This is a genomic window from Amantichitinum ursilacus (assembly GCF_001294205.1).
In the GTDB taxonomy this organism is placed as follows: domain Bacteria; phylum Pseudomonadota; class Gammaproteobacteria; order Burkholderiales; family Chitinibacteraceae; genus Amantichitinum; species Amantichitinum ursilacus.
Genome location: NZ_LAQT01000037.1, coordinates 56,024 through 171,366 on the forward strand (window position 1 = coordinate 56,024; position 115,343 = coordinate 171,366).

98 protein-coding genes, 2 tRNA genes and 1 pseudogene (2 of these 101 running past the window's edge) are annotated in these 115,343 nt (G+C 60.8%); 43 read left to right on the top strand and 58 right to left on the bottom strand.

Annotated elements, in window-relative coordinates; all coding sequences use genetic code 11:
• On the top strand, window positions 1–1,381 hold the 3' portion of the coding sequence (locus WG78_RS20405; RefSeq protein WP_161805171.1) for a putative bifunctional diguanylate cyclase/phosphodiesterase. 680 nt of this gene lie to the left of the window's left edge; 1,381 of the gene's 2,061 nt are visible here — the last part of the coding sequence; the start codon falls outside the window, past its left edge; it ends in the stop codon at window positions 1,379–1,381.
• On the opposite strand, the gene WG78_RS20410 is transcribed toward WG78_RS20405, so the two are convergent.
• Window positions 1,378–2,148 carry a copper homeostasis protein CutC gene (locus WG78_RS20410; protein WP_053939692.1) on the bottom strand — a complete coding sequence of 257 codons (771 nt, stop codon included), beginning with the start codon at window positions 2,146–2,148 and terminating at the stop codon, window positions 1,378–1,380. The two genes, WG78_RS20405 and WG78_RS20410, sit on opposite strands and share 4 nt — an antisense overlap.
• A 142-nt stretch (window positions 2,149–2,290) precedes the next feature.
• Here WG78_RS20410 and WG78_RS20415 point away from each other — a divergent pair, with 142 nt between their 5' ends.
• Window positions 2,291–2,524: a DUF2795 domain-containing protein gene (locus tag WG78_RS20415; RefSeq protein ID WP_201782507.1), complete on the top strand. Its 234-nt coding sequence runs from the start codon at window positions 2,291–2,293 to the stop codon at window positions 2,522–2,524.
• Between the two features lie 686 nt (window positions 2,525–3,210).
• On the opposite strand, the gene cydB is transcribed toward WG78_RS20415, so the two are convergent.
• The 4 genes from cydB to WG78_RS20435 all read right to left on the bottom strand — a co-directional run bounded on the left by cydB (window position 3,211) and on the right by WG78_RS20435 (window position 9,787).
• Window positions 3,211–4,218, bottom strand: coding sequence for a cytochrome d ubiquinol oxidase subunit II (gene cydB, locus WG78_RS20420; protein WP_053939693.1), 1,008 nt, complete (start codon window positions 4,216–4,218; stop codon window positions 3,211–3,213).
• Between the two features lie 3 nt (window positions 4,219–4,221).
• Complete coding sequence (locus WG78_RS20425; RefSeq protein ID WP_053939694.1) at window positions 4,222–5,631, bottom strand: cytochrome ubiquinol oxidase subunit I; 1,410 nt, start codon at window positions 5,629–5,631, stop codon at window positions 4,222–4,224.
• Between the two features lie 239 nt (window positions 5,632–5,870).
• Window positions 5,871–8,156, bottom strand: a complete 2,286-nt coding sequence (locus WG78_RS20430) for an ATP-dependent DNA helicase (protein ID WP_053939695.1) — start codon at window positions 8,154–8,156, stop codon at window positions 5,871–5,873.
• A complete protein-coding gene (locus tag WG78_RS20435; RefSeq protein ID WP_053939696.1) occupies window positions 8,153–9,787 on the bottom strand; it encodes a VRR-NUC domain-containing protein in 1,635 nt (544 codons plus the stop codon). Before WG78_RS20435 ends, WG78_RS20430 begins: the two co-directional genes overlap by 4 nt.
• A gap of 198 nt (window positions 9,788–9,985) precedes the next feature.
• Here WG78_RS20435 and WG78_RS20440 point away from each other — a divergent pair, with 198 nt between their 5' ends.
• Together WG78_RS20440 and WG78_RS20445 are read left to right on the top strand one after the other, a co-directional pair.
• Window positions 9,986–10,252, top strand: a complete 267-nt coding sequence (locus WG78_RS20440) for a type II toxin-antitoxin system HigB family toxin (protein WP_053939697.1) — start codon at window positions 9,986–9,988, stop codon at window positions 10,250–10,252.
• A gap of 41 nt (window positions 10,253–10,293) precedes the next feature.
• Window positions 10,294–11,526 (top strand): ImmA/IrrE family metallo-endopeptidase, encoded by a 1,233-nt coding sequence (locus tag WG78_RS20445; RefSeq protein ID WP_053939698.1) that lies wholly within the window; start codon window positions 10,294–10,296, stop codon window positions 11,524–11,526.
• Window positions 11,527–11,578: 52 nt separating this feature from the next.
• Here WG78_RS20445 and WG78_RS20450 read toward each other — a convergent pair whose 3' ends face one another.
• Window positions 11,579–13,588: a dynamin family protein gene (locus WG78_RS20450; RefSeq protein WP_053939699.1), complete on the bottom strand. Its 2,010-nt coding sequence runs from the start codon at window positions 13,586–13,588 to the stop codon at window positions 11,579–11,581.
• A 225-nt stretch (window positions 13,589–13,813) separates the two neighbouring features.
• Window positions 13,814–14,629, bottom strand: coding sequence for a bifunctional DNA-formamidopyrimidine glycosylase/DNA-(apurinic or apyrimidinic site) lyase (gene mutM, locus WG78_RS20455; RefSeq protein ID WP_053939700.1), 816 nt, complete (start codon window positions 14,627–14,629; stop codon window positions 13,814–13,816).
• 312 nt (window positions 14,630–14,941) lie between these two features.
• Here mutM and WG78_RS20460 point away from each other — a divergent pair, with 312 nt between their 5' ends.
• From WG78_RS20460 to WG78_RS20495, 8 genes are all read left to right on the top strand, one after another.
• On the top strand, window positions 14,942–16,693 hold the full coding sequence (locus WG78_RS20460; RefSeq protein WP_083459476.1) for a tetratricopeptide repeat protein: 1,752 nt from the start codon (window positions 14,942–14,944) through the stop codon (window positions 16,691–16,693).
• Window positions 16,690–17,250, top strand: a complete 561-nt coding sequence (gene lolB / locus WG78_RS20465; protein ID WP_083459478.1) for a lipoprotein insertase outer membrane protein LolB — start codon at window positions 16,690–16,692, stop codon at window positions 17,248–17,250. The genes WG78_RS20460 and lolB overlap by 4 nt, the downstream gene beginning before the upstream one ends.
• A 3-nt stretch (window positions 17,251–17,253) precedes the next feature.
• Entirely contained in the window at window positions 17,254–18,114 is an 861-nt protein-coding gene (gene ispE, locus WG78_RS20470) for a 4-(cytidine 5'-diphospho)-2-C-methyl-D-erythritol kinase (protein ID WP_152969330.1), read from the top strand.
• 14 nt (window positions 18,115–18,128) lie between these two features.
• A tRNA-Gln gene (locus WG78_RS20475) sits at window positions 18,129–18,205 on the top strand.
• Between the two features lie 62 nt (window positions 18,206–18,267).
• The gene (locus WG78_RS20480) at window positions 18,268–19,218 is read left to right on the top strand and encodes a ribose-phosphate pyrophosphokinase (RefSeq protein WP_053939703.1); all 951 of its coding nucleotides are present in this window, start codon (window positions 18,268–18,270) and stop codon (window positions 19,216–19,218) included.
• 167 nt (window positions 19,219–19,385) lie between these two features.
• Entirely contained in the window at window positions 19,386–19,967 is a 582-nt protein-coding gene (locus WG78_RS20485) for a 50S ribosomal protein L25/general stress protein Ctc (protein WP_053939704.1), read from the top strand.
• A 148-nt stretch (window positions 19,968–20,115) separates the two neighbouring features.
• The gene (gene pth, locus WG78_RS20490; RefSeq protein ID WP_053939705.1) at window positions 20,116–20,727 is read left to right on the top strand and encodes an aminoacyl-tRNA hydrolase; all 612 of its coding nucleotides are present in this window, start codon (window positions 20,116–20,118) and stop codon (window positions 20,725–20,727) included.
• Window positions 20,724–21,806 (top strand): CobW family GTP-binding protein, encoded by a 1,083-nt coding sequence (locus tag WG78_RS20495; RefSeq protein ID WP_053939706.1) that lies wholly within the window; start codon window positions 20,724–20,726, stop codon window positions 21,804–21,806. Before pth ends, WG78_RS20495 begins: the two co-directional genes overlap by 4 nt.
• Here the strand turns inward: WG78_RS20495 and WG78_RS20500 are convergent.
• The 4 genes from WG78_RS20500 to WG78_RS20515 all read right to left on the bottom strand — a co-directional run bounded on the left by WG78_RS20500 (window position 21,803) and on the right by WG78_RS20515 (window position 26,509).
• Window positions 21,803–22,309: a hypothetical protein gene (locus WG78_RS20500; RefSeq protein WP_053939707.1), complete on the bottom strand. Its 507-nt coding sequence runs from the start codon at window positions 22,307–22,309 to the stop codon at window positions 21,803–21,805. The genes WG78_RS20495 and WG78_RS20500 overlap by 4 nt on opposite strands.
• Before the next feature lie 309 nt (window positions 22,310–22,618).
• Window positions 22,619–23,740 (bottom strand): c-type cytochrome biogenesis protein CcsB, encoded by a 1,122-nt coding sequence (gene ccsB / locus WG78_RS20505; protein ID WP_053939708.1) that lies wholly within the window; start codon window positions 23,738–23,740, stop codon window positions 22,619–22,621.
• A 2-nt stretch (window positions 23,741–23,742) separates the two neighbouring features.
• Window positions 23,743–25,725, bottom strand: a complete 1,983-nt coding sequence (locus tag WG78_RS20510; protein ID WP_236692089.1) for a cytochrome c biogenesis protein ResB — start codon at window positions 25,723–25,725, stop codon at window positions 23,743–23,745.
• Window positions 25,726–25,891: 166 nt separating this feature from the next.
• Window positions 25,892–26,509, bottom strand: coding sequence for a c-type cytochrome (locus WG78_RS20515; protein WP_053939709.1), 618 nt, complete (start codon window positions 26,507–26,509; stop codon window positions 25,892–25,894).
• 100 nt (window positions 26,510–26,609) lie between these two features.
• Here WG78_RS20515 and yihA point away from each other — a divergent pair, with 100 nt between their 5' ends.
• From yihA to WG78_RS20530, 3 genes are all read left to right on the top strand, one after another.
• The gene (gene yihA / locus WG78_RS20520) at window positions 26,610–27,227 is read left to right on the top strand and encodes a ribosome biogenesis GTP-binding protein YihA/YsxC (RefSeq protein WP_053939710.1); all 618 of its coding nucleotides are present in this window, start codon (window positions 26,610–26,612) and stop codon (window positions 27,225–27,227) included.
• A gap of 340 nt (window positions 27,228–27,567) precedes the next feature.
• Complete coding sequence (locus WG78_RS20525) at window positions 27,568–28,092, top strand: O-acetyl-ADP-ribose deacetylase (RefSeq protein WP_053939711.1); 525 nt, start codon at window positions 27,568–27,570, stop codon at window positions 28,090–28,092.
• A gap of 82 nt (window positions 28,093–28,174) precedes the next feature.
• The gene (locus WG78_RS20530) at window positions 28,175–28,840 is read left to right on the top strand and encodes a class I SAM-dependent methyltransferase (RefSeq protein ID WP_053939712.1); all 666 of its coding nucleotides are present in this window, start codon (window positions 28,175–28,177) and stop codon (window positions 28,838–28,840) included.
• A gap of 20 nt (window positions 28,841–28,860) precedes the next feature.
• On the opposite strand, the gene WG78_RS22865 is transcribed toward WG78_RS20530, so the two are convergent.
• From WG78_RS22865 to WG78_RS20580, 11 genes and pseudogenes are all read right to left on the bottom strand, one after another.
• Window positions 28,861–29,190, bottom strand: a complete 330-nt coding sequence (locus WG78_RS22865; protein ID WP_053939713.1) for a DUF5710 domain-containing protein — start codon at window positions 29,188–29,190, stop codon at window positions 28,861–28,863.
• Window positions 29,191–29,208: 18 nt separating this feature from the next.
• Window positions 29,209–31,179: a hypothetical protein gene (locus WG78_RS20540; RefSeq protein WP_152969332.1), complete on the bottom strand. Its 1,971-nt coding sequence runs from the start codon at window positions 31,177–31,179 to the stop codon at window positions 29,209–29,211.
• 197 nt (window positions 31,180–31,376) lie between these two features.
• Window positions 31,377–32,645 (bottom strand): acyltransferase family protein, encoded by a 1,269-nt coding sequence (locus WG78_RS20545; protein ID WP_053939715.1) that lies wholly within the window; start codon window positions 32,643–32,645, stop codon window positions 31,377–31,379.
• 825 nt (window positions 32,646–33,470) lie between these two features.
• Window positions 33,471–34,190 carry a hypothetical protein gene (locus WG78_RS20550; protein WP_053939716.1) on the bottom strand — a complete coding sequence of 240 codons (720 nt, stop codon included), beginning with the start codon at window positions 34,188–34,190 and terminating at the stop codon, window positions 33,471–33,473.
• Between the two features lie 45 nt (window positions 34,191–34,235).
• Window positions 34,236–35,651, bottom strand: coding sequence for a hypothetical protein (locus WG78_RS20555; protein WP_152969333.1), 1,416 nt, complete (start codon window positions 35,649–35,651; stop codon window positions 34,236–34,238).
• A gap of 196 nt (window positions 35,652–35,847) precedes the next feature.
• Window positions 35,848–36,360 carry a cyclic pyranopterin monophosphate synthase MoaC gene (gene moaC / locus WG78_RS23210; protein WP_053939798.1) on the bottom strand — a complete coding sequence of 171 codons (513 nt, stop codon included), beginning with the start codon at window positions 36,358–36,360 and terminating at the stop codon, window positions 35,848–35,850.
• Window positions 36,358–36,909, bottom strand: a pseudogene (mobA, locus tag WG78_RS23215) (molybdenum cofactor guanylyltransferase MobA); the annotation flags it as partial. The gene moaC and the pseudogene mobA, both read right to left, overlap by 3 nt.
• Complete coding sequence (moaE, locus tag WG78_RS20565; protein WP_053939718.1) at window positions 36,899–37,363, bottom strand: molybdopterin synthase catalytic subunit MoaE; 465 nt, start codon at window positions 37,361–37,363, stop codon at window positions 36,899–36,901. The pseudogene mobA and the gene moaE, both read right to left, overlap by 11 nt.
• Window position 37,364: 1 nt before the next feature.
• The gene (locus tag WG78_RS20570) at window positions 37,365–37,625 is read right to left on the bottom strand and encodes a MoaD/ThiS family protein (RefSeq protein ID WP_053939719.1); all 261 of its coding nucleotides are present in this window, start codon (window positions 37,623–37,625) and stop codon (window positions 37,365–37,367) included.
• A gap of 54 nt (window positions 37,626–37,679) precedes the next feature.
• A complete protein-coding gene (locus WG78_RS20575) occupies window positions 37,680–38,978 on the bottom strand; it encodes a molybdopterin molybdotransferase MoeA (RefSeq protein ID WP_236692090.1) in 1,299 nt (432 codons plus the stop codon).
• Between the two features lie 25 nt (window positions 38,979–39,003).
• Window positions 39,004–39,723: a peptidylprolyl isomerase gene (locus tag WG78_RS20580; protein WP_053939720.1), complete on the bottom strand. Its 720-nt coding sequence runs from the start codon at window positions 39,721–39,723 to the stop codon at window positions 39,004–39,006.
• A gap of 263 nt (window positions 39,724–39,986) precedes the next feature.
• Between WG78_RS20580 and WG78_RS20585 the strand changes: the two genes are divergently transcribed.
• Window positions 39,987–40,697 (top strand): MarC family protein, encoded by a 711-nt coding sequence (locus WG78_RS20585; RefSeq protein ID WP_053939721.1) that lies wholly within the window; start codon window positions 39,987–39,989, stop codon window positions 40,695–40,697.
• 41 nt (window positions 40,698–40,738) lie between these two features.
• On the opposite strand, the gene waaA is transcribed toward WG78_RS20585, so the two are convergent.
• Both waaA and waaC read right to left on the bottom strand, forming a co-directional pair.
• Window positions 40,739–42,010: a lipid IV(A) 3-deoxy-D-manno-octulosonic acid transferase gene (gene waaA / locus WG78_RS20590; RefSeq protein WP_053939722.1), complete on the bottom strand. Its 1,272-nt coding sequence runs from the start codon at window positions 42,008–42,010 to the stop codon at window positions 40,739–40,741.
• Window positions 42,007–42,966, bottom strand: coding sequence for a lipopolysaccharide heptosyltransferase I (waaC, locus tag WG78_RS20595; RefSeq protein WP_083459499.1), 960 nt, complete (start codon window positions 42,964–42,966; stop codon window positions 42,007–42,009). The genes waaA and waaC overlap by 4 nt, the downstream gene beginning before the upstream one ends.
• Before the next feature lie 89 nt (window positions 42,967–43,055).
• On the opposite strand from waaC, the gene WG78_RS20600 reads away from it, so the two are divergent.
• Complete coding sequence (locus WG78_RS20600; protein WP_053939724.1) at window positions 43,056–43,712, top strand: GGDEF domain-containing protein; 657 nt, start codon at window positions 43,056–43,058, stop codon at window positions 43,710–43,712.
• A 10-nt stretch (window positions 43,713–43,722) separates the two neighbouring features.
• A complete protein-coding gene (locus WG78_RS20605) occupies window positions 43,723–43,992 on the top strand; it encodes a hypothetical protein (protein WP_053939725.1) in 270 nt (89 codons plus the stop codon).
• Between the two features lie 282 nt (window positions 43,993–44,274).
• Here the strand turns inward: WG78_RS20605 and WG78_RS20610 are convergent, their stop codons facing one another.
• The 11 genes from WG78_RS20610 to WG78_RS20660 form a co-directional block, all read right to left on the bottom strand.
• The gene (locus tag WG78_RS20610; RefSeq protein WP_083459481.1) at window positions 44,275–45,594 is read right to left on the bottom strand and encodes a lytic polysaccharide monooxygenase; all 1,320 of its coding nucleotides are present in this window, start codon (window positions 45,592–45,594) and stop codon (window positions 44,275–44,277) included.
• A 250-nt stretch (window positions 45,595–45,844) separates the two neighbouring features.
• Window positions 45,845–52,117: a hybrid sensor histidine kinase/response regulator gene (locus WG78_RS20615; protein WP_053939727.1), complete on the bottom strand. Its 6,273-nt coding sequence runs from the start codon at window positions 52,115–52,117 to the stop codon at window positions 45,845–45,847.
• 133 nt (window positions 52,118–52,250) lie between these two features.
• A complete protein-coding gene (locus WG78_RS20620; protein WP_083459483.1) occupies window positions 52,251–54,422 on the bottom strand; it encodes a methyl-accepting chemotaxis protein in 2,172 nt (723 codons plus the stop codon).
• A 264-nt stretch (window positions 54,423–54,686) separates the two neighbouring features.
• The gene (locus tag WG78_RS20625) at window positions 54,687–55,199 is read right to left on the bottom strand and encodes a chemotaxis protein CheW (RefSeq protein WP_053939728.1); all 513 of its coding nucleotides are present in this window, start codon (window positions 55,197–55,199) and stop codon (window positions 54,687–54,689) included.
• 39 nt (window positions 55,200–55,238) lie between these two features.
• Window positions 55,239–55,604 carry a response regulator gene (locus WG78_RS20630; RefSeq protein ID WP_053939729.1) on the bottom strand — a complete coding sequence of 122 codons (366 nt, stop codon included), beginning with the start codon at window positions 55,602–55,604 and terminating at the stop codon, window positions 55,239–55,241.
• 44 nt (window positions 55,605–55,648) lie between these two features.
• A complete protein-coding gene (pilG, locus tag WG78_RS20635; RefSeq protein ID WP_053939730.1) occupies window positions 55,649–56,032 on the bottom strand; it encodes a twitching motility response regulator PilG in 384 nt (127 codons plus the stop codon).
• 655 nt (window positions 56,033–56,687) lie between these two features.
• Complete coding sequence (locus WG78_RS20640; RefSeq protein WP_053939731.1) at window positions 56,688–58,010, bottom strand: NAD(P)/FAD-dependent oxidoreductase; 1,323 nt, start codon at window positions 58,008–58,010, stop codon at window positions 56,688–56,690.
• On the bottom strand, window positions 58,007–59,050 hold the full coding sequence (locus WG78_RS20645; protein ID WP_053939732.1) for a lysylphosphatidylglycerol synthase transmembrane domain-containing protein: 1,044 nt from the start codon (window positions 59,048–59,050) through the stop codon (window positions 58,007–58,009). The genes WG78_RS20640 and WG78_RS20645 overlap by 4 nt, the downstream gene beginning before the upstream one ends.
• The gene (locus WG78_RS20650; RefSeq protein WP_053939733.1) at window positions 59,047–60,057 is read right to left on the bottom strand and encodes a glycosyltransferase family 2 protein; all 1,011 of its coding nucleotides are present in this window, start codon (window positions 60,055–60,057) and stop codon (window positions 59,047–59,049) included. The genes WG78_RS20645 and WG78_RS20650 overlap by 4 nt, the downstream gene beginning before the upstream one ends.
• Window positions 60,042–62,060, bottom strand: a complete 2,019-nt coding sequence (locus tag WG78_RS20655; protein ID WP_053939734.1) for a DUF2298 domain-containing protein — start codon at window positions 62,058–62,060, stop codon at window positions 60,042–60,044. Before WG78_RS20655 ends, WG78_RS20650 begins: the two co-directional genes overlap by 16 nt.
• Window positions 62,060–64,084 carry a DUF2298 domain-containing protein gene (locus tag WG78_RS20660; RefSeq protein ID WP_053939735.1) on the bottom strand — a complete coding sequence of 675 codons (2,025 nt, stop codon included), beginning with the start codon at window positions 64,082–64,084 and terminating at the stop codon, window positions 62,060–62,062. Before WG78_RS20660 ends, WG78_RS20655 begins: the two co-directional genes overlap by 1 nt.
• Before the next feature lie 249 nt (window positions 64,085–64,333).
• On the opposite strand from WG78_RS20660, the gene WG78_RS20665 reads away from it, so the two are divergent.
• A complete protein-coding gene (locus WG78_RS20665; RefSeq protein ID WP_053939736.1) occupies window positions 64,334–64,597 on the top strand; it encodes a YkgJ family cysteine cluster protein in 264 nt (87 codons plus the stop codon).
• Between the two features lie 75 nt (window positions 64,598–64,672).
• Here the strand turns inward: WG78_RS20665 and WG78_RS20670 are convergent, their stop codons facing one another.
• Window positions 64,673–65,413: an alanyl-tRNA editing protein gene (locus tag WG78_RS20670; protein WP_161805173.1), complete on the bottom strand. Its 741-nt coding sequence runs from the start codon at window positions 65,411–65,413 to the stop codon at window positions 64,673–64,675.
• Window positions 65,414–65,774: 361 nt separating this feature from the next.
• Between WG78_RS20670 and WG78_RS20675 the strand changes: the two genes are divergently transcribed.
• From WG78_RS20675 to WG78_RS20685, 3 genes are read left to right on the top strand one after another with little or no spacing between them, the layout of a single operon-like run.
• Window positions 65,775–66,452 carry a CsgG/HfaB family protein gene (locus WG78_RS20675; RefSeq protein WP_053939738.1) on the top strand — a complete coding sequence of 226 codons (678 nt, stop codon included), beginning with the start codon at window positions 65,775–65,777 and terminating at the stop codon, window positions 66,450–66,452.
• 43 nt (window positions 66,453–66,495) lie between these two features.
• Window positions 66,496–66,867: a DUF4810 domain-containing protein gene (locus WG78_RS20680; RefSeq protein ID WP_053939801.1), complete on the top strand. Its 372-nt coding sequence runs from the start codon at window positions 66,496–66,498 to the stop codon at window positions 66,865–66,867.
• The gene (locus WG78_RS20685; protein WP_152969334.1) at window positions 66,867–67,538 is read left to right on the top strand and encodes a DUF799 domain-containing protein; all 672 of its coding nucleotides are present in this window, start codon (window positions 66,867–66,869) and stop codon (window positions 67,536–67,538) included. Before WG78_RS20680 ends, WG78_RS20685 begins: the two co-directional genes overlap by 1 nt.
• Window positions 67,539–67,978: 440 nt before the next feature.
• Here the strand turns inward: WG78_RS20685 and WG78_RS20690 are convergent, their stop codons facing one another.
• The 3 genes from WG78_RS20690 to WG78_RS22780 are packed head-to-tail and all read right to left on the bottom strand — an operon-like array spanning window position 67,979 to window position 69,853.
• Entirely contained in the window at window positions 67,979–68,395 is a 417-nt protein-coding gene (locus WG78_RS20690) for an ExbD/TolR family protein (protein WP_053939739.1), read from the bottom strand.
• Window positions 68,396–68,401: 6 nt separating this feature from the next.
• Entirely contained in the window at window positions 68,402–69,145 is a 744-nt protein-coding gene (locus WG78_RS20695; RefSeq protein ID WP_053939740.1) for a MotA/TolQ/ExbB proton channel family protein, read from the bottom strand.
• A 45-nt stretch (window positions 69,146–69,190) separates the two neighbouring features.
• Window positions 69,191–69,853 carry an energy transducer TonB gene (locus WG78_RS22780; RefSeq protein WP_053939741.1) on the bottom strand — a complete coding sequence of 221 codons (663 nt, stop codon included), beginning with the start codon at window positions 69,851–69,853 and terminating at the stop codon, window positions 69,191–69,193.
• A gap of 195 nt (window positions 69,854–70,048) precedes the next feature.
• Between WG78_RS22780 and WG78_RS20705 the strand changes: the two genes are divergently transcribed.
• Together WG78_RS20705 and WG78_RS20710 are read left to right on the top strand one after the other, a co-directional pair.
• Complete coding sequence (locus WG78_RS20705; RefSeq protein ID WP_201782508.1) at window positions 70,049–70,708, top strand: PepSY-associated TM helix domain-containing protein; 660 nt, start codon at window positions 70,049–70,051, stop codon at window positions 70,706–70,708.
• 48 nt (window positions 70,709–70,756) lie between these two features.
• Complete coding sequence (locus WG78_RS20710) at window positions 70,757–71,248, top strand: M48 family metallopeptidase (RefSeq protein ID WP_236692091.1); 492 nt, start codon at window positions 70,757–70,759, stop codon at window positions 71,246–71,248.
• A 90-nt stretch (window positions 71,249–71,338) separates the two neighbouring features.
• On the opposite strand, the gene ilvC is transcribed toward WG78_RS20710, so the two are convergent.
• The 4 genes from ilvC to WG78_RS20730 form a co-directional block, all read right to left on the bottom strand.
• A complete protein-coding gene (gene ilvC / locus WG78_RS20715; RefSeq protein ID WP_053939743.1) occupies window positions 71,339–72,355 on the bottom strand; it encodes a ketol-acid reductoisomerase in 1,017 nt (338 codons plus the stop codon).
• A 73-nt stretch (window positions 72,356–72,428) separates the two neighbouring features.
• The gene (ilvN, locus tag WG78_RS20720) at window positions 72,429–72,920 is read right to left on the bottom strand and encodes an acetolactate synthase small subunit (protein WP_053939744.1); all 492 of its coding nucleotides are present in this window, start codon (window positions 72,918–72,920) and stop codon (window positions 72,429–72,431) included.
• An 11-nt stretch (window positions 72,921–72,931) separates the two neighbouring features.
• Window positions 72,932–74,698 (bottom strand): biosynthetic-type acetolactate synthase large subunit, encoded by a 1,767-nt coding sequence (gene ilvB / locus WG78_RS20725; RefSeq protein WP_053939745.1) that lies wholly within the window; start codon window positions 74,696–74,698, stop codon window positions 72,932–72,934.
• 347 nt (window positions 74,699–75,045) lie between these two features.
• Complete coding sequence (locus WG78_RS20730) at window positions 75,046–75,252, bottom strand: hypothetical protein (RefSeq protein ID WP_053939746.1); 207 nt, start codon at window positions 75,250–75,252, stop codon at window positions 75,046–75,048.
• 139 nt (window positions 75,253–75,391) lie between these two features.
• Between WG78_RS20730 and WG78_RS20735 the strand changes: the two genes are divergently transcribed.
• From WG78_RS20735 to WG78_RS20750, 4 genes are read left to right on the top strand one after another with little or no spacing between them, the layout of a single operon-like run.
• Complete coding sequence (locus tag WG78_RS20735; protein ID WP_053939804.1) at window positions 75,392–75,973, top strand: RNA polymerase sigma factor; 582 nt, start codon at window positions 75,392–75,394, stop codon at window positions 75,971–75,973.
• Between the two features lies 1 nt (window position 75,974).
• Entirely contained in the window at window positions 75,975–76,376 is a 402-nt protein-coding gene (locus WG78_RS20740; protein WP_053939747.1) for a DUF3619 family protein, read from the top strand.
• A gap of 29 nt (window positions 76,377–76,405) precedes the next feature.
• Complete coding sequence (locus WG78_RS20745; RefSeq protein ID WP_161805174.1) at window positions 76,406–76,735, top strand: DUF3106 domain-containing protein; 330 nt, start codon at window positions 76,406–76,408, stop codon at window positions 76,733–76,735.
• Window positions 76,732–77,310: an RDD family protein gene (locus tag WG78_RS20750; protein WP_053939749.1), complete on the top strand. Its 579-nt coding sequence runs from the start codon at window positions 76,732–76,734 to the stop codon at window positions 77,308–77,310. Before WG78_RS20745 ends, WG78_RS20750 begins: the two co-directional genes overlap by 4 nt.
• On the opposite strand, the gene lnt is transcribed toward WG78_RS20750, so the two are convergent.
• From lnt to kdoO, 9 genes are all read right to left on the bottom strand, one after another.
• Window positions 77,254–78,729, bottom strand: coding sequence for an apolipoprotein N-acyltransferase (gene lnt / locus WG78_RS20755; protein ID WP_161805175.1), 1,476 nt, complete (start codon window positions 78,727–78,729; stop codon window positions 77,254–77,256). The two genes, WG78_RS20750 and lnt, sit on opposite strands and share 57 nt — an antisense overlap.
• A gap of 57 nt (window positions 78,730–78,786) precedes the next feature.
• Complete coding sequence (locus tag WG78_RS20760) at window positions 78,787–79,653, bottom strand: CorC family transporter (RefSeq protein ID WP_053939751.1); 867 nt, start codon at window positions 79,651–79,653, stop codon at window positions 78,787–78,789.
• Between the two features lie 5 nt (window positions 79,654–79,658).
• Window positions 79,659–80,141, bottom strand: coding sequence for an rRNA maturation RNase YbeY (ybeY, locus tag WG78_RS20765; RefSeq protein WP_053939752.1), 483 nt, complete (start codon window positions 80,139–80,141; stop codon window positions 79,659–79,661).
• Complete coding sequence (locus WG78_RS20770; RefSeq protein ID WP_053939753.1) at window positions 80,138–81,181, bottom strand: PhoH family protein; 1,044 nt, start codon at window positions 81,179–81,181, stop codon at window positions 80,138–80,140. Before WG78_RS20770 ends, ybeY begins: the two co-directional genes overlap by 4 nt.
• Before the next feature lie 46 nt (window positions 81,182–81,227).
• Window positions 81,228–81,881, bottom strand: coding sequence for a UPF0149 family protein (locus WG78_RS20775; RefSeq protein ID WP_083459488.1), 654 nt, complete (start codon window positions 81,879–81,881; stop codon window positions 81,228–81,230).
• Between the two features lie 22 nt (window positions 81,882–81,903).
• Window positions 81,904–82,383 (bottom strand): NanQ anomerase/TabA/YiaL family protein, encoded by a 480-nt coding sequence (locus WG78_RS20780; RefSeq protein ID WP_053939755.1) that lies wholly within the window; start codon window positions 82,381–82,383, stop codon window positions 81,904–81,906.
• A 7-nt stretch (window positions 82,384–82,390) separates the two neighbouring features.
• Complete coding sequence (gene miaB, locus WG78_RS20785; RefSeq protein ID WP_053939756.1) at window positions 82,391–83,755, bottom strand: tRNA (N6-isopentenyl adenosine(37)-C2)-methylthiotransferase MiaB; 1,365 nt, start codon at window positions 83,753–83,755, stop codon at window positions 82,391–82,393.
• 5 nt (window positions 83,756–83,760) lie between these two features.
• Window positions 83,761–84,093 (bottom strand): hypothetical protein, encoded by a 333-nt coding sequence (locus WG78_RS20790; protein ID WP_053939757.1) that lies wholly within the window; start codon window positions 84,091–84,093, stop codon window positions 83,761–83,763.
• Between the two features lie 168 nt (window positions 84,094–84,261).
• Window positions 84,262–85,131, bottom strand: a complete 870-nt coding sequence (kdoO, locus tag WG78_RS20795) for a Kdo hydroxylase KdoO (protein ID WP_053939758.1) — start codon at window positions 85,129–85,131, stop codon at window positions 84,262–84,264.
• A gap of 198 nt (window positions 85,132–85,329) precedes the next feature.
• Here kdoO and WG78_RS20800 point away from each other — a divergent pair, with 198 nt between their 5' ends.
• Window positions 85,330–85,740: a hypothetical protein gene (locus tag WG78_RS20800; RefSeq protein ID WP_053939759.1), complete on the top strand. Its 411-nt coding sequence runs from the start codon at window positions 85,330–85,332 to the stop codon at window positions 85,738–85,740.
• 623 nt (window positions 85,741–86,363) lie between these two features.
• A complete protein-coding gene (locus WG78_RS20805) occupies window positions 86,364–90,995 on the top strand; it encodes a putative Ig domain-containing protein (RefSeq protein WP_161805176.1) in 4,632 nt (1,543 codons plus the stop codon).
• A gap of 74 nt (window positions 90,996–91,069) precedes the next feature.
• On the opposite strand, the gene WG78_RS20810 is transcribed toward WG78_RS20805, so the two are convergent.
• The 3 genes from WG78_RS20810 to WG78_RS20820 form a co-directional block, all read right to left on the bottom strand.
• Window positions 91,070–93,304, bottom strand: a complete 2,235-nt coding sequence (locus WG78_RS20810) for a M66 family metalloprotease (RefSeq protein WP_083459491.1) — start codon at window positions 93,302–93,304, stop codon at window positions 91,070–91,072.
• Between the two features lie 533 nt (window positions 93,305–93,837).
• A tRNA-Met gene (locus WG78_RS20815) sits at window positions 93,838–93,914 on the bottom strand.
• Window positions 93,915–93,970: 56 nt separating this feature from the next.
• The gene (locus WG78_RS20820) at window positions 93,971–95,140 is read right to left on the bottom strand and encodes a class I SAM-dependent methyltransferase (RefSeq protein WP_053939762.1); all 1,170 of its coding nucleotides are present in this window, start codon (window positions 95,138–95,140) and stop codon (window positions 93,971–93,973) included.
• A gap of 45 nt (window positions 95,141–95,185) precedes the next feature.
• Between WG78_RS20820 and WG78_RS20825 the strand changes: the two genes are divergently transcribed.
• The 7 genes from WG78_RS20825 (at window position 95,186) to WG78_RS20855 (ending at window position 102,232) form a co-directional block, all read left to right on the top strand.
• Window positions 95,186–95,965, top strand: coding sequence for a pteridine reductase (locus WG78_RS20825; protein WP_236692093.1), 780 nt, complete (start codon window positions 95,186–95,188; stop codon window positions 95,963–95,965).
• A 77-nt stretch (window positions 95,966–96,042) separates the two neighbouring features.
• Complete coding sequence (sodC, locus tag WG78_RS20830; RefSeq protein WP_053939763.1) at window positions 96,043–96,567, top strand: superoxide dismutase family protein; 525 nt, start codon at window positions 96,043–96,045, stop codon at window positions 96,565–96,567.
• Window positions 96,568–96,758: 191 nt separating this feature from the next.
• Window positions 96,759–97,703, top strand: a complete 945-nt coding sequence (gene ttcA, locus WG78_RS20835; RefSeq protein ID WP_053939764.1) for a tRNA 2-thiocytidine(32) synthetase TtcA — start codon at window positions 96,759–96,761, stop codon at window positions 97,701–97,703.
• A gap of 5 nt (window positions 97,704–97,708) precedes the next feature.
• A complete protein-coding gene (locus tag WG78_RS20840; RefSeq protein WP_053939765.1) occupies window positions 97,709–98,494 on the top strand; it encodes a fused MFS/spermidine synthase in 786 nt (261 codons plus the stop codon).
• Between the two features lie 197 nt (window positions 98,495–98,691).
• On the top strand, window positions 98,692–99,189 hold the full coding sequence (locus WG78_RS20845; protein ID WP_053939766.1) for an RNA pyrophosphohydrolase: 498 nt from the start codon (window positions 98,692–98,694) through the stop codon (window positions 99,187–99,189).
• A 114-nt stretch (window positions 99,190–99,303) separates the two neighbouring features.
• On the top strand, window positions 99,304–100,890 hold the full coding sequence (locus WG78_RS20850) for a two-component system sensor histidine kinase NtrB (protein WP_161805177.1): 1,587 nt from the start codon (window positions 99,304–99,306) through the stop codon (window positions 100,888–100,890).
• Window positions 100,865–102,232, top strand: coding sequence for a sigma-54-dependent transcriptional regulator (locus WG78_RS20855; protein WP_053939768.1), 1,368 nt, complete (start codon window positions 100,865–100,867; stop codon window positions 102,230–102,232). Before WG78_RS20850 ends, WG78_RS20855 begins: the two co-directional genes overlap by 26 nt.
• Window positions 102,233–102,411: 179 nt before the next feature.
• Here WG78_RS20855 and WG78_RS20860 read toward each other — a convergent pair whose 3' ends face one another.
• A complete protein-coding gene (locus WG78_RS20860) occupies window positions 102,412–103,230 on the bottom strand; it encodes a PhzF family phenazine biosynthesis protein (RefSeq protein WP_152969337.1) in 819 nt (272 codons plus the stop codon).
• Window positions 103,231–103,338: 108 nt separating this feature from the next.
• Here WG78_RS20860 and ppc point away from each other — a divergent pair, with 108 nt between their 5' ends.
• From ppc to WG78_RS22880, 4 genes are all read left to right on the top strand, one after another.
• Complete coding sequence (gene ppc, locus WG78_RS20865) at window positions 103,339–106,101, top strand: phosphoenolpyruvate carboxylase (protein ID WP_053939770.1); 2,763 nt, start codon at window positions 103,339–103,341, stop codon at window positions 106,099–106,101.
• A 49-nt stretch (window positions 106,102–106,150) separates the two neighbouring features.
• Window positions 106,151–106,633, top strand: coding sequence for a hypothetical protein (locus WG78_RS20870; RefSeq protein ID WP_152969338.1), 483 nt, complete (start codon window positions 106,151–106,153; stop codon window positions 106,631–106,633).
• A gap of 746 nt (window positions 106,634–107,379) precedes the next feature.
• Entirely contained in the window at window positions 107,380–109,377 is a 1,998-nt protein-coding gene (locus tag WG78_RS22245; RefSeq protein WP_083459495.1) for a glycosyl hydrolase family 18 protein, read from the top strand.
• A gap of 107 nt (window positions 109,378–109,484) precedes the next feature.
• Window positions 109,485–110,996, top strand: a complete 1,512-nt coding sequence (locus WG78_RS22880; RefSeq protein WP_053939772.1) for a carbohydrate-binding protein — start codon at window positions 109,485–109,487, stop codon at window positions 110,994–110,996.
• A 44-nt stretch (window positions 110,997–111,040) separates the two neighbouring features.
• Here WG78_RS22880 and WG78_RS20890 read toward each other — a convergent pair whose 3' ends face one another.
• Window positions 111,041–112,093, bottom strand: a complete 1,053-nt coding sequence (locus WG78_RS20890) for an FUSC family protein (protein ID WP_053939773.1) — start codon at window positions 112,091–112,093, stop codon at window positions 111,041–111,043.
• A gap of 192 nt (window positions 112,094–112,285) precedes the next feature.
• On the opposite strand from WG78_RS20890, the gene murB reads away from it, so the two are divergent.
• A complete protein-coding gene (murB, locus tag WG78_RS20895; protein ID WP_053939774.1) occupies window positions 112,286–113,299 on the top strand; it encodes a UDP-N-acetylmuramate dehydrogenase in 1,014 nt (337 codons plus the stop codon).
• 94 nt (window positions 113,300–113,393) lie between these two features.
• Here the strand turns inward: murB and mpl are convergent, their stop codons facing one another.
• A complete protein-coding gene (mpl, locus tag WG78_RS20900; RefSeq protein ID WP_201782513.1) occupies window positions 113,394–114,776 on the bottom strand; it encodes a UDP-N-acetylmuramate:L-alanyl-gamma-D-glutamyl-meso-diaminopimelate ligase in 1,383 nt (460 codons plus the stop codon).
• Between the two features lie 98 nt (window positions 114,777–114,874).
• On the opposite strand from mpl, the gene WG78_RS20905 reads away from it, so the two are divergent.
• On the top strand, window positions 114,875–115,343 hold the 5' portion of the coding sequence (locus WG78_RS20905; protein ID WP_053939776.1) for a GGDEF domain-containing protein. 503 nt of this gene lie beyond the right edge of the window; 469 of the gene's 972 nt are visible here — the first part of the coding sequence; it begins with the start codon at window positions 114,875–114,877; the stop codon falls past the right edge of the window.

Sequence of the window (115,343 nt, forward strand, 5' to 3'; positions counted from 1 at the left end):
TACGCATTACCTGGCCGTTTTCTCCGATTTAACCGAGCGCAAAGCCGCCGAGAAACAAATCCACCAGTTGGCTTATTACGATGCGTTAACCACATTGCCCAATCGCGCCATGTTGTTTTCGCTAATCGAACAGGCCCTGGCCGAAGCGCGCCGCAATAAACAGCACGGCGCATTGTTATGTTTTAACTTGTCCGGTTTTAAGGACATTAATGATTCGTTTGGCCACGCCATTGCGGATCGTTTATTGGTGGATTTATCCGCGCGCATCCGTGAATGCCTGCGCGAAGAAGACGTGGTGTCGCGCTTTGGCGCGGATGAGTTTTATATCGCGCTGTTTGACATCGAACAGCGCGAAGACGCGGGCGTGGTGGCGCGCCGCGTGTTGCATGCGCTGGCTGAGCCGTTTGAACTGGCGCTGGATGGGCAAACCCAATCGGTGATGTTATCGGCGCATATCGGTATTTCGGTTTATCCAGACGACGCACAGGAAACCGAACGGCTGATTAACGAAGCCGCCGTCGCCATGTATCGCGCGCGTCAGGGCAATCATGATGTGTTGTTTTATTCCAGCGAAATGAATCGCCGCTCGCTGGAGCGCATCAAGCTGGAAACCGATTTGCGCTTTGCGCTGGATCGGCGTGAATTCGAATTGCATTACCAGCCGCAATACGATGTGCGCACGCAGCGCATTGTGGGCGCGGAAGCGCTGATTCGCTGGCGGCATCGCGAGAAAGGGTTGATTTCGCCGGGATTGTTTATTCCGTTTGCTGAAGAAACCGGCCTGATCGTGCAAATCGGCGATTGGGTGCTGCAGCAAGGTTTGCGCCAGTTGGCGACCTGGCGCGCGCAAGGCCTGCATTTGCCGCGCCTGGCCATTAATGTGTCCGGCCTGCAATTGCGCAGCGGCTTTGCCGACAGTTTGCTGGCGCATCTGGCGCAATGGCAGGTGCCGCCGCAGCAGCTGGAACTGGAAATGACCGAAACCATTTTGATGCGCGATAACGAGCGCATGACGCAAATGCTGGCCGCGCTCAGCGAGTCCGGCCTGCGCTTTGCGCTCGATGATTTCGGGACCGGCTATTCCAACTTGTCGTATCTGCAGCATTTCCAGATCGACTTGCTCAAGATAGACCGCACGTTTGTGCAGGGTTTGCCGGACAACAGCCGCGATGTGGCGCTGGTGCGTTCCATGGTGCAGATTGCGCAAAACCTGGGCTTGGGCGTGATTGCCGAGGGCGTCGAAACCGCAGCGCAGGCCGAGTTTTTAACCGACCTGGGCTGCAATCTGATTCAGGGCTACTACTACCATCCCGCCTTGCCGGCCGAACAACTGACCGAACTGCTGATTGCCCAGCAAGGCGGCGACAGCGCAGCGGATTAAGCGCCCGGCGCGTCGATTTCGCCTGCGGCGGTGCGCGCATTGGTCAGAATCTGTCGCACCAGTTCGGCCGAGGTTTCGACGATCGAATACTCGTCCTGGCCGGGGCCACCCATCTTCACGCGCTCGTTGCGATAACGCATGCCGCTGGCAAACGGCGCGCGGCCCGAGGTGTGGTATTCCACGCAGCCGGTGCGCGTCACCAGTTCGGCGATATTGTTAACGCGTACGCCCGCGCCTGGCATCACCACCAGCCGGTCGCCTGCCGCGGCGCGCAGTTGGGCGATCAGATCAGCGCCTTCCAGTGCATTGGCTTCTTGCCCCGAAGTCAGCAGGCGGTTGCAGCCGGTGGCGATGATGTCTTCCAGCGCTTTGAGCGGATCACGCGCCACATCAAAAGCGCGGTGGAACGTCACCTGCATCGGCGCGGCCAGTTCCACCAGGCGTTGGGTGCGCGCCACGTCGATTTCGCCATCGGCGGTCAAGAGGCCAATCACCACGCCATCCACGCCGATTTTTTTGCAGGCCAGGATATCGCGTTCCATCACTTCAAACTCGACATCGGAATACAGAAAGTCGCCGCCACGGGGCCGGATGATGACGTTGAGCAATATCCATAATTTGTCGCGCGCGCTGGCGATGGCGCCATAAGACGGCGTGGTGCCGCCCTCCAGCAGGTTGTCGCAAAACTCGACGCGGCCCGCGCCGCCGTCTTGCGCCGCCAGGCACGAGGTGACTGAACCGGCGCAGATTTCCAGCAGGATAGACATGGTGGCTTCCTTCGATTTGATCGCAGCAGGATACTCGCGTCCGGCCAGCGTCTGACAGGGATTTCAGCAAGGGCAGGTCAGGCAGCGCGGGGTGGGGGGCGTACGGTGGGAGTGTCTTTCATGTCGTTCAAGGAGCCCCACCATGTCCATGCAGAACCCCCCGCGCAGCGAGCCCGCCAACGAACGCAAACCCAATCCCATCCAGGCGCAACGCTTTCTGGGCGGCGTCGACTACCCCGCCAGCCGCGCCGAGATTATCGAGCAGGCGCGCAAACACCAGGCGGATGAGCAGACGCTGGATATGCTGGAACATCTGCCCGACCAGCAATACGAAAGCCCCGCCGCCGTGAGCAAACAGATTGGGCAACAGCATTAGCGATCTGGCCGGGTCTGGACGCGACGCCCGCCCGGCCACGTTCGCATAGGGTGTGACTCGGCGTACCCGTCAAGACCCACCATTCAAAGTGGATGATTAGAACGCTGTATTCTTCTCCTCGGCTTTGATAGGTGGGTCTCGACCCACCCTATGGGGCCAGCTTGGCGCTGCGGACGGTGACACCCGCCCGTCGTTGCGCATACGGTGGGTCTAGACCCACCATTCAAAGTGGATGATCAGAACGCAGCATTCTTTTCCAGGGCTTTAAATGGTGGGTCTCGACCCACCCTATGGGGCCAGCTTGGCGCTGCGGACGGTGACACCCGCCCGTCGCTGCGCATACGGTGGGTCTAGACCCACCATTCAATGTGGTTGACCAGAAACGCTGCATTCTTCTTAAGGGCTTTGAATGGTGGGTCTTGACCCACCCTATGGGGCCCACTCGGCGCTGCGGACGGTGACACCCGCCCGGTCGCTGCGCATAGGGTGGGTCTAGACCCACCCTTCAATGTGGTTGACCAGAACGCTGCATTCTTCTTCAGAGCTTTGAATGGTGGGTCTTGACCCACCCTATGGCACCAGCAGTAGCGTGGCGCCGCGGACGATGGCCCAGACCAGTGTGGCGGCCAGCACGCCGCCCAGCCATAGCGCCACGGCCCAGAGCATGCGTCGGGTGCCGGTTCGCATCAGTGGTAGCCCTCGTCGCCGTGGCGTACCTTGCCGCGGAACACCCAATAGCCCAGCCCGGTGTACAGCAAGATGATCGGAATAATGATCACCGCGCCCACCAGCGCAAACGCCATGCTGGAATGCGGCGCGGCGGCTTGTTCAAACGTCAGCGAGGGCGGCACCACATTGGGCCAGATGCTGATGATAAAGCCCGAATAGCCCAGCCCCATCAGCGCCAGCCCCAGCAAAAACGGCAGCTTGTCGTTGCCCTTGTCCACCGCGCGCCAGATACCGAACACACACGCCAGCACCAGAATCGGCACCGGCAAAAAGTAGAACAGATTGGGCAGCGTAAACCAGCGCGCATACACGGCGCGGTCGGCCAGCGGCGTCCACAGGCTGACGATGGCGATCACCAGCAACAGGATCAGCGTCAGCGGCTTCATCAGCACAAACATGCGTTGCTGCAACTTGTGGTCGGTCTTCATCAACAGCCAGGCGCAGCCGAGCAGCGAGTACGTCATCATCAGCGCCATGCCGGTAAAGATCGAAAACGGCGAAACCCAATCAAAGCTGCCGCCGGCAAACTGGTTATTGGTGATCGGAATACCCTGCAGATACGTGCCCAGCGCCACGCCCTGAAAGAACGTCGCCACGGCCGAGCCGCCCATAAATGCCAGATCCCACAATGGCCGCGTGCGTGTGGCCTTTAGCCGGATTTCAAACGCCACGCCACGGAAAATCAGCCCCGTCAGCATCAAGATCAGCGGCAAGTACAGCGCGGGCAGGATGGTGGAATACGCCACCGGAAACGCCGCAAACAAGGCCGCGCCGCCCATCACCAGCCACGTTTCGTTGCCGTCCCACACCGGGGCCACGGTATTCACCATCACATCGCGGTCGTGCTGGTCGGGGAAGAACGCAAACAGCAGCCCGATGCCCAGATCAAAACCATCCATCACCGCATAAATAAACACGCCCAAGGCAATGATGCCGGCCCAGACGGTCGCCAGATTGAGCTCCATGGCTTATTCCTCGATATCTTGATCGACCGCCGCAATCGGGTTGCGACCCTGGCTGGCGACGCTGCGGTTGGTCTGTTGCGCTTCTTTGTGCGTGTCTTCCAGCTGCGGGCCGGTGCGCAACAGCTTGAGCAAGTAATAGATGCCGGTGCCAAACACCAGCGTATAAGCCACCACAAAAATCAGCAGCGACACGCCCACCTGCTGCGCCGACACCGGCGACACCGCGTCGCGCGTGCGCAGCAAGCCGTACACCACCCACGGCTGGCGACCGGCTTCGGTGGTGATCCAGCCCATCAGCAAAGCGATCATGCCAGCGGGCCCCATCAGCACCATCCAACGCAGATACCAGCGGCTTTGATGCAGCTTGCCCATGCGCCGCAACAGCAAACCCACCGCCGCCGCCAGGATGGTAAGCACGCCCAGCCCCACCATGATGCGGAACGACCAGAACACAATCAGCGAATTGGGTCGGTCTTGTGGCGCAAATTCTTTCAGGCCTTTGATTTCGCCATCCCAGCTGTGAGTGAGGATCAGGCTGCCCAGATGCGGAATTTGCAGCGCGTAATGCGTGGTTTCCGCCGCCATATCAGGAAAGCCGATCAGATTAAGCGCGGTGCCGCCTGTTTCGGTTTCCCACAGGCCTTCGATGGCGGCGATTTTGGCGGGCTGGTGTTCGCGCGTATTGATGCCGTGCGCGTCGCCCACCAACGCCTGGATCGGCGTGGTGACCAGCAACATGCCCAGCGCCATGCCAAACATTTTGCGGATGGCGGCGTCGTCGCGCCCGCGCAGCAAATGCCACGCGCCGCTGGCAGCGACGATGCACGCGGTTTCGATAAACGCGGCCAGCGTCATATGCACCAGCCGGTACGGAAACGACGGGTTAAAGATGATCTCCAGCCAGTCGCGTGGCACCACCCGGCCCGCTTCGATGGCGTAACCGGCGGGCGTGTGCATCCACGAGTTGGAGGCCAGAATCCAGAACGTCGAGATCAGCGTGCCCACGGCCACCGCTAGCGTCGCGCCAAAGTGGGCCTTGGGGCCCACGCGGGTCCAGCCGAACAGCATGATGCCGAGAAAGCCGGCTTCCAGAAAAAACGCCGTCATCACTTCGTACGCCAGCAAGGGCCCGGTGATGGCGCCGGCAAAGGTGGAGAAGCGGCTCCAGTTGGTGCCGAACTCGTAGCTCATCACCACGCCGGACACCACGCCCATGGCAAAGCCGACCGCAAACACCTTGCTCCAGAACAGATACAGGTTGCGATACAGCGGGTTCTGCGTTTTAAGCCAAAGCCCTTCCAGCACCGCCAGATAGCTGGCCAGCCCGATCGACAGACCCGGAAAAATAATGTGAAACGAAACGGTAAACGCAAACTGGATGCGGGCGAGATCCAGTGCAGACAGTGCGGTCATAGTGGGGGCTCGGACGCTGGGTGAGGGGTTGCTGGCCGGCAGCCGGGGATTGCCCGACCAGCCAGCCAGCGGCGCGTCAGCGGAAGGTCATCCCGGCGCAGGACGCTCAGGCGCGCTGGCGGCCATGGGGATGTTGCTCCGTTGCCGCGCCCGTTGCCAAATCTGGCTGAAGAACACGTTAACGTATGTCGCACGCCGGGCCATCCGCATGAAGGTGGATGTCTGACAAGGCCGATGGGCTAGCGCGGCGCGGGCCACCAGCTGGGAAACAAAGCCTGGATTTCGGCGCGGCCAAAGCGGTCGTCAATCAGGTGGATGGTGCCTTTGTCATGTGGCGTGCGGATGACACGGCCCGCAGCTTGCACCACTTTCTGCATGCCGGGCCAGGTATAGGCATAGTCGTAGCCCGCACCAAACAGTACGTGCATGCGCTGGCGGATTTGCTCGTTGATGGCATTGACTTGCGGCAGGCCCAGCGTGGCGACGAATGCGCCGATCAAACGGTCGCCCGGCAGATCGATGCCCTCGCCAAACACGCCACCCAGTACCGCAAAGCCCACGCCGCGGCCGCCGTCTTCAAAGCGGTCGATAAAGCGGGTGCGACTGGCTTCATCCATGCCGCGGTCTTGCCGCCAGTACGGGATGTCGGGCTGGCCCACATCAAAGGCATCGGCTACTTGCTGCAGATATTCAAAGCTGCTGAAGAACGCCAGATAGTTGCCGGGTTGGCGTGCGTATTGTTCGCCAATCAATTGCACGATGGGCGCGACTGACGCGGCGCGATGCGTGTAGCGGGTCGAGATATGTGGCGCGATCCGCACATCCACCTGGTCCGGGCTGAACGGCGCGGGCACATCCAGCCAGACGTGGTTATCGGGCAAGCCCAGCAAGCCGGAAAAATAATGATGCGGCGACAAGGTGGCGGAAAACAGCGTCACGCTGCGTGCCGCGGCAAAGCGCGTGCGTAAAAACGGCGCAGGCACCACGTTGCGCAGATTAAGGCTGCTGTTGCGGCCGTCCTGCGTGGCATCAAACAGCGAATGCTCGCTAAAGCTGTCGGCCAGCGCAGTAAACCGCAGCGCATCAAAGTAAAAGCGCTGCAACGTGCTGTCCGCGCCTTGCTCGGCGCCGGTCAGGTATTCGGTGATGGCGGCGATGGCTTCTTGCAGCGCGCTGGTTAGCGTGGAAGGCGGATCGCCCAGCTCGGTATACGGCGCGGCGGTTTCCGGCAGGGTTTTGCGCCAGGCGTTGGCCACGCGGGTCAGCGAACGTTTAAGCGGCGCGGGCGCGTGTTTGCGCACATCCTTCAAGGTGGCCTGGTCCAGACTGGCGCTGTACATGCCGCGACCGCGCTCGACCAGGTTGTGCGCCTCATCCACCAGCACGCCCACTTGCCACTGGTTGCGCTGCGTCAGCGCGTAGAGCAGCGCGCTGCTATCAAAAAAATAGTTGTAATCGCCCACCACCACATCGGCCCAGCGCGTTAGTTCCTGGCTCAGGTAATAGGGGCAGATTTCATGCGCGGCGGCGACTTGCTGGATGCGCGCCTGAGTCAGGCTGCCCGCTTCTTTTAACCCGGGTTGCAGCGCATGGGCGCGGGCGGCGGGCAAGCGATCGTAAAAGCCCTGCGCCAACGGACAAGAACCGCCATGGCAGGCGCGATCGGGGTAAACGCAGGCTTTATCGCGCGCCACCAGTTCCAGCGTGCGTACCGGCTGCGCCTTGAGCGTGTACATGGCATCCAGCGCCAGTTGCCGCCCCGGCGTGCGCGCCGCCAGGTAGAACACTTTATCCAGCCCTTGCGCTGCGCACGCCTTCAACAACGGGAACAGCGTGCCCAGCGTTTTGCCGATGCCGGTGGGCGCTTGCGCCAGCAAACAGCGGCCGGTGCTGGCAGCTTTGAAAACGGCTTCGGCCAGATCGCGCTGGCCGGGGCGGAATTGCGCATGGGCAAAGCTCAGTTGCGCCAGGGCGGCATCGCGTGTGCGCCGATGTACCAGTTCTTGCTCGGCCCAGGCGAGGAAGGCGGCGCATTGCTCGTTAAAAAACGCTTCCAGCGCGGCGGCGCTGTGGCGTTCGCTCAGCACGGTTTCTTTCTGGCTGACGATATCGAAATACACCAGCGCCACGTTCAGTTCTTCCAGCCCGCGCTGCTGGCACAGCAACCAGCCGTAAATGCGCGCCTGCGCCCAATGCAGATGCCGGTGGTTTTCCGGCTGGCGGCTCAGATCGCCGCGATGGGTTTTGATTTCTTCCAGCTGATTGCGCGCGGCATCGTAACCATCGGCGCGACCGCGTAAGTGCAACGGGCCGTATTGGCCGGTAAGGGTAATTTCGCGTTCATAACCATTGGGCCGGCGCCCGGCGACGGTGGTGTGGCCCGCCATGCCTTCGCTGGCGCTGGGCGCCGGGGTAAAGCGCACATCCAGATCGCCTTGCTTGGCGGTAAATTCGCACAGCTCGCGCACCGCCACCTGATAGATCGGGCCGATGTGGCTGGCGACTAGCGGCTCGGGTGCGCTCATGCCCACGTCACATAACACACGGCCATCGGCATCCCGTGGTCGAGGCAGTAGTTAAGCCAGCGCGTCTGGTTGTCTTGCAGCCGGTCGCCGGGGCCTTTGACTTCGATCATGCGATAGCGGCGCTCGCTGGGCCAGAACTGCACCAGATCGGGAAAGCCCGAGCGATTGGTGGTGATGTCGCACAACATGCGCTCAAACCACAGGCGCAAATGCGCGGCGGGCAGGCAATCCAGCGCCAGATCCAGCCGGGTTTGATCGATGACGGACCACGCGACAAAGCCACTCTGGATGCCGGCTTTCTCGATAAAGCGTTGGCGGATGGTTTCCACGTACTGGCCGCTTTCCAGCTGGGCCAGGGCGGCATCAAACAAAGCCTGGCGCCGCTGGCGGAAATGCGGGCTGGCCAGATCGGCGGGCGTGAAATGAAACGGATGGAAAAACGCCCCGGCAATCGGCGCAAATAACGCAGGCCAGCACAACAAGCCAAACAAGGCGTTGATCAGCGTGTTTTCGACGTACATGACCGGCGCGTCGTCGCAATGCAGATGCGCTACCACGGCATGTTCCACCGTTAACGGCGCGGGCGGCTGCGGCAGACACAGGTCGATGCGCTCGACGGCCGCCTTGCGGCTTTTGCGGATGATGGGCGCACCAGTGGCGCGCTGCAGTCGCGGCAACATGCGATGCAATTGCTGCACGCTGACCTCATCGCAATCGTGGTGATTTAACAAGGCGTGCGCCGCGTGCAGCGCTTCGGCGTGACGGCCTTGGCGTTCCAGTACCCGCACGGTGCGCACGCGCGCGGACGGATCAATGCTGAGCGCATACATGCGGGCGGCGTCGTCCCATGCGGCCTGGCGTTCAAACTGCTGGCCCAAAGCGTACAAAACGCGGCCACGGCGCTCTTCCAGCCATGGGTTATCCAGTTGCAGGTTGGTGAGCAAGGCGGCGATTTCTTCACACGGCGCGCCGTCTTCAAAGCGGGAACGGCAGTCGTGCAGATACAGGTAGTGATCCACATCGGCGCGGCTGCGGAACACGCGCGCTTCGGCCGGGATATCGACTTTTTCGTAGCGATATACGCCTAACTCGGCCAATACAAATTCGCTGAGGTCTTGACGCAGATTGCCAAAAAACATCAGCCGCAAGCGATCACATAAAGGGCGCAGATCAAGCTGGTACAGCGTGTCTGGCGGATACCACTGGCTGAAGGATTGGGCCTCGGGCGCGATGTCGGCCCAGGCGGCAACCAGTGCATCTTTGGCCAGCCGCGCCGTCGAAGCCTGCGGCGGCAATTGCGACAACACCTCGGCACGCGTTAACAACGGCGCGACTTCGGCCAGCGTCAGCAGCGGATCGGCGCTGATCCAGCCCGCCGCCAGCAAGGGCTGCGCGGCAGCACGGGTGTCGCCGATCTCCGCATAGTTGAGCTTGCCCGCGCGAAACCACTCGCCTTTACGCATCACCATGCGCACCAGCAAAGCCTGCGACGCATGTGGCAAGCGCGCAAAACCATCGACAAACGCCAGCTCGGCGGGCAGCAGCAAATCGGCATAACGCGCGCTGATCCAGTTGAGCAGCACACGAAAATTGTCGAGGTAATAAAACGGGTTGGGAAGCGCGGGCAGCATGCCAGGTGCGGAAGGCGGATGTAGAACGAATGTTCGGGATGATAACGGCGCGGGGGCGGGGGGAGAAGCCTGCGGCGACAGGTGGGCGCATTACGCAACCCGAAATTGGCGACGCGGCTGCGAGGTGTTTGTTACATTGATGGTTCCCGTATCGGGAATGATCATGCCGCACCAACGATCTTCCTGGCGGCCCGATTCATGCGGTTAATCAACACTTCGATACTGGACAAATTCCAGCGCGAACATGCGGACGTCCGCGCCGCGTTGGCGTTCTGGCGGGTCGAAGTTGAACACGCGGACTGGAAGCGGCCGCAAGACATCAAGGATCGCTTTTCGCATGTCGATTTTTTAGCGGGCAACCGGGTGATCTTCAATATCAAAAGCAATAACTATCGTCTGGTGGTCATCGTGTTTTATCGGGACGGCGTAGTGAGCATTGATTGGGTGGGGACGCACGCCCAGTAGGACAGGCAGTGTTTTTAGAGTGGCAGCCGGGGGAATGCATATTGGACACGATCAAAATCATCAAGACCGAGGCAGAGTGCCTGGCGGCCGGGCGGCTGCTTAATCAGATGATGCTTGAGAACAATCCGGCGGATCGCGACCGTATGGAACTGCTGATGCTGGTGATCGAGGATTACGAGCGCAAACACAGCCCTACGCCGGTGGTTGATCCGATCGGCGCCATCGAATTCCGCATGGAGCAGATGGGGATGACGCAGAAAGACCTTGCGCCCTATGTCGGCGGGGCCAATCGCGCCTCGGAATTGCTGGCGCGCAAGCGCCCCCTTACGCTGGCCATGATACGTAGCCTGCATCATAGCTTGGGTATTCCAGCGTTCAGTCTGCTGGGGCCCGCCGAACCGCTCGATATAAGCCGTCCCCCGAAACTGGATTATTCAAAATTTCCGCTGGCCGAGATGCAACAACGCGGACTTTTCGGCCTGCCGCGCAATACGCCGCAACGCGTGCTGCGCGAACAGGCAGAAGAGCTGGTCACCGCTTTTCTGGAACGTCCCGGCGCTGCAAAGGCGGGTCCGACTGCTGGACCAAGCTTTTTACGCACCGCTGCGGGCCAGCGCGGCGTTCGTGACCTCGACCGTTATGCGTTGCTGGTGTGGATGACGCAGGTGCGCCGCATCGCACAGCACACTGACATCGTCCGTCCATGGCAGGAGCGCGCGCTAACGACAGAATGGCTGACCGAACTGGCGCAGCTCTCGCGTTTTGAAGACGGGCCTTTGCGCGCACGCGCCCGGCTGGCCAACGTGGGCATTGCGTTGGTCATTGAGCCGCAGTTCCGCGATTCGAGGTTGGATGGCGCTTCGATGCTGGAACAGGATTATGCCGTTATCGGCCTGACGCTACGGCATGACCGGCTTGATCATTTCTGGTTTGTACTGATGCACGAGCTGGCACATCTGAAAGGGCATTTAAGTCAGGCGCGGCCTGAAATTGCCGACCACCTTGATGACAAGATGCGACGCGCGGATGCCATTGAGCAAGAAGCGGATGCGGTGGCGTTCGAAGCGTTGGTGCCACAAGCCGGCTGGATGCAAAGCGCAGTGCGGCAAAGCCATACGCTGGCCGATGCTAAAACGCTGGCGCAGCAACTGAATATCGCAGTGGCCGTTGTTGCCGGGCGCGTGCGGCGTGAAACCGGAAACTGGCGTTTGCTATCCGGGCACTTGGGAAAAGGCACCGTACGGTCCATGTTCGACATTCAGTCGCCGCAATAAAAAACTCCCGCCGCAGCGGGAGTTTTTGCCATGCCAACGTCAGCCGCCGGAATCAGGCCGCCATGCGGACGATTTCGGTGTTGAGCGCGGCCAGCACCATGCGGTGGCGGGCGTCGAGTTCGTTGAGCTGTTCCAGCAGTTGTGTATCCATTTCTTCCAGCTCTTCGATGCGGCCTTCCAGCGTGTCGGTGGCTTTATGGATGCGTTTGATGCTTTCCAGACGGCGGCGCAGTTGCAGCTGGTGTTCGCGTACTTGCGTTTCCATCGGCGCCATCACGGCCTTCAGCCAGTTTTCGACGTCGCGGTTGGCGACTTCGAACACGGTGACCACGCGGCTGGCCACCGTTTCAAAGAACTTGGCGGTGATGCGGTTGCGGCCGGTGGTCAGCAGGTGGCTGACGGTATTGAAATGCTCGCGGAACGATTTTTCGAGGCGCGCCATTTCCTTGTGGTACTTCAGCGTCGAGAACGGCGGCGGCGTCACCTGACCCAGGCCGTGTTCTTCGCTAAACTTTTTGTACATCGCGGCCATCATGGCCTGGATTTCGGCCACTTGTTCGGCCGAGCGGGCGATGTTGGCGTTGGTGTCTTTAAAGAAGCGTTCCATCACCGCGCGCAGGCCGCCTTCGCCAAACGAGAACCACGTGCGTTCCATTTCGTCGCGGATGCGGGCGATTTCCGCTTTCAGCGCATCCATGCCCAGCAGGCTCATCAACTGGTTGGTTTGCTGGCTGAAAATGCTGCGCAGTGCCTGGAAGCGCACCAGGCCTTGTTCAAAGTGGCGTTTGTCGGCCTGGACCTTGTCCATCATCTGCACGACCACGTCCTGGTTCTTACCGCGCAGGCGCGATAGTTCTTCCAGTTGTTCTTGCAGGCCGGTGCGGCGCGCGGTCAGGATCTGGCGCGTGGCCAGCACGATGTCATCGACCTCGGTGATGGTGCTGTCGCGCACGATATCTTGCTTGGCTGGCAGCAACTCGCCCGACAACGCGGCTTCGAGGGCGCCCAGGCGCGCGCGGTCGAGCAGGGCGTCGTCGTGCTGGACTTTGGCCACCAGCGCCTTCTGCGCCGAAATCGGATAAACGTGGCTGGTGGGCACGCCCAGCAACTCGGCCGTGGTTTGCACCTGGCGGCTGATTTCGCCTTCGATTTCTGCGCCGGACTTGAGGTCATCCCACAAGCCGTCAATCTTGTTGAGCACCACCAGTCGGCCGCGCGCGCCACCTTGCGCTTTGCCGATATGGTTGCGCCAGACATCAATGTCGCTCTTGGTCACGCCGGTATCGGCGGCCAGGATAAACAGGATGGCGTGCGCGTTGGGCAGCAGGTTCAGCGTCAGCTCGGGCTCGGTGCCGATCGCGTTCAGACCCGGGGTATCGAGAATGACCAGACCTTGTTCGAGCAGCGGATGCGGAAAGTTGATGATGGCGTGGCGCCATGCCGGAATCTCGATCAGGCCATCGGCGCCGACGGCGATGCGCTGGTCCGGATCGTTTTCGTCATACAGGCCAAACTGTTTGGCCAGTTCGGTGGGCACGCGCTTGGTCTGGCCCACCTGACGGAATGCGCCCAGCATGGCTTCCGCGTTATCCAGGTCGAGCAGGGTGGTGGTCCACTCGTCGGTGTAGCGGCGGTATTCGCTGGTGGTGACGTTTTGCAGCCGCGTTTCGATGGGCAGCAACTGGATCGAAGGCGGGCGGCTGGCGTCGTACAGGATTTCGGTCGGGCACATGGTGGTGCGGCCGGCGGAGGACGGCAGCACGCGTTGGCCGTAATGCGCGAAGAAGATCGCGTTGATCAGCTCGGATTTGCCGCGCGAAAACTCGGCGACAAACGCGATGTTGAGCTTGTCGTCCTTGAGTTTTTCCAGCAGCGACTGGATGCGCATTTGCGTTTGCGCGTCTTCCAGATCCTGTTCGTTCAGCCAGCGTGACAGCTGGGATACTTTTTGCGACAGCTGGCCGCGCCAGGCGCTATAGGCCTGAAAGTCGCCGACCAGGCGATCCGTCGAATCGACGTCATTGACCGCGATTGCGTCGCTATGAAGAAATTCTGCGCTCATCTTTTTCCCGATTATCAAAGCATGCTTTGTTGCGCCAGGCGGCTGCGCGGGCGGCCGACCGGGGCGAGGCGCGGTCACTCTGTGGTGTTGGGCGCCGTGCGTGTGTCACGCTGTTTTTAAACAATCCAATCAACAGCCTGCGGCGTCTGAAGCCATAGGCTGCGGCAATGCCGCATGGTATTACACTCCGACGCGGCCTTATATATTTTGTATCTGTCTATCAGCTTATTTCTGACACTGGCGGCAAAAAAACGTCGCGCGCTGGCCCTGCCGGATTTCGCTGATGGGCGTGCCGCACTGGCGGCAGGCTTCATCGGTGCGGCCATAGGCATACGTTTGCAGCAAAAAATAGCCGGGGTTGCCGGTGCTGTCGACGTAGTCACGCAAGGTGGTGCCGCCCGCCGCAATGGCATCGGCCAGCGTGGCTTTGATGGCAGCCACCAGGGCTACAATTTCCTGCTTTTTCAAACTGTTGGCAGCGCGCTCGGGGTGGATTGCCGAGCGGAACAACGCTTCGGATGCATAAATGTTGCCGACGCCAACCACCACATGTTGATCCATGATCGCGAGCTTGACTGCAGAACCCCGACGGGAGAGCTGCTCGCTGAGATAACCGGCATCGAAAGCGTCTGATAAAGGCTCGGGGCCCAGCTCGGCCAGCAGTTTATGCGGCCCTGCGGCGGCCGGTTGCCACAGCATGCAGCCAAAGCGACGCGGGTCTTTGTAGCGCAGGATGCGACCGTCTTCGAGTAACAGATCGATATGGTCGTGCTTTTCAACCGGGCGCGCGGCCGTCACCACGCGCAGGCTGCCGCTCATGCCCAGATGCACGATCAGCGTGCCGTGCTCGAAGGTAAACAATAAATATTTGGCGCGGCGCTCCAGCTTTTGTACGCGCTGGCCGCGCAGCAGCTCGGGCAGCGCTTCGGGCACGGGCCAGCGCAAGCTGCGGTTGCGGATGACCACGTCTTCAATCCGCGCCCCGGTGACGATGTCGGCGATGCCGCGGCGCGTGGTTTCGACTTCGGGCAGTTCTGGCATCGGGGTCTATCCTTGGGGATCGTGAGGGCCGTTCGGGGTAACAGTACCAGGCCGGTTACACATGCCGGTTTGATATATGGGCTGGTGGGCCGCATATCCAGGCATGCCGTGCTGGGCATGCAGTAGCCCCGGCCGCGGAATTTAACTTAATATGGTCCGGTCATACGCGTCAGCCCGGGCGCCGCAAGGCTTACCGCGGTCGTCCGCCGTACGCGCGAACCCGTTTAACGGGATGCTGGTCTGTTCAAAATAGAAACATAGATATAACGGGTTGCTCAGCAACCTTCTCACAATTACCTGCCGGATCGTGCCATGCCCCTGCCGTTTACCCGCAAGCAGCTTGTTGTTCCTCTCTGGTTAAGTCTGGCGGTGCTGGCCGGCTGCGCCACGGTGCCGCACCCGGATGCCACCGCTCAGAATGTCGCCAGCGCACCCGCTTCGGCCCCGGCCGAGGCCAATCAGGACGGCCCGCTGCCCAATGTGGAGCTGACGGACCAACTGGTGATGCGTTTTCTGGTGGGTGATATCGCATTGCAACGCGGCGAGCCGACGCTGGCTGCGCAAACCTGGAATGATCTGGCCAAACGCACGCACGATCCACGCATTGCACGTCGCGCCACCGAGGTTTCGATTGGCGCGGGTCAGCTGAACCTGGCGCTGGATTCGGCACAGTTGTGGATTGATTCATCGCCGCAAGCGTTAAACCCGCAACAAGTGATGCTGAGCCTGCTGCTGCGCGCCAACCGTCTGGAAGAAGCCAAGCCGCATCTGAAAGCCTTGCTGGAAGCCAAACCGCAGGATGTACCGTCTTTCATGATGCAGATGCATCTGCTGTGGGACAAAAACACCGATCGCGCCGCGGCCGCCAAATTTACCGAAGAAGTCACCCAACCGTATCTGAACCTGCCCGAGGCGCATTTTGCCCGCGCGGTGGCGTATGCCAATACCTCGCGCGTAAGCGATGCGCTGAAAGAACTGACCGCAGCGGAATCGTTGCGTCCGGCGTGGGAACCGGCCGTGCTGTACCGCGTGCAGTTGATGAATGATCAGCCGGCGCAGGCGCGCATTGATTATCTGAAAGATGCGATGCGGCAGAACCCGGACTCGGCCCAGATCAAAACCACGCTGGCACGTGAATACGTGACCAACCGTCAGTACAAGGAAGCGCGCGAGCTGTATGAAGAAGCGCTGCGCAAACAGCCCGATATGCTGGAAGCGCTGGTGGGTTCGGGGCTGGTGGCGCTGGAACAGCGTGATCTGGATACCGCCTATTTGCGCTTGTCCACCGCCGTGGTGAAGAGCCCGCGCACCACCAACAATCTGCGCTTGTATCTGGGCCAGATCGCCGAAGAACGCGGCCAGACCGCGACGGCGCTGAGCTGGTATCAGGGCGTGGATGGCGATATGAAAGACGCTGCACAGCAGCGCATGATGCGTTTGTATGTGAAGGCGGGCCGGCCTGAAGACGCGCTGGCGCTGGTGCGGGCGCAGCCGTCCACTAGCCCGCAGGAACGCGTGATTCGCGCGCAGCTGGAAGCGCAGGTCTGGCGTGAGGCCAAGGAATACAACAAGGCGTGGGATGCGCTGTCGAACGAGCTGAAAAAACAGCCTGATTCGCCGGACTTGCTGTACGACCGCTCGCTGGTGGCCGATCTGCAGCACAATCTGCCCGCCGCCGAAGCGGACTTGCACCGCTTTCTACAATTGCAGCCGGATAGTGTGATGGGCCTGAATGCCTTGGGTTACACGCTGGCCAACCGCACCGATCGCCTCGACGAAGCCAATGGTTATCTGGAGAAAGCAATTGCCAAGGAACCCGACAATCCGGTGATCCAGGATAGCCTGGGCTGGTTGCGCTATCGCCAGGGCCGCTTTGATGAAGCCAAAGATTTGCTGACCAAGGCGTTTGCCGCGATGCCCGATGCCGAAATCGGCGCGCATCTGGCGGCGGTGCTGTGGCGCCAGGGCGAGAAATCCGATGCGCGCAAGGTGCTGGCTGCCGCGCAAAAGCTGGACCCGACCAATGAAAGCGTGATTGAAATCAGCAAGACGGTGACGCAATGATGAAGACTGCATTGCGCACGCTGGCGCTGGCTGGCGTCACGGCGGCGGTGCTGACGGGCTGCGCCACGCCGCCCGCGCCGCCGCGGTCTGCTGGTGAACTGGTGGCGACGGGGCGTGTGGCGGTCAAACTGCCCTCCGAGAACAATCTGGCCAACTTTACCTGGCGTGATGACGGCAAGCAGGCGCAACTGGATTTATCCAGCCCGTTGGGCAATACCGTGGCCGAGCTGACGTTTGATGGCAGAGAAGCGCATTTGCGCGATCAGGCGGGCAAAGAAACGGTGGCCGCCACGCCCGATGATTTACTGAAAGATCGCACCGGTTGGGAATTGCCGGTGGGCGGCTTGCGTTACTGGATCCAGGGCAAGCCCGATCCGGCATCCCCCGCGGCCGTTCGCGACACCGAACAAGGCCGTCATATTGAACAGGCAGGCTGGGAGATCGACACCTCCGGCCACGTTGATGCGGGCGCATTTGGCAAACTGCCCAAGCGCATCGAAGCAACCCGGGCGACGGTGACCGTGACCATCGTTGTTACTGATTGGCAATGGCAGTAAATCGTGAGCATTTCTGTATCTGAAGACTGGCAGGCCTACCCTGCGCCCGCCAAACTCAATCTTTTTTTGCACGTCGTGGGCCGTCGTGAAGATGGTTATCACTTGCTGCAATCGGTTTTTCAGCTGATTGATCTGGCTGACACCATCCATATGCGGCTGCGTCCTGATGACCAGATCGTGCATCACAATCCGTTGCCCGATGTGCCCGCGGAAACCGATCTGACCGTGCGCGCCGCACGCTTGTTACAAACTTTTTCGGGCGTGCAAAAAGGCGTGGATCTACGCGTGGACAAGCGCATTCCCATGGGCGGCGGGCTGGGTGGTGGTAGCTCGGATGCGGCGACGGTATTGCTGGTGCTCAATCGGCTATGGGGTCTCAATCTGTCACGTAAGGTGTTGATGGAATTGGGATTGAAGCTGGGCGCCGATGTGCCGTTCTTTATCTTTGGCCGCAATGCCTTTGTGGAAGGCGTGGGCGAACAGATGAAGGAAATCGAAACGCCGGATTGCGCCTATGTGGTGCTGCATCCGCCAGTGCATGTTTCCACCCCCGCGATTTTTAAAGATGAACGCTTGACAAGGAATACACCCTTAGTCAAAATGCGCGGCCTCAACGACATCGACTGCAGGAATGATCTGCAAGCGGTGGCGCTGGGTCAGCATCCGCTGATTGCTGAATACCTTGCCTGGCTAAGCCAGTTTGGTACCGCGCGGATGACTGGATCAGGAAGCTGCGTGTTCACAAGATGTGCTTCACAAGGCGATGCGGATCGTGTAATATCCCGGCTTCCTGATGACATGACCGGTTATTCAGTAAGGTCAGTCAAGCAGCATCAGTTACGTGAATTTGCTTCGGATTGTTAGGAAGCGGGTTCAATAGGGGAGTCGCCAAGTTGGTTAAGGCATCGGATTTTGATTCCGACATGCGAAGGTTCGAATCCTTCTTCCCCTGCCAGTTTCGAAGATAGAAAAGCGTGTACTCAGGTTACACGCTTTTCGTTTTTTCAAGGCACGCAAATGGCTTACGACAGCCTCATGGTATTTACTGGCAACGCTAATCCCAAGCTTGCCGAAAGCGTCGTTAATCATCTCGATATCTCGCTGGGCCGTGCAACGGTTGGGCGTTTTTCTGATGGTGAAGTGACTGTCGAACTGCTGGAAAACGTCCGGGGCCGTGACGTCTTCGTACTGCAATCCACCTGTGTGCCCACCAACGACAACATCATGGAAATGATGTTGATGGTTGATTCGCTCAAACGCGCTTCCGCCGGTCGTATCACCGCTGCAATCCCCTACTTTGGTTATGCCCGCCAGGACCGCCGTCCGCGTTCTGCGCGTGTGCCGATTTCGGCCAAAGTGGTGGCCAACATGCTGCAAGTGGCCGGTGTTGATCGCGTGTTGACGGTGGATGTGCACGCTGACCAGATCCAGGGCTTCTTTGATATTCCGGTGGATAACATCTATTCCACGCCGGTTTTGCTGGCCGATATCCGTGCCAAGAATCACGATGGCTTGATGGTCGTCAGCCCGGACGTCGGTGGCGTATTGCGTGCCCGCGCCATGGCCAAGCAACTGACCGTGGACATGGCCATCATCGACAAGCGTCGTCCGAAAGCCAATGTGGCCGAAGTGATGCACATCATCGGTGATGTATCCGGCCGTACCTGCGTCATCATTGATGACATGATCGATACCGCCAACACGCTGGTGAAAGCCGCCCAGGCATTGAAGGCACATGGCGCATCGCGCGTGATTGCTTATGCCACGCACGCGGTGTTCTCGGGTGCTGCGGTCGAGCGGATTGTGCAATCCGAGCTGGATGAAGTCGTGGTCACCGACACCATTCCGCTGTCCGAAGCTGCGCGTCATTCTGATCGCATCCGTGTGGTTTCGATTGCCGGTTTGCTGGCGGAAACCATGCGCCGCATCAACAACGAAGAATCGGTTTCTTCGCTGTTTGTGGACTGATACTCAACGCGTTTGAGTAGCAAGATTTAACCGAGGCGAGCCTGTGCTCGCCTCTCGTCATTTAAACCAATGACGGTTTTACCCCGAATTTGAGGGAATCGTCCCTCGAATCCTGTGTCGTTCTGGTCGCGGGCGGTACGGGTACATTGTGAAATGGAGTTCTAACCATGTCTTTCGAAATCAAAGCCCAAAGTCGCGCAGCGCAGGGTACCGGTGCGAGCCGCCGCCTGCGTAAAGCCGGCAAGCTGCCCGGTATCGTTTACGGTGGCGGCAAGGCCCCCGTTGTGATCGAACTGGATCACAACAGCATGTGGTACACCCTGAAGGAAGAAGCGTTCCACACCTCGATCGTCAAGATTGAAGTGGAAGGCGGCGATACCGAACAGGCCCTGCTGCGCTCGGTGCAATACCACCCGTTCCGCCAGCTGGTTCTGCACGTTGACTTCCAACGCGTTGATGCCAACACCAGCGTTGAAGTGCGCGTTCCGCTGCACTTTATCAACGGCGACGTTGCTCCGGGCGTGAAGCTCGACGGCGGCTCGATCAGCCACGTTCTGAACGAAGTTCTGGTGCGCTCCGCCGCAACCAGCATTCCTGAGTTCATCGACGTTGATCTGAGCGTGCTGGGCAACGGCAACAACTCGGTTCACTTGTCCGACCTCAAGCTGCCGGAAGGCGTTGAGCTGATGTCCCTGGTGCGTGGCGAAGACTTGGCAATTGCCAACCTGAATGCTGCCAAGGGCGAGTAATCGTTCAGCTTTGCTGATCGATTGTTGAGAAGACGGCCAGATTATTCTGGCCGTTTTTTTATGCGCGCTATTCGCAAGCCCACATCGTCACGCTGACCCGGCCCGGTGCTAACGGTATGATGGCGTTTTGCCTCAACAAGCTTCAGACATGGCGATCAAACTGATAGTGGGCCTCGGTAATCCGGGCGCTGAATATGTAGCAACGCGGCACAACGCGGGCTTCTGGTGGATCGATGAACTGGCGCGCGAAGGCGGCGCCAGCTTGCGCCACGAAAGCAAATTCCACGGCCTGGTGGGTAAGGCGCGGCTACATGGCAAAGACGTGTGGTTGCTGGAACCGCAAACCTTTATGAACCGCAGCGGCTTGTCGGTGGTGGCGCTGGCGCAGTTTTATCGCGTGCTGCCCGATGAGATTCTGGTGGTGCACGACGAGCTGGACATCCCCGCAGGCCAGGCCAAGCTGAAGCTGGGCGGCGGTAACGGCGGCCACAATGGTCTGAAGGATATTCAGGCGCATTTATCGACCCCCAATTTCTGGCGTTTGCGCCTCGGCATCGGCCATCCGGGCGATCGCAACGAGGTGGTTAACTTTGTGCTGAAGCCGCCGCGCAAAGAAGAACAAGCGTTGATCGATGGCGCCATGGTGCGTGCGCAAAACCTGCTGCAGCACATGCTGGCGGGCGATATGGAAACCGCCATGCAACAACTGCACACCGACGACGCTAAAAAGCGGCCCCACAAAAAGGCGCCCGAAGCATGACTGAAACCAGCGCAGCACGTATTCCGGTCAATCTGATCACCGGTTTTTTGGGTGTGGGCAAAACCACCGCCGTCGCTAACTTGTTGGCGGGCAAGCCTGCGGACGAATTCTGGGCCGTGGTCGTCAATGAATTTGGCGAAGTCGGTATCGATGGCGCGACCTTGTCGGTGGCGGGCGATGGCCTGCAGGTGGCAGAAGTGCCCGGCGGCTGCATTTGCTGCACCACCAGCCCGATGCTGCGCGTCAATCTGAACAAGCTGGTGCAAGGGCGGCGTCCGGATCGCATTCTGATCGAACCCTCGGGCCTGGGCCATCCTGCCGGCATTATCGATTTGTTGCGCGATCCGTTTATGGCCAAGACCTTCGAAGTGCGCGCCGTGCTCACGCTGGTGGACGCCCGCCACCTGGAAGACGCCCGCTACACCCGCAACGAAACCTGGCGTGATCAGATCGAACTGGCCGATGTGCTGGTGCTGAACAAGGTGGATCTGGCCGATGCCGAGCAGATTGATCGCGCGGAAGCCATGGGCCGCGCCTTGTTCCCGCCCAAGCTGGCGATGGTCAGCACGCGCAAAGGCGTGATCGACCCGGCCTTGCTGGATGCGCCGCTGGACCCCGCGCGCTGGATCTCCGAGCACAAACTGCCCGAGGCGCATCAGCACGCGCCATTAACCCCCTCGCGCAAACCCGCCAGCGTGGCCGCGTCTGCCGAATTGCCGCAAGGCGATCTGCCGGTGCGCAAGACGCAATCCAGCCTGGGCTCGCATGCCTGCGGTTGGGTGTTTAGCGATCAGGTGATGTTTGATAGCGGCGCGATTGCCGATTTGTTTGAAGCGATGAACGACGCGACCAGTCTAGACCTGGTGGGGCTGCAGCGGGCCAAGGGCGTGTTCCAGACCGAGCGCGACTGGTATCGCTTTGACTGGGTAGATGGCTACCCCAGCGCCAATCTCTCGGCCTGGCGCCGCGATACCCGCTTTGAGTTGATCGTGGCGGCGGAACAGGCGCCCGATTGGCAGGCGGTGGAGCAGCGCTTGCTGGCTGCCCGCATCCGTCCTGCCGCTAACGCAAGCGCTTAGCGCAATACCTGGCGAATCTGCGCCAGCGTGCTTTGTGCATCGGCCTCGCGGCCGCGTTGCTGCATGGCGGTCAGGTACTGCGCCAGCGCGCGTTCCAGATCGCCCAGCGTGTGCACGGTGTCCATCTGGCTGATCAGATTATCCAGCGTGCCGTGATGCGTGTGGTTGCTCACGTTAAGAATCGCGCGAATGCGTGCGATCTGGCTGGATGGCAGCTTGGCGGTGGCGTGTACTGCGGCAACGCCCGATGGCATGGCCGCAGGCGCGGGCGCTGCAGCCTTGGGCGCGGGCATGCTGCCGTGGCGCTCGATCAGCCCATCCCATTCCAGCTCCAATAGCCGGTGAACCAGTTCTTTCTCATCCATGGCCAGCGGCAGCGCGTGGTTCGGCGTCTTGCCGTCAATCATGATTAATAATTGGCGCAGTTTGAGCGACAGCCCACTGGCGCGGGTGGTGATCTCTTCCACGCCCCGTTCAGTCTTGCGGTAAATCACGTCGAGCATTGTCGATCCCTCCCGAGAACGTCGGTGCCCGCTTTCTGAGTGAAGCAGTGCACACACATATTAGAGCCTCGTGTTTTACTGCAATTGTCCTGTAACGCAAAGCACGTAGGGCGGCTTGTTACGCTTACGAGACAGACGGCTTGTGGGCGGAGATAGACGGTGCTTCTGGCGTAAAGCTTTCGGCATTCTCGTCAGTCGGATGGATGTTGGCGCGAAAGCCTCGTAATGAACAGGCCTTCTGGATACCACATAACAAAAAGGGCAAACCCGCGGGTTTGCCCTTTTGTCGACGACTAGCGACTGGGTGGTTTACAGGCCGCCGTACGAATGCAGACCAGACAAGAACATGTTCACGCCGATGAAGGCAAAGGTGGTTACCAGCAAACCCACCACCGCCCACCACGCCAGCACATTGCCGCGCCAGCCTTTAACCAGGCGCACATGCAGCCACGCCGCGTAGTTAAGCCACACAATCAACGCCCAGGTTTCTTTCGGGTCCCAGCTCCAGTAGCCGCCCCATGCATCCGCCGCCCAGGCAGCGCCCAGAATGGTGGCGATGGTAAAGAACAGAAAGCCCACCGTGATGGCCTTGTACATCACGTCGCCCAGCGTCTCGTAGGTGGGCAGGCGTGTAGCCAGTACGTTGCGCGAGACCAGCAATTGCGCCACGCCTAACATGGCTGCCAGCGAGAACGCGCCGTAGCCAATAAAGTTGGCCGGCACGTGGATCTTCATCCACCACGATTGCAACGCGGGAATCAGCGGCTGGATTTCATGCGCCTGGCGATCCAGCGAATACCACAGAATAAAACCCACCGCCGCCGAGATCACCAGCAGCACAAACGCACCCATGCTGCGGGCTTTGAAACGTGCTTCGTAGTACAGATACATCAACGTGGTGATCAGACAGAACAGGATGAACACTTCATACAGATTCGAAACCGGGATATGCCCCACGTCCGCGCCAATCAGATAGCTTTCGTACCAGCGCACCAGCAGCGCCGTCAGCGCGGCCAATGCGGCGGTCCAGCTCATGCCCGATGCAATGCCCAGCGCGGTTTCGGAGCGACGCAGCATGCCAAACCAATAAGTGATGGTCGACATCACATACAGCACGCACATCCACATCACGGCTGACTGGCTGGCCAGCAGATACTTGAGCAAAAACGCATGCTGTGCGCGGCTCAGATCATTGCCATAGGCCGCGGTGGCAATCAGCGCCAGTACGCCCGCCGCAGGCAGAAACCAGCGCATGGCGGGCCAGAACCAGCCAAACCAGATCAGGCCTGTGGTAACGCCAGCCAGAATGCCTTGCTCGTAATAATCCATATGCGCGCCGTAGCGGCTAAACGCAAAACCAGCCGCCAGCACCATCAGGACGGCAAAAACAAAATCCAGCGGATGACGCCGGTTCAGGCTGAGCGTGCTCATGCTCATTCTCCTTGGGGTATTGCGGGCAACAAGGCGTTGCGATGTGCAGCAAACGTCGTATCAAGTTCTGCCGGACGACGGTTGCCCGCCAGCGACAGCAGCGTGTGGCCATCACCGATGCGCAGCCATACACGTTCTTCCCGCAGATAGAACATGCAGAATATGCCGATGACCAGCAGGATGGAACCGAAGAAAATCACCGGTTCGCCCGGCGACCGCGTTAGCTGGAAGCCGCTGGATTTTACTTCGGTGAATGCGTCAAATTGAAGAAACACCGGGCTGCCGTATTCATAAAACCCGCTGGTGGCCACCAGACTATCCATCAAGAAGTGGTAGTTTTCGGCGGTCATGGGCAGCGGCGGCAGGCCAGCCTTCTGTTGTGCCACATCCATGGCGTCGACGGTGGCGTTTTGCAGAATTTTCAGATAAGTCTGTGCCACTGCGGCGCGCTTGTCGGCCGGCACCTTGCTCTCGATAAACTTGTCGATCTGGGTAAAACCACCGTGCCCGAACTGCTGCAGGATGGCTTGCGTCACCGACTGGAAATCATCGCGGCGCGTGCTGGAAAAGCCGCCATCGGCAAAGGCCTTGTTGGCGGTGCGCCGCGCGATTTCCGGATAATTGGCCGGATCGAGCATCACATTGCGCAGGCGCATATACGCGTCGCTCTTGTTTTCGCTGTCCAGCGGCACGCGGATAAACTGGAATTGCGCGGTGATGTCCTTGCGCACGCCAGCCAGCAAATAGGTGGCGCCATCGGCGTAGAACGGCGACAGGTAGTTGAGATACTCCACCGCCTGGCCAGCCTGATCACGCAGTTTGTACTGGATCGACGGACCCATATTGCGCAGATTGCGACTGGATTTAACCGACTGGGCCGACGCCAGCGCTTGCTCCACCTTGTTGACCGCTACGGTCGACGTGTCGCCGCTGGGCACATCACCGCTGCCGGGCTTGCCCATGTTCTCGACGTTGGTGACGCGCAGGTCGCCAAACTCCAACGTGTAGGGTTTGCCATCCAGCGTGATGTTCTGCGTGCTCTTCGACGTGGCGTTCAGCTTCGACTCGCCGCCGCCGCCCAGGTCCCACGCGGTAAATTGCAGCGCCGAGCCGCCATCGCCAAAGCTGGATTGATAAATCGCGATGCCATCCACCACCAGCGGCTTGTTCACTTCCACCACGCCGCTCTTGATGATTTTGCCGTCTTTGCGATCCAGCACATCAATGGTGGACGCAAAACGCTTGGGCATGCCGGTGCTGTAATAGTCCACCTGGAACTGCTTCAGTCGCAGCGCAAACGGCAGATCCTGCACAAAGTAACCTTCGCCTTCGCTCAGGAATACCACGTCGCCCACCGCGCCTTCGGGCAGCGTTACATTGCCGCGGAACGACAGGTTGCCGGTGCCCAGCCGGCTTTCGGGCGGTACTTTGCTTTGGGGAATATCGCGGGTTTCGGCTTTTTTGTTGCCCACCACTTCGCGGAGTTTGAGGGGCAGATTGCCGTCCATCAAACCGCCGATACAGATGACCACGATGGCCGCGTGTGCGAACAGATAGCCCAGGCGTTGCGCCGAGCCCTTCTTGGCCGCCAGCAACCACACGCCGTTGGCGTCGTTGATGCGCCAGCGATAACCGGCGCGCTTCAGGTATTCCTGTGCGGCCTGGCGGTCGACGACGGTTTCGCCTTCTACTTCGGCGTGATGCGCCATCAGGCGCAGCGAATTGCGGCCGGCGTGTTCGCGATAGCTGCGGATGTCTTTGACCATGCCGGGCGCGTGCCGATAAATGCACAGCGACGTCGACAGCATCAAAAAGCCCAGAATCGCCAGAAACCAGCTGGCGTGGTACACATCGAACAGCCCGATCGGGTCGAAAATCCCGAACCAGAAATCACCGAACTCGATGCGATAGTCGATGAACTGTTGGCCCTGCTTGAGCACCGTTCCGATGATCGAAGCAATCGCCACGATCGCCAGCAAGCTCACTGCAAAGCGCATTGAAGAAAGCAGCTCGTACAAGGCACGGCTGAATGGGACCTGGCGGCTAGGGCGGGCGATGGCGGGGCTCATAATGCAAAAAAGGAGCGACAAGCGCCCCTCTTGTATTCACTGCGCCAACACAACAAAGCGTGCTGGCGCATGGGTGGGCAAATCAATGCAGCGACTGGATATACTCGGCGACGGCCTTGATATCCTGGTCCGACATCCGACCGGCTACGTCGACCATCACCTGGTTGTTGTTGCGTTCACCAGTGCGGAAGGTATTCAGTTGCGCAATCACATAAGCGCTGTGCTGGCCAGCCACACGCGGAAACTGGGCCGGCATGCCCGAACCAGCGGGGCCATGACAGGCCATACAGGCGGGCAGGTTTTTGGCGGCGATGCCACCACGATAGATTTTTTCACCGGTCGCGATCAGCGTCTTGTCGGACGCGCCGCCTTCTTTCGGTTTTTGCTGGCTGAAATACGCAGCCACATTGTGCATGTCGTCGTCAGACAGCGTCGAAGCCATACCAAACATCACGGCGTTCTTGCGCTTTTGCGTCTTGAATTCGGTCAGCTGCTTGTAGATATATTCGGGATGCTGGCCAGCCAGGCGCGGATTAGCCGCGACTACACTGTTACCATCCGCGCCATGACAAGCGGCACAGACTTTGTCCACGATTTCCTTGCCCTTGGCGGGATCGCCTTTGGTGGGCCCTGCGGCAAATACGCTACCGCTCATCATCACTAATGCTGTGAACAGGGCTGCAACAGGCGCGCTGCGCATAACTAGCTCCCTTGTGTTTATTGGTATTCCCGTCGGCAGGACCGGCGGCGTGTCAAATCCTGATATTCTATATCAAGACCAAAAGCCAGACTACACACCCATGCCCTTGTTTCGCGGACTCCGCTTTCTGACCACTGTTAATGACCTGCGTATGCTGCCCCTCGAAGGGGTGGAGGTTGCATTCGCCGGCCGCTCCAATGCGGGCAAATCCAGCGCCATCAACACGCTGGCCAACCATACGCGCCTTGCCTTCGTCTCGAAGACGCCGGGCCGCACGCAACACATCAACTATTTCGATTTTGGCAACGACCGCCGCCTGGTCGATCTGCCCGGTTACGGCTATGCCGAAGTACCCGAAGCGGTGCGCCGCCACTGGCAAACCATGCTGGGCCGCTACCTGGCCGAGCGCCCCAATCTGATCGGCCTGGTGCTGATCATGGATTCGCGCCGGCCCTTGCTGGAGCTTGATCGCCGCATGCTGGACTGGTTTTTGCCCACCGGCAAACCGGTACATATCATGCTTACAAAATCTGACAAACTCTCTAATCAAGAAAAGCAAACTGTGCTACGCAAAGTGCAAAAAGAGTTTGTTGATAATGAGAAAGTCACGGTGCAATTATTCTCCAGCTTGAAAAAACAAGGTGCCGAAGAGACGGAAACCGTTGTCGGTCAATGGTTTGAGGCCATTGAGCCTGAAGTGACAGACGGCGCAGAATAATTCCTTGAACTTTTCGCGTAGCTTTCTATCCTAAAAGCTAGGTGCGCCCCTGCACCTCCCGCTTTTCCTCCCTGAGCGGGTGCCTCGGCCTAGCGCCGGGGCGTATTACACCCCGGTCATTCTCCCCTTGGGCCGGGGTTTCTTTTGCGCGTCGTTTACGTAAACGACGCGCGCCGCCGCCAAGGTGTACTGCCAAGCCGGGTAATATTTACACTGCGGGCTCAGCGTCGGCCGATGAAGCGCACAGGGTTAGCCGCGCGCAGCGCGGGCACCCGGAAACCGATCGCTTAATGCCACTGTCCTAGCGTCTTCCCCATCCTGCCGACTGCCGAGGTCCGCCATGAGCCTGCTGCGCGCCATCCATGCCGATATCACCACGCTGGACGTGGACGCCATCGTCAACGCCGCCAATAGCGCTTTGCTGGGCGGCGGTGGGGTGGATGGCGCAATTCATCGCGCCGCCGGGCCGCGCTTGCTGGAAGCCTGCCGCAAACTGGGCGGCTGCCCCACCGGCGAAGCGCGCATTACACCGGGCTTTGATCTGCCGGCGCGATTTGTGGTGCATACGGTAGGCCCGGTCTGGCACGGCGGCCACGCCAACGAGGCCGCTCTGCTGGCCGCGTGTTATCGCAACAGCCTGCAACTGGCGGCGGAGCACGGCGTCCAGCGGATTGCGTTTCCCGCCATCAGCACCGGCGTCTACGGCTATCCGCTGGATGAGGCCACCCGCATCGCGATCAATACGGTGCGAGGAGTCACTGAAGACCCGGCCATGCCGCAAGAGGTGATTTTCTGCTGCTTTTCCGCGCGCGATCTGGCGATGTACGAGGGTGAAATGCTGGCCCCGCCCGGCCTTGGTAGCTAGCCCCGTCCGCCAGCCCCGGCGGGCTTGCCGCAAAGCCCGGCCGCGTCATACAGTGGCGGCCTTGTTGATGTAGAGCTCAAACATGACGCGCCAGACGCTTGCCCTCGACCCCGCCATGGTCGATTTCTTTACCCGGACTGCCTGGCGTGAGGCCCCCGCGCTGGCCGCCTTGCGCGCCGAAACCGCCACGCACCGGCTGGCCAAGATGCAACTGGCGCCCGAACAAGGCGCGCTACTGGATCTGCTACTGAAGTTGATCGGCGCGCGGCGCTATATCGAAGCGGGCACCTTTACCGGCTACAGCGCACTGACGGCAGCGTTGGCGATGGGGGAGGGCAGCGAAGTTGTCGCCTGCGACGTCAGCCGCGAATTCACCGCACTGGCCGAGCAGCATTGGCAGCGCGCGGGCGTGGCCGAGCGCATCAAGCTGGTGCTGCAACCGGCGCTAAACACGTTCGACGCCCTGTTGGCGCAAGGCCAGGCGGGCAGTTTCGATTGCGTGCTGATTGATGCCGACAAACCTGGCTATCCCGCCTATTACGAACGCGCGCTACAGCTACTGCGCGTGGGCGGGCTGATCGTGCTCGACAATATGTTTCTAGGTGGCCGCGTCGCTACGCCGACTGCGGATGAACCGCCGGGCGTGGGCATCATCCGCATGCTTAACCAGCAATTGCACGCGGACGAGCGCATTGATTTGTGCGTGCTGCCGATCGGCGATGGCATGACGCTGGCACGCAAACGCTAGGCCATCCCTCCCCCAAAGACCTACAGCCAGGGCGGCGGATCGTTGGGGTCGATCGGAGGTGGCGGTGCGCGTTCGGTGATCACCGCGGGCGCGGCGGCGTCGTCGGTCGCCGCCGCTTTGGGTTTGCGCGGCTTGGGGGCAGGGGCTGTGGCCGCCAGTTGCGCCAATACCTCGGCCACGTCCTGACCGCGCAATTCATCCGGCCACCACTGCGCAAACGGCTCGATATCCGCCCCGTGCGGCACGTACCACTTTTTCGCCGCCGCATCCCAGCGCGCTCCGATGCCTTTGGCCTGATCTTTCTCGGCAAATGGCACGGCCAGATATAACTGCACTTTGGCGTTGCTCATGATGACATCCTGCGTGGCCTAAGGCCGGGCGTTGATAAAGGCCAGCGAGTCTGTCACAGGTAAGCGGAATGCACTACATGCACCCGCGCTAATCGCAAACGGTTTGCTGCCGTGGCCCTTCAGATAGAACGAATTTGGCCCCGGCTTATCCACGTACACAATCTGCTGCACCGCTGTGCCAGCCGGATTGATCGAAGCCTCCATAAACGGCGGCGCTGGCATTTTGATATTGGTCTGCAGCATCAGCAATTTGCGGCCGCCGCCCTGGGCCACCTGGTATTGCGCATCCAGTTCGTAATAGCCGACTTGCGGCGCGTTAAATTCAAAGCGCGGCGGCGATTGCTGCGGCTGGCAGCCGATGACGGTGGGCGTGGTTATCTCGGCCGGCGTTTTGCGCGTCCAGATTACGGTGGCGGGCGAATAGCCAATCACTTTGCGATGCAAGGCCAGCTCGCGATAGAACCAGTAATCGTGCGCCATGCTCCATTGCTGCGCCGGGTGGAAATCGGTCCGCGTCGAGATCATCAAATCCGCATCGGGCAACGCCGCCGCCGCTTTGGCGCGCTGCGAGCCCATCGCATGAATGACCGCATCCACATGCCAGCCCGAAAAACTGCGCCGCGTGGCGCTGAACAGGCCCCAGTATTCTTCGATGACCGTGCCCTTGAAATTGCGCGCCAGCTGGATATAGCTGCGCCAGGTTTCCGGCAGATAGCCGCCCAGTTCGGGAATATAGAAGCGACTGGTATCGGCCGCGGCGCGCGCGGTGTCACTGCGCCAGCGCACGCCTTGCGCACCCGCCAGCACCAAGGAAACCAGCGCCACTGCACCCAGCATGCCGCGCCAGATGCGGGGCTCGGCCAGCGCGCGGCCGGCGATGCGCGGCACCAGCGAAATCACCAGTCCGATGCAGGTTAGATACGTCCACAACATAAAGGCCGAGAAGTAGCCATCCACCAGATGGCCGCCGATCGAAGCCAGCATGCCGCCGCCGTAGGTGGTCCAGCCCAGTGCGGCCAACAATTCCAGCCGCCGGTTGTGCCGTCGCCACGCCAGCACGCTAACGGCCAGCAAGATCAACAGCGGAATGCGGATGGCCGGGTACACCACCTTTCTGGCCTCCGCCAGCGAATAAATGCGCGAAGTATCGTCATACGGCGCAAACAGCCACCACTGGTCTTTGGCCACATCCAGAAAGTTGTAGCTCAGCATATTGAGCGGCGAACCCGCCGTTAGCACTGCCAGCAACACAAACCACACCAGTAACGCCGCAATGGCATAAGCAAAGCGATGCGCCCAGCCGCCGCCTACCCGAGGCAGCAGCACAAACACGAACAGCAATCCAAAAACCAGGGCGGTGGGATAGGCGTAATCGTTAGACCACAACAGCATTGCCCCCGCCAGCACCGCCATGCCCAGCGTTTGCGACCACGCGCTACGCAGGCGCGGCGCGGCGGCGCTATACAGCAGAACCATCAAATAGGGCGCAAACGCGCGCAGTGGCCGCAATGAATCGCCGGGGATATATACCGCCTGCAAAAATTGCGGCAGCGATTCCAGCGTGTGTGGCAGCCACAGTTTGATCAGCGCCAGCGGCAGCAAAAACAGCGTGCTACCCAACGCAAAAGACACGGCAAAGCGGCGCTGCCCGGTGGCCAGATGCATGACGGTGGCGCTGGCCAACGTGCCCGACAGCAAGGTGGCGATCCAGGCCGTGGCAGTCGACGCCGCCAGATTGGCCCCCAGCAGCTTGAACGGCACAAACATCAAATACAGCGGCCCCACACCCAGATACGGCAGAAAATCACGCCCCGGAAACAATCCCGCATTCAGCCGGTACAGGCCGCTAGCCGTCTGGAATGCACCATCAATATGAAAAAAAGGCAGGTCAACGGTGACGGTGAGCGCAAATAAAACGATCCAGATCAGCCAGAAGGCCGCGACCGCATACGCGGCGAGCACGGCGCTGCGAGAAAGGGGAGAGGGCATGTGAGTCCTGAGCAGGATGGCTGCGCTTTGCTGCAACGAGATTTGTAAGTTTTTAGAGGCTTATTGTGGTTTATTCTTGCAAATTTCGTAATGCACTGCAACATGAGAGCGGAATCTAGCCATTGAGTCGGCAGATATCCAAACGCAAAACGACCGCAGCGAAAGGGCGCGCTGCGGCAGTTTTTTGGCAAGTTGCTTCAATTGGCAGCCGCTTCTTCTTCGGCAGGCGCGGGCCCCAGTTTGTCAGCATCAACGGGAACACCGTGCGGGCGCGGCGAATGCCGTAAAGCATCCACCCAGGAAATATGGCGCTGTTCGGTCTGGCTTTTGAAGATATAAAACAGCATCGGCGCAGGCACTAACAGATAGAGCGCCAGCACCACAGGCGCATAACGCGGCCATGGCGTTGGATTGACGTTGCCTAACACTTCGCGTTCCGCCGCCTTCAACGCAAAAGACTTGCGATAAGCGTTTACCCGATTTTCCACCGTGATGTGGATAAGATGCCCCAGCAAGACCGCGATGGCGGCGACAACGGTGCCCATACTCACAAAACGGAAATACTCGGGGTGCGCCTTGGCGACGGGCTCAAGCAGTACCACGAATGGAAAGTGCAGGATGTATGCGGGGTAAGTCAGGTCACCTAAAGCACGATCGAACTTGTTCTTTTTGGTGTAGTTGAAGAGCACTGGAATCATGGTTGCGATCAGCAACATGTGCCACGCCGGCATCACCGTATACGAATACGACAGCGCAAGCACCAGAAATGCCAACGCAATGTAGTTGGGAGCAGTTGTGCGTTTGCTCAGGTGGAATGCCAGCGCGCCGCCGCCGAAAAAGATAAACGATGCAGGATAAAAATACATGTTTAACGCATAGGCCTCGGTATTGCGCAAGCCCTCAATACCTTCCAGTGGAAACACGATACGGTGCAACGCCGTTGAATAAATACAACCTGCCAATACCATCAAATAGGTGCGTTTTTCACTCTTGAGAATGAATGGCGCCGCAAGGAAAAAACAGCACTCCACCGCCAGCGACCACATGGGCGGATTGATCGCCATACCTACGGGATCAGCGCATCCCTGTGTGGCAATCGCCTGATGGGCGCAAACGAGATACGACGCATCTTGCCCGATGATGAACAGGTTCTGAAAAATGAAATAGAGCTTGGCGCCAAAGTCGAGTTGCCCGAAAAAGTTGGCGATTTCGTGGTAGGAAATCAGCAACGCAAAGATCAGGCCAATGTAATAGGTGGGAAACAGGCGCAGTACCCGGTTCAGATAAAAGTGCAGCGGGTCGGTGTCTTTGTAACGGCCATTCAAAACCATGGCCATGTAGAAGCCCGAAATAATAAAAAAGAAGTCGACCACGTACTGGCCACGAATACCGTAATAGCCCAGCACGGTGGAGTTGGCATGCGCGCCGATGACAGACAGCGCGAGGAAAAAGCGCAAAAGACCCATGATCGTTCCAGTTTGTATGTGAGTGTAGGTGTGCGGCCTGATCTGAACGAGAAGCAGTCCTACACACTATAAATTACAAACAAAGAAATTATCAAGAATGCTAATTGTCGGATAAGTTATTGTGTTGCGTCAGTGGAGAGGAATTTGCGCTTGACAATATTTATGAAATTCAAACAGATAGCGATGACACCTCGCCTGTTGCACGTGATGCCTTACCTAACAGCCGAGTCGGCCAGGTGCCAAGCGGCGCGCTTGCATGTGGCAGACTTGGCCACATACGGCGGACTTTAATTCTGGCTAGCCAGGACAGCGCAGCAGAGCAAAGGACATATGTCGCGTTGACAATCCATCCACCACACGCTGAAACTGGCGGCTGGTTGCAGGCAAAGAAAACGGCCCGTTCGCGCTAACGTCCGGGCCGGTTAAGTGGTTAGAGAAGCAACTTGCCTAACACGGCAAGCACAGCCATCAACGCCACAACTTTGCAATCAAGCTGCAGCCTGATGGCTTTGCCAACTGATATTTTCAATGTGAGTTTCACAATAGATTCCAGCTTCTCGAGAGAGAACTCCTTTGAAGATGCATTCGTATGAAACCCGTGGGTCACCTTCTCTGTTGGGAAGGGGAGATGACCTGTTGGCTTCAGACATCTCCGAAACGGATGCTGACAGAGGTTGGCGCTGGAACCTATGTGAAGATTTGAGCCCCGCAGATGCGGGGCTTTTTGTTTTGGCGCAAGGTTTCAGGCCGATTGCGCGAGTGCGGGCAGTCTCAAAAAGCAGCCCGATACAGTGCGGGTGGAATGACCGAAAAAGAGGCGATTTATCAATCATCCGCGCCCGGGCCACGCAAACGATAACTGCTCACCGTATTGGCCGAGGCAAACTGCGCCTGCGGATGCGCCTTGAGCGCCGCGCTGGTAATCGAGACACAGCCGGCCTCTACGGAGGGCGCCGCAGCCCATGATTGCCCATCCAGCGTGTACACCGGCGGCGTGGTCGAGCAGGCTTCCAGCCTTTCAAAGCGCGGAATAAACACGCGGAAATACCACGGGACTACCGCAGTGCGAATTGCGTTGGCCTGATCAATGGCCGCCAGCGCATCAGCCGCTGAAAAACGCTGCGTATCCGGTAATACGGCAAACAGATATAAATCGAATTCCAGCGCGCCCTTCTTTTTATTGGATGAGAATTGCGCCTCGGGATCATTGGTGCGCGGAATATCGTCCAGCGCCAGAAAATTGTTCTTTAATGGCACCGGATAAACCGCATCCTCGGTCCACAGATTGATTTTAACGTCCGGCATCGGCTGCTGATTAGCGGCGCTGACCACCCGGAACATCACACGCACCTTATCGTGCTTGTCCGCATCTTCGAGCAACGCTTGACGCAATTCATCGACTTTGGAATACAGTATCAGGCCCGCATCGTGCATGCCGGTGACGCTGGCGGATGCGACTTCGGAGGCGTCTTCCGCAATGGCCGACGTAGTCAGAAATGGGCTTGCCAGAAACGCCGCGGCAGCAACAAATCGATTTAAACGCATTGATTGCCTTATTCAACAATTAAAGTCATCGAGGGAGACCCGGTTTTATTGCGCCTTGACGCCTTGCTCTATCGTCGATGCATCGTCCGTTGGTACTGGGTGAGGGGCGTAACGCCCGGCAAATTGACATACCAATTCCGCCCGCTGATCACGTAGCAGAATAATCGAGCGATTGCCGGAGTAGTGGTGCAAATCAAGATAATTAACGTCGCCATCGCTCAGCAAGCCAATGGGCGAGTTGTAGGTCATTGCGCCCGATATCACCTCAAGCAACCAGGTATTAAAAGGCGTCGCGGCTATTCGGGCGGGATTTCCGGCGAGAACGGCGACGGCCTGACCGTAGCGCCCTTCGTTGCCCGCAATTCGCAGCAGCGCAATCTGCTCTGTATGTCCGTTATTGCGCAAGTCGATATCGGCAGTGCCGTCCACCGTCCACGCTTGCGTCTGATGGCCTGCGCGCGGGTCTTGCAACGGTGGCAAATCCGATTGCGAAAGCGTGATGTCTTTAATCTGATCAGTCGCCGCTTTTTGGCATATTTCTTTGTCCGCGCCGATGGTCAATTGAGATACTGGTTTTTTGTCACGCTCAAAAGCGCAGACCTGAGTGACTGCGCCGCTGCTTTTAACCCGATAAAGGCCGGATAAATCGGGATCGTACGCCGCAAAATAATACGATTTACCCAGCTTGATAAATTCGAGTTGCGCCGCCGAAGCATCGGGAGCGTTAAGGTCATAGGTGCCGGAAAGAACAAACCCGCTTTCTGTCTGGCTGTACAAGTTGGAGATCAGCACGTAGTCCCGCCTGCCCCGGCCGTCCAGATCTACGCGCCAGGCCCATCCGCCAACGTCTTGTAATAGCGGATCCGTAGCGCGAGTTAATCCGCGTAAATCGTTAAAGTTGTACTCATGTTTGCCCGGCACGCGATAGCGCTCGAGGATACCGAGGGTTTGCAAATTGGCCGTCGTTTGGCAAATGTTGGAGGAGGACTCCGCGTGATGACCGGTCGGTGTGGCGACGGGGGTTTTAGCCTGTCGGATCTGGATTGCGTTGATCAGGCCGTTGCTATCGCCGCCCCCGGGTTTGCCTTGCTTGATCGCTGCGGCACTCATCCAGCCCGACGTGAGTCGCAATTGCGGGCTGATGTAATCCACGTAAACCCAGTCCCCGCATTGGCTGCGGACGCGGACCAGGTCTTGGGGCAGCAAATACATGCTGGTCGTGCACTGTTCGCCCTGGCATTGCAGCGGCCAGGTTTTATAAAGCGGCACGTGGGCCTGCGCGACGCCAGTCACAAGCGTCTCGTCCACCCATGCGGAATTGCTGATTGCACCTTCCACGCAAAGGGGCGCAACCCACTGGATTTGCGTCGTGCTGCTGCTGGCTGCCGCTGCGGGGACGGCGAGAGCGGCTGTGGCAATAAACGGCAGACAGCATAGCCAGAACGCGGATCGATGATGCACAAGACTTCCTGGAAAAAGAGGGGGCGGCTGAGCCAGAGTTGGCAATCAGCTTCGCGCACTCTTTGTACGCGGAATCGGCCAGATCCGGCCATTGTTGCGCATTCAAATCTGCATCAATGTCGCGCCGCAGCGACAGTCAAATCCGGGCGCTAGCCATGGAAACCATCCATGCAGCAAGGAGCGCCCACTGCCGGGATCACTCCGCCCGCCAATGCCCCGACTTGCCCCCCACCTTCTCCACCAGCTTGATCCCCGTCATCACCATCCCGCGGTCCACCGCTTTGCACATATCGTAAATGGTCAGCAGCGCCACCTGCACCGCCGTCAGCGCTTCCATCTCCACGCCGGTACGGCCGACGGTTTCGGCAGTGGCTTCGCAGCGCACGCTGCTGCTGCCGCTGTCGATGCGGAAATCCACCGTGACGCGGGTCAGTGCGATGGAGTGGCACAGGGGGATCAGGTCGGGCGTGCGCTTGGCGCCCATGATGCCGGCGATGCGGGCGATGCCCAGCACGTCGCCTTTTTTGTGGTTGCCCGCTTCGATCAGTTGCAGGGTGGCGGGCAGCATGCGGATTTCGCCGCAGGCGCGGGCCATGCGGTGGGTTTCCAGTTTGGCGCCCACACCCACCATATGCGCCTGGCCGCTGGCGTCAAAGTGAGTGAGCGTGCCGTTGCTGTCGCCGGTTTGTTGCGCTTGCAGATCGTCCATGGTGTTCAGATTCGGAAAAGTGGCGTCGGCAAATTCGACGAAGACGGGGGACAGGCTTTCCAGCCAGTCGCCCAGTTTTAATTGCTGGCGTTGCAGCCGGTCGGTGATCGAAGCCATCGCTTCGCGCCGCAGCATGCATAGCGTGGGGTGGATCTGGCCGTTGCTGGATTGCGCGACAGCGGCCTGGGCACCGCTTTCGTCCAGCGCGTGCAGCAGGCGTTCAAGCAGGTCGGTGGGCAATGCGGGTACATCGCAGGGCACCACGAGCAGGATATCGGCGGGCGAGGCCAGCATGGCGGCGTGGATGCCTGCCAGCGGCCCGGAATAATCGGGGCGCACATCGCGCAGCACCGGGTAGCCAAAGCGCGCGTAGTCGGGCAGGTGGCGGTTGGCCGAGATCAGCAGGTGGTTAACCGGCACGCTCTGGTGCGACAGCGCGTGGATCACCCATTCGATTAGCGGGCGGCCGTTCAGCGCCACCAGGCCCTTGTCGCGTCCGCCCATGCGTCGGCCTTGGCCACCCGCCAGGATAACCGCATCAACCGTCATATTCTGCCTCCCACCGCTGGCGCGCGCGCTGATCGGTTTCGCGCGCGTCTACCCAATGCCCGCCCGTGGCGTCGACTTCCTGTTTCCAGAACGGCGCTTCGGTTTTCAGATAATCCATGATGAATTCATTGGCCTGATACGCCGCGCGACGATGCGCGCTGGCCGTCAGCACCAGCACGATTTGCGCGCCGGGGTGCAGCTCGCCCACGCGGTGGATGATCGTGATGCCGGTCAATGGCCAGCGCGCCTGCGCCTGATGGGCAATTTGCAGCAAGGCGCGTTCGGTCATGCCGGGATAATGTTCCAGCCGCATCGCCACGCCGCCATCCCAGCCGCGCACCAGGCCGCAGAACGACACGATCGCGCCGATCTGTTCGCCGTGGCGTAACGCGGCGTATTCGGCCGTCAGATCGAAGTCGGCTTCTTGCACGCTAATGCGAACCTGCGCGTCCATCTCAGCCTCCGGTCACGGGCGGAAAAATCGCCACTTCAGCGCCGGGCGGGATGGGGTCGTCCAACTGGCTCATGTCCTGGTTGATGGCCACCCGAAATGGGCGCTGGCCCGAGAGTTCGCTGTCCCAGGCGCCGCCGCGTTGGCGCAGCCAGGCGATCAGTTGGCGCGGGGTGTCGATGTCGGCGGGCACGTCGACGCGTTCGGCTTGGCAGCCCAGCGCATCGCGTAGTCGCGCAAAATAGCGAAGTTCGAGGGTTTTCATGGTGTCTTGATCATAGGAAATCACAACGGGCTGGGTGGCCTGATTGATGCAAATTCAAAGCTGGCTGGCGTAGGGCAGCCATTGCAGCAAGTCGCCTTCCTGCACGGCCACGTTTTCCGGCACCACCAGCAGGCCCGAACTGATGACGGCGGAGGTCAGCACGCCCGAGCCCTGGTTGGCCACCGGCACGGCGCGACCATCAATCAGATTGGCGCGCAGATATTCGCGCCGCGTTTGTGCGCCGCGGCTAAACCCGGCAGGAAAACGCTGGATTTCGGTGGTGTCGGCCAACGCGCCCTGGCGTTTGGCCAGAAACGGTTTAACCAGCACCAGAAAGGTCACAAAGCCCGATACCGGATTGCCCGGCAGCCCGATAAAGCTGGCGTGGCTGCCGTCGGCGCGGCGGATATGGCCTTGTGCAAACGGTTTGCCCGGCTTGATGGCCATGCGCCACAGATCCAGCGCGCCGTGGGCTTCGACGGCGGCTTTAACGTGGTCTTCATCGCCCACCGAAACGCCGCCCGTGGTCATCACGATATCGTGTTCGGCGGCGGCCTTGAGCAGCGTATCGCGCGTGGTAACGGCGTCGTCGCGCACGATGCCAAAGTCGCTCACCTGATAGCCCTGGCTGGTCAGAAGCGCATTCAGCAGATAACGATTGCTGTTGTAGATCTGACCCGCGCCCAGCGCCTGGCCCGGTTCCACCAGCTCGTTGCCGGTGCACATCAATGCCACGCGCAGCGGGCGCATTACCGTGATCGACGCGATGCCCAGCGAGGCCAGCAAGCCCAGTTCTTGCGCGCGCAAACGTGTCCCTGCGCGCAGCACTACGCTGCCTGCGCGCACGTCATCGCCGCGCGGGCGGATATGTTGTTGCGGTTTAACCTGAAAGTTGACGCGTAACGTGTCGCCGCTAACGCTGCAATCTTCCTGCATCACCACGGCATTGGCGCCCATTGGTATCGGCGCGCCGGTAAAGATGCGCGCGGCGTGGCCGGCAGCCAGTTCGGCCCCGGTTTCGCCGGCGGCGATGCGTTGCACGATGGCATATGTCGCGGGCGGCGCGGCAAAGTCGGGGATGTGGAGCGCGTAGCCGTCCATGGCGCTGTTATCAAAGCCAGGTACGTCCAGCGGGGCGGTGATGTCGTGGGCCAGCACGCGATGGTGCGCGTGGTTCAGCGCAACGGCTTCGGTGTCAGCATCGAGGGGGGAAAGCGGGGTGGCGCTGTCGAGTAACAGGCTCAGCGCTTGATCGACGGAATACATGATGACGATGTCCGGGTTAAAACTCACCGGCGCATCATAACCGAGCGGAACAATCGGCGCGCCACCCACCAGGGCAACGCGCCGCATTTGCGATTCCGCTTAAACAGCAGGCTTAGAGCTGATAGCCCTGGATATCGGCTTTTTGCACCAGGCTTTGCAGGTATTCATGCATGGCGCGGCGCGAGTTGGTTTCGGTCAGGAATTCAGCCAGACGATCTTTGACTTCGTCATAGCCCACGGCTTCGCCCGCAGTCTTTTTGCCGGTGCGGATGATGTGCAGACCAAACTGGGTTTCCACCAGCTCGGGCAGCAGCTCGTTTTCGCCCATGCTGAATACGGCGGCATCAAATTCCGGCACCATCTGGCCGCGGCCAAACTGGCCCAGCGCGCCACCTTGCTGGCCGGACGGGCAAGCCGAATGTTGCTTGGCCAGCGCTTCAAACTTGTACGGCTCGGCCTTCAGCTCAGACAAAATGCCTTCGGCTTTGGCGCGCAGCAGGCTGGCGGGGACGCCGTTTTCCGGGGTAAACAGAATGTGGCTGGCTTCAGCTTGTTCGCCGCGCACAAACGCTTGCGGGTTCTTGGCGTAGAAGTCTTTACAGTCTTCTTCAGTCGCCGCTGGCGGGGCCACTTTGGTGGACAGCAGCTCGCCAATCGCTTCTTCGGGCACCGTGGTGTCCAGGCCTTCGGCCTTGGCGGTTTGCAGCAGCAGTTCGCGCAGGATCAGTTCCTGCACGGTCGCGTCATGCGCATTGGGCGCGTCGTCATGATGCGGCAGTTCCGCCTGGATCATTGCGTCGGTAATTTCGACGCCGTTTACGGTAATAGCCATATTTGCTCCTCAGGCGAAAAAGGTAAGGGCCGCATTTGCGGCCCGGTGCGCGGATTCTAGCGTGCCTGGTTCATTTGCACGTGGAAATCCTGCGATACGTTATGCATCATTGGGCGTCCGCGATCTTTGCTGCGGAAAATAATTGCTGCAGAGGGATATGAGGTCACTGCTGGCGCGCATAAAGAGGGCGTGGCCAGTTTTATTTTATAAACAAGAATGCGCTGCGGCGATCAGCCCGCGGCCTCTGTCACAGCCAGGTGGTTATGCACCCGTATATCGCACTTTTTTTTACCAAGTTATTGCTGGTATTGGCGGGTTTGATTCCCATCGTCAATCCGCTCGGCGCTGCGCCGATTTTTTTATCGATGACGGCGCGTTATACCTCGGCCGAACGCGCGGTATTAGCGCGCCGAATTGGTATTTATTGTTTCTGTCTGTTGCTGGGCAGCATGTTTGTCGGTACGTACGTGCTCGATTTCTTTGGCGTGTCGTTGCCGATTGTGCGGGTCTGTGGCGGCTTGCTGGTGGCGGCGGCGGGCTGGAAATTGCTGAACGACAGCAATGCCGGCGATTCCAGCGAGCCGATCGGCGACGCCACTGAAACCATCGAAACCCCGCAACGTCGCGATGAATTGCGCCAGCGCGCGTTTTTTCCGCTCAGCTTTCCATTTACGGTGGGTCCGGGTTCGATCACGGTGGCCATCACGCTGGGCGTGGGTATCCATGACGAAAGCGCGCATCGCGTGGTGCTGCCGCTGGCCAGCGTGGCGGGCGTAGCGGTCGTAGCGTTGATTGTATATCTGGTGGATCGCTATGCCGACAAGGCGCTCAGCCTGATCGGTCGCACCGGCACGGTGGTGTTCATGCGGCTGTCGGCGTTTATTTTGTTGTGTCTGGGTGCGCAGATTTTGTGGGATGGCGCCAGCGGCCTGGCGGGCGACTTTATCGCCACCCATCCGTGGGCCACGCATTGATCTGCGGGTGGCAACGGCGGTAAGCGCCATTGCCGCCGCCATCAATCACGCGGCACGCGGCGTTTGAGCAAATCCAGCACCCGTTGCGTTGCGCCGCGATGGGCGCTGGCAAAGCGCGTGGCGATCTTGCTGGCCTCGGCGCGGGCAGAGCGGTTATTCAGCCATTGCGCCGCCAGCCGCGCCACTTCGGTGGCATCCTGGCCTTGGCGCGCCGCGCCCACTTCCAGGGCCAGTTGCGCCGCCTGGGCAAAGTTGAAGGTCGATGGCCCCAATACCACCGGCGTGCCGGCCGCGCACGATTCAATCAGATTCTGGCTCCCAAACGGCAGGATGGAGCCGCCGATAATGGCCAAGTCAGCCAGCGCATACCAGGCATTCAGTTCGCCCATGCTATCGCCCAGCAATACCGTGGTTTCCAGCGGGATGGGCGTCTCATCCCACGCGCTGCGGCGTAGTGAACGCACGCCGCGTTGGCTCAGCAATTCCGCCACTTCGTTAAAGCGTTGCGGATGGCGTGGCACCAGCACCAGCAAGGTGTGCGGCGGCAGCGTCACCGCTTCCAGCGCGTCCAGCAGCAATGGCTCTTCGCCTTCGCGGCTGGAGGCGATCAGCAATACCGGGCGGTCGCCCACCAGCGTGCGCCAGTGCGCGCCGCGCGCCACCAGCTCAGTAGCGGGCTCGAAATCAAATTTAACGTTGCCCACCACGCTGACATTTTGTGCGCCCAGGGCGATCAGGCGCTCGGCGTCGGCTTTGCTTTGCGCAAAGGTGCCGGTCAGACCGGTAATGGCGGGGCTGAGCAACCAGCGCACGCGGCGATAGCCCTCGGCCGATTTGGCGCTGAGCCGCGCGTTGACTAAAAACAGCGGTACTTTGCGGCGTTGGCAGGCGTGGACCAGATTGGGCCACAGTTCGGTTTCCATCAGCAGGCCGAACAGCGGTTGATAGCGCTTTAAAAACCGTTGCGTGGCGCCGGGATAATCGTAAGGCAGATAGGCAATTTCGACGCGATCACCGAGCAGCGATTGCGCGGTCTCGCGGCCCGTCGGTGTCATGCAGGTCAGCAGCAGGGGGCGGCCCGGCCAGGCGCGTTCCAGCGCGTTGATCAACGGCACCGCGGCGCGCACTTCGCCCACCGACACCGCATGCAGCCAGATCACGCCGCTGACGCGCGTGGGCTGTTGGTAACGCGCCCAGCGTTCGTCCCAATTAAGCTTGTAGGCGGGCTGTTTGCGCGCGCGGCGCAGTAAATACAGTGCCACCCCCGGCGTCATGGCCCACAGCAGCAGGTTGTACAACCAGCGCACGATCATGCGCGCATCCCGGTTTGGGTGGCTTGCCAGACTTCGTCCACGCTGGGCACGACGCCCATTGCGCCCAGGTTGACGGCATAGGTGGTGGCCAGCACGCCGGTTTGCGTGGGGTCGGATGCGCAATAAATCGCCACCACGGGCGTGGCCATGGCCGCGGCCAGATGCGCCAGCCCCGTATCGACGCCGACCACTACGCGCGCATCGGCCAGCAAGGTGGCGGCTTCGGTCAGGCTGATGCGGGGCGCGGCCACGGCGTTGGGGATGGCGGCGGCCAGGCGCTCGGCCCGCGCTTGTTCGCGCGCACTGCCCCACGGCAGGATGCAGGCCAGCCCGCGTTGCGCCAGCCGCGCGCCCAAAGCCACCCAATGCGCTTCGGGCCATTCCTTGTCTTCGCGGCTGGTGGCCGACAGCAAGACGGCGTACGGCGTGGTGGGCAGCCACGACAAATGCACGTCGGGCCGCGGCAAACCGTAGTCGATGGCGCTGGGTGAGATGTAATTGAGCGCGCCTGAGGCAATCTGGCGCACGCGTTCAATCGCCGGTTGGTCCCACACCCCGGGTATCTTGTTGCGATACATCAGCGCGGCCAGCGGTTCGCGCGCCCAGCTGCGATCGGGCCCCGCCACCGGGCCGTGGGCAATCTGCGCCACCAGGGCGCTTTTAATCAGGCCTTGGACATCCAGCACCATGTCATAGCGTTGTTTGCGTAAGCCTGTCAGTGCGGCACCGATATCGGCACGCGTATCGGCGCGCCAGAATGACTTGCGCCAGCGTCGCATGGCGATGGGTACCACATCGCGCACGGCCGGATGCAGCCGGGGCAGGGCCGCAAAGCTTTCTTCGCAAACCCAGTCCAGACGCAGGCCAGGCAGGGCGCGCGCCATGTCCGTCACCGCAGGCATGGCGTGGATGATGTCACCCATCGAAGAGAGTTTGACCAACAGTATTTTCGGCATGGGCGGCATTCTAGCAGGCCGCGCGCTTTGGCACAGGCGGCCCGTTCTGGCTACACTGGCGGTTAATCGATAACGTTTGCGAACCTTGCATGAATATTTCTGTGCGTGTTGTCTGGATTATCGCCCTGTTGGGCTGGTTGTTTGCTGCATGCGGGTTGGCAGCCTGGTGGCGCTTACGCGAAGACTTTTTGCGCCTGGCGCAACGGCATACGCAAAAGAACGGTATCGATCCGCTCACGGGTTTATCGCTGCGCGACCGCTTTCTGGAAGACGCGGCCGTGGCGGTTAACCGCGCGCAACGGAATGGCCAGCCGCTGAGTGTGATTCTGGTGGGCATTGAAGACATGCACGGCATCAATCAGCGCCACGGCCATCTGGGCGGCGATCTGGTGCTGAAACAACTGGCCGAGATGTGCCGCGAAAACCTGCGCGACTTTGATATCGTCGGGCGCTTTTCCAGCGAAGAGGTGGCGTTGGTGTTGGTGGATACCGCCGAAAGCGGCGCGCAGATTGTCGCCAACCGGCTGTTAACGCGCAGTAGCGCCCATACAGTGGCCCTGCCCGATGGGCAGCAGTTTGAATTTGGCGTGGGTGTCGGGATCAGCCAGCTGCATGACGAACGCGAAACCGCCGAAGACCTGTTGCTGGGCGCGGATGCCGATCTGGCCTTGCGCCGTGCGGCGCGCAAACCGGGCTCGGCACGGGTGATCAACGGCACGCCGCCTGCTCCGGCCGCATTGGCGTGAGGGCCGCAGCATGAAGATCGTGCGTGTGATTGAAGTGTGGGAAAAAGACCTCGACGGCGCGTTTGTGGGCTATCTGCCAGTGGCTGATACGCTCTCGCTGCCGTTTCTGTTTGGCTTGTTCGCGCACGAGCAAGACCGGCCCGACCCCGAGATGAAGTTGTCTTATATGCTCGATGCCCGCCGCATTGAGGCGCTGCAACCGTGGGTGGCGCAGCAAATGGACGCCGCGCAATTCGATTACATTCTCACCGCCCACCGCTACCCGGACCAACCCGCGTAAACCGACGCCGTCGCATAGGGTGGGTCATGACCCACCAGCCAAAGCCAACGAGAAGAAAATAACGGGTTGCGAGGTACTTCTTCGCGGCTTTGAGTGGTGGGTCATGACCCACCCTATTTCTGTAGCGCGATCACATAGGGTGGGTCTGGACCCACCAAGTAAAGCCAACGAGAAGAACAACGCGGTTTCAAAGTTCTTCTTCGCGGCTTTGAGCGGTGGGTCACGACCCACCCTATTTCTGTCGCGCGATCACATCGGGTGGGTCTAGGCCCACCCGATGGCTTACTTGCAGCTACCGAGGTCTTGCCAGACGCCCCATTGGCCGCTGGCCGAGGGGTTGTCGTTTTGCGTCCACCATTTGTTCTGGTAGTTGTGCGCGCTGTAGCTGACCTTGGTGCCTGCGGTGGCGTATGCCTGCGTGGCCACCCATGCCGGTGCGCAACTGGTTGATGGCGTTGGGGTTGGCGCGGGGGTGGGCGCGGGCGTTGGCGTCGGCGTGGGCACGGGCACGGGCGTCGGAACCGGCGTCGGTGCCGGCGTTGGCGCAGGCGTCGGGTTCGGCGTTGGTGTTGGCGTTGGTGTTGGCGTTGGCGCAGGTGTCGGCGTCGGCGTCGGCGTCACCCCATTCACATCCACCTGCCACGTATACGTATTGCCATCGCGCGAATACACATGGTTGCCCGTTGCATTCTTTTGCGGCGAAACCGTGCCGTCGGTGCCCAGCGTGCCGATGCTCACATAGCGGGACGAGGTATTCACCGTCTGCGCCATATAAAACGGCCAGTTGGCCGCCAGATACATGGCATCACCATTGGCGCTATAGGTGCTCATGGTGGTCGACCACGTTTCCAGATCGGCGCCGTTCTTGTCGAACAGCCGGAACACCACCTTGGTGCCATCGGCCAGGTTCTGCGCGGCGGTCACCGTGCCCAGGTCTTTAAAGCTGGATACCACCGGGGTAAAGCTCACATCCGAGCACGAATAAAATGCCTCGGTGCTGTCCGAGCGCTGCCACGTCGCATAAATCACATGGTGGCCGCTTTTGCCGGTGGGCAAGGTGCAGCTCAGGTGATAGCGATTGTTAGCGTCGGCGGTCAGGTTGCCCAGCGTGCAGAACTGTTGCAGATCGGACCATTTCAGCGGCGCGGTCTCACTCCAGCCATCGCGCGTCACATACAGCGTCCACGCCTTGGTGGCGTGCTTGGCGGTGGCGTTCCAGACAAAGTCGAACTTGCCGTTGGCGTCGGGCGCGATCACCGTGGTGGCCCAGTCCTGACGCGGCAAATCCAGCCCGGCATAGTTGGCCTTGCCGCCCGCGCACAACTGGCCATCGGGCACGACCGCTTGATGATTGCTGTTGGCGTTGGCCTGGTTCACGCCCGCCCAGTCATACAACATCTGCGGCCCGGACAGCGCCACCGCCGCCTGGCACGCCGCCGAAGTGGGCGCTTCGGGGCCTTCTTTAAAGCACTTGTAGACGCGGCTGATGGGCGATTCCATCGAGCCGTGCGCCAGCGCCGGTTGCGCCAGTCCGGCCAGCAGGGCCAGGCATAGCGGGGTCATGATGCAACGTGCTACGGACTTGTGTGTTACCGGTTTCATTTAAAACTCCTCTTTCCTCTGGTTTTGGTCGGACCTGGCAACAGGCCTCTGTTTTAGCGATCAAGGCCATGTATACAAGCCAGCCAGGTCACGGCTAACAGTAGGAAAGGGGTTGCCTTGATACAAGGCAGATACAAATGGGCGGGCTCGGCGGCGCGGTGGGCGGCGGATTGGGCGGGCGGGTCGCGCCCATAGAAAAAGGCTGCCGAAGCAGCCTTTTTGCGTAATGCATCAAACCGTGCCAGCGCGCTTAGCTATGCACGTACTGGCGAATATGCGCCAGCAGTTCATCTTCCTGATACGGCTTGCCCAGGAACACATTCACGCCCAGTTCGTTGGCGTAATTGCGGTGCTTATCGGCGGTGCGCGACGTGATCATGATGATCGGAATATGGCGCGTATCGTCGTTGGCGCGGATGTTACGCGTCAGCTCAAAGCCATCCATACGCGGCATTTCGATATCGACCAGCATCACCGCCGGCTTCAGATCCTGCAACTGCTGCAGCGCATCCACGCCGTCCTTGGCGGTCTGCACCTGGAAGCCTTCGCGTGCCAGCAAACGGCCGGTAATCTTGCGCACGGTCAGCGAGTCATCCACCACCATGATCACCGGTACGGTTTGCAGTTGCTCTGCGCGCGTCGGTGCGGCCTGGCCAGTTTGCGTTGCTACTTCACCGCGGGCCAGCAGCGCCAGCGGGTTCATGATCAGCACGATGTCGCCGTTACCCAGCACGGTGGAGCCCGCCACGCCCGGAATGCGCGCCAGCTGCGGCCCGATCGCCTTGACGACCACTTCCTGGTTTTTAACCAGTTCGTCCACGTGCAAGGCCATGCGGTTGGCGCCCGAACGCAGCAACAGCACGGTGGAGAAGCGCTTGGTTTCCGGCATGCTGCTCGCGTCACCCAACAAGCGCGGGAAATACGAGAACGGATAGCGGCTGCCCAGCCATTCCTGCGCGCGTTGGTCATACAAACGCGCCAGCGCTTCCTGTTTCAGTTCCTGCACCTGTTCGATCATCACCGACGGAATCGCGTACAGGCGGCCCGCAGCTTTAACCAGCAACACTTGCGTCACCGCCAGGGTCAGCGGCAGGTTGATGGTAAACGTCGTGCCCACACCCACTTCGCTGCTGACGTCGACGCGGCCGCCCAGGTTACCGATTTCGTTCTTCACCACGTCCATGCCAATACCACGGCCAGACAGTTGCGTGACGGCCGAGGCGGTGGAGAAGCCCGGCTCAAAAATCATCTGCATCAGATCGCGGTCGGCCACGTCCTGGCCGTCGGTGATCAGGCCTTTCTCCAGCGCCTTGGCGCGGATGCGCGGCAGGTTCAGGCCCTTGCCGTCATCCTTCAGCAGCAGCACCAGTTCGTTGCCTTCCTGGCGCACTTCCACCAACACTTCACCAAACTCGCTCTTGCCAGCGGCGGCGCGCTCTTCCGGGCTTTCCAGGCCATGGTCGATGGCGTTACGCAGCATATGCTCGAACGGCGAAATCATTTTTTCCAGCACGCCGCGGTCAATTTCGACGCGCGCGCCGCGCAATTCCAGGTTGACCTTCTTGCCGGTCTCTTTACCCGTGGTGCGGGTCAGGCGGTACAGACGATCCGAAATGCTTGAGAACGGCACCATGCGCACGCGCATCAGGCTCTGTTGCAGTTCTTTGGTCATGCGCGCTTGCGAGTTCAGCGCCGCGCTCGATTCGTCCAGGTTTTTCAGCAAGTTGTGCTGAATGGTCGAAACGTCGTTCACGCTTTCCGCGATAAAGCGGGTGATCTCTTGCAGACGGGTAAAGCGGTCAAATTCCAGCGGATCAAACGAGGCTTCCAGCGAGTTGCCAATGTCCTTCTCGCGCGCCTGCATTTGCGATTCGGCCTGGATTTCCAGCTCACGCATCTGGCCGCGCAAACGCGTCACGTTTTCGGTCAGATCCAGCAGCGAGCTCTTCAGCGCCAGCATTTCCGATTCGATCCGCGCACGCGAAATCGACACTTCACCGGCCTGGTTAACCAGCTCATCCACCAGTTCCGATTTAACGCGGATGGTGGTTTTGCCTTCGGCATCGGGTGCGGCCACCAGCGCCTGGGCGCGCGGTGCGGCCTGTTGCACGGCGATGCCGCTCACCACGTCGGCGGGCTTGGCTTTGCGGCCCGACAGTTCGTCGAACAGCAAGCTGGTCAGGTCGTAATCGTTTTCCAGTTCTTCCAGCAGCGGGCCGGAGAAATGCGCGCCGGCGGCCAGCAAGCGCGATTCCATGCGGTGCACCGCTTCGCCCATGCGCATCGCGCCAGACATCCGCGCGCTGCCTTTCAGCGTGTGCAACACGCGCTTGAGCTTGTCGGCATCGCTATCGTCGCCTTCATGCAGTGCGCGCAGTACGGCGCCGATTTGCGGCAGCAGCTCGTCGCCTTCTTCGATAAAGACCGGCAGCAATTGCTCGTCGATTTCATCGGTCAGCGCTTCGTCCAGCTCGGCCTTGCGCTCGGTCAGCGTGCCGCTGCCTTGCGTCAACAGGTTATCGAGCGGCGAATCCGGCGCATCGGTGGCTGGCGGCACAAACGCCAGTTGTTGCTCCGGCGCAAATACCGGGTCGGCCAGACCCAGCGCGGCGGCGGGCGCATAAGCGGCTTCTTCGGCTTCGATCTCGCCCAGGTCGGCTTCAACCGGTACGTCGTGATGGGCGTTGTGATGCGCGGCGTCGGCATCATGCGGCTCAAACGGCGCCACTTCGGTATTCCAGCTGTCTTGCGGCAGATCCAGCACGGTGTGCTCAAGATGCGTATCCGCGTCGACGGTGTCGAGGTTGTCTTCGGGCAGCACATCTTCGGCCACGCCCAGATCAATCTCGGCCACGTCATCCAGCGGTTCCAGCTTGCTGGTCGGCGGGTCTTCCATTTCGGCTTCGGCCGCCATGGCTTCAGCGCCGCTGATTTCGCTGATCTCGCTGAGGTCAGCCGGGGCTTCGTCCAGCGTCAGCGTATCGTCGTCGCTCAGCGCTTCCAGTTCGGCTTCGTGGGCGGGTACGTCCTCCACCAACGGCGCGGCCGCCGGTGTCGTATCCAGCACGCTGGCGGCGATATCGGCCGGTACTTCCAGATCCAGATTCAGATCGGCTTCGTCGAGCGCGATTTCGAATTCGGGCGCGGCCATATCGACCGTGTGTTCCACCGGCACCAGTTCGTCCAGCTCGTCCAGCGACAAGGAAATATCCTCGTCCTCATCAGCCACCGACACCGCTTCGGGCGCGGCGGGCAGGCTCAGTTCCAGCGCTGCGCTGTCTTCCAGCGCCAGGTCCAGCGCGGTATCGGCCAGCGAGATCTCGTCGTCGTGCGCCAGCTGCGGCGTATCCAGATTCAGATCCAGGCTCAACACGTCTTCGATGCCCGGTGCTTCCAGGTTCAACACCAGGCTATCAGCGGGGTCAGCCGGTTCGGCTTCAGCGGCCAAGTCGGTTTCGACCACGCCCGCGTCTGCGGCGAGGCCGGCATCCGGCGCCGATTCAAAGCTGAAGTTGGCCGCTTCATCCGCGTCCAGCGCCGTCGAAAACTCGATCGGCTCAGCCGTCATCGCGGCGGTGGTTTCTTCGCGGCTTAGCGTGGGGCTGCTGGCTTCCAGCAATTCCAGATCGGCGCTGTGCGCGGACGGGTCTTGCTCGTCCGACGGCAGATCAAAGGTGAATTCATCGTCAGCGACCAGGTCGGCGCTGGCGTCATCAGCCAGCTCGAAGCCCGCTTCCGGCGCGGCATGCGCGGCGAATGCTTCGGCGCTTTCCACGCTGGCAAAGTCAGCCGGCGACACGGCATCGAGTTCGATCGGTGCGGCAGCCGGGCTGTCTTCCAGCGACAATTCCAGCGCTTCTTCGTGCAGCGCGGCCAGCTGGCCGATCTCGAAGGTGGCGTAGGTCGGCGCTTCGCGGTTGAAAATCTGATGCAGTTGTTCTTCGACGCGCGTTACCGCGCCACCCAGCAGCGGCCCTTGTTCGTACACGCGCTCGCCCAGTTCCTGCACGGCGTGTTCGATGGCATAGGACAACTCGCCCAGACCGCGGAAACCGGCCGTGGAGGCGATGCCGCCCAGCGTATGCGCGGCCAGCAAAAAGTCCGGCGGCAGGCGGTTGCCTTGCGCCAGCGCGTTGCGACCCGTCACCAGCGCGTGCAGATGGCGTTCGGCTTCGTCGCGGAAAATGCTGAACAGCGTGGCCGACACGGTCACGTCGCCCACTTGCACATCGGCCGGGCTGTCTTCTTGCTCGGCGTGCGGTGTGGCTTCGGGCGTTACCGAAGCCACCGATACGGTCGGCAATCCACCGGCCGGAGCGTTATCCAGCGCGGTCTTCAGCGCATCGGCGCGCTGGATCAGCTCGTCCGAATCCACCGAAGCCGTGCCCGTATTGGACAGTTGTTCCACCCAACGCTGGAAGGCGTCGTGGCTGTCTTCGATCAACGCCAGCAAATCCTGCGTGGCAGGTTGTTCGGCCTGCAGCCATTTGTTCATTACTTGCTCAATCGCCCAGGCGGCTTCGCCCAGATGATTCAGGCCCACCATGCGACCGCTGCCCTTCAGCGTATGGAAGGCGCGGCGCAGTACGGTCAGCGCTTCGCGGTCGTGCGGGGCGGTCTTGCAGATGGCGACCTGGCTGGCGATGGTGGCCAGCACTTCCACCGCTTCTTCGAGGTAAACCTCCAGCAACTCGGCGTCCACCGCTTCGTCGGACTGCGGCAAGGCGCGCGGTGCGGCGGCGGCTTCGATCACTTCGGGTGCGGCGGTTTCTTCCACCACCGCGGCGGCGGCCGGGGCGATCATCGGCGGCTCGGCTTCCAGCGCCGCGGCCACGTCGGTGACTTCGGGCTGCGGCGGCACAAAACCGGTCATGCGGGTCAGCATCGGCTGCACCAGCGTGGCGTTCTCGTCGCGGCCTTGTTCCATCGCATCGATATAGAAGCCGATGACGGAGAAGCCTTCGGCCAGTTCTTCCAGCTCGGCGTGCGTGGGCGCTTCTTCGCGGCCGGCAAACATCTGCACGCGTTCCTGGCAAGCTTGCAGCAACAGCACGGCGTCGTCGCAACCCAGCATCATCAGCGCGCCTTGTACCTGGCGCACGCTTGGGTCGATCGATTGCAGCACGTCGCGTTGCGTGGCATCGCGGAAGAAGGTGTCGAGCGATTCTTCAATCACTTGCAGGTTGCTGCGCATTTCTTGCGCCAGCTGAGCAACCAGCAGTTTTTCTTGCGCCTCGCGGCTGACAGCATCCAGCTGCGGCAGTTCGACGTCGGCGTTCGGGTCTTCCAGCCGGCGCACCATCGCCTGCGCTTGCTCGTCAAATTCGGGCGAGGTTTGCGGGTAGATGGCCAGTGCGTTGTCGGCCAGCAGCAGGGCGGTGGCCAGTTCCAGCGCTTCGCTTTCGCCGATGCCGCCCTGGCGATACCGGTCGAGCGCCAGGCGTACGCCTTTCCACAAGCCGGCAAGGCCCGGGATTTCGAGTTCGGCGGAGCGTTGCTCCAGTTGTTCCACATCGCTGCTTAGCGCGGGCAAACGTTCGGCCTGGCCCGCCGCCACGCGGCTCCACAATTCTTTGGTGGTGGCCAGATCATCGCGCAGCGTACGCGCGGCTTGCAGGCGCGCTTGCGCTTCGGGCGACAGCGTATCGGCGGCGGCGTCGGCCAGCATGCCGGGCAACTGGAATGAGGTGCGCAGATGTTGCGCCAGCGTGCTCTGGCTGTCCTGGTGCGCCAGGATGTACAGCAGATCGCGGAACAGACGCTCGGCCACCTTGCCCGAGCCATCGGAAAGGCGACGCAATTGCAGGTTCATGCGCATCAGCAATGCGCGCGCATCCAGATCCAGCTCGGCGCGGTTGGTGGGCAGCGCGTCGACCACTGCCGCAGCGCTCCACCAGAACGCGCGGGTAATGCCGGTATGCTGTGCCGCGGCCAGTTCGGACAAGCTGCGCGCCATTGCGGTGGCGCCACCGGCGTCCTTGTTACGCAGATAGCGCAGCAGGCCCGATTCAAAGCGCGTGCGTTGTTGGCGTACCCAGGTCGACCAGGCGGCCGGGTCGACTTGCGAGGTCGGCAGATTGGCCGGCACGTCCAGTTCGCCCAGTTGCGGAAAGAACAGCTCCGCGCCCGAACCTTGCGCGCCATGCAGTTGCGCCAGTTTGGCAAACGGCTCGCGCAGCGCCAGCGGCACGTTGGGTGCGCCTGCGGAAATGCGTTCGAGATAACGCGTGGTGTCGCCAATCGCGCCGATGGCGGTGCTCAGCGCTTGCGGCGGCGTTTGCTCGCGCGCCACGCTGGCCACCAGTTGTTCGATTTCTTCGCAATAGCGAGCCAGACCAGCCAGCTCCACCATTTGCAATGCGCCTACGGCCTGGTGCAGATGCGTTTGCGCGTGCTTGAGCAGCGCGGCATCGGGCGCCGTCTGGTATTGCGTCAGCGCGGTGGCTGCGCGATCGAGGGTTTGTTCCAGCTCACCCTTCACCCAGACTAAAGAGCCGTGGTCGAATTCGGTATGCACGCTCATGTGGAGTACTCAGTTCGGTAAGCAATAAGGCGCCGCGCGCGACTAAGGGCAGGGGCGCGCGCCGCCGTGCACCGGCCTTGGCCGGTGCGGGCAAGATCAATGTGCAAGGCGCGGTTTGGGCCGCGCCTTTTCATCAGCTTAGTTTGAAGCCCGCGACCGAGCTCTTCAGGCCCACGGCCAGACCGTTCAGCTGGCCGACCACGTTAGCGGACTGTTTCACACCGGCGGAGGTCTGCTCGGTGACCGCCAGAATGTCGCGCATCGAGGCGTTCACGCGGGCTGCCAGCGCGGTCTGGTCTTCGGTTTCGTGGGCAATCGACTGAATCAGCGCCGACAGATCACGCGTTACCGACTCGATCTGCGTCAGTGCGCGGCCAGCGGCATCGGACAACTTGGCCCCTTCCACCACACCCTGGGTGGACACTTCCATAGCGGCCACGGCGTCGTGCGTATCGGTCTGAATGGTCTTCACAATCGCGCCGATCTGCTTGGTGGCTTCGCCGGAGCGTTCAGCCAGACGCTGCACTTCTTCCGCCACCACCGAGAAGCCGCGACCGGCTTCGCCGGCTGCCGCGGCCTGGATGGCTGCGTTCAGCGCCAGTACGTTGGTCTGTTCAGTAATGTCGGAAATCAGTTCCACGATTTCGCCAATTTCCTGTGACGATTCGCCCAGACGTTTAATCCGTTTTGCAGTTTCCTGAATCTGCTCGCGGATTTCATTCATACCCTTGATCTGGTTGTTTACCGCCGCCGCGCCTTGCTCGGCGGCCGCCAGCGACGCCTGCGCCACCTCGGACGACTGGGCTGCGGTGGCCGATACGCCCTGAATCGAGCGCACCATCTGTTCAACCGTGTTGTTGGTACTGGTAATTTCGCGCGACTGGCGGTCGGCAGCGGCAATCAGCTCCGTCGAAACGCCCTGCGCCTCGCCGGTAGCCGAACTCACCTGGTCGGTGGCGCGGTTAATACCGGTAATCAGCGAACGCAACTCTTCAATCGTGTAGTTGATCGAGTCGGCGATCGCGCCGGTCAGGTCTTCGGTTACCGACGCGCGTACCGTCAAGTCACCATCGGCCAGATCCGACATTTCGTTCAGCAAGCGCAAAATGGCTTCCTGGTTCTTTTTGTTTTCGTTTTCCGACAACAGGCGACGACGCAGCGAATCCTGGTTGTACACGCGTTGCAGGAAATACAGCGCGGTCACGCCCACGCCGATAAACAAGATTTCAAGAATGGTAACCAGCGCGCTGCCCAGCGTGTTTTCGTACACGTCGGCCAGTTGCATGGTGTCGCGCAGCAGCGGCTCGGAATCCCGCACGATGGCCTGGTTGGCCAGTCGGGTGTTCACCAGCGGCTGCATGTTGCGCGAGAACGACGCCACCACGATTTCAAAATGGTGGAAGTACGAACGCACTTCTTTCAGCTTGTCCACCATGGCCGACGTGTTGGCCGGGCGAATCTGCATTTCTTCGTTGCCATCCATAAAGCCCTGGATGATGTCACCGAAGGTGGAGGTATCTTTACCCAGCAAGAACACGGTCTCGGGGTTGATCAGGTCACCCGCCAGCAGGGCGTTGGCGTTCTTGGCCATCCGTTGCGACAACATCGACAACTGGTTGGCGTAATCCAGTTCGCGCGCGGTGCCGCCGCCTTCGGCCAGCATCGCCGCAAATTGCTGGGTCAGTTCCAGCAAGCGCGCATCATCTTCGTTAATACCGGCCACGCTCTTGCCCACGGTAATCAGTTGGGCTTTCTGCTTGAGAATGGTATCGACGGTGGGGCGGGCCGGGTTGGGGCGATAGGTCTGGTTCCACACCTGATGAATCTGGTCCAGCGTGGCGCCGGGGCTACGCACGAACACGCTGAATACCGTGGGCGCGCCCAGGCCTTCCAGATCGGCGTCGAACTTGTTGTACGAATCTTCCAGAATCTTGAACGCCTCGGCATCGCCGCGCACCGCCAGCGTGGATGCCCGCGCAATCCGCTGCGACAACATCTGCATTTCGGTAGCGGTCGAACGACGCTCGGCGTTGATGCTGGACGCCTTGAACGACAGGAACGCAACGCCCACGGCGGCCACGCCAGCCACCGCCACGGTCACCAGCAGGTAACCCACTTGCGTGCGTGATGGCAGATGCCCAATGAACGGAACCGGACGCAACACGCCGCCTTCGCCGGCTTCCGGCATCCGCAGCTTGTCCAGAATCCACGTGGTTTTCATCGGCTCGAATTTACGAGCCCCGTCCGTAGCCTTGTCCTTCCGGGCAAACGCTCCCTTCAGGTTGCCCAGTTTCAACGTCGCCATGCTATGCCTCTCTCCCGATACTGCCCAAGGGCGCGCCAGCAGGGCGCGCCAATCGCAAGAAAAGCCCATCGCGATCTGACGACGGATGAGCCCACTCTTACGGTTTTAACGATTAATGATGATCTGCGATCACCGGTCTGAAAGTGTTTGTTTCTGGCAGCGAGTACATGGCCAGCCGCCTTACGTTTTTGTGTATTCCCTGACTTCGCACCGCCCAAAAAACGCCGCATGCGGCGAATAAGCAGGGGTGGTTTACAACGATGTTCAGTGCAGACCCGCCTGCAGGAACGCGGCGTCTTGCGACAAGCGGCTGACATCCAGCGTGTGCCAGGCGCCACCGGCCGCATCGGCATAGTGTTCGCCCACCCACGGGTGGTTGGTTGACGCGGGCACCACGGTCATATCGGCCAGATGCTTCAGCCCCAGCATGCGCTCAACCAGCACCGAGGCATGCAGGATATGTTTGGCGTGCAGCAGAATCAGGCGGGCCGCGGCGCTGGGCACCAGCGGGGCTTCGCCAAAAAACGCCGCCAGATCCGTCACGCTGACCAGGTTGCCGCGGATATTGGCGACGCCGCGAAACCAGTGTTGCGCCAGCGGCACTTCGGACACCGTGGGCAGCGGCATCACTTCGGCCACATCACCCAGGTCCAGCAGCCAGTTGTGGCCGCCAATGCGTACGCCCAGGCGTGCATCCACCTGAGCGGTCGCCGCCGCCGTCTTGAGGCGCGCGACCACGCCTTCCTGGTACTCGCGCAAACTGATCCGCTTGGCCATGACTGTTCTCTGTGCTTTGTGCTGATGATCGCGCCGGGCTTAGCCCAGTGCGGCGATCTTGGTAAACAGTTCTTGCGGGTCCACCGGCTTGACGATGTATTCCGCCGCGCCCTGGCGCTTGCCCCAGACCATGTCGGTTTCCTGGTTCTTGCTGGTGCACATGATCACCGGAATATGCTTGGTGACTTCATCGCGCGTAATGGTGCGGGTGGCCTGAAAACCGTTCATGCCGGGCATGACCACATCCATCAGGATCAGGTCGGGCATGATCTCTTTCACTTTGGCCACGGCTTCTTCGCCCGATTCGGCGGTCAGCACCTGGTAGCCGGCTTTGGTCAGCAGCTCGCCCAGAAAATGACGCTCAGTAGGGGAGTCATCCACGATCAGTACTTTTTTGATAGACATGGGTCTGTGTTCACTCTTTGTTACTTGGATTTCGGGAAAGCTGGCTACGCGGCGCGAACGTGTTCGCCTACCGCAGTCAACAAACTGTCCTTGGTAAAAGGCTTGGTCAGATACTGGTCTGATCCCACCATGCGCCCACGGGCCCGATCAAACAGGCCATCTTTGGAAGATAGCATGATGACGGGGGTCGCCTTGAAGCGCGGGTTTTTCTTGATCAGTGAACACGTCTGGTAACCATCAAGCCGCGGCATCATGACATCGACAAAGATCACATCGGGCAGGTGGTCGCTGACTTTGGCCAGCGCATCAAACCCGTCTTCCGCCAGAATGACTTCGCAGCCTGCCTGGCCGAGGAAGATTTCTGCGCTACGGCGGATGGTATTGCTGTCATCGATCACCATCACCTTGACGCCGGCAAGACTCGACATGGAACTCCTCCTGATGCGATGCCACTGCTTTATTGATCTAACGAAATCCGCTGCGCGGTTTTGAGCCCTGTTCAGCCCGTGACGGCCACGCAAATATGCAATGGTCATTCCCTGTTCGCAGGATGATACCGACGCCTTCTCAAATAAGACAAGACTAATAAGCGCGCGGTGTTGCGAGCGGTACGGGCAGCAGGATGCCCGGTTTTAATGACGGGTTTGGGTGGCCCGGAATGAACGGTCAGACCAGCGGGATGGGCGGCGACCGGATGGTCAGACCCGGCGCTGACGGCACGGCGGATTTGAATGCAGGCGACGGTTGAATGCCGATGTCTGCGGCGGCAACAAAACCAGTGGGAAGCCAGTGACGGCGGGGCTGTCAGGCTGGGGCTGTATCGCGGTGTGTCGGCTTTCGTAACGCGGGCGAGGCTTACAGCGCGGGTGGATGGGCCGGGAAAGGATGAACGCCACGACAGCGGCCGTCGGCGACCGACCGGCAGCCCGATGGATCGATACCGACGGCCCCGCACCTGTACGTTCCGCGCCACACTCCGGCTTTATAGGGTGGGTCTGGACCCACCCATCAATGCCGCGAAGAAGAAACCCGCACGTCGATCGGTTCTTCTCTTTGGCTTTGGATGGTGGGTCCTGACCCACCCTACAACTTTTGCGCGACAGCGCGGCCGGCTTTGCGGCCTTCGCGCACGGCGTAGTTGGTGCCGCGGTCTTCGGGGTAGATCTGCGCCATCGAAGCGATGGTCAGCCCAGGCGCCGGGCCCTCGCTGGCCGGGATCAGATTGCTGTAATGCTGCTCCACCACCGGCTGCGAATAGCGCGCACGCCACACGTGATGCTTGAGTACCCAGGCCGGATCGAACGCCGGAAACATCTTTTTAAGCCACGGCGTGGCAAAGGCCAGCATCTCATCAGCGCTCATGCTGTACATGGCGTCGGTGTGCGGCAGATATCGGGAGAGATACACAATATGGCGGCCGCCGTAGTCGCTGGGGCGTTCAAAGTTGGTGTGTTCAATCACGGCCACAAACGGGAAAGTCGGGTCGTTGACGTTCAGCCAATAGGTGGTGGACAAGCTGCGTTCCAGCTCCAGCACCAGGCACACATTCGACAGATAGTTGATGCGCCGCATCTGCGCCAGCCACGGCGCGGGCGCCCAGTCTTCTGCCATATCGGCAATCAAGGGCAAGGCGGGTGTGGCGATCAGTTGTTCGGCCACCAGCTCGCCCGCGCTGGTTTCCAGCCGGAAGCAACCGCCCGTTTGCGGGGTAAAGCGGTGTACGGCCGTGCTGGTCAGCACCTGGCCACCGGCGGCGCGGATGCCCTCGGCCATGGCTTCGGCCAGCGCGACAAAGCCACCCTTGAAGTACGCCAGCCGCTCTTCGCCGCCTTTGCCGCGACTGCCGCCGCGCAGCTTGAGCTTGTTCCAGAACCACACGGCCGAAATCTGATCGGCCACCGCGCCGAACTTGCCTTTGAGCAGCGGTTCCCACACCACGCGGTACACCTTTTCACCGCCCAGCTCTTTTAACCATTGCGATGCGGTTTTGTGTTCCAGCTCCATCCAGTTTTCGACTTTGCGCGCGCGCAAGGCCAGCAAGCCCAGCCGCACGCGGTCGGCCATCGGCAGCGGCGTAAAGCGCAGCAAATCCATCGGCGTGGAAAGCTTGAAGAAATGGTTGCCGTACCACACGCCGGTATTGGTGGGATTGATCGACACGCGATCGTGCAGGCCCAGCTCATCAATCAACGTCATCACTTCGAGGTCGTTGGTAAACCAGTGGTGATAAAAGCGGTCCAGCTTGTGGCCTTGCACATCAAACGCGCCGGCCAGGCCGCCCAGTTCGGCATCGGCCTCCAGCACCGTCACCGCAACGCCGGCGCGCGCAAGCTCCCACGCTGCCGACAAGCCTGTAAAACCACCGCCGATGACGGCGACGCGCGTAGAAGAAGGGAGTGCGGTCACGAGGTCTTTCCAGAAGAGGCCGGGCGCGCTTTGGCCACGGGCCGGATAATTAGATACAACCCGCCCATCAAGGTGGGCGGCAGCCACAACAGCAAATGCACCAGCAGCGCAAACGCAGTGGCAGGCGTGGCGGCATTGCCCAGCGTGGTCATGGCGTGGCGGGCAAAGTAATCAAAGGTGCCGACATAGCCGGGCGTGGACGGAATCAGCGTGGCCAGGGTGCCCACCGGCAAGGCCAGCCAGGCGGCGGCAGGGTGGCTTAGATCGGCCAGCGCCAGCGCGGCAAACCAGTACACGCAGCCTTCACATAACCAGGCGCCCAGCGACAAAGCTAGCAACCGCAGCATGGTGCCGCCTTTGGCCAGTTGCGCCAGCGTGCGCAGGCCCAGATCGACCTCGGCGCGCAGCCTGGCGGCGATGCGCGGGGCAAAGCGGCCAATCATTGCCACCACCGCGCGCGCCAATGGCGCAAACGCTTGCGGAAACACCAGCAAAATCAGAATGGCCAACGCCACGCCCAGCAGAAAACCTGCGCCAACCCCGGCAAAGCTGGCCGCTTCCAGCCCGAACAGGGCGAGGGCCACGCCCAGCATCACCAGCAGCAACAGCAAATCCAGCAAGCGCTCGACAAACAAGGTGGCCAGCACGCCCCCCGGACTGACCCCCAGGCGCTGGTTAAATCCAAACGCACGCAACACATCGCCCGCCCGCAACGGCAGCACATTATTGGCGGCAAAGCTGGCCATAAACGGCCCGGCGCAACGCCACCAGCTGATCTCGGGCCGCGCGGGTTTCAGCATGGTTTGCCAGCGCGCAATGCGCAGCGCGTAGCCGATGCCAAACAGCACCAGCGCGGCAAGCACGTCCATCGGGTTGGCGGTGGCAAACGCCTGCAGCAATTCGCCCGGATTGACGTTGCGGCCGATCAACCAGACAAACGCCAGCGCAATCACCGCGCCTATCAGCGGGCGCAGCTTGGATTTGCGCGGCTTGGGCGGGGGCGTTGTGGTTTCGGCGCCGCTGTAATCCGGCAGCGTCATCGACGGTCACCCACCGGACTGCGGCTGAATAACGGTTCTTGTGCGCGGGCCTGGTAGCCCACGTATTCCTGCACCACATACAGTGGGCGACGTTTGACCTCGCCGTAGATGCGGCCGATGTATTCGCCCAGGATGCCCACGCACACCAGTTGCACGCCGCCGAGGAACAACACGGCAATCATCAGCGCGGTCCAGCCTTCCACCCAGATATTGGTAAACACGCGCAGCCACAGCGCATAAATAATCCCCAGCATGGATACCGCCGCCGCCGCCATACCCAGCCCCATCGCCATCTGCAGCGGTTTGGTGGAAAACGACAAGATGCCGTCGGTGGCAAAGCGCAGCATTTTGCGCAGCGGATATTTGCTGACACCCGCCAACCGTGGCGCGCGTTGGTAGGGCAGGGCCGTCTGTTTAAAGCCAGCCCAACTGACCATGCCGCGCACAAAGCGGTCGCGCTCGGGCATGGCGCGCAGTACATCGACCACGCGGCGGCTCATCAAGCGGAAGTCGCCGGTATCCAGCGGAATCGGCACATCCGACAGCTTGTTCAGCAGACGATAAAACTGGCGCGCGCTAGCCAGCTTGAACGCCGATTCGCCCGGGCGTTCGGTGCGCGTGCCGTACACCACGTCGTAGCCTTCGCGCCACTTGGCCAGCATCAAACGCATCACGTCCGGCGGGTCTTGCAGATCGGCGTCGATGATGATGACGGCGTCGCCGCGCGCGGCATCCATGCCGGCGGTGACGGCAATCTGGTGGCCAAAGTTGCGCGCCAGGCCCACCACGCGGATGCGCGCATCCTGTTCGCCCAGCAACTTGAGCACGCTGCGGGTGCTGTCGCGGCTGCCGTCGTCGACAAATACCAGCTCGGTGTCGGTATCGGCGGCCACGCTGTCGCAGAACATGCGCAACTGGCGCGCGGTTTCGGCGATGACCGGGTCTTCGTTATAACAAGGCACCACCACCGACAGCAGCGGGCGCGGCGCGTTTACCGACGTATCCATAGGCCTACCTGTGAGTTGGTATCTGCAAAAAACGGGTGCCAGCTGTACTGGCTGCTGATTGCGGTGTTGATGTTTTGCCAGGCGGCCAGGCCCGCCGCCGAATCGACGCGCGTCCATGCCACATAACGCACGTGGTTAACGCTGAGCCAGTCCAGCGCATCGGGCAACGCGCCTTTGTAAAACAGTTTGGTGCGATCCGATTGCATCCAGACATCGGCCGGCGCGGCGTGCCACAGGCTGACGTGATTGGGCCAGCCCTGCATTTCGATCTGGCCCGAGAACAAAGCCAGCAGCGTCTGGTTGGTGTACGCATCGCCCGTCACGTTTTCCAGCAAAATGCCACGCGGGGCCACGCTGAGGAAATTGACCATATCGCGCATCGGCGCATCGGCGGTAAAGCCGCTGGCACCATTCATGCGGCCCATGTCGCCCTTGGGGGTGGCCCACCAGTAATACGCGGTGTCGTAGCCGTAGCAAACCGTGATCAGCAGCAGCGCGGCCAACGCCACGCCACGGATCCAGCGCCGGGCGCTGGCCAAAGCGATGCCGCCCAAGGCCAACAGCGCGCCACTCCACATCCAGCCCCACCATTTCATCGTGGTGTTGGTGCGGGTGAACTTGCCGCCGGACGGATCTTGCACGTAGATAAATTCGCTGAGGATCAGCATCGCGCCAAACGCCAGCACCAGCATCAGCGCAAACGGACGGGTGCGACGTTCAAACAAAGCCAGCACCAGCAACAGCAATAGCGGCCACATCAACGCCACATAACGCAGCAACGGCGTGTGATCCATCCATTTAACCAGGTGGATGGGCGTATTGATGGCCTGGTTGGCCAGTCCGCTTAGATAGGGGTAGACCAGCACGGCGCTGATCAAACCGCCGGCCACCAGCGCGGCCCAATCGGGCGGTCGTTTTTGCAGATAACGCCAGCCTGTCCACGCCGCCTGCAGCACCAGCGCAAACGGAAAAATCCACGTGTTGGTGATCAGCATCAGCGGCAAGGTGGCTGGCAAAAGCGCCTGCGCCAGGCGGGGGTGGCGGCAAGCGGCGGGCGCGACTTCTAACCACGCCAGCAAGGCCAGCGGCAAGAACAGCAGCAGAAAGCTGCCCAGCGGCGGATGGTAATCGCCCAGAAAATACTGATAGCCGAAGTTTTCCATCGGCAGATCGCGCGCTTCAAAATCAGGCGTGGGTTTGCTTTGATCGGTGAGCGGCGGAAACACGCTGCGGCCCAGCTCGGTGCCGAAGGCGGCGATGCGCGTGTCGTAGCTGCCAATAAAGCGCGCGCTGGCCCACATGTGGTCGTTGGCGTTCCATTCGGGCGGGTTATTGGGCTGATCGTTAACCACCAGATGGATTAGCGGCGAAATGCCCGTGCCACCGATCATGACCGCGGCCACCAGCACCACGCGCGGCAGTCGCGTTTTGATCAGGCGGCTGGCAAAGTCCCACGCCAGCGTGGCCGAGAGCGCCATCACCAATACAAAAGCGATGTTGTAGGCAAAGCCCGCATTCCAGCCCAGCAGACGGCCCATCAGCGCCGCGCCGTAATGCTCGAAGGCGTAGTAGAAATCAAAGCGATGCGGCGGATACCAGATATCGAGCGGTGGCAGCGTGTCGCCCGGATAGTAGTTCTGCATGAAATACAGATCGGTTACGCGCTCGGACGTGGGGTAGATGGTGGGGAACAGGAATTTCCAGATCAGCCCATAGGCAAACGCCACGCCTAACACCACTTCGCCGCGCCAGAACGGCGAGCTGTTCCAGCGCGGGCGTTCCCACCAGACGATGGCGGCGGCGATGGCGGCGGTAAACGGCCACAGCCAGTTGATATTGCCCAGCCCGCAAAAATGCTCGAACGCGCAGACGACCAGCGTAATGCCCAGCACGCCCACCACGCGCGCCAACGGATACGGCAGCACGCGGCCAAACAGCAGCGTGACGCCCGCCAGATGCAGCCACAGCAGCGCAATGCTGCCCAGCAAGAAAATCATCGCCATCAGCGGCGCTCCCACAGGCCGACTTCCTGCCCGTTATTGTTATTGAACGCGCGCCAGATGTACTGGCTGGAGAGCGCGCTTTTCATGCGCTCGAAGGCGGCGGCGTCGCGTTGCTGGTCGGTCTGGCTCCAGATGATGTAGCGAATGCGATGGTCCGCAGCCCAGCGTGCCGCATCGGGCAAACCGCCGTGATACAGCGCGCGCACCATATCGGCATCGCGGCTGATAAACCACGGCTGATTGCGCCACAGACCTTCGTGGTCCGGCCAACCCAGCGCCGACGGCTGGCCACTGTGCAAGGCATATGCGCCGTGCACGCTATAGCTGCCGGCATCCAGGCCCTCCAGCACCAGACCGCGCGGTGCATTGCGCAGATAAGTAATGATGCTGCGCGCACCTTGTTGCTCGTATAGCCAGCCTTCGCCTGCCAGACGGCCCGCATGCGTTTTGGGGTGATACGCCCAGTACTGCGCTTGCGGCAGCAGATAAACGCACACGGCCAGCAACGGTACCCACGCCAGCGCGCGCCGCAACTTGCATTGCAGCGACAACGCAAATATCCCCAGCACCGCCAGGGCGGCCGGATACAACCACGACCACCATTTGATCACCGCGTTAAAGCGGTTGTAGCGCCCGCCGTTGGGATCATCGACAAACAGGATTTCAGTGATGGCCAATAACAGCACCACGCCCCATGCCGCCCACCAGCTGCCGCGCGCTTTCGGGCCCGCGCTGAGCGTAAGCACCAGCAGCCACAGCACCGGCCACCATAAGGCCAGAAACTGGCGCATCGGCGTGTGATCTTCCGGCTGCACCAGCCGGATCGGCGTGCCCAAGGCATTGGGGGCGAAATGAGTAAGAAAGGGGTAGATGGCCACCGCGCCCGCCACCAGTCCGGCCAGCAAAGCGCGCCAGGCCAGGCCTTGCGGCGTACGCCATTGCCACAACGCCCATCCCAGCACCATCAGGCCTTGTAGCGGCAGCGTCCATGGGTTGAGGGCCAGCAACACCGGCTGCGCCAGCCCGATCAGAAAGGTGAGTGTGCTGGCGCTGGGGTGGGCATCATCCAACGCGGGTGCTGGCGGTTCTATGGTTGCGCTGGATGCCGCACGCCGCGCGCGCCATGCCACGGCGCCCATCAAACCCAGCGTGAGGAACAACAGCGCAAAGCCCCCCATCGGCGGATGCAGATCTCCCAGATAGGTGTAATACGACAGGGTTTCGAGGGGCAGATCGCGCGGCTCGGTGCCCGCTTCGGCCGGGGGAAACAGCGCGCGGCCCACGCTGGTGTTGACCTGCTGGTCGTACAGACCGACAAAGCGCGTGTTGCTCCACAATCGCGTGACGGCGCTGGCGTCGTCATGCGGCAGGTCATAGATGAATGGAATCAGCGGTGCCACGCCGGTGCCGCCCACCAGGACAGCGGCTGCCAGCAACAAGCGCGGGGCGCGCGCATTCAGCCGGCGACGCGACAGGCTCCACACCAGCGAACCAATCAGGCCAAACGTGGTGCAAAAGCCCAGGTTCATGGCGCGGCCGGCATCAAGATGTAAAAAGCGCGCCTGCAACGCCGCAGCGTAATGCAGGAAGCCGTAATACATATCAAAGCGATAGCCAGGCAGCCATTGATCCGGCGGCGGCAAAGTCTGGCCGGGCAGGTAGTTGGCGATGAAGAACAGATCGGTTAAATGCTCGGATTGCGCATCCAGATCCGGAAACACAAAGCGCCACGCCAGCGCCAGCAAAAACGCCAGCACAAACGGATATTGCGCTTCCCACCACGCGGCCGAACGCGCCACATCGCGCAGCACGATCACGCTGAGCACGGTGCACACGGGCCAGGCCCAGGCCAGCGAACCCAGTCCGACAAAATGTTCAACAAAAAACAGCGCCAGGCACAGCGCCAGCACACCCACTGCGCGCGCCAGATCGATATCCGGCAAGCGACGCTGCGCAAGGTGCGCCAGCCCCGCCAGGTTAACCCAGAGCAGCGCGAGCGTAAGCCCCAGGGCAATCATGCCCATGATCCATCCTCCTGATTGGCCGGCAACGCAGCGTCAGTCGCCGGGTTATCCCGGTCTGCCGCGCTGCTTTTGAATTACGTCCGGCTTTCTATCATGCCCATCCGCAGGCTCCAACCTGCAAGACGGCTTTTTTTGTGCTGGCAAGCGTACACCAACCCGCGTCAGCTGCGCATGTGAAGCGTGCTGCGCTGTGGCGTGCTGGATGGATGGCACTTGCCACGCCGCCGACGGCGCGGTCCAATCGCGCCCATGTCTTTATCCTGCCGACCGGGCTGCGGCGCGTGCTGCATCGCCCCTTCCATCACCAGCCCCATTCCGGGCATGCCGCAGGGCAAGCCCGCTGGCGTGCCCTGCATCAACCTGCTGCCGGACGCGCGCTGTGGCATTTTCGGCCACCCGCAACGGCCCGCGTTTTGCGCGGGACTGCAGCCTTCTGAAGAAATGTGCGCGGATAGCGCGCCAGCGGCGCTGCGTTGGCTGACGCAGCTTGAGGTGGCGACCCGGCCGGGGTGAGTGATGGCCGGGCCGCGGCGGTGAATGTTGCCTTTTTGGCAACGGTCGTAGCCAGAAAGGCAACGATTGATCGTTTTACTCCTCCTGATCTTCCTCAAACGCCAACGTAATCCGCACCGCCTGGTTATTTACGCGCTCTATGCCGTTGCAGCGCACGCGGCCGATCTGGCTGGTGCGTTTAACGTGGGGGCCGCCGCACGGCAGCACGGTCAGTCCGGCGATATCCACCACGCGGATCGGGTCGCTGCCCATGCGTTCTGCGCTGCTGAGATATCGCGCGATGTCGGGTTTTTTTAGCGCCGCATTGTGCTCAAGCCAGCGCGGCCGCACCGGCAGGTCGCGCGCGATCAGTTCATTCATTTTGCCCGTCAGCGTTTCGGTGTCGATCGGGCCTTTGGGCTGGGCGAAATCGACAAAGCCCATGCGGGCGGTGACCGCGCTGGCTTGCACTTCAGTGGGCACCACGGCGCAGAGCAAATGCAGCGCGGTGTGCATGCGCATGTGGCGCAGGCGGCGGATCCAGTCCACTTGCAACGTCACACTGGCGCCGGGGGCGAGGCCCAGCACGGCTTGCTCGGGCAGATGCAGGATCAGGCCCGGCTCTTCGCGGTCAACGCGCGTATCAACGATGCGCACCGCGCCGCCGTCGGCGTTGTGCAGCCAGCCCACATCACCCGGCAGATCGGCATGGCGCGGGCAGAAGATGGTGCGATCCAGCACGATGCTGCCGTCGGTATGGCAGCCCAGCACCTGCGCGCTGGCTTCCATCAAAGTGGGCTCTTCTTCAAACAACCTTTGGGTGCGGCTTCGGGTCATGGCGGTCTCGGCAGGGGGCGGAAGGGGAAGGAAATGGCAGTCTGGCCAGGATGCCTGCGCAGTTTGTTGACGGCAGTCAACATCGACACAGAACGACATCGGTAGGGTGCGGGTCTGGTTGTAACGGTGACAGGCTTTGCCAGCGGGGCTGAATATTGCTTACAACATGCTGTTGTTTTAATCGCAATAAAGGCAAAATTCGCCAGATTTGGGCAAAATTCCGAATATCAGCATGTTATAATTTACAAGATTTTTGATTTTCGCTTACGGCTTGTAGGGCGGGCTGCTACATCGCTTTTGATACGTCCTGATACGGCCCCAGGCACGTGGTTTTTGATGAACAACACAGGTTTTATCCAGAATGACTAAATTTTCGTTTGCTTTGCCCGTTATCGCTGCGGCCAGCTTGCTGGCAGGCTGCGCCACCGAAACGTCGCGTACCGTGCCAGTGGCCAAAGTGGAATCGGCCAGCGTGGCCTACGCGGGCAAGCGCGCACCGATTGCGGTGGGCAAGTTTGATAATCGTTCGAGCTATATGCGTGGCATTTTCTCGGACAACGTTGACCGTCTGGGCAGCCAGGCCAAGACCATCCTGATTACTCATTTGCAGCAGACCAACCGCTTTAGCGTGCTTGAGCGCGACAACATGGATGAGATCAAGCAAGAAGCAGCCATCCAGAACAAGGCGCAAAAACTGAAGGGCGCGGATTACGTGATCACCGGCGATGTGACCGAGTTTGGCCGCAAAGAAACCGGCGACATGCAGCTGTTTGGCCTGTTGGGCCGTGGTAAATCGCAAGTGGCCTATGCCAAGGTGGCGCTGAATGTGGTGAACACGCAGACGTCCGAGGTGGTGTATTCGGTGCAAGGCGCGGGCGAATATGCGCTCGACAACCGCGAAGTGCTCGGCTTTGGTGGCACTGCCAGCTATGACTCGACACTGAACGGCAAGGTGCTGGATCTGGCGATCCGCGAAGCAGTAAACAACCTGGTGGCTGGCGTTACCGCAGGCGCCTGGCAACCCACTGCTGCTAATTGAGCGTCGCGCTTCCTAATCCGATTTACGTACCAGGTTGATGTTCATGTCGATTGTTAAAGCCAGTAAAGCGGCGGCGTTGTGCGCCGTCGCCGCGGTGAGCCTGTTGTCAGGCTGCGCCGCACAACAAAAGCCCCTGTATGGCTGGGGCCATTACCAACAAAACGTTTATTCGTATTTCAAATCCACGGACGGCGATACCACCGCCCAGGTCACCGAGCTGGAAGCCGATCTGCAAAAGATGCTGGCCACGGGCGAAGCGGTGCCGCCGGGCTATCACGCGCATATGGGCTTGCTGTACGCCAAATCGGGCCGCATGGAACTGACGCAGCGCGAATTCGAAACCGAGAAAAAACTGTATCCGGAATCCACCGCGTATATGGATTTTCTGCTGCGTAATTTCTCGAAGAAGGATTAATGATGCGTTTCAGCTCGATCAAGGCGCTGGCCGCCGCCGCCGTATTGGCCATGCTGGCCACGGGTTGCGCCAAGCCCACCCAGTCCTACGATTACACCGCGTTTAAACGCAGCAAACCCGCGTCGATTCTGGTGCTGCCGCCGGTTAACAAATCGCCTGATGTGAATGCCACCTACGGCATGCTGGCGCAGATGACGCGTCCGCTGGCCGAGGCCGGCTATTACGTGGTGCCGGTGGCGCTGGTTGATGAAACCTTCAAGCGTAACGGCGTGGTTAACCCGGATGAGATGCAGTCCATCGGCATCGATAAACTGCGCCAGACCTACGGCGCGGACGCTGCGCTGTATGTTGAAGTGGAAAAATACGGTTCGTCGTATTACGTGATCGGTAGCGAAGTCACCGTGGTGGCCAGCGCTCGCCTGGTGGATCTGCGCAATGGCGACGTACTGTGGACGCATCGCGCCTCGGCCTCCAGCGCCGAGCAGAACAACAACAGCGGCGGAGGTTTGATCGGCATGCTGGTGACCGCAGCCGTCAAGCAAGTGATGAACACGCTGTCGGACCGCACGTTTGACTATGCCGGTGTGGCCAGCAACCGCCTGGTGGCGCAAGGCCAACCAGACGGCATGCTGTATGGCCCGCGCTCGCCGCGTTATGTCAAAGAGCAATAACGCCGGGCTGCCGACGTTCGGCTGAAGTTGAAAGCCCTCGCTGCGTTTGCGCGAGGGCTTTTTTGTGGCTGGATAAGTCGGGCATCGCAAGTGCGGGTCGGATCACAGAGGGGTTATAACGCACGCGGCGTATCCAGACGCGGCGACCACTGCAATTGCTAATGAAACTACTCATAGGGTGGGTCTAGACCCACCGACTAAAGCTATAGAAAGGATGCAAAGAAAGTGGGGCTCATCAGCGGCTTTGAGTGGTGGGTCTAGACCCACCCTATGTTTGCTGTGCGCCAAGTTGCGCACTTTGACGCTCGCTTGGCATGTTGGCATGCGCACGGAACACGGGCTGGGTCAGCAAACCCCACACAGATTAAGGCCAATTGAGCGGCATAAAAAAAAACGCCCGGGCGGGACGCTTTTTTTTGGGGCGACTGGACAACGTCTCCTTACTGCGGATCGGGCTCAGTCACAAAGCCCAACTTCTGCACGCCAGCCGACTGGATGGCGGCCATCGCTTTCGCCACAAACTCGTACGGCACCTTGCGATCGCCACGCAGGCGGATATTGGGTTGCGGGTCTTTGCGCGCGATTTCGGCCAGTCTGGTTTTGAACTCGGCATCAGTCAGTCTGGCTTCGTCCCAATAGATGGAGCCATCGGTGACCACCGAGATATTCACCGTTTGTGGTTTAACGATTTCGGGCTGGTTGGCGGCGCGTGGCAGGTCAACTTTAACCGCGTGCGTCAGTACCGGCACCGTCAGCATAAAGATGATGAGCAACACCAACATGACGTCGACCAGCGGCGTCATATTGATTTCGCTCATGACTTCGCCGCTATCCCCAATCGATTTGCTGAAGGCCATGGCGTGTTACTCCGCGCGTTTGGTTTGGCCGTTCACCACGGCCAGTTGCGGGCGGCCACCTTGCTGCTCGCGCGCTACCGGTGCGCCGGTCACAAAGTAGGCGTGCAGATCTTGCGCAAAGCGGTTGAGCTTGCCCACCACGGCGCGGTTGCCGCGGACCAACGCGTTGTAGGCCAGCACGGCGGGGATGGCGACGGCCAGACCGAAAGCGGTCATCACCAGCGATTCGCCAACCGGGCCGGCGATCTTGTCGATGCTGGCGGCGCCGGCAGCGGAGATGCCGATCAGCGCGTGGTAGATGCCCCACACCGTGCCGAACAAGCCTACAAACGGCGCCGTGCTACCTACCGACGCCAGGATGGACAGGCCGCGTTGCATGCGCTCGGTGCCTTCTTCGATGGCGCCATTCAAGCAGCTGATCAGCCAGTCCGACAGCGCCAGTTGGCCATGCAGATCGGCCTGGTTTTCTTTGTGGTGCGAAACCGCCGCCTGGCTTTCCAGCGCCAGCAGACGGAACGGATTGTCTTCGGCCTTGCCCGTCAGCAGCGCCAGACCTTCGTCGAAACGATGCGCATGCCAGAAGCCGTGGGCCGCCGCGGCGCGACGGCGGTTGGCGATGACGCGCAAGGTATGGGTGACGATCACGTACCAACTGGCCACCGACATGATCAGCAAAATGGCGGCGATGGTATGGGTGATGAAATCGCCTTGTGCCCACAGGTGGGACAGGCTGAATTGCTGCGGTTGCATGGGGGAGGTCTCCTTGTTTATCTGATTCGGCGGGCGGGGCGGCGCTTATTGCGCGTCGACCAACGAAAATCTGACGGGCAGGCCGTACCACATCGCGATCGGCTGGCCGCCTTGTTTGGCAGGCGTGAACTTCCACTTGCGCACGGCGTCGAGCGCGGCGTTGTCCAGGCGCGAATAGCCGCTGCTTTGCTTGACGCGGATATCGCCCACCAGACCATCGACGCGCACATATACCTCCAGCATCACCACGCCTTCTTCGGCCAGCTTGCGCGAAATGGCGGGATACACCGGCTGGCGATTGCCGCTGGCGCTGGCTTCCACGCGCGGTTGCGTCACCGGGGCCGGTTCCGCCGGACGCGGCGGCGCGGGCGGTGCAACGGGCGCCGGGGCTGCGGTCGGTTCTGCTTTGGGTTGCTGCGGTTCGGTCGCCACCTCGTTGGGCTTGGCGACGGGGATCGGGGCAATCGGCTTGGGGACGGGCTGATGCTTGACCACCGGGCGTGGCGCTGGCTGGGGCGGCGGCGGCTGGATTTTGGGCTTGGGCTGTGGGGGCGCAACGACGGGCAGAGGCGCGGGTGTTTCCAGCGTGACGGTGATTTCTTTCGGGGGCACGGGCGGCGCAGTTTGCACCGTATGCAGTAGCGCACCAATTACCAGCAGGTGGGCACCGCTAACCACGCCCAGCCGGATTGCGGTCTGGTGGTTCATCGCTAATGAGAACTACTTGCAATTGGAAACAGCCGACAATAATAATGCGAACAACTCGCATTTGCAAAATTAAGACAAGCAAACGGTACAAGTTGCACAGAAGCCGGCTGTCAAACGCACATGAAATACCTCGCGCAAAATGCATGCCGGGTCGCATTCATCCATGCGCGGCCTGTTTCAATGAATGGGGAATACATGATTGCTGGTTTGCTCGAAGAAAATCACAAGGGGTTTTTGCCCGATCGCCTGCGCAAAGGCAGCTTTTTGAAATGGCTCAAGCGCGTGCATGCCTGGCTGGGTTTGTGGGGCGCAGCGTTGGGGCTGATGTTCGGGGTTTCAGGCTTTTTGCTTAACCATCGTGCGCAGCTGAAAATCAATGCGGTGACGCCCGTGGAAAACACCGTGCAAGTGGCGTTGCCCGATGCCGCGCGCACCGATCCCAAAGCGTTTGCCGAGTGGTTCTCCGGATATACCCAACTGGGCGGCCACGCCAGAACGCGCATCACGCCAGCCAAAGACGTCATCTGGAATAACAACCCGGTGAAGAAGCCTGCCGAATGGCAGGTAACGCTGGCCAAGCCCAACTTTTCGTTGAGCGCCACCTACACCCAAGGCAATCAACTGGTGGAAGTGAAGCGCAGCGAGACCAATTTCTGGGGTGTCATCACCAACCTGCATAAAGGCGTGGGCGCAGGCGTCGCGTGGGTGCTGCTGGTGGATACACTGGCGGGCGCACTGGTTACCTTGTGCATTACCGGGTTTTTGTTGTGGAGCCGCCTGCACGGACCGCGTCTGGTCGCGCTGGGTTTGATCGGTGGGGCAATTGCATGGGGCTGTTGGTCGGTGCTGGCCTGAGCCGGGCCGGGCTTGGCCCGCATGATCGAAACAATGCGGCGCGGTACAATGCGCCGCATGACTGATCTGGTTTATCTCAACGGCTATCCGCCCCACGTGCTTGAACGCGTGAGCGCCATGCTCTCCGAGGGCACGCTGGCGCCCTGGTTGGCGCAACGCTATCCCGAAAAACACAGCGTGCAGACCGACAAGGCGCTGTACGACTTCGCCATCGAACTGAAACAGCGCTATCTAAAGAACGCCGCGCCGCTGGCCAAGGTCCTGTTTGATAACCAGATGGTGCTGGCGGGTGGCACGCTGGGCACCAACACCTTCGCCGCGCGCGTGCAGGGCGGCAATCTCAAACGCAAAAACGAAATCCGCATCGCCAGCCTGTTCCGCCAGGCGCCACCGGAATTTTTGCGCATGATCGTCGTGCACGAACTGGCGCATCTAAAAGAAAAGGACCACAACAAGGCGTTTTATCAGCTGTGCAGCCATATGGAACCGGACTACCACCAGCTGGAGTTTGATCTGCGCCTGTGGCTGACGCTGCGTTAGCGGGCCCCAAAAAAAACACCGTCTGCAGAGGCAGACGGTGTTTTGCAATGCTGCGGGGCTGGCCGCAGCGCGGCAGCCCAACAACTTTGATCAGTTCTTGGATTGATCAACCAGCTTGTTCTTGGCAATCCACGGCATCATGCCACGCAATTGCGCGCCCACCTTCTCGATCGGGTGCTCCGCGTTCAGGCGACGACGCGCGGTCATGGCCGGGTAGTTGGTTTTGCCTTCCAGGATGAACTGCTTGGCGTATTCGCCCGACTGGATGCGATACAGCGCTTTCTTCATGGCTTCTTTGGTCGCAGCGGTCACGACTTCCGGGCCGGTCAGATATTCGCCGTACTCAGCGTTGTTGCTGATCGAGTAGTTCATGTTGGCGATGCCGCCTTCGTACATCAGATCAACAATCAGCTTCAGTTCGTGCAGGCATTCAAAGTAAGCCATTTCCGGGGCGTAGCCGGCTTCGGTCAGGGTTTCGAAGCCTGCCTTAACCAGTTCAACCGCACCGCCACACAGCACGGCTTGTTCGCCGAACAGATCGGTCTCGGTTTCTTCGCGGAAATTGGTTTCGATCACGCCGCCTTTGGTGCCGCCGTTGGCTGCCGCGTACGACAGGGCCACGTCACGCGCCTTGCCCGACTTGTCCTGGTATACCGCGATCAGGCTCGGCACGCCGCCGCCTTTCAGGTATTCCGAACGTACGGTGTGGCCCGGGCCTTTCGGGGCAACCATGATCACGTCCAGATCTGCGCGCGGCACGATCTGGTTGTAATGCACGTTAAAACCGTGAGCAAACGCCAGCGCGGCGCCTTGCTTGATGTTCGGCTCGATGTCGTTCTTGTACACGTCAGGCTGGTTTTCGTCCGGCAGCAGAATCATGACCACGTCAGCGGCTTTGACGGCTTCGGCTACTTCTTTAACCACCAGGCCGGCGTTCTCGGCCTTGGACCACGAAGCGCCATTCTTGCGCAGACCGATGGTGACGTTAACGCCGCTGTCTTTCAGGTTCAGCGCGTGGGCATGGCCTTGCGAGCCGTAGCCGACGATGGTGACTTGTTTACCCTTGATCAGGGAGATGTCGGCGTCTTTATCGTAGAAAACTTTCATTGTGTAGTGCTCCTGACTTGGCTTTGTGAGACGTGAGGTGGCCGCGCGGCATGCCGCACGGCGAACGCCTCACTCAGATTTTAAGAATGCGTTCACCGCGGCCGATGCCCGAGGCGCCGGTGCGGACGGTTTCCAGAATAACGGTGCTATCGATCGCCTTGATGAAGGCATCCAGTTTTTCACCGGGGCCGGTCAGTTCGATCGTGTAGGTTTTTTCAGTCACGTCGATGATGCGACCGCGGAAAATATCCGCCATCCGCTTCATTTCTTCGCGCTCTTTGCCGGTGGCCCGCACCTTGATCAGCATCAGCTCGCGCTCGATGTGCTCGGATTCGTTCAGGTCGATCACCTTGACCACTTCGATCAGCTTGTTCAGTTGCTTGGTGATCTGTTCGATCACTTCGTCCGAACCATGCGTAACGATGGTCATACGGCTTAGCGTCGGGTCTTCCGTGGTCTGCACGGTCAGCGAGTCAATGTTATAACCCCGCGCCGAAAACAGCCCGGTCACGCGACTGAGCGCACCGGCTTCGTTCTCGAGGAGGGTGGACAGAATGTGGCGCATTGTTCGTCCCCTTAGCTCAGGTTGCCGTAGTCGCGATTGTTTTCAAAAGGCACTTGCTGATAGTCGCGCATGTGCGGCGGCAGATCCATCTGGTTAAGGCCACGGCCGTTCTGGATCATCGGGAACACGTTCTCGGTTTGATCCGTACGGAAATCAATAAACACCAGGCGTTCTTTCAGGCTGGGGCCAAACGCTTCTTTCAGCACCGGCTCGACATCGGCGGGGTTTTCGACCTTGAAGCCGACGTGGCCATAGGCCTCGGCCACTTTCACGAAGTCAGGCAGCGCATCCATATACGACTCGGAATAACGCGTGCCGTAAAAGAATTCCTGCCACTGCCGCACCATGCCCAGGTAGCGGTTGTTCAGGCTCAGCACCTTCACCGGCGTGTGGTATTGCTTGCAGGTGGACAGCTCTTGAATGTTCATCTGGATCGAGCCTTCGCCGGTAACGCAAGCGACTTGCGCATCGGGGTTGGCCAGTTGCGCGCCCATCGCGGCCGGCAAACCAAAGCCCATCGTGCCCAGACCGCCGGAATTGATCCACTGCTTGGGGCGACGGAACTTGTAGTACTGCGCCGCCCACATCTGATGCTGGCCGACGTCGGACGTGACAATCGCTTCGCCGTTGGTGACTTTCCACAGCGTTTCGATCACGTGCTGCGGCTTGATCACCTCGGTGGACGGCGTGTACAGCAGGCTGTTGGGCTTGCGCCATTCGTTGATCTGCTGCCACCAGTTGGCCAGTGCTTCGGCATTGGGCTTCTGGCCGCTTTCGCGCAGTTGCGCCAGCAGATCGGTCAGCACGTGTTTAACGTCGCCCACGATCGGAATATCGACCTTGACGCGCTTGGCAATCGAGGACGGATCGACGTCGATATGAATAATCTTTTTGGGCGAGGCCAGAAACTGGCTGGGCACCGAAATCACGCGGTCATCAAAGCGAGCGCCGACGGCAATCAGCACGTCGCAATACTGCATCGCCAGGTTGGCTTCGTACGTGCCGTGCATGCCCAGCATGCCCACGAAGTTGGGGTGGGTGCCATCCAGCGCACCCAGGCCCATCAGCGTATTGGTGGTGGGCAGGTTCAGCAGATTGGCCAGATCAGTCACTTCCTTGCCCGCGCCGCCCTGAATGGCGCCACCGCCCACATACAGGAACGGACGCTTGGCTTCGGCGATCAGATTGGCCGCTTTCTTGATCTGACCCGGGTGGCCTTTGGTAGGCGGGTTGTAGCTGCGGATGCTGACCGACGACGGATAGCTGAACGTGGTCTTGTTCATCGTGACATCTTTGGGGATGTCGATGACCACGGGGCCCGGCCGGCCCGTTGCGGCGATATGGAATGCCTTCTTGAAGGTCGTGGCCAGATCGCGGATATCTTTGACCAGGAAGTTGTGTTTAACGATCGGGCGCGAACAGCCGACCATATCGACTTCCTGAAAGGCATCAAGGCCGATGGCATTGGTGCCTACCTGGCCCGAAATCACCACCAGCGGAATCGAATCCATGTATGCGGTGGCAATGCCGGTCAGCGCATTGGTAGCGCCCGGGCCGCTGGTGACCAGCGCCACACCGACTTTGTTGCTGGAGCGCGAATAAGCGTCAGCGGCATGCACCGCGGCTTGTTCGTGGCGCACCAGCACGTGTTTGAATACCTCTTGCTTGAAGATGGCATCGTAAATTTCAAGAACGGCGCCGCCAGGATAGCCGAAGACGAATTCAACGCCTTCTTCCTGCAGACAGCGCGTTACGATCTCTGCGCCCGAAATCTCCATGGGTCAACCTTTGTGCGAACGAGTTAACGATGTCGGGGTCGCAGGGACGACGGCGCAAATGGGCAACACGGTTACATGACGTGAACGCGGTGTGCGACAACAAATACGCCAGGAATGACCCGCGCATGGCTGGATGCAATGTATGTATTCCATCACGACCAGGTGCATGCGTTGCGATCCTGATTGATGTACCGGGCTTGCCGCCGTCAAAGAGCTACGCAAAAGGTCAAGGCCATGGCCGTGAAGGCATAACACGCGATGCAGACGTGCAAACGGGCGGGTGTGCCAGTGTGCGTATCAGCGGCGAATTGCGACTTCGAAAACCACGGAGTAACCGTTTTGCAACCCTACATGCAAGGCTTGTGGCCCGCAAAAGTGACGACCAGATAAAAAGTGCGCTGGCGGTTGCCGTTCGGCGCGGGCGGGCTGAGTAGGCCCGAACGCTTTAAAAGACTGGGTGTAGAACCCCAGACGCTACCAAAACGCACCACATGTGGCAAGCTTTTCAAAAATTGATGTGTATCGCGCACCAGCGCGGGGCGGGCGTCGGCCATAGTCGCCGTCCGCCGGAGGCCCCTAATAAACAAAGGACACGACCAGGGCCGTTTGTTACCATTCGCGCCTGTTTCGATTTATGGGGTCCTGGCGTGCCAAGCAAGCCAGGTTCTGGTTGACGCGCCACGGAGACGTATTCTGAAAGGGACGGACAAGCTCGCGGCATTTCTGGCCGAGGTGGAACGCCGCGCATTCAAGCAGGCGTACTATGCCGTTCAGGACGAAGACGCCGCGCTGGATATCGTGCAGGACGCCATGATGCGGCTGGCTGAGCGCTATGCGCACAAGCCGCCCGAAGAGTGGCCGATGCTGTTTCAGCGCATCCTGCAGAACGCGATCCGTGACCATTTCCGTCGGCAGAAAGTGCGTGGTTTCTGGGTAACGCTGTTTTCGGCATTTGAAAGCAAGGATGATGACGGCGACGCCGGTGATCCGCTGGAATGGTTGCCCAACCAGGAACAAGCGCCCAGCCCGCAAGACGAGCACGAGCAGGCCCGCACCATGGCCGCCATCGAAGAGGCCGTGGCACAACTGCCGGCCCGTCAACGTGAGGCCTTCATGCTGCGTTATTGGGAAGAACTGGATGTTGCTGAAACCGCAGCCGCAATGGGCTGTTCAGAAGGCAGCGTCAAGACCCATTGTTCCCGCGCCACGCACGCGCTGGCGCAACGGCTCAAGCAGCAAGGTATCGTTTGGTCAGGCATACGGGGAGGGACCTGAGATGGAACGTCCGTCTGGAACAGAACACGAATTCGGTCAAAAAGTGGCGTCGGTGCTGGACAACAGCCCGCTGTCCGCCCACGCGCAAACGCGGCTGGCGCAAGCCCGGCAAGCGGCCGTGGCGCATGCGGCCGCGCGTCAACGTCGCCCGGTGCTGGTCAATCGTATGGCGGGTTTGTCGGGCTGGATGGCCGACCACTGGCATGCGCATCCGGCCGCTTGGAGCGCGGGCGTGGCCTTTGCGCTGGCGCTGACCGTGGGCGGCTGGTGGCATCTGCAAGCCGGTGTTACGCCTGATCACGCACTCGATGTGCAATTACTGGCGGACGAAGCTCCGCTGGATACCTTTACTGACGTCCGTTTCGAACAATGGCAAACCGCCCCCGATACCCTGCGCGATTAAATGTCGCTCGTCTCTCGTTGCTGCTGGCATTGGCTTTGCCGGCAGCGGCGTGGGCGGAGCCTTCTGACTGGCAATCGCTGACCCCCGCGCAAAAACAGCTGCTGGCGCCCGTCGGCACACAGTGGGACCAGTTGCCGGACGATTCGCAAGACATGCTGCTGCATATCGCGCAGCGCTATCCCGATCTGAATGCCGAAGAACAAGCGCGTGTGCGCGAGCGTATAGGCCGTTGGGCCTCGATGACGCACGAAGAACGCGAACGCGCGCGGGAAAACTACAAGCGCTTTAAAGCCATGTCGCCCGAGGCCCGGGCGCGCGTGGTGCAACAAGTCAAAGGCCATCAGGGGAAAATACGTTGACCAGTTCGTTGCAACAACCCTCCGCGCAGGTCCGCGCGGGCTGGTGGCGGCGTTTTTTTGCCTGGTGGTATGAAATCCTGCTGTTGATCCCGGTGTTGTTGATTGTGGCGCTGATTTATCAGGGCCTGTTTGCGTTGCTGACGCAATTGCCGGTGGACCAGCTCTCACAAAGCCGGCCGGCGTCGTGGGGATTGTTTGTGGCTTTGTTGGCCAGCATGCTGGCCTATTTTGGCCTGTGCTGGCAGCGCGGCGGGCAAACGCTGGCCATGAAAGCCTGGCGCATCCGCATTGTCGATAGCGTGACCGGCGTCTCGCCCGGTCGCCGCGCCATCCTGATCCGCTTTGGCGTTGCGCTGCTGTGCTTTGGTCCGGTGCTGCCGCTGACCTTTGGCGCCTGGCACAACGCAGCGTGGATTCCCTGGGCGCGCTTGTCGCTGGCCTGGTGCATTCTGCCGTTTGTGTGGGCCTATCTGGATCGGGACCGCCAGTTTCTGCATGATCGACTGGCTGGCACCCGCTTATTGTTTGCGCCCAAACAGCCACGCGCACAGCAGCAACAGCCCGCTGAGGCTTAAGGTCATCCAGTCGCCCCACACCACGTAGGGCGTGGTGCCGGCAAAGTTCTGCGCTTTGCCTTCCAGCACGCCGCGGCTGTTTTGCGGCAGTTGGCTCAGCACATGGCCGCGCTCATCAATGATCGCCGTCACGCCGGTGTTGGTGGCGCGCAGCATGTAGCGGCCGGTTTCGATGGCGCGCGCTTGCGACATCTGCGTTTGCTGCCAGGCCGCCCATGATCCATCAAACCACGCCAGATTCGACACGTTGACCAGCAAAGTTGCATCGGGCAATGCCTTGATGATCTCGCGGCCAAAGGCATCCTCGTAACACACATCCGGCGCCAGCCGCGTGTGCTTGCCGATCACAAACGGCGCTTGCTCCGCCGCGCCCGAAGTAAAGCCCGACAGCGGCATGTTCAGATAGTGATACATCCAGCCAAACAGCCACGGCAGCGGCACAAATTCGCCAAACGGCACCAGATGGCGCTTGCTGTACATCGGCAGTTTCGGGTTGGTCAGCACCGTCACCGAGTTGTAGTACTCCTCGGCATGCGGGCCGGATAACGGCACACCCGTCACCAGCGTGCGCGGCTGCACCACCTTCACCAGCCGTTCCAGATACCACGTCGGCGTATCGCTCATAAACGATGGGATGGCGGTCTCGGGCAGGATGACGATATCACCCTGCGCCTGCGCGGTCAGGTTGAGATAGGTGCGCAGATTGTCGAGATAGTGCGCCTCGGCCCATTTCTCATCTTGCGGGATATTGCCCTGCGCCAGGCTGACGCTGACTGGATCGCCGACCGGGTAGGTCCATTGCATCAGCATCAGCAGGCCGCCCAAGGCCCATACGCCCAGACCGGTGGCCCAACGCTGCCAACCGCGCATCGCCATCAACGCGCCGAGCGACAGCAGCAACAAGCCCCCCGCGCCATAGACGCCCACCACCGGCAGATAGCCCACCAGCGGCGTCATCGGCACTTGCGAGTTGCCGACGTTGGCCCACGGAAAACCGGTAAACAGCCAGCCGCGCAGCCATTCAGTCAGCGTAAACAGCGCCGGCAAGCCCAGTGTCATGCGCCAGACGCGATGGCCAATCCAGCGGCGCGCCGCCCAGGCCGCCAGCGCGGGAAAGAGCGCCATATACATCGACAGCAAAAACACACAGCCCGCCGCCATCAGCGCAGGCATGCCGCCAAAGGTGTGCAGGCTGATATAAATCCAGTAGATATTGGCGCAGAAAAAACCGAGGCCCCATGCATAACCCAAGGCCAATGCGCGTTTGGCGCTGCCTGCCTGGCCGATGCTCCAGCTCAGCGCGGCCAGGGCCAGCCACATCAACGGAAACGCATTGATCGGCGCAAACGACAGCACGGACAAAGCACCCACGGCGGCCAGCGCGGCGGGCAATACAAACGGGCGTAGGGAGAGGCGCATAAAGATCTTGTGAAGGCGCCCCCGCATCAGGGCGGGGGCATCAAACCATCGGGGCGGTCAGTCGTCGCCCACGGTGGGAGTAAATTGCGGGATTTTTTCGATCAGCACGCTGTGCACGCGGCGGCTATCGGCGCGCACGATCTGAAAGCGGTAGCCATCAAACGCAATCGCTTCGCCACGCTTGGGCACGTGGCCAAACTTGTTGGTGACCAGGCCGGCGACGGTGTCGAATTCTTCGTCATTAAAGCTGGCGCCGATGGCTTCGTTCAGGTCGCCAATCTCGGTGCCGCCTTTGACGCGCCAATGGCCACGCCGATCCAGCACCACGTTGTCTTCCGATTCGTCGTAGTCGTATTCGTCTTCGATATCGCCGACGATCTGTTCCATCACGTCTTCGATGGTGACCAGGCCGGCCACGCCGCCGTATTCATCCACCACAATCGCCATATGGTTGCGGTTGTTGCGGAAGTCTTTCAGCAGGACGTTCAGGCGTTTGGATTCGGGGATAAACACGGCCGGCCGCAGCATGTCGCGCACATCAAATTCTTCGTCCAGCGCGTAAAAGCGCAGCAAGTCTTTGGCCAGCAGAATGCCCAGCACATCGTCCTTGCTGCCATCGATCACCGGAAAGCGCGAGTGCGCGGCTTCGATCACAAACGGCACAAACTCATCGGGCGGGGTGGAAATGTCGATCACGTCCATCTGGCTGCGCGGCACCATCACGTCGCGCACCTGCATGTCACCGACGTTGAGCACGCCTTCGATCATGGCCAGCGCGTCGGCATCCAGCAGATGGCGCTCAAAGGCGGAATGGAGAATATCGACCAGCTCGCCGCGGTTTTCCGGCTCGCGTAACAGAAAGTGGGTCAGGCGCTCCAGCCAGGAGGCCTTCGGGGCAGGGGACGGCTGCGCGTCGTCGTCCATAGGGCTTACAGCTCCGGATCAGTCAGATACGGGTCATCATAACCTAAAGAAATGACGATTTGCGTCTCCAACGCCTCCATCTCTTCGGCTTCCTGGTCTTCCAGATGGTCATAGCCTTGCAGATGCAACATGCCATGCACCACCAGATGACAATAGTGCGCAAGCAGCGATTTGCCTTGCTCGGCGGCTTCTCTGGCCACCACGGGCGCGCATAAAACCAGGTCGCCCATCAGCGGCAGACCGGCGATTTCGGGCAGCTCGCCGTCTTCATCAAAGGTAAAGGTCAGCACATTGGTGGCGTAATCCTTACCGCGATATTCGCGATTGAGCGCCTGGCCTTCTTCGGCATCCACAATGCGCACGGTGACTTCAGCTTGCTTGACGCTGGGCCGCAGTGCGGCTTCGGCCCAGGTCTTGATCTGCGCTTTGCCCGGCGCGTCAGTGGCCGTGGTGGCCAACTGCAGCGCCAGTTTCAGTTTCTTGCTCATTTCGGGTGATCGTCTTGATGGGTGGCTTGTTCGGCGCGGCGCTGGGCTTCGCGTTCGGCTTTGCGTTGGGCCGCTTCGGCGTCGCGTTGCTTGCCCGCGCGGTCATACGCATCGACGATTTTCTGCACCAGCGGATGGCGCACCACGTCTTCGCTATTAAAGTAATGCAGCGCAATGCCACGCACGTCCTGCAGGACTTCTTGCGCATCCACCAGGCCCGATTTCTGGTTCTTGGGCAAATCCACCTGAGTCGGGTCGCCCGTGATGACGGCCTTGGAGCCAAAGCCGATCCGCGTCAGAAACATCTTCATCTGTTCGGGCGAGCTGTTTTGCGCTTCATCCAGAATCACAAAGCTGTGGTTCAGCGTGCGGCCGCGCATAAACGCCAGCGGGGCGATTTCGATTACGCCGCGCTCAAACATCTTGGTGACCTTGTCAAAGCCCATCAGGTCATACAGCGCGTCGTACAGCGGGCGCAGATACGGGTCGACTTTCTGGATCAGATCGCCTGGCAGAAAGCCCAGCTTTTCGCCGGCCTCAACCGCGGGGCGCACCAGCACCAGGCGTTTGACCAGATCGCGCTCCAGCGCATCCACCGCACTGGCCACGGCCAGATAGGTTTTGCCAGTACCGGCCGGGCCGATACCAAAGGTGATGTCGTGTTCCTGAATGGCCTTGATATACAGCGTCTGGCGTGGCGTGCGGCCACGCAGATCGTTGCGGCGCGTGCGCAGGATCGGCGCGCCGTCTTCTGCACCCGCAATACCTGGTTCGGTGCCCGGATTGGTCAGCTCGATAATGCCCAGCTGCACATCATCCAGCCCCAGTTCCTTATCGGCTTCGTTGTAGAAGTGTTCCAGCGCGGTCACCGCCAGCTCCACTTTCTTGCCAGGACCGCTCACCTTGAAGTGTTCCTGGCGGCGTGCAATGGTCACATCAAGCGCGGTTTCGATCTGCTTGATGTTCTCATCGAGCACGCCGCAAAGATTGGACAGCCGGCGATTGTCCACCGGCGTAAACGAGACGGTTTGGGTATTCAAGAGGCGCTGGTTTCCGTAATCAAGACTTGCGTATCAAAGGGGCGGATCAGTGACGGCGCTGGGCGCGGCCCGGGCGCTTGGCCGGCTGCGGCAGGCCGTCGTCATCGCCATGTTGCTGCCAGTATTCGCGGATGGCCGGAATCACTTCGGGCAGCGCTTGCGCGATGTTGTGCTCAAACTGGGCCAGATCTTCGCCTTCGGCTTCAGCGGCATCGCGCGCTTCTTCATCGGCGCAATCCAGAATCGGCGCGATCAGGTTGCTGTTGTCTTCGTCGTCCAGCAACGGCTGCCAGCCTTCGGCGTTCAGCGACGTGCCCAGCATGAAGCCGTAACACCATTGCTGCACGATATCGAGCTGACGTTCCTGGTCCACGTACACCATCGGGGTAAAGCTGGGCGGGTCCTGGTTCAGCTCATCCACCAGTTGGTTGTACAGACGCAGGATCAGGCCTTCGATCTTTTCGCGCTGGTGCGCGCTTTTCCATTTCGGTTGTTCGCCGTGTTCGCCCCAGACCAGGCCAAACCAGCGCTCTGGCGGCAGTTCGGTCGGGCCGACCAGTTGGGCGGTTAAAAAGCCGTGCAGCATCGACAGATCCATGGACTGGATCGGCGCAAGGTCGGATTCCAGAAAGGTGGACAGTTCGTCCAGATCGGCTTCAGTCATTTGTGCGAGCAATTCGCTGTCTCTCGGGGAGGGCATGGCAATTCCTTGTAATGAGGGGTTACAGCCCAAACAGACTGCGATGAAGTTTGACGACCACCTTGTGGATCGGCGCCGGCTGGTCTACCTGGCCGGTGGCGCGGTGGATATCGCTCGGGAAAAACACACCAAACGAACCGGGGTAAAAATCAAATTGTGTTTCCCGCGCGGGGGCGGCATAAAACGCCACGTCGTGGCGCTCGCTCAGATCTTCTTCGATGATCGCGCTGGCGTCTTTTTGCGTCACGCCATAGCGCTCGACGCCCGCCAGCAGCCACTGGATATCCACATGCTGCGTATGCGCTTCGGCGCGCTGGTTGTTCAGCGGCTCGGTGGTGGCCGTCTGGATCAGAAAAAACATGCGCGGATCATCGCCCAGCGGATAACGGCCAGCGGGCATGGCCAGTAAATCGCGTTGGACCAGCATAGACAATGCGGCGTTCACCGGCGCGGGGAATGCCGCTTGTGTCGTCAGCCAGTTATCGATGGTGCTCAGGATCATGGGCGTATCAAACCGTGACGGTTTCGCGCGTCACGATCTCGCCGCGCAAGCTATGCGGCAGGGCGTCGGTAACGCGCACGTTAACGAAGGTATTGATCAGGCGCGGCGAACCGTCAAAGTTGACGATGCGGTTGTTGTCGGTGCGGCCAGCCAGCTGATTGCTGTCTTTCTTTGATACGCCTTCCACCAGCACACGTTGCACGGTGTTCAGCATATTGCGGTTCACATCGTCGGCCAGTTGCTGGATGCGCGCTTGCAGGCGCATCAGGCGTTTGGACTTGACCTCATCCGGCACATCATCGGCCAGGTCTGCCGCAGGGGTACCGGGGCGACGGCTGTAGATAAAGCTGAAGCTGGCATCAAAACCGACGTCGTCGATCAGCTTCATGGTGCGTTCGAAGTCGTCTTCGGTTTCGCCGGGGAAGCCGACGATAAAGTCCGAGCTCAGGCAGATATCGGGGCGCGCTTCTCTTAGCTTGCGCACCAGCGATTTGTATTCCAGCGTGGTATAGCCGCGCTTCATGTTCACCAGCACGCGATCCGAACCCGCTTGCACCGGCAAATGCAGATGGCTGACCAGCTTGGGCAGCTTGCGATAGCACTCGACGATGCGCGCCGTCATTTCACGCGGGTGGCTGGTGGTGTAGCGGATGCGCTCGATACCCGGCACTTCGTGCACGTATTCCAGCAACGTGGCGAAATCGGCGATTTCCGGCTCTTCGCCTTCTTCCGCGCCATCCAGAATCTTGCCGCGATAGGCGTTAACGTTCTGGCCCAGCAGCGTGACTTCTTTAACGCCTTGCTGCGCCAGACCCGCCACTTCGGCCAGCACGTCTTCAAACGGACGGCTGACTTCCTGTCCGCGCGTGTACGGCACGATGCAGAACGAGCAGAACTTGGAACAACCTTCCATGATCGACACAAATGCCGTGGCGCCTTCAACGCGTGCGGGCGGCAGGTGGTCAAACTTTTCGATTTCGGGGAAAGAAATATCCACCTGGCTGCGGCCACTGGCGCGCCGTTCTTCAATCAACGCGGGCAAGCGGTGCAGCGTTTGCGGGCCAAACACCACGTCCACATACGGCGCGCGCTTGACGATCTCCGCGCCTTCCTGGCTGGCCACGCACCCCCCCACGCCGATCACCAGGCCGGGGTTTTGCGCTTTCAGATGCTTGATGCGGCCCAGGTCGCTAAAGACTTTTTCTTGCGCTTTTTCGCGCACCGAACAGGTATTGAAGAGGATGACATCCGCTTCTTCCACATTGTCGGTCTTGGTCATGCCTTCGGTGGCGCCCAGCAGGTCGGCCATCTTGTCCGAGTCGTACTCGTTCATCTGGCAACCGAAGGTCTTGATAAATACTTTTTTGCTCATGCTGATCAGTTCTGCTGTTTCTTGAGTTGCTGCTTGATCTGCGCGAGTTCGTCGTCGCTGATCAACCAGATCTTCCATACGTTGCCGTTGGCTTCGGTGGTGTACCAGATGTTGCTGTTGTCCGGCACTTGCTGCGGCGGCAGCAACAGGTTGTTGGTGCCATAAACGCGAATCGCGGCCGCCGTGGGCTGCGCCGTGCCATCAATCGAAACCGCGTTCAGTTGATAGTGGTCCAGTACGCCCAGCTTGCCGTTAGCGGGCAATACACGCCCGGCAAAACTCAGGCTGGACAGCATCATGCCAAACAGCAACACCAGTAGAGCGAAGGGCTTGCGCATACCGTTATCCCGTTGAAAAACAGGTGATTTTATCACAATAAGCCAGGATGCCTTCGCGCGCGTCGGCCCAGCCAGACTGCGCGTCTGAAATCGGTCGTGAGTGGCTAAGTGGGGGCGGCCCGCGCCAAAGCAACTGGCGCGGCGCATTTGGCGCGGGCGGGCGGCAGATTAAACCAGCGCGCGGCCAGTCAGCTTTTGCAGCACGCCCAACGGGGCGCTGGCCGGGTTCACCATGGCGTTTACCGGCAAAAAGAAGGTTTGTTCCATCATGAACTGGCCCGACATCACCGCGTGCGACGCATGGTCGGAGAAGCAGATCCAGCCGCAACCGGGCGGAAACGGCATGGTTTCCTGCGGGCTGCTGCGTTGATAGTCCATATCGGCTTTCATCGCATCGTGCAGGTTCAGCATGATGTGGTCATAGGCGCTGCGACGGCGCTTGGTGATCTTGAGCGCCGCCAACAACGCCGCCGAGCCCGGCCATTGCCGCGGCACGCGTGGCAACAGCTTGCGCGCCATATCTTCAAACGGCTCGCCCACGCGCCAGACGCGCGGCGCGCCATTGGGGTTGATATTGGTAAACACGCGCAAAATGCGCTCGCCATAGTTGGGCCGCGACGGAAACGCATCCACATGCAAGCGGCTGTCATCCTTGCGCCACGAGGTCTGCCGGTTTTCCACCTGATGCAAGCGCAAGCTGGTGGGCGCGGCGCGCAGCTGGCCCGTGTATTCCGGAAACAAACGCGCCACCAGATCATTGGCCAGATGTTGATAACGCTCGATCAGCCCGCGCACCGCCGCTTCGTCCGACGGATTGAGCACGCCATGCAACTTGCCACCGGCGGGGTCGAGGCTGATGTTCTTGCGCTGCGGATCGGCGATGGCCGGATCCAGCAAGCGCAGTTCATCAGGCTGCACCGTAAAGCCCAGCCGCGGAAAGTACAAAACCTGGCCCGATTCGGCCGCAGCCACCAGTTGCTCGCGCGCGGGCTCGAAGCTTGCGCCGTGGTCGGTGACGGTAATGATCTGGCTGGGCATAAGGTGCGCCGTAAGAAAAGTCTGAAGTGATGAATTCTAGCCCGCTGCGCGCCAGGCCGTAAGCCTTTACCGGTGTGGCTTTTTGCCAAATCGGCCTGTTAATGGCAGCCACACCTACAACCGGATCGTCGGCACGCTGGCAACGCCGCAATGTTAGCTGCATCACAATCCAGTCATCCATTTCCGGGATGCAACATCATGGCCACGCACATCGATCATCTTCATACCCCGGCGCACACACGCGCAGACCTGGGCGGCACGCTGGACACGCGTGCCACCGCTCAACCCAAAGCCCGGCTTGAGGCCGACTATGCCGACGCCACCGCGAAGGTGGTGCCACATGCCTGGAACGCTGTGGGCGCGATCATCACCGTGGCTTTGCTGGCGCTGTTTGTGGCGATGTTTGCCGGCGAGTGGCGCTTGAGCGTGGCGCACAGCCTGGTGGGCGTGCTGGCTTTTGCCGCCGTGGTGCTGCAGGCGCGCCATCTGCGCCGCGATCGTGTGCTAACGCAACGCCGCGATAGCACGCGCGCCATGACGGGCGTGCTGGATGTGATGGATGGCACGCGCCCCGCACCGCGTGGGCATAGCCGCTTTCTGGGCGAATGAGTCTGACCGGATTTCGCTTGCCGCTGACGGCAAACCAGCGCAGCCCTTTGTGTCTGCGCTGGCACAAACCCAACACTTTGACGTCTGGCTCTACCGCAGAAATACCGTTGGCATAAGCCTTTGTTAATATCCACTGACAAACACGGCCTTCTCCGAGTGCAGCCCACTGCGCCGGACTACGAGCTACGCGGCGTTAATCCTTGATCCATCGTTGATCCATCCCTGATCGACAAGGCCAGACCGCGCAACAGTCAGCAGGATCAAAGACAGCAATGCGCGATGTGATCGGATTGAGCCGTGGCGGCCTACGCCCGGTGGTAAGCCCATGCCTGGACGTTATGCGCGCGCAGTATCACCGCGCCTTTGCAAGCCGTTCAGCCCAAACCTGTCGTGACGTCGACCGCGGCCAGATTGCGCGCATTGCAAGTTTCTTGCGCAGCGGGCTGGTGTGCATGGTGCTGTTGTTGTGCGGCTTGCTCGCACCGGTGGCCCAGGCCGCTAGCTGTACGGTTACTTTCAGTGCCAATCGAACGGGCAATACAGTTCATGTATTCACCGCCGCCGAGATGTCTGCCTGCGACCCAGACCAGGCGGGGGCCTATGGTGATAACCAGGGCACCACAATGACCGCCACGATGCATCCCAGCAACTCGACGTTGCAAATGGATGACAGTGACCCTACCCAGATCCGCTTTACTTATGCAGGCAACGGCAGTGGTACTTCGTCGACGCCAGAAACGGGTACGTTTTATACGCTGGATTCGGATGGCATCACCGTTAATGCCAACACCGTCACCGTCAACATCATCGGCCCGTCAGTGACCACGGCGTCTTTGAATTCCGGCACCGCCGGCATGGCGTATTCGCAAGCGTTGAGCGCGAGCGGCGGCACCGCGCCGTATACCTGGTCGGTCGTCTCGGGCGCATTGCCCGCTGGCGTTAACCTGAGCAACGGCGGGGCGCTTGGCGGCACGCCAACGGTGGCGGGCGCGTTTACGTTTACGGTGCAGGTGAACGACGCGGCTAGCCAGAGCGCCACCAAAACCTACACCCTGAACATCAGTGCCCCGACCATCTCGGTGGGCCCGACCACCATGCCCGTGTTTAACGCGGGCGCTGTTTATAACGCCAATGCGCTGGGCAGCGGTGGCACCGCGCCATATACGTTTTACATCAGCGGGGGCAGCATTCCGGCGGGTGTGTCGATGAGCAGCAGCGGGGTGTTTGCGGGCACGCCCTCGGCGGCTGGCAGTTACAGTTTTACGGTGACGGCCGTCGACGCCAACGGCTTTAGCGGCAGCCGCACCTATGGCGGCACGGCCAGCCCGCCATCATTTACGCTCACTCCCGCAACATTGCCGGCCGCCACGGTGCAAACCGCGTATAGCCAGACCGTCACGGCAGGCGGCGGCACCGCGCCTTATACGTATTCGATAGGAGGCGGCGCTTTGCCGCCCGGCCTCACGCTAGGCCTAAGCACCGGCGTCATCAGCGGCACGCCCACGTCCGGTGGCACTTACAACTTTACGGTGGTGGCCATCGACCATACCACCGGCCCCGGCGCGCCCTATGGCGTGGCGCGTGGTTATTCGATGACGGTCGGGGCGCCGACCATCACCGTTGCGCCCGCGTCTTTGTCCAGCGGCAGCGTGGGCGTCAGTTACAGTTCGACGTTCACCGCCAGTGGCGGCAACGCGCCGTATTCGTTTGTGCTGTCCGCCGGCGCGTTGCCCGCAGGCTTGTCGCTGAGCAGCAGCGGCGTGCTTTCTGGCACGCCGACGGCAGCGGGCACCTTCAACTTTACGGTCACCGGTTTCGATAGCTCGGCGGGCGCTGGTCCCTACAGTGATAGTCACAGCTACACGCTGACCATCGGGGTTCCCAGCATTACGATCTCGCCCGTTACCTTGCCGACAATTAGCGTGGGCGCGGCGGCTAACGCCACGCTCAGCGCCAGCGGCGGCACCGCCAGTTACAGCTTTGCCGTCACCAACGGCGTATTACCCGCGGGTTTGACCTTGTCGTCGGCCGGCGTGCTCACCGGCACGGCCACTGCGGGTGGCACGTACAGCTTTACGATCACGGCCACCGATAGCTCCACCGGCGCTGGCCCCTTCAGCGGCAGCCGCACCTATAGCGTTACGGTGCAGTCGCCGACCATCGTCATCGCGCCGGCTAGCTTGCCGTCGCCTGCGATCGGCGTGGCGTATAACGCCAGCATCAGCGCCAGCGGCGGCACCGCCTCGTATAGTTATGCCGTGGCGGCAGGCGCGTTGCCGCCGGGCCTGTCGTTGAACACCGCAACGGGTACATTGGCCGGCACCGCAACGGGCAGCGGCACGTACACCTTTACGATTAGCGCAACGGATAGCTCGACCGGCACCGGCGCGCCGTATGGCGGCAGTCGCAGCTATTCATTAACGGTGGGCGCGCCCACCATCAGCTTGACGCCCGCGACGTTAAGCAACGCCACGGTGGCCGCGAGTTACAGCACGTCGCTGACGGCCGCAGGCGGTATCGCGCCGTACGCCTATGCCATCACGGCAGGGGCATTGCCGTCCGGCGTCACGCTGAATACCGCAACCGGCGCACTGTCGGGCACGCCCACGGCGGGCGGTGTATTCAATCTGACGATTACCGCCACCGATAGCTCCACCGGCAGCGGCGCGCCGCATTCGGGCAGCGTAGCGTATGCGCTGACGGTGAACGCTGCCACGCTGGCGCTGTCGCCCGCGCAAGGCGCGCTGCCTGGCGCGACGGCATTGACGGCCTATAGCCAGAGCCTGAGCACCAGCGGCGGCATCGCGCCGTACACTTATGCAATTACCGCAGGCGCATTGCCAGCGGGCCTGACGCTGAATCCTGCCACGGGTCAGATCAGCGGCACCGCCACGGTGGCGGGGGCATTCAATTTCTCGGTGCGCGCCTCGGATAGCTCGACCGGCAGCGGCCCCTACGGCGTAACGCATGCCTACAGCCTGACCGTCGGCGCTCCCGCAGTCGCCATCACGCCCGCCACCTTGCCGGTACCGGCAGCGGGTGTGACATATAGCCAGACGCTCAGCGTTGCGGGCGGCGCCGCGCCATACACGTGGTCGATTGCCAGCGGCGCGTTGCCCAATGGCCTGACCCTGGCCAGCGGCACCGGCGTGGTCTCCGGCATCGCCGGCGCAGTCGGCACGTACGCCTTTGTGGTGCAAGTGGCGGATACGCATGGCTTTGTCGGCACGCAAGCGTATAGCGTCAACATCACCGCGCAACTGGCGGTGGCCGCGGCCAAGAATGTGACGGTGGCATCGAACACGCCCACGGCCATCGACGTGGCCTCGGTCATCACGGGTGGCACCGCCAGTGCGGTGACGGTCAGCAGCGCCGCCAGCCACGGCACCACGAGTATCAGTGGCAGCACCATCACCTATACGCCCGCCGCCGACTATGTGGGCAGCGACAGCTTTAACTACACCGCCACCAACGCGGCCGGGACTTCGGCGCCGGCCACCGTCAGCATTACGGTCAATCCGCCGTTGCCCGCGCCGCAAGCAGGCAACGTGACCGTGCCCGCCAATAGCCAGAACGTGGATATTCCGTTGACCATCAGCGGTGGCCCGGTCACCAGCGTCACGTTGGTCACGCCGCCCCGGCACGGCACGGTGGACTTTAGTGGCGTGACGGTATCGGCGTCGGTGCTTGCCGCGCGCGCCAAGGCCAGCACCCCGGTCACCGGCAACACGCCGAGCGTGCATTACACGCCCAACGCAGGTTACGTCGGCCCCGATTCGTTCAGCTATACCGCCAGCAATGCGGCTGGCACCTCGGCCGTGGCGACGGTCACGTTGCAAGTGTCACCACCTGCGCCGGTATTGGGTGCGGTCAGCGTCAGCATCGTGGCTGGCGCCCCGGTTACGCTGGACGTGGGCGCCGCGGCCAGCGGTGGTCCGTTTACCGCGCTGACTGTGGTCACTCCGCCCGCCAGCGGCAGCGTGGAAGTACGCGGCACCACGCTGGTTTACGTGTCGCCGGTGGATTTTGTCGGCACGGTCAATGTGGTTTATGCGCTCAGCAATGCCTATGGCACTACGCAAGGCACGGCCAGCATCACCGTCACCGGCCGTCTCGATCCATCCAAAGACAAAGAAGTGTTGGGCCTGCTGGCCGCACAGGCCGATGCCACGCGCCGCTTTGCCAGCGCGCAGATGGACAACTTCCATCGCCGTCTGGAAAGCCTGCATGGCAAGGGTTGGGGCGAATCCAGCTTTGGTCTGACGGCGTCTTCGTTTGGCGCGGACCCGGTGCAAAGCACAATGCAATCCGATGCCAAAACGGATCGGCGCGATGCATTGCGCAAGCAAACGCCATCCGAAGCCGATGCCCCGGCGCAGCCGTCCAGCCGCGCCACCGGCAAGCCCGACGTTGAACCGCGTCCGCTGGCGTTCTGGATTGATGGCGGCATCGACTTTGGCCGTCGCGATGCGGATACCAATCAAGAACACTTCAAGTTCCATACCGATGGCGTGAGCATCGGCGCGGATTACCGCATTAACGAAATGTGGTCGGCCGGCGTCGGTTTTGGCGTCGGCCATGACAGCAGCGATATCGGCGAGCAAACCACGCACAGCAGCAGCAATATCGGTGTGGCTGCGGCCTATGGCGTGCTGCGCCCCAGCGAGAACCTGTTTGTTGATGGCGTGCTGGGCTACGGCCATATGGACTTTGATCTGAAGCGCTATATCACCGATACCGGCAGCACGGCCGATGGCTCGCGCGGTGGTAATCAGTGGTTTGCGTCGTTGTCCGCCGGCTACGAATACCGCAGCGCCAAACTGCTGGTATCGCCGTACGGTCGCATCGATGTCATGCATGCCACACTGGATGAATACACCGAAAACGCGCCCGCCTATTCCGCGCTGACCTACGCCGACCAGAGCCTGAAGTCGACCACAGCCACGCTGGGTGTGCGCATGCAAACCGGGGTCGACACGCGCTGGGGGCAGGTGCAGCCGTTTGGTCGCTTTGACTATCTGCACCACTTTGAAGGCTCGGACAGCGCCACCATCCGTTACGCCGATCTGGGCGCACTAAGCCCGGCCTACACGGTCTATCCGGTCATGGCCGACCGCAACCAGATGAACGTGGGCGTGGGCGCCAAGCTATTGCTGCCGGACGATCTGACCATGAATCTGGAATACAACAGCAGCATCAGCAATGGCTCGGGGTATGTCAGTTCGGTGCGCTTGCTGGTGGATTGGCGTTATTGATCGGATCGGCACGCCAGGATGTAAAAAAGAGTCGCCGCGGCGACTCTTTTTTTTGCAGCTAAACCCCCACCGCCTTAGCGCGCCGGATACTTGACCTTGGCGCCCTGCTGGCAGGTGGCGCTATTAAACTGGCTGGAGCCCGGTGCGCCTACGCCGCCCGAAGCGCCATCCGCCGGCGTCCACTGATTAACCAACGGATAGGTGCTGCCCAGGCTGGCTGCGGCAATCGCGCCAAAGTGGTCTTGCCACCTGGAGCCAAACGGCGTGTTGAACACCTGCACGCGGCTTAAACCACCATGGCCGACCGGCAAGTTGACCGCATACGTTGCCAGATTGTCGCCATCGCTGGGGTTCTGCGCCGAGGCACGGTAGCCGTTGTCGCTGTATACCGGATAGCCAAAGCGGTGATAGCCAATCGGCAGCAGCACGCGTTGCGCGGTGCCGTCGGCGTAGGTGGCCACCAGCGTGTAATCGCAACCGTTGTTGACGCAGTAATAGCCAAACCAGCCGCCCGGTTGGGTGCTGTTGATCTTGTCCAGATCGGCTTGCACGGTCGGGTCGATTTGTTTGGGCAGATTGCCGGTCCAGACGCCGCTCACCACCATGCGGCTGGCGCTGGGCGAAGCATTGAAGTGCGAGATGCTGCCAATCACCGTTTGCACTTGCTGGTCGCGCGCCAGCACGTCGGTGCCGATGTTGGCGCGAGTGCGGTCGTCCATGGGCTCATAGCTATTGCTGTTCTGGTTCCAGTGCTTGTAGCCGCCGGCATAGCTGGCATCGGCCACCACCTTGTCCAGCAGGCCTTGCTCCATTTGCGCCGCCTGGTAATCGGCGAACGTATCCCAACGATAGGTGCCGGCATCGCGGTCATCATCCCCGCCCGACATCGGCGTGCGCTGGTAGCACACGTTGTTGACTACCCGACCATCGCAAGACTGTCCGGCGATTTGCAGCGTGCTAAGCAGCTGATTCTTGATGGCGTCGTAGCCCCAGGTTGAACCGCTCTTGCTGCCAAACGGATACGGATAATCGCCGCTGTCATAGGCGGAATCGGCATGCGCCAGACCATAGGCATGGCCCATTTCGTGGTTGAAGATGGCCGAATAAACCAGCTCCGGACGATAGTCGCTGCCCGAAACGCCGCTACCGCCGCCCCCCAGACCCCCGCCCGAACTGGCCGCCACTTGCTTGCCGCCATCCAGCGTTTGCATAAAGCCGTAATAACCAGTGGCGAAGGCACCATCGCGGTTGGCCGTCGCACCATGGATATCGCCCAGAATGCGATAGAAGCGCGCATTCAGATCACCGCCCGCCGCCCAGAAATCCGCCAGCGAACTCACCGGCAAAGCCGGGTAGCAATACTGCGCGTCGTTGCGCGGCGGTAGCACCACCTGGTCTTGCGTAATCGCGCCAGCCACCATGTATTCCAGATTGCTGATCGGCAATTTCTGGCGGTATTCCGCATCAAGCGAATAACCATTGGTATTGCGGGCATTCAAGGTGAAATCGGGCACCACGCTGTTGGCCGGACGCGCGCCAAACATATACAACGGCACCGTATAGGCGCGCAGCGTAATCGCAGGCGTAACCGTCAACGGCACGCTCACGGGCTTCAGAAAGCTGGCATTCTGCGCCAGCTCCAGCGTAACGCCTTGCTTCAACCATTCTTTGGGCAGCAAAGCGCTGTACTTGACCGTCGAATACGGCGCGCGGCCCGCATCGGTGGCCGGCAACTGGCCCGGCGACTTCAGCGTGATCGGCCCCAGGATTGTGCTGCCGATGCGCGCGCGCACCAGCACATTGGGTACCTGGCTGGTGGGCTGCACCATCAACAAGGCCGCGCGATCCGCCATCAACGTCAGCTTTTTAACGCCGCCGTTTTTAGCATCATTGGCCGACTGCATGCTGCGGCCCTCCGGCCCGATGACGTGCGTCTGCGCCAGCTCGACGCTGGACACGGCCAGCGGCGGCAGATCATGCACTTTGTACGACGACAATTGATCGTTGAAATTGAGCGCAACAAAGTTGGGCGAATCGGCATTCAGCGTGAGCTTGGCACCGGTGTAATTGATGTCCTGAAACAGATCGACGCTAGCGCCATCACGAATCCGCACCGAAGACACCCGGTCATTCCACGACGCGCCGATCCAGTTGCTGTCGGCATTGGCGCAAAACGACGCGCCCTGGAAATTAACGTGTTCATAAAAACAGATGGCACCTTCGGGCTGCGCGCCATTGGCATGGGCCAGCAACGGCAATGCAGCCAGCAACAACGCACTGAGCCGATGCGGACGGAAAGAACGTTTCATCGCGGGTTTACTCTTGAGTGGCAGATGGCGCGTAAGGTAATGGGCGCACAATCCGCTGTCTTGCTGTAAGAGTTCGCCGGTTTTAGCGGGGCGATGAAAGGGCTTTCATGACGTGTTTATTAGATTTTGCTTGTAAGGTGGGGCCTTTCGTCGCGGGGATGGGCGGTGAAAGGTGCCGCTGGCGAGAAGCGGAAATCGAAGGTAGACGCCGAGGCGTGGCGAAGGCCGCGCGGGCATCTTCGCGGGCAGACAGGTGGGTGGGGACTACAAAGAAAGTAACCTCCCAGTTTGAGCTTCACAGCGCGGGGACTGGATAGGCTTGGGAGGTTTTGTTCGGGCTAGATTAATGAGCTCGCCAGAGCAGCGCAACGATAAAATCCGGATTGGTAATAGCAATGATCACAACCTCAATTTGATTGCGATTACGGAAAGCTCTGGGGGCCAGGAAGAAACCTGCCCGAAAACAAAAAACCCCCGCCAAGCAAGCTTGACGGGGGTTTCTGTACTTCCATGTTTTCACACGAAAGATTAACTGGTGGCTATGACGGGACTCGAACCTGTGACCCCAGCATTATGAGTGCTGTGCTCTAACCAACTGAGCTACATAGCCATAAGAGTCGGCGATTCTGGCGTGGTGGGGCGATCTTGTCAACCCTCTGATGCGATTTATAGCTTCCAGGAATCATCGCCATCCTCAAACCCGTGCAACAGCGCGGGCAGCGCCAGGTTGCGCGAGAAGGCGATGGTCTTGAACAGCTCGCCCATTTCGGCCGGGCTTGTCAGTTTGTGCACGCTGGCGGCGGCGCTGACGTATTGGCGGGTGTTTTCGATGCCCAGCGCTTCCAGCTTTTGCGTCAGGCCCGTATTCAGCAGGTATTGCGCTTGCGGAATATAGCCTTCCAGTTGCAGGCCATTGGCTTCGGCGTGTGTGTATACGGCCGAGAAATCCACGTGGCAGGTGATGTCGCACAGGCCGGGCAGGTAGAACGGGTCGATCAGGCTGTGGTGGCGGTAGTGGGCCATCAGCGTGCCCTGGTTGCGTTGCGGATGGTAGAACTCGCGCGCGGTAAAGCCGTAGTCGATCAGCAGCAGCGCGCCCTGGCGCAGGCATTGCGCCACGCTGCGCACAAACGCGTGCATCTGCGGCTGGATTTCGGTGAGGTAATCGGCGGGCAGGTCCAGCGCACTGGCCAGATCAAACAGCTGGCCGCTGTGCAGCGCTTGGTCTTCAAAGGCCAGCCGGTTGTCGCGCCAGACCACGCCGCGTTCAAACAGCTGGCCCGCTTCATCGCGATACACCAGCGCGCACGGCATGGCGTCCAGCACTTCGTTGCCGACAATAAAGCCATCAAAATGCTCGGGCAATGCATCCAGCCAGCGCACGCGTTCCACCAGATGCGGCACGCGCGTTTGCAGCGTGGTCAGCTGGCGTTGTTTAAGGTCGGGCGACAGGTCGACGATGTCGTAGGACAGCGGCAGGCAGTCCAGCCGTTCCAGTTCGGTGAGGATTTCGGCCGCCAGCACGCCGGTGCCGGCGCCAAATTCCATAACCCGGCCTTGCTCGATATGGCGCAGCGCATGGGCGGCAGTGCCAGCCACGCAGGCGCCAAACAGCGGAGACATTTCGGGCGCGGTGGTAAAGTCACCGGCGTCGCCAAACTTGGTGGCGCCGCCTGCGTAGTAGCCCAGGCCCGGCGCGTACAATGCCTGCTGCATATAGTTGGTAAACGAAATCCAGCCATTACTGGCTTCGATACGTTGCCGGATGCGTTCTACCAGCGTGGTGCTGATCAAAAGCGCGTCGGCGGAAGGCGTGGGTAGTTGCGGTGCGGTCATGGCGGCGGGAAAATCCGCAAAAAACTGAGGAAGGCTCAATTCTAAATGACGCAGCCGCAGATGTACGGTTCGGGCGACACGCCGCAGCCCGCGCGCGTTGTGCTGATTACGGGCGGGGCCCGGCGCGTGGGTGCGGGCGTGGCGCGTTTTCTGCATGCACGCGGTTGGCGCGTGGCGTTGCATTACCGCAGTTCTGCCGCCGAAGCGCTGGCGCTGGTGGCCGAGCTGAATGGCCTTCGCGCGGATTCGGCCTGCGCCTTGCAGCAGGATTTGCTCGATATCGCGGCGCTGCCGACGCTGGTGCAGGCCGTGATCAGCCAGTTTGGCCGGCTGGATGCGTTGGTCAATAACGCATCGTCGTTCTTCCCCACGCCACTGGGCGAATTTACCGAGGCCGCGTGGGATGACTTGCTGGGGTCGAATCTGAAAGCGCCGTTGTTTCTGGCGCAAGCCGCCGCGCCAGCTTTGCGCGCCACGCACGGCAGCATCATCAGCATTGTCGATATCCACGTGGAGCGACCGTATCCGCTGCATACCTTTTACACGGTGGCCAAGGCGGGTCTGGTGGCGATGACGCGATCGCTGGCGCGCGAGCTGGCCCCCGCCATTCGCGTCAATGCCGTGGCGCCCGGCACCAATCTTTGGCCCGATGGCGACGGCAGCGTGTTTGATGCGGCGGAGCGGCAGCGCATTGAAGCCAGCATTCCGCTGGCGCGTACCGGCACGCCGGAGGATCTGGCGCAGGCGATTCATTATTTGCTTGAAGCCGCATATGTCAGCGGCGTGATTCTGCCTGTCGATGGCGGCCGCAGCGTGGTGCTCTAAGGTTAAGAAACTAACGCCGCCTGCGCGGTGTCCAGTTTTGGGTATCTGAGCCCATCAACACGCAACCGGAGCAAGTCATGCAAACAATCAAGGTTTTGAGCGGAATTGCCGCATTGGGGCTGGCGGGTTTCAGCTTTGCCGCCACGCTGGATGTGCCGATCCGCGCGGCCACCGAGGAAGGCGCGGGCGCCAATCTGGGCATGGTGCATATCGAAGAAACGCGCTACGGCCTGGTGTTTACGCCGCATCTGACTGGTTTGCCGCCGGGCATTCATGGTTTTCATGTGCATGAAAAAGGCAGCTGTGACCCGAGCGTTAAAGACGGCAAGGTAACGCCGGCGGGCCAGGCGGGCGGACATTTTGATCCGGACAAGACCGGCAAGCATCTGGGCCCGTATGGTGATGGCCATCTGGGCGATCTGCCGGCGTTGTATGTGGGCGCGGATGGGATGGCAATGTACCCGGTGCTGGCGCCGCGCATTACACGCCTTGATCAGATCAAGGGCCACGCATTGATGGTGCATGCGGGGGGCGATAATCATTCGGATGAACCCATGCCGCTGGGCGGCGGCGGGGCGCGCTTCGCGTGCGGCGTAATCTGACGGCCCTGCGGCGTGATCCGTGCAAGCGCATGGCGTAATCGAGGCGGACTTGCAGCCTGAGCGCGCTACCCCCGCAGCGCTCCCGCTCGTCTGCGCTGCGGCCGCAGTCGCGCCAGGGCGCTGATTCAGCTAAAATCCACGCCAATTCAACTATCTACAACGGGGCGCTTGTCGCCCCGTGAGCTTTTGCCATGAACGCAATCCATACCCCCGCCGAGGCCGATGTCGCCAGCCAGGCGGACAAAAAGCAGCAGTACAACCTTAACAAGCTCAACAAGAGCTTGCGCCACGCCGTGGGCGATGCGATCAATGATTTCAACATGATCGAGCAGGGCGATCGCGTGATGGTGTGTCTGTCGGGCGGCAAAGACAGCTACACCATGCTGGATATCCTGCTTAATCTGCAGCGTTCGGCCCCGATTGATTTCTCGATCATCGCGGTCAACCTGGACCAGAAACAGCCCGGTTTTCCGCAGCATGTGCTGCCGGAATACCTGAGCGCGCTGGGCGTGGAATATCGCATTATCGAAGAAGACACGTATTCCATCGTCAAACGTCTGGTGCCCGAAGGCAAAACCACCTGTAGCCTGTGCTCGCGCTTGCGGCGCGGCATTCTGTACCGCGTGGCCGATGAAGTGGGCGCCACCAGAATTGCGCTGGGCCACCATCGTGAAGACATTCTCGAAACGCTGTTCCTGAACATGTTTTACGGCGGCAAGCTTAAAAGCATGCCGCCCAAGCTGGTGAGCGATGACGGCCGCCATGTGGTGATCCGGCCGCTGGCGTATTGCCGCGAAAAAGACATCATCAAATATTCGGAAGCGCGCGGTTTTCCGATCATTCCGTGCAATCTGTGTGGCAGCCAGCCCAATCTGCAACGCCAGGTGGTGGGCGACATGATTCGCGACTGGGACAAGCGTTTTCCGGGCCGCGTTGAATCGATGATGCGCGCGCTGCAAAACGTGGTGCCGTCGCATCTGGCCGATATCAAGCTGCATGATTTTGCCGGCATCAAGGCCGACGGCGTGCCGCGCGACGATGGCGACAAGGCGTTCGATAAAGAAAGCTTTAACGATCCGTCCCGCATTTCGATCCTGGCCAGCCGCCCGGCTGACGACGGCGGTTGCGGAGACTAAGGCCGATGCTGTTTCGCTCAAAACGTAATGGTGCAGCCGCGGCGGACGTGCAGGTTGATGTTTCGGATAACTTCGGCATCCGCAAGCTGCATTTTGGCGGAGATGACACCCAAAGCGCGATGAAGCTGGCGGACCCGCTGGACCTGGTGCTGGCGTATACGCGCTGCGCCTTCGGCTTTTTGCTGCTGGCTGACGCCCCGCGCGATGCGCTGTTGATCGGCCTGGGCGGTGGTTCGATCGCCAAGTGGATCCACGCAAAGATGCCGGATACCCGCCTGACGGTGGTCGAGTTGCACGCGCAAGTGGTGGCGGTGGCGCATTCGATGTTCTTTTTGCCGCCCGATGATGAACGCCTGGATGTACAGGTGGGCGATGGTTCGGCGTGGGTGTATCAGATGGAAGACGCCAGCACCGATCTGATCATCATGGATGCCTATTCGGCCAGCGGTATTGCCGAGCCGCTGGCTACGGTCGACTTCTTTAATGCCTGTCGCGACAAGCTACGCGCTGATGGCGTGCTGGCGGTCAATCTGTGGGGCTCGGACAAGCGTTTTGGCCAGTATCGCGACCGGCTGGCGCAGGCGTTTGATAGCCGTGTGTTGCTGCTGCCGGCACGGCAGAAGGGCAACATCATGGCGTTCTGCTTCAAGCGCGGCTTCAATAATCCGGCCTGGGCAGCGTTGTCGGAGCGCGCCATCAAGCTGGAAGCGCAATACGGGCTGGAATTCAGTGAGTTCGTGGCCGACCTGGCGCGGCTGAATACCCACAACGATCGCAAGCTTTTTATCTAGCCCTGGCGTGCGCAACCGGCCACAGGCCACGGTTTATAAGGTGGTGGCCGGGTTGCGCGACGGCTTACAGGCTTGATTTGCGATTACGTGAGTCTGTCTGGGCCGCCGCCCGCGCAAGCCAATGCATTGCGTGGTTTCCAATGACGCCCGGATGTGAAAAAATCCGGGGTAATCAAAGCTTAACAAGGTAATACCAAATGCTCGACCGAGACGGTTATCGTCCGAACGTCGGCATCATCATCCTCAACCACAGGAATCAGGTTTTCTGGGGAAAACGCGTACGCGAGCATTCATGGCAGTTTCCGCAAGGCGGTATCAAGCAGGGTGAATCACCGGAACAGGCCATGTTCCGCGAGCTGATGGAAGAAGTCGGCCTGTCGTCTCAGCAAGTCGAGATCGTGGGCCGCACGCGCGAGTGGTTGAAATATGATGTGCCGACCAACTGGGTTCGCCGCGAATGGCGCGGCACTTATAAGGGGCAAAAGCAGATCTGGTTTTTACTGCGTTTGCGGGGGCGGGATTCGGACGTGTGTTTACGTCGGACCAACCACCCCGAATTCGACGCATGGCGCTGGAATGATTACTGGGCGCCACTAGACGCGGTGATCGAGTTCAAACGTGGCGTGTACGAAGCAGCGTTGTCCGAGTTGTCGCGGTTTCTGGATAGCGTGCCCACCCGGCGCTGGGGTTCATGAGCGCGGGTCTTTTTGATGCGGCAAGATGCAACGGCTGGGGCAATGCTCCGGCCGTTGTTTTATCCAGGCTATATCGCCATCACCCATCCCATCCCACCAGGAGCCGGCACGGCCATGACTGACCGCGCGACATCCGAAATGCACTGGCGCTCGCTGGCGCTGCTTAATCTGTTCCGGTTTCTTAGCGTGCTGGGGCTGTTTCTGGGCCTTAGCTTGCTGTTTCCGCGCGTGTTGGCCGATTCGGGCGGGCGCGAGCCGTTCTTCTGGGCCTGTGCCATCGATGCGCTGCTGGCGCTGGGCTTTATCTTTACGATCCGCAGCCGCAAACCGGCGTTTGAAATCCAGCTGAGCGCGCAAGTGGCCACCGACATCGTGTTTCTGGTGTTTGTGATGCATCTGTTTGGCGGCGTGCGCAGCGGCATCGGCATTTTGCTGCTGCCGTATCTGGCGGCAGCCGGGCTGATTTCGCGTGGGCGCATGACCTTGTTTCATGCTGCGATGGCCAGCCTGGCCTTGCTAGCGGAGCAACTGGTGCGCGTGGCCTATGAAGGGGTCAGCCCCGACGACAATCTGACGCCCGCGTTGCTGTGCGTGGCGTGTTTTGCGGTGGCGTGGCTGGGTTATCGCTTGTCGCATTACGCCGAGGCCAGCGAGGCATTGGCGGCGCAGCGTGGCGTCGATCTGGCCAACCTGGGCCAGGTCAACCAGCGCATTCTGCAAGACGTCTCGGATGGCGTGGTGGTGGTGGATGCGGTGGGGCACGTGCGCCAGTTCAATCATCGTGCCACCGAACTGCTGGGCTTGCCGCTGACGCTGAACCAGCCATTGGTACAGGCCGCGCCGTCGCTGGACGCCATCTGGCGTGACTGGCGCGAAGACCGCACGCAAGCGCCGGCGCTGCTGGCGGGCCAGGCGCACAAAACGCTGCGGCCGCGCATGGTGCCGATGTCCGAGAACGCCAGTGAAGCCGATGTGCTGATCTATCTTGAAGACATGGACCGGCTGCGCCGCGAATCGCAACAGCTCAAACTGGCCGCGCTGGGCCGCCTGACCGCCAATCTGGCGCATGAAATCCGCAATCCACTCAGCGCCATCGCCCATGCCGCGCAATTGCTGGGCGAAGAAGCCACCGATGACCCGCTGATGCAACGGCTGACGCGCATCATCGACGACAACACGCGTCGGCTGGAACGCATGGTGCACGACGTGCTGGAGCTGAACCGCCGCGACCGCGTGGTGCGCCAGGATATCGAGCTGGATGAATGGTTGCACACGTTTCTCGATGAGTTTCGTCAGGTGGAAAACATCGTTCCGCCGCTTTTGCTCACGTGCCCGCCCCACGTGGTGGTACGGTTCGACCCGGGCCATCTGCATCAGGTGTTGTGGAATCTGGCGCGCAATGGCTGGCGTTATTGCAGCAAAACCGAGGGTTCGTTGGTGTTTAACGTGCTGGCGCATCGGGGGAGATGGCGGCTGGACGTGATCAACGATGGCCCGCCGGTGCCCGCGGACGCGCAAACGCAATTGTTTGAGCCGTTCTTTACCACCGACACCAAGGGCACCGGCCTCGGTTTGTATATCGCACGCGAAATTTGTGCCGCCAATGCGGCGCACCTGGAATATCTGGCGCCGGCAGAAGGCGGCGCCAGCTTTTGCATTACGTTCGGGATCAGTGATGAGCAGAAAAACGAGAATAGATAAACGGGTGCTGGTCGTCGACGACGAAGCAGACCTGGCCGAACTGCTGGAACTCACCTTGTTAAAGATGGGCTTGTCCGTCGATAAAGCGGGCAGCGTGGCCGAAGCGCGCGCCTTGCTGGCGCGCCATCGCTACGACTTTTGCCTGACCGATATGCGCATGGGCGATGGCGAAGGCCTCGAAATCATCGAACACATTCAGGCACGCAAGCTGGATGTGCCCATTGCCGTCATCACCGCCTATGGCAGCATGCAAAACGCCGTGGCCGCGCTGAAAGCGGGCGCATTTGATTACCTGGCCAAGCCGGTGTCGCTGGAACAACTGCGCACGCTGATCAAATCGGCGCTGCGGCTGGACGACGACGAAGATCAACACGCGCCCGGCACCTCGGGCGAAGTCAGTGGCCGCATGTTGCTGGGCGATTCCGCCGCGATGAAGCAAGTGCTGGAGCTGATCGACAAACTGTCGCGCAGCCAGGCGCCGGTTTATGTGAGCGGTGAATCGGGCTCAGGCAAAGAGCGCGCGGCGCGCATGATCCACGCGCGCTCCAGTCGCTCGGACAAGCCGTTTGTGGCGGTCAACTGCGGCGCTATCCCTGAACACCTGATGGAAAGCGAATTCTTCGGCTATCGCAAAGGCGCGTTTACCGGCGCGGATGCCGATCGCGAAGGTTTTTTCCAGGCTGCGCACGGCGGCACGCTGTTTCTGGATGAAGTGGCCGATCTACCGTTGTTGATGCAGGTAAAACTGCTGCGTGCCATTCAGGAACGCAAAGTGCGCAAGGTAGGCGCGACGCAAGAAGAAGCGGTCGACGTGCGCATTATCTCGGCCACGCATCAAAACCTGGCACGCTGCGTGGAAAACGCTAAATTCCGCCAGGATCTGTATTACCGCCTGAATGTGATCGAACTGCATATGCCGCCGCTGCGTGAAATGGGCGCGGATGTGGAGTTGATTGCGCAGCACGTGCTGGTGCGACTGGCGCAGCAAAACGGCATGCCGACCACGCCCGCGCTGGGGCCGGAAGCGCTGGCCGCGCTGCGCCACTATGCGTTTCCGGGCAACGTGCGCGAACTGGAAAACATGCTGGAGCGCGCGCTGGCGCTGTGCGACGGCCAGGTCATCACCGCCGATGATCTGCAGATCAGCCCGGCCAACGAAGCGGGCCGCGAAGAGGGCGGACCAGATAGCGGCGATTCGCTACAGGATTATCTGGATCGCGTGGAACGCGCGGCGATTCTGGAAGGGCTGGAGAAAACCGGCGGCAACCGCACCCAGGCGGCGAAATTGCTGGGCGTCACGTTCCGCTCGCTGCGCTACCGCATGGAACGGTTGGGTATCTAACAACCATAGGGTGGGTCAAGACCCACCTGCCAAAGCCATCAGCTCGGGCCTCGGTGGTGGGTTCAACCGCAGGGGTGGGCGCCAACGCTTCGTCAAATCCGCGCGCCCGTGCCGACCACAGGCGCATTCAGCCGCGCTCGATGAGGCCCGGGCGAACCCCAAGCCGCATCCCCGGAGATTCACATCTCCATCTCAATCTCACCCCCGCCTAGCCGCCACACGCGGCCACCGACGGCGATGCGTCGTTGCGCATCCACATCCAGATGCAGCACCGACAACGGCGACACGCGTCGATGAATCGTATGGCCCTGCTCAATGCGGAAATTGAACGGCGGCACGTTGCCGTTGGCAATAAACCAGTGCCCGATCGCCGCAGCCGCACAGCCCGCGCCAAAGTCTTCCTGCAGATGAAACGGGTCGGCGGTAAACGCGCGCAACGTCAGCACTTCGCCATCATTGCTCCACAACGCCACTTGCAGCAGATGATGCGGATGGCCCAGTGCCGTCATCAGCAAATCCAGCCGCGGCGCCACTTGCAACACATGCTGGCGCGCGCGTAACGGCACCACCAGTTGCGTGAAATCACTGTCAATCCACAGCAGCGGCCCGCCCAGGTCGGCTGGATTCAGGCCCAGCGCAGCGGCAAAGGCCAGCGGATCAATCTGCACCGCACGCGCGTGCGCCGCGGGCGCATGCACCCACCACAAATCGTCGCGCCGATAACCAATGGTGGGCGCGCCAATCGAGGTGGCGGCCGCAATGCACGAAGCGCCCAACGCGCCCATCGCCGAATACGGCAGCGGCATTTGCGGCGTCCAGGCTGACCACGCTTGCGTGCGGGTTTCCAGGAACACGGTTTCAGGCGCGCTGAACTGGTAGGCCAGGCGCTGGCTGATGGCCGCATCGGGCAGGCGCGGCACTTCGCACACGACGATAGGGCAACCGCCCATACGGCGTTCGCCAAAGACATTCAATAGGTGAAAAGGAATTTTTACCATTTTTCAATTGCCATTTACGCCAATACGGCGGCGAATGGAGGTTGTTATTTGTTACAATGGTCGGGTTTGTCCCGCCTGCCCGATTAACGTCACACGATAGCGAATGCCATGTCTTCTGTACTAGAACCCATAGCCGTGAATAAAGACCAGCCCCTGGCACGAGACCTCGATACCCTGGCCGAAGTCTTAGCCAGCACCATCCGCGAACAAACCGGCAATGCCGCCGCGGACCAGATCGGGGCCATACGTGATCTGGCCATCCGCTACGTGGAAGGGCGCGATCCCGAAGCCAGCGCCACGCTGGCGCGTACTTTGTCTTCTCTGGACCTGACCAGCGCCATGGCGTTGGTGCGTGCGTTCAGCTATTTCTCGCATTTATCCAATATTGCGGAAGACCTGCATCACAACCGGCGTCGTCGCGTACACAAGATGCAAGGTTCCACGGCTCAGCGCGGAAGTATAGCCGCTGCCATTGATGCCTTGTTGGCCCGTGACGTTAAACCCGCAGAAATCCTCGCTTTGTTGGGTGAAACACTCATTGCGCCGGTTCTGACCGCGCACCCGACCGAAGTCAAACGCAAAACCATCCTCGAATGCCATCGCGCGATTTCGGATCTGCTACAAGCGCGCGACCGTTATCCGCTGACCACCGAAGAGCTGCGCGCCAATCACGAAGCGCTGGAACGCGTGGTGCTGACGCTGTGGCAAACGCGCGAAATCCGCACCTTCAAACTGACGGTGCAGGATGAAATCGAAAATGGCTCGGCGTATTTCCGCAATACTTTCCTGCACGAAGTGCCGCGCCTGTATCTGGACCTGGAAGATCGCCTGAGCGAACTGACCAACACCAAAGTCGAGCTGCCCAACTTCTATCATGTGGGTTCCTGGATTGGCGGCGACCGCGACGGCAACCCGTTTGTGACCGGCGATGTGCTGCGTTATGCGGTGTCGCGCCAGTCGGGTATCGCGCTCGACTATTACTATCAACAGTGTTCCAAGCTGGAAAGCGAACTGTCGATGTCCACGCGCCTGGTGCAAGTGGATCAATCGTTGCAGGCGCTGGCCGAGCAAGCCAACGAAGATCAGCGTAAATCTGAAGAGCCGTATCGTCTGGCCGTGGGCCATGTGCGCGCGCGGATTTTTGCCACCGCCGTCAAGATTGGCAAGTTCCACCATCAATTGCACGACGTGGCGCGCGCGCCGGAATACGAAAGCGCCGACGAGCTCGCGCACGATCTGGAAGTGATCTCCAATTCGCTGAAATCGCACGGCGCGGCCAAGCTGGCCAATGGCCGTTTGCGTCGTCTGCAACGCGCGCTGTCGGTGTTTGGTTTCTATCTGGCGCCGGTGGATATGCGTCAGCACGCCAATATGCATGAGAAGGCCGTGGCCGAGCTGTTCGAAAAAGCCGGCCTCGAAAACTATATGCGTCTGGACGAGGCGTCGCGCCGCGTGGTGCTGCTGCGCGAGCTGGCCAGCCCACGTCCGCTGATCTGCCCGTATCTGGAATACTCGCCTGAAGTGCAGAAAGAACTGGATATCTTCAGTGCCGCGGCTGAACTGCAAGCACGTTATGGCGAGTCGGTGCTGCCCAACTACATCATCAGCAATTGCGAGTCGGCCTCCGATTTGCTCGAAGTGGCTTTGCTGATGAACGAAGTCGGCCTGATCCAGCTGGCGCCCGCCGTCAAAGCCCGCATCAATATCATCCCGTTGTTTGAAACCATCGGCGACTTGCGCGCTTGCGGCCAGATCATGGGCGATCTGTTTGCGCTGCCGCAGTGGCGTCAGATCGTGGCGGGGCGCGATATGGTGCAAGAGGTGATGCTGGGTTATTCCGACTCCAACAAGGATGGCGGTTATCTGACTTCCAACTGGGAGCTGTACAAGGCTGAGCTGAATCTGGTCAAAGTGTTTGAAGCGGCCGGCGTCAAAATGCGGCTGTTCCACGGCCGTGGCGGTACGGTCGGCCGTGGTGGCGGCCCGGCTTTCGACGCCATCGTGGCGCAGCCGGTGGGTTCGGTTGCGGGCCAGATCCGGATTACCGAGCAGGGCGAAGTGATTGCCTCCAAGTTTGCTGACCGCGAAGTGGGTCGGCGCAATCTGGAGATCATGATTGCGGCCACGCTCGAAGCCAGCTTCCCGACCGAAGCGCAAGCCACCGTGGACACGCCGGAACGTCACAAGCTGGCCGAACGCCTGTCGCTGCGCGCGTATCAGGCGTATCGCGATCTGGTTTACGCCACGCCCGATTTCATCACCTATTTCCGCGAAGCCACGCCGATCAACGAAATCCCGAACCTGAACATCGGTTCGCGCCCGGCCGCACGTAAAAACACCAATTCGATTGCCGATCTGCGCGCGATTCCCTGGGTGTTCAGCTGGTCGCAATGTCGTTTGATGCTGCCGGGCTGGTTCGGCTTCGGCACCGCCATCGCTGAATATCTGGCCGAAACCGGCGAAACCGGGCTGGCGGTGCTGCGCGAGCAATATAAAGAATGGCCGTTCTTTCAGGTGACCATTTCGAATATGGAAATGGTGCTGGCCAAATCCGATATCGCGATTGCTGCGCGTTACTCGGAACTGGTGCGCGATCAGGATCTGGCGCGCCGCATCTTTGGCCGCATCAAGGAAGAATGGCAACGCGCCGTGGATGCGGTGATGGCGATTACCGAGCATTCCACGTTGCTGGGCGACAACCCTTTGCTGGCGCGCAGCCTGGATAACCGCCTGCCGTATCTTGACCCGCTGAACCATCTGCAGGTGGAACTGCTCAAGCGCCTGCGTGCTGGCGATGAAAGCGAAGACCTGCAACACGCGGTGCATTTGACCATCAACGGCATCGCCGCTGGCCTGCGCAACTCGGGTTGATCGACCTCTGATTGCCGATCGGCCCGTGCCGCTGGCACACTACGCCGCCATGAGCCTCCGACTTGTACACATCAAGGCGGGGATGCTTGTGGCGGCGTTGTTATTGGCGGCCACAGCGTCCGCCGCCGTGCCCAGCCACTTTGGCGAGCAGATGGAAGCCGCGCTGACCTGCCGTTCCGAATGGTCGACCGCGTGGTGGCGCGGTTATTTCCGCTCTTATCTCGGTACGCCGCTGCGCACGTGGGGCGAGGCCGAGTGGTTTGACAGCCAGGGCGCGCAACTGGGTGGGGTCACCGCCAAAGAAGCCTTTGTCAATTTGCCTACCAGCGGTGCGTTGATGGTGGGCGTGCTGATTGCGCAGCCAGTGGACAAGGTCAAACAAACCATCGAGACCACGCTGTCGACGCACTTCGAACCCATCGCCGGGCCGTATCCGCGGTTTCTGTCGTTCTCGGGTAGTGTGCTGGTCGGATTGTCCAACAACCAGACCAAGTGGTACTGCGCCCGCTGGAACCTCGGCAACCGCCCATAGGGTGGGTCAAGACCCACCATTCAAAGCCGACTGCTCATAGCGCTGTTCCTGGCATACCGCTTTAGCTGGTGGGTCTTGACCCACCCTATGCGTCCGACGCGATTCACCCGGATGCCACGCGCACCAATTCACGACCGCTGCGTATGACAACGTAATACCAGTTGCCACCTCCCGACGTCAGAAATCGCCTACCCAAACTGACCAGTTCTTTCAAGAGACGGCCCGCACTATGCGGACACACGGGCGCGCTCGCTAGACGACCGCGTGTGGCGCGGTTGATTCAGAATGTGTCTGCCGTCTGTCTGCTTTTTGTCGGCGACCAAGGGTCGTTTCAGCATTTTTCTGGTGCGAGATTACTGCGCAAGAAACGGGCAAAGTACATCAGGCAATGATAATGATGCGTTGCAACATGGTGCTGCGCCGCAATATTCCTAGCTACAGCGTCAATCAGCGTGCCATATATTGCATCGCAACAAATCCACCTTGGTGCGTTTCTGTAAGCGCAAAAGTTGTAGTAAGTAAAACTACTACTACGCAATTTCTGTGTAAAAGTACCAGGGGTTGACACAAATTCGCCATTAGAGAGTTAATGCACCACGTCGAAAGCGGGGCAGAACCTGCACCCGTTGGCCGCCAGGAATAGCAGCGATTGCTTGCAATCGACTGACATAAACAAGCCGGTGGACCAGACCATTACATGCGCGTGAATAACGCCAATGCACAAGACAGGATGGAGACCCTTCTTTATGCGTATCAATCGTTTTGTACTCGCGGCGATACCGGCCGCCCTCGTGGCGGCCCATTCTTTTGCTGCTTATCCGGCCTGGCAGGACGGCGGTACCTACTCAGCAGGTACCGTGGTGTATTACAACGGTCATGATTACCAGGCACTGGTAACCCAGACCGATTACGTCGGCGCCAACTGGAACCCGGCTTCTACCCCCAGCCTGTGGAAAGACCTGGGCGTAGATACCTCGGGCTCCGGCTCGCCGACTCCCGCACCTACCCCCGCACCGACGCCGGCGCCCACGCCAGCGCCGACGCCTAAACCCACGCCGACCCCGGCGCCGACGCCGGTCGCTACTCCGGCTCCGACGCCTGCGCCCACACCGGCTCCGACGCCGAGCAGCGGCTGCGCCGCCGTATGGAGCGCCAGCACTGCTTATAACGCTGGCGCTGTGGTCAGCCTGAACGGCATCAATTACAAAGCCAACTGGTGGACGCAAGGCAACAGCCCGGCCACCGCATCCGGCCCGGTCGGCAGCGGCCAACCGTGGACCGCCACCGGCAACTGTAGCGGCAGCACGCCGACGCCGGCTCCGACGCCTGCACCGACTCCGGCCCCCACACCGGCGCCGACGCCCGCACCGACACCGGCTCCGACGCCAGCGCCCACCCCGGCACCGACGCCGACTCCCGCTCCGACGCCTGCGCCCACCCCGGCGCCGACGCCCACCAGCGGTTACCAGGTCGGTTCGTACTTCGCCCAGTGGGGTATCTACAGCACCGCGTATTACGTGAAGACCATCGACACCAGCGGCGCGGCCGCCAAGTTGACCTTCATCAACTACGCATTCAACAACATCTACAAGCAAGCCGACGGTACCTACAAGTGCCAGGGTCAGGTGACTGCGCTCGAGCCTGGCTCGACCGATGCCTCCAGCCCCAGCGCCGGTCTCGGTGGCGATGCCTGGGCGGATATCCAGAAAGGCTTTGACGCTGCCACTTCGGTCAGCGGCGTGGCCGATGCCTGGGACCAGAAGGTCAAAGGCAACTTCAACCAGCTGAAAGAACTGAAAGCCAAATACCCGAATATCAAGGTACTGGTTTCGCTGGGTGGCTGGACATGGTCCAAGTACTTCTCGGCAGCGGCTGCCACCGATGCCAATCGCAAGGCCCTGGTATCCAGCTGCGTGGATATGTATCTGAAGGGCAACTACCCGGTTGATTCCGGCTCGGCCACCGGTGGTACCGGTGTACTGGCAGGCATCTTCGACGGGATCGACATTGACTGGGAATACCCGGGTATCCAGGGCGTGGGTTACAACACGGTGGATGCGGTCAACGACAAGCATAACTACACGCTGTTGATGGCCGAGTTCCGTAAACAGATGGATGCGTTGGGCCAGCATTATCTGCTGACGGCCACCACCGGTGCGGGTTCGGACAAGATTGCGCAGGAAGAACTGGGCTCTCTGGCGCCGTATATGGACTGGATGAACGTGATGACGTACGACTATCACGGCGGTTGGGAGGCGAAAGGCCCGACTGACTTCCATGCCAACCTGTACAAGGACCCGGCCAGCCCGAATATCGCAGGCGGCGGCGTGATGGCCACTTACGATACCGATGATGCGGTCAAGGAACTGGTCGCAGGCGGCTTCCCGGTTAACAAGCTCAACCTGGGCATTCCGTACTACGGTCGTGGCTGGACCGGCGTGAAGAACGTCAACAACGGTCTGTACCAAGCGGCCACTGGCCCGGCAGCAGGCGCATCGGAAGCGGGCATCAACAACTACAACGTGTTGAAGAACGCAGCCGGTAACGTCTACTACAACAACACCGTGGTGGGCCTGTACAAGTATGACGGCACCAACTGGTGGAGCTATGACGACGCGACCATCATCGCGACCAAGGTGAACTACGCCAAAACCAAGGGTATGGGCGGCATGTTCTCGTGGTCTCTGGATGGCGATGACAGCACCGCAACGCTGACCAAGGCGATGGGCGCGATCCGCAACTGAGCAATGTTTTGACAAGGCAGTGAGACCTGGCCCTCCCTACCCCCGGGGAGGGCTTTTTTACGCCGGTATTCTGGCTTCAAACCAAAAAGTCGAGAGGAAACAACGAGATGGCTATGCAAAAATCGCGTCGTATCAAATCGCTGGTCTGCGCACTGGCGCTGGCTGGCGTGGCCGCACAGGCCTGCGCTACCCGGGTGGCGCCGTACTTTTATACCTGGGGCTTCGGCAACAGCAGCTACGCCGTCACCAGCCTGATGGACGCCAAAAACAAAGCTGGCCTGCAAGGCGCGACGCTGGCTTTCCTGGTGTCCAGCGGCGGTTGCGCGGTGGATAACTCGGTCTCGCAAATGCAAAGCGATATCACCGCGTTCCAGAACGCCGGTGGCCGCGTGATCATTTCGTTTGGCGGGGCCAACGGCACCTATCTGGAATCCACGTGTAGTGCCAGCCAGATGTTCAGCCTGATCGATGGCATTCTGCAAAGCACCGGCGTGCGCGCCATCGACTTTGACGTCGAAGGCGGTCAGTTGGGCAACGCCGCGCTCAACACCGTACGTAATGCCGCGATCCTGCAACTGCAACAAAAATACCCGGGCCTGTATGTGTCGCTGACGCTGCCGGTGATCCCCGCAATTTCGTGGGGCGGTGGCCTGACGCAAGACGGCATCAATGCTGTGCAATCGGCGGCCAGCGCGGGCGTTAACGTCAGCCTTGTCAATCTGATGACCATGGATTTTGGCGGCAGCTTTGATACCGGCGCCACCATGGGCAGCCTGACGCTGTCGGCGGCCAATGTGGTGTTCAACCAGCTCAAGACCATCTACCCGAGCAAGAGCACGGCGCAAATCTGGGCCATGATCGGCATTACCCCGATGATCGGGGTGAACGATGACGCGGCCGAAGTGTTTACTACCGCCGACGCCACCACCGTGGCCAACTTTGCCAAGACCAATGGCGTGGGCCTGCTGAGCTTCTGGGCGCTGCAACGCGATCGCAGCGGCACGGGCGGCAATGATCAGTATTCCAACACCACGCAGACCAACTTCCAGTTTGTGAAGACGTTCCAGAGCGTGGCTTCCGGCACGCCGACGCCTGCGCCCACGCCGACCCCCGCACCGACGCCGACGCCTGCACCGACACCGGCTCCGACACCTGCACCCACGCCGGCCCCAACGCCGTCGGGTTCTTGCGCCGCGGCGTGGAATGCTTCGACCGCCTATAACGGCGGCGCAGTGGTCAGCTACAACGGCGTGAACTACAAAGCCAACTGGTGGACGCAAGGCAACAGCCCGGCCACCGCCAGCGGCCCGGTCGGCAGCGGCCAGCCCTGGACCGCCACCGGCAATTGCGGCAGCGCTGCACCCACGCCGGCGCCGACGCCCGCACCAGCACCGACCCCTGCGCCAACGCCTGCGCCGACTCCGGCCCCCACGCCTGCGCCGACGCCATCCGGTTCGTGCCCGGTGTGGAAAGAAGGCAGCACCTATAACGCGGGTGCGGTGGTCAGCTATAGCGGCAGCAACTACACCGCGCTGGTCACGCAGACCGACTACGTCGGCGCGGGCTGGAACCCCGCTGCCACCCCGTCACTGTGGAAAGCCGGCGGCACTTGCAAATAAGCCGCTCGCGCAAAACAAAGCCCCGCATCGCGGGGCTTTTTTATTTAAAACTTCATCGGCCGTGGCCGCCGCTGATGCGCTTCCCACCGCTCAATCCGCGGCAGCAGCTTGATATAAATCGCCGACCCCAGTCCACAAATCGCGCACGCAATAATCGTGTTCTCGATCCGCGCCCAGGCAAATTCAGGCAGCCGCGCCTGCTGCACCAAACCAAAATCCAGCAGGATCATCACCAGCGCGGTAATCGGAATTACCGTCACCCAATAATTGCGCGCCTGCGCGGCTGGGGTGACCGCACCCATCAGGGTAACGATCAGCGCCAGTGCCCATTCGTTCTGCACAAAATGGATGACCAACGCGCCCAGCAGCACGCCGATCAGCGAGCCCACCAGGCGTTGGATCAGTCGGTGCACGCTATGAAACACGTCGTAAACCGTCACGATGGTGATGGTCAGCGGAATCCAGTAATAGCGCATCAGCCCCAACGACTGGCCCAGCACATAGCCGGTGACCACCAGAATGGTGAAATACAACGCAAACGCGCCGTTGTTATGCCGCCGTCGCATCAGGTGGCGCGCCGCTTCGCGCAGCATCGGCGCAGTCTGGAATTCGGGTTCTTTAAACAGATTGAGCGTGACCAGCACGGCCAGGATGCCGGATAAGCCACCCACAATCACATACGTGCCGCATAAGGGCGGTAAATGCGGCGCGCTATCACCAAACAGAAACGCCACCAGCCAGTATTTGCCGATAAATTCGACTGAGCCGCCTGCACCCTGCAACCAGCCGGCAAACAGTGCAAAGCCACACAGCAAAGCCAGCGATGCGCCCGGCACCCAATGCCCGGCCACGCCGGCAATGCCCGCCAGCAACATGCCTAACGTCATATACAGAATGGCCGCCACGCGCTCGCTGGTTTCGCCGCCGTAATCCACAAACAAGGTGTAGTAAGCGGTGACGCCGCCATACACGGCCGGGAGAAACTCGCCGCGCGAGAGCGCAATCAGCAGCGGCAGTCCGACTGCGATTGCGCCGCGCAGCACCTTGCGGCGGTTGATGGGCGTGGTCGCGAGCACGAGCGATGGATGCAGCGGCATGACAAGCCTGTAATAAGAGATAAGCGCCAAGGGCCCGCCAATGTAGTCGAGCTACGGCGGTTGTGCAGCCGTAAATATGCCAGTTACCGAGGCTTGCGTCGCGGCGCGTGTTGGGGTTGTGCGTGCCAACGCAACGCAGGGCTGCGCGCGTTGTACCTTATGCGGGATAATCGCGTTTTGCCAGGAAACGCCATGCCGCTTGCACCTTCCGCTGATCTGACCGCGCTCAATACGCTGGGCCTGCACGCTCAGGCCGATTTTTTATACCGCCTGCGCGGGCCGGACGACTTGCTGGCGCTGCAGGCCGATCCGGCTTTAAGCGCATTACCGCGCTATGTACTGGGCGGCGGCAGTAATCTGGTGCTGCCCGCGCGCGTGCCCGGCGTGGTGCTGAAAGTGGAAGTGCCCGGCCGCGAGATCATCGCTGAGGATGCCGACGCCATCTATGTGCGCGCGGGCGGCGGCGAAAACTGGCACGACTTTGTGCAGTGGACGCTGGCGCACGGCCTGGCGGGACTGGAAAACCTGGCGTTGATTCCCGGGACCGTCGGCGCAGCGCCGATCCAGAACATCGGCGCGTACGGCGTTGAGGTCAAAGACACGCTGCATGCGGTGCATGCGCTGGACCTGGTCAGCGGCGCGCCGCGCGTGTTCCACCGCGACGAATGCGCCTTTGCCTATCGCGACAGCGTGTTTAAACAAGCCGAAGCCGGGCGCTGGGTGATTGTGGCGGTGGAGTTCCGCTTGCCCAAAGTACCCACGCTGCACACTGGTTACGGCGATATCGAGCGTGAGCTGGCCACGCTGGGCCTGGCCGCCACGCCGCAAAACGTGGCGCAGGCGGTGATCAGCGTGCGACGTAAAAAACTGCCAGACCCCGCGCAGATCGGTAATGCCGGCAGCTTTTTCAAGAATCCGATCGTGCCCGTAGCGCTGCGTGATGGCTTGCTGCCGCAATGGCCCGAGCTGGTCAGTTATCCGGCGGGCGAGGGCAAAGCCAAGCTGGCGGCGGGCTGGCTGATCGAGCGCGCGGGCTGGAAAGGCAAGCGCATCGGCCCGGTGGGCATGTATGAAAAGCAGGCGCTGGTGCTGGTTAACCACGGCGGCGCAATGCGTGATGATGTCAACGCGGTGGTGGCGCAAGTGCAGCGCGATGTATACGACCGGTTCGGTGTGCAGCTGGAGGCCGAGCCGGTGTTCTGGTGAGGCGCCCCGCCGGGCCCATAGACCAAAGGGGTGTGCCAGGCCCGCGGCAGGGGGCAATGGCTTTGATGGGTGGATCTGGACCCACCCTATTAGCTCAGTCTGCGCGTGCTTTTAGCGCCGCCAGCAACTTGCCATGGATGCCGCCAAAGCCGCCGTTGCTCATCACCAGAATGTGGTCGCCCGCTTGCGCGGTGGCGATGATATCGGCCACCAGCGCGTCCAGATCGTTATGGCTATGCGCCTTGCTGCCCAGCGGGGCCAGCGCTTCGGCCGGGTCCCAGCCCAGATTGGCGCCGTAGCAGAACACCACATCGGCATCGACCAGGCTGGCGGGCAACTGCGCTTTCATCGTGCCCAGCTTCATGGTGTTGGAGCGCGGTTCCAGCACCGCCAGAATGCGCGCGCCGCCTACCTTGCGCCGCAGGCCTGCCAGCGTGGTGGTGATGGCGGTGGGGTGATGCGCAAAGTCGTCATAGACGGTTACGCCGTCGATTTCGCCTTTGATTTCCATGCGCCGCTTGACGCTCAGAAACGTGCCCAACGCCGCAATCGATTCGGCCACCGGCACGCCCACGTGGCGCGCCGCTGCAATGGCCGCCAGCGCATTCATGCGATTGTGTTCGCCCAGCAAGGCCCATTCCACGCGGCCTTGTTTGGCGCCTTCAAACAGCACATCAAATTGCTGGCCGTCATCGTTATCGGCTTGCCAGCCGCTGCTGTCGCCAAAGCGCTCCACTTCGCTCCAGCAGCCGCGTTGCAACACGCGTTCCAGGCTGGCCTGCGCGCCATTGACCACCACGCGGCCATTGCCCGGTACGGTGCGCACCAGATGATGAAATTGCGTTTCGATGGCGGCCAGATCGGCAAAGATATCGGCGTGATCAAATTCCAGATTGTTAAGGATGGCAGTGCGCGGGCGGTAATGAACAAACTTGGAGCGCTTGTCGAAGAAGGCGGTGTCGTATTCGTCGGCTTCAATGACAAAGAAAGGCGACTGGCCGCCGACTTCCTGGCGCGGTTCGCCCGGCAGGCGCGCGGATACGCCAAAGTTTTCCGGCACGCCGCCCACCAGAAAACCGGGGGCCAGGCCCGCGTAATCCAGAATCCACGCCAGCATCGATGTGGTGGTGGTTTTGCCGTGCGTGCCTGCCACGGCCAGTACCCAGCGGCCTTGCAGAATATGATCGCGCAGCCATTCCGGGCCCGAGGTATACGGCAGGCCGCGGTTAAGGATTTCTTCCATCAGCGGATTGCCACGCGTGACCACATTGCCCACCACGTACAGATCGGCGCCCAGGTTGATCTGTTCGGGCGACCAGCCTTCTACCAGTTCGATCCCCAGCGCGTTGAGCTGATCCGACATCGGCGGATACACCCCGGCATCGCAGCCCGTGACGGTGTGGCCCGCGGCGCGCGCCAATGCGGCCACGCCGCCCATGAAAGTACCGCAAATGCCCAGGATGTGGATGTGCATGATCTTGTGTTGTGTATTCAAATCAAAATGGTTGCGTGCTGGCCGCTGTCGGATCGGTTGCGTACAATCAGGCTTCAAGAAAAATTACGTCAAAAGCCATCATGCCCATCCCGCCCTCGGTCAATCCGGTTGAAATTGCCCGTATTGCCCTGAAGCGACTCGCTGAGCGCGGCATGCCGCCGACGCCGGAAAATTACGCGCAATTCTACAACGCGATCGTCACGATTAAGTCGCCCGAAGAAAAAACCAATGACGAATTACAGCAGGCCTGGCAGATTCTGTGCCGCCTGGACGATGCAGTAAGCGATACGCGGGATACCACCGAGCAGCTGCTTAGTTCGTTGGCCGAAGGCGGCGACACCATGGCCAACCGGCTGGGCGAGCTTAAACAAACGCGCCAGGCGCATTTAACGCGCACGCAGCCGCCTGAAGAAACGCATAGCAAACTCGAAGAATTGCTGGACGATATTATTCATTCCACCAGCAATATCCACACGACGGTCAAATCATCACATATTGATCTGGCTGCGATTCGCGAATCGGTACGCCATATCGAAGAAGACCTGGCGC

Excerpts from the sequence above, each read along its gene's own strand:
- WG78_RS20480 (WP_053939703.1), top strand. The coding sequence starts at position 18,268 with ATGGCTTACGACAGCCTCATGGTATTTACTGGCAACGCTAATCCCAAG.
- WG78_RS22780 (WP_053939741.1), bottom strand. The coding sequence starts at position 69,853 with ATGAACCACCAGACCGCAATCCGGCTGGGCGTGGTTAGCGGTGCCCAC.
- WG78_RS20495 (WP_053939706.1), top strand. The coding sequence starts at position 20,724 with ATGACTGAAACCAGCGCAGCACGTATTCCGGTCAATCTGATCACCGGT.
- WG78_RS20840 (WP_053939765.1), top strand. The coding sequence starts at position 97,709 with ATGCTGTTTCGCTCAAAACGTAATGGTGCAGCCGCGGCGGACGTGCAG.
- WG78_RS20550 (WP_053939716.1), bottom strand. The coding sequence starts at position 34,190 with ATGCGTTTAAATCGATTTGTTGCTGCCGCGGCGTTTCTGGCAAGCCCA.
- WG78_RS20825 (WP_236692093.1), top strand. The coding sequence starts at position 95,186 with ATGACGCAGCCGCAGATGTACGGTTCGGGCGACACGCCGCAGCCCGCG.
- WG78_RS20430 (WP_053939695.1), bottom strand. The coding sequence starts at position 8,156 with ATGAGCGCACCCGAGCCGCTAGTCGCCAGCCACATCGGCCCGATCTAT.
- WG78_RS22880 (WP_053939772.1), top strand. The coding sequence starts at position 109,485 with ATGGCTATGCAAAAATCGCGTCGTATCAAATCGCTGGTCTGCGCACTG.
- WG78_RS20450 (WP_053939699.1), bottom strand. The coding sequence starts at position 13,588 with ATGAGCGCAGAATTTCTTCATAGCGACGCAATCGCGGTCAATGACGTC.
- WG78_RS20610 (WP_083459481.1), bottom strand. The coding sequence starts at position 45,594 with ATGAAACCGGTAACACACAAGTCCGTAGCACGTTGCATCATGACCCCG.
- WG78_RS20685 (WP_152969334.1), top strand. The coding sequence starts at position 66,867 with ATGATGCGTTTCAGCTCGATCAAGGCGCTGGCCGCCGCCGCCGTATTG.
- WG78_RS20780 (WP_053939755.1), bottom strand. The coding sequence starts at position 82,383 with ATGATCCTGAGCACCATCGATAACTGGCTGACGACACAAGCGGCATTC.
- WG78_RS20845 (WP_053939766.1), top strand. The coding sequence starts at position 98,692 with ATGCTCGACCGAGACGGTTATCGTCCGAACGTCGGCATCATCATCCTC.
- WG78_RS20580 (WP_053939720.1), bottom strand. The coding sequence starts at position 39,723 with ATGGCTATTACCGTAAACGGCGTCGAAATTACCGACGCAATGATCCAG.
- WG78_RS20855 (WP_053939768.1), top strand. The coding sequence starts at position 100,865 with ATGAGCAGAAAAACGAGAATAGATAAACGGGTGCTGGTCGTCGACGAC.
- WG78_RS20790 (WP_053939757.1), bottom strand. The coding sequence starts at position 84,093 with ATGCGCAAGCCCTTCGCTCTACTGGTGTTGCTGTTTGGCATGATGCTG.
- WG78_RS20630 (WP_053939729.1), bottom strand. The coding sequence starts at position 55,604 with ATGTCTATCAAAAAAGTACTGATCGTGGATGACTCCCCTACTGAGCGT.
- WG78_RS20615 (WP_053939727.1), bottom strand. The coding sequence starts at position 52,117 with ATGAGCGTGCATACCGAATTCGACCACGGCTCTTTAGTCTGGGTGAAG.
- WG78_RS20665 (WP_053939736.1), top strand. The coding sequence starts at position 64,334 with ATGTCTTTATCCTGCCGACCGGGCTGCGGCGCGTGCTGCATCGCCCCT.
- WG78_RS20800 (WP_053939759.1), top strand. The coding sequence starts at position 85,330 with ATGGCCACGCACATCGATCATCTTCATACCCCGGCGCACACACGCGCA.
- WG78_RS20805 (WP_161805176.1), top strand. The coding sequence starts at position 86,364 with ATGACCGCCACGATGCATCCCAGCAACTCGACGTTGCAAATGGATGAC.
- ttcA (WP_053939764.1), top strand. The coding sequence starts at position 96,759 with ATGAACGCAATCCATACCCCCGCCGAGGCCGATGTCGCCAGCCAGGCG.
- moaC (WP_053939798.1), bottom strand. The coding sequence starts at position 36,360 with ATGGACGATCTGCAAGCGCAACAAACCGGCGACAGCAACGGCACGCTC.
- WG78_RS20860 (WP_152969337.1), bottom strand. The coding sequence starts at position 103,230 with ATGGTAAAAATTCCTTTTCACCTATTGAATGTCTTTGGCGAACGCCGT.
- WG78_RS20655 (WP_053939734.1), bottom strand. The coding sequence starts at position 62,060 with ATGGCGATGATTTTCTTGCTGGGCAGCATTGCGCTGCTGTGGCTGCAT.
- WG78_RS20625 (WP_053939728.1), bottom strand. The coding sequence starts at position 55,199 with ATGGCCAAGCGGATCAGTTTGCGCGAGTACCAGGAAGGCGTGGTCGCG.
- ilvC (WP_053939743.1), bottom strand. The coding sequence starts at position 72,355 with ATGAAAGTTTTCTACGATAAAGACGCCGACATCTCCCTGATCAAGGGT.
- WG78_RS22865 (WP_053939713.1), bottom strand. The coding sequence starts at position 29,190 with ATGAGCAACGCCAAAGTGCAGTTATATCTGGCCGTGCCATTTGCCGAG.
- cydB (WP_053939693.1), bottom strand. The coding sequence starts at position 4,218 with ATGGAGCTCAATCTGGCGACCGTCTGGGCCGGCATCATTGCCTTGGGC.
- WG78_RS20545 (WP_053939715.1), bottom strand. The coding sequence starts at position 32,645 with ATGGGTCTTTTGCGCTTTTTCCTCGCGCTGTCTGTCATCGGCGCGCAT.
- WG78_RS20500 (WP_053939707.1), bottom strand. The coding sequence starts at position 22,309 with ATGCTCGACGTGATTTACCGCAAGACTGAACGGGGCGTGGAAGAGATC.
- moaE (WP_053939718.1), bottom strand. The coding sequence starts at position 37,363 with ATGGACGCGCAGGTTCGCATTAGCGTGCAAGAAGCCGACTTCGATCTG.
- murB (WP_053939774.1), top strand. The coding sequence starts at position 112,286 with ATGCCGCTTGCACCTTCCGCTGATCTGACCGCGCTCAATACGCTGGGC.
- WG78_RS20620 (WP_083459483.1), bottom strand. The coding sequence starts at position 54,422 with ATGGCGACGTTGAAACTGGGCAACCTGAAGGGAGCGTTTGCCCGGAAG.
- WG78_RS20425 (WP_053939694.1), bottom strand. The coding sequence starts at position 5,631 with ATGACCGCACTGTCTGCACTGGATCTCGCCCGCATCCAGTTTGCGTTT.
- WG78_RS20605 (WP_053939725.1), top strand. The coding sequence starts at position 43,723 with ATGAAGATCGTGCGTGTGATTGAAGTGTGGGAAAAAGACCTCGACGGC.
- lnt (WP_161805175.1), bottom strand. The coding sequence starts at position 78,729 with ATGCGCCTCTCCCTACGCCCGTTTGTATTGCCCGCCGCGCTGGCCGCC.
- WG78_RS20570 (WP_053939719.1), bottom strand. The coding sequence starts at position 37,625 with ATGAAAACCCTCGAACTTCGCTATTTTGCGCGACTACGCGATGCGCTG.
- WG78_RS20710 (WP_236692091.1), top strand. The coding sequence starts at position 70,757 with ATGCGCCGCATGACTGATCTGGTTTATCTCAACGGCTATCCGCCCCAC.
- waaC (WP_083459499.1), bottom strand. The coding sequence starts at position 42,966 with ATGCCGAAAATACTGTTGGTCAAACTCTCTTCGATGGGTGACATCATC.
- WG78_RS20730 (WP_053939746.1), bottom strand. The coding sequence starts at position 75,252 with ATGGCCGACGCCCGCCCCGCGCTGGTGCGCGATACACATCAATTTTTG.
- waaA (WP_053939722.1), bottom strand. The coding sequence starts at position 42,010 with ATGATCGTGCGCTGGTTGTACAACCTGCTGCTGTGGGCCATGACGCCG.
- WG78_RS20415 (WP_201782507.1), top strand. The coding sequence starts at position 2,291 with ATGTCCATGCAGAACCCCCCGCGCAGCGAGCCCGCCAACGAACGCAAA.
- WG78_RS20645 (WP_053939732.1), bottom strand. The coding sequence starts at position 59,050 with ATGACGCTGCCGGATTACAGCGGCGCCGAAACCACAACGCCCCCGCCC.
- WG78_RS20775 (WP_083459488.1), bottom strand. The coding sequence starts at position 81,881 with ATGCCCTCCCCGAGAGACAGCGAATTGCTCGCACAAATGACTGAAGCC.
- WG78_RS20670 (WP_161805173.1), bottom strand. The coding sequence starts at position 65,413 with ATGACCCGAAGCCGCACCCAAAGGTTGTTTGAAGAAGAGCCCACTTTG.
- WG78_RS20540 (WP_152969332.1), bottom strand. The coding sequence starts at position 31,179 with ATGCCCTCTCCCCTTTCTCGCAGCGCCGTGCTCGCCGCGTATGCGGTC.
- ilvN (WP_053939744.1), bottom strand. The coding sequence starts at position 72,920 with ATGCGCCACATTCTGTCCACCCTCCTCGAGAACGAAGCCGGTGCGCTC.
- pth (WP_053939705.1), top strand. The coding sequence starts at position 20,116 with ATGGCGATCAAACTGATAGTGGGCCTCGGTAATCCGGGCGCTGAATAT.
- WG78_RS20585 (WP_053939721.1), top strand. The coding sequence starts at position 39,987 with ATGCACCCGTATATCGCACTTTTTTTTACCAAGTTATTGCTGGTATTG.
- WG78_RS20650 (WP_053939733.1), bottom strand. The coding sequence starts at position 60,057 with ATGGATACGTCGGTAAACGCGCCGCGCCCGCTGCTGTCGGTGGTGGTG.
- ilvB (WP_053939745.1), bottom strand. The coding sequence starts at position 74,698 with ATGGAGATTTCGGGCGCAGAGATCGTAACGCGCTGTCTGCAGGAAGAA.
- WG78_RS20870 (WP_152969338.1), top strand. The coding sequence starts at position 106,151 with ATGAGCCTCCGACTTGTACACATCAAGGCGGGGATGCTTGTGGCGGCG.
- WG78_RS20660 (WP_053939735.1), bottom strand. The coding sequence starts at position 64,084 with ATGGGCATGATTGCCCTGGGGCTTACGCTCGCGCTGCTCTGGGTTAAC.
- WG78_RS20760 (WP_053939751.1), bottom strand. The coding sequence starts at position 79,653 with ATGGACGACGACGCGCAGCCGTCCCCTGCCCCGAAGGCCTCCTGGCTG.
- WG78_RS20515 (WP_053939709.1), bottom strand. The coding sequence starts at position 26,509 with ATGCGCAGCGCGCCTGTTGCAGCCCTGTTCACAGCATTAGTGATGATG.
- WG78_RS20525 (WP_053939711.1), top strand. The coding sequence starts at position 27,568 with ATGAGCCTGCTGCGCGCCATCCATGCCGATATCACCACGCTGGACGTG.
- WG78_RS20530 (WP_053939712.1), top strand. The coding sequence starts at position 28,175 with ATGACGCGCCAGACGCTTGCCCTCGACCCCGCCATGGTCGATTTCTTT.
- ppc (WP_053939770.1), top strand. The coding sequence starts at position 103,339 with ATGTCTTCTGTACTAGAACCCATAGCCGTGAATAAAGACCAGCCCCTG.
- WG78_RS20675 (WP_053939738.1), top strand. The coding sequence starts at position 65,775 with ATGACTAAATTTTCGTTTGCTTTGCCCGTTATCGCTGCGGCCAGCTTG.
- WG78_RS20695 (WP_053939740.1), bottom strand. The coding sequence starts at position 69,145 with ATGCAACCGCAGCAATTCAGCCTGTCCCACCTGTGGGCACAAGGCGAT.
- WG78_RS20705 (WP_201782508.1), top strand. The coding sequence starts at position 70,049 with ATGATTGCTGGTTTGCTCGAAGAAAATCACAAGGGGTTTTTGCCCGAT.
- WG78_RS20410 (WP_053939692.1), bottom strand. The coding sequence starts at position 2,148 with ATGTCTATCCTGCTGGAAATCTGCGCCGGTTCAGTCACCTCGTGCCTG.
- mutM (WP_053939700.1), bottom strand. The coding sequence starts at position 14,629 with ATGCCAGAACTGCCCGAAGTCGAAACCACGCGCCGCGGCATCGCCGAC.
- WG78_RS20850 (WP_161805177.1), top strand. The coding sequence starts at position 99,304 with ATGACTGACCGCGCGACATCCGAAATGCACTGGCGCTCGCTGGCGCTG.
- WG78_RS20435 (WP_053939696.1), bottom strand. The coding sequence starts at position 9,787 with ATGCTGCCCGCGCTTCCCAACCCGTTTTATTACCTCGACAATTTTCGT.
- sodC (WP_053939763.1), top strand. The coding sequence starts at position 96,043 with ATGCAAACAATCAAGGTTTTGAGCGGAATTGCCGCATTGGGGCTGGCG.
- yihA (WP_053939710.1), top strand. The coding sequence starts at position 26,610 with ATGCCCTTGTTTCGCGGACTCCGCTTTCTGACCACTGTTAATGACCTG.
- WG78_RS22245 (WP_083459495.1), top strand. The coding sequence starts at position 107,380 with ATGCGTATCAATCGTTTTGTACTCGCGGCGATACCGGCCGCCCTCGTG.
- miaB (WP_053939756.1), bottom strand. The coding sequence starts at position 83,755 with ATGAGCAAAAAAGTATTTATCAAGACCTTCGGTTGCCAGATGAACGAG.
- WG78_RS20740 (WP_053939747.1), top strand. The coding sequence starts at position 75,975 with ATGGAACGTCCGTCTGGAACAGAACACGAATTCGGTCAAAAAGTGGCG.
- lolB (WP_083459478.1), top strand. The coding sequence starts at position 16,690 with ATGATGAAGACTGCATTGCGCACGCTGGCGCTGGCTGGCGTCACGGCG.
- WG78_RS20460 (WP_083459476.1), top strand. The coding sequence starts at position 14,942 with ATGCCCCTGCCGTTTACCCGCAAGCAGCTTGTTGTTCCTCTCTGGTTA.
- ccsB (WP_053939708.1), bottom strand. The coding sequence starts at position 23,740 with ATGAGCACGCTCAGCCTGAACCGGCGTCATCCGCTGGATTTTGTTTTT.
- WG78_RS20680 (WP_053939801.1), top strand. The coding sequence starts at position 66,496 with ATGTCGATTGTTAAAGCCAGTAAAGCGGCGGCGTTGTGCGCCGTCGCC.
- WG78_RS20440 (WP_053939697.1), top strand. The coding sequence starts at position 9,986 with ATGCGGTTAATCAACACTTCGATACTGGACAAATTCCAGCGCGAACAT.
- WG78_RS20575 (WP_236692090.1), bottom strand. The coding sequence starts at position 38,978 with ATGCGGCGCGTTGCCCTGGTGGGTGGCGCGCCGATTGTTCCGCTCGGT.
- WG78_RS20820 (WP_053939762.1), bottom strand. The coding sequence starts at position 95,140 with ATGACCGCACCGCAACTACCCACGCCTTCCGCCGACGCGCTTTTGATC.
- WG78_RS20600 (WP_053939724.1), top strand. The coding sequence starts at position 43,056 with ATGAATATTTCTGTGCGTGTTGTCTGGATTATCGCCCTGTTGGGCTGG.
- WG78_RS20810 (WP_083459491.1), bottom strand. The coding sequence starts at position 93,304 with ATGAAACGTTCTTTCCGTCCGCATCGGCTCAGTGCGTTGTTGCTGGCT.
- ybeY (WP_053939752.1), bottom strand. The coding sequence starts at position 80,141 with ATGAGCAAGAAACTGAAACTGGCGCTGCAGTTGGCCACCACGGCCACT.
- WG78_RS20690 (WP_053939739.1), bottom strand. The coding sequence starts at position 68,395 with ATGGCCTTCAGCAAATCGATTGGGGATAGCGGCGAAGTCATGAGCGAA.
- WG78_RS20485 (WP_053939704.1), top strand. The coding sequence starts at position 19,386 with ATGTCTTTCGAAATCAAAGCCCAAAGTCGCGCAGCGCAGGGTACCGGT.
- kdoO (WP_053939758.1), bottom strand. The coding sequence starts at position 85,131 with ATGCCCAGCCAGATCATTACCGTCACCGACCACGGCGCAAGCTTCGAG.
- pilG (WP_053939730.1), bottom strand. The coding sequence starts at position 56,032 with ATGTCGAGTCTTGCCGGCGTCAAGGTGATGGTGATCGATGACAGCAAT.
- WG78_RS20890 (WP_053939773.1), bottom strand. The coding sequence starts at position 112,093 with ATGCCGCTGCATCCATCGCTCGTGCTCGCGACCACGCCCATCAACCGC.